A 113,488-nucleotide genomic window follows, 5' to 3' on the forward strand; every position below is an offset into this window, starting at 1 on the left:
AAAGGCACTGGCTTTTAACACGCTGTTGAGTTCTCAAGAAACGGACACCCACCGCGCGGAACCCGCCTCGCGCGGGCCCCGACTCCGGGGCAACCCTTCTATCTTACCGGAACCGTCCCGTCTGTCAACCAGACCAACCGATCCGGTATCCAGACCCAGCCCGGCCCCCGCACACCGACCACCCGGCGACCAAGATCGCCCAAGCAGATCAATCACGGAGGAGTCCCGCGGGCCGGCCACCGCACACGCGGTGTCCCGCATCCCGTCCAGGCCGGTCCCCTCAGCCTACAACGACCCGAACCAGACTCCGAATCGTTTTCCCGGCTGGAAGGAGGTTCCCCGGGGCCGTCCGCCGTCTCCGGCGTCCCGCATCCCCTCGGGGCAGAAAGAAGATTAGGGAGGTCCGACGGAGTCGTCAAATCGGCCCCCGCGAGCCGAACCCGCCCCCGCACGGCGAGGTGAGGTCAGGCCCCCGTCCCATGTCGGTTCGGCCGGTCGTGCTGGGCGTGGTCGGCCACGCTGTCCCTCGGCGAACAGAATTGGAGCGCGCTAAAGGCACTCGGCTCGCGTGCCGGTGAGGCAGCCGGGGATCTGAGGGCGGCAGCCTTGTGGGTGCTGATGGCGCGTGGTGAGTTCTTGTTACCGGGTGGGTCTGCGGCCGCCCGCCGTCGGCCGGGCGGCCGCAGACCGTGCCGGGGTCAGGAGCGGACGACCTCTACGCCGCCGATGTTGCGCTTGCCCCGGCGCAGGACCAGGAAGCGGCCGTGCAGCAGGTCGTCGGGTGACGGGACGGCGTCCTCGGCCTCGACCTTGGTGTTGTTGAGGTACGCGCCGCCCTGGGTGATCGTGCGGCGGGCCTCGGACTTGCTCTTGCACAGGCCGGAGGAGGCGAGCAGGTCGGCCACGGGCGGCAGTTCGCCGGGCCGGACCTCGGCGCGCGGGACCTCGGCCAGGGCCGCCTGCAGGGTCCGTTCGTCCAGGTCGCGCAGCTCGCCCTGGCCGAACAGGGCCCGGGACGCGGCGATCACGCGGGCGCACTCCTCGGCGCCGTGCACCAGGGTGGTGACCTCCTCGGCGAGCGCGCGCTGCGGGATGCGGGCGGCGGGCCGTTCGGCGCCCTGCTTGACCAGGTCCTCGATCTCCTCCCGGGGGCGGAAGCTGAAGACCTTCAGGTAGCGCTCCACGTCCCGGTCGTCGGCGTTGATCCAGAACTGGTAGAAGGCGTACGGCGAGGTCAGCTCGGGGTCGAGCCAGTAGGTCTCGCCGCCGGCGGTCTTGCCGAACTTGCTGCCGTCGGCCTTGGTCAGCAGCGGGGTGGTCAGGGCGTGCGCGGTGCCGCCCTCGACGCGCCGGATGAGGTCGACGCCGGCGGTGAGGTTGCCCCACTGGTCGCTGCCGCCGGTCTGCAGGCGGCAGCCGTACCGGCGGTACAGCTCCAGGTAGTCCATCGCCTGCAGCAGCACGTAGCTGAACTCGGTGTAGCTCATGCCCGTGGTGTCCAGGCGCTTGCGGACGGTCTCGCGGGCCAGCATCCGGTTGACCGGGAAGTGCTTGCCGATGTCGCGCAGGAACTCGATCGCGCTCATCGGGCCGGTCCAGTCGAGGTTGCTGACCATGAGGGCGCCGGCCGGGCCGTCCTCGAAGTCCAGGAACCGGGCCACCTGGCCGCGGATGCGCTCCACCCAGCCGGCGACGGTCTCCTCAGAGTTCAGCACCCGTTCGGCGCTCTTGCCGCTGGGGTCGCCGATCAGTCCGGTGGCGCCGCCGACCAGGCCGATCGGCCGGTGCCCGGCCTGCTGGAAGCGCCGCAGGGTAAGGATCTGGATGAGGTTGCCCAGGTGCAGCGACGGCGCGGTCGGGTCGAACCCGCAATACAGCGTGACCGGCCCCGCGGCGAGCAGCGTCCGCAGGTCATCCAGATCGGTGGACTGCGCGATCATGTCGCGCCACGCCAGATCGTTCAGGATGTCGGTCACGTTCTTCCTCGTTCTCGGATTCGTCGATCTCGGTGCCGGACCGCCGCGCGGCGGAGCCCGGGCACCTGGATAACCCTACGGGTTCAACACGGCCGATGCTTCATCGATTTCACCGCCCCGGAGGGTGCGTGCACCGTGTGCCGCCTCCCCGGATGTCACGCGCGGGTGGTGGACGCCGAACGGCGGCGGCGCGGGACGTGGGGGCGGTAGGGGGAGACGGTGGGGTCGCCGTCGATCCAGAACCGCCACGGTGTCTCCTTGCCTCCGTTCACGCCGACGCGCGGGCCCGTCCGCACCAGGGACGGGTCGACGGGGCCGTCCCCCGCGAGGATCCGCAGCTCCCCGCCGGGCGAGCAGGCGTCCAGGCCGTTCTGCTCGCGGGCGATGGCCAGGGCCCGGCAGAGCCTCGCGGGGCCGCGGGCCAGGTCCCGTTCGGTCGACCGCGGGCGGCGGCGCCGCGCCAGGTCCTCGCCCGCGACGATCCGGCCGGCGCGCAGCAGGACGGCCGAGGCGGTGCCGTCCGGGCCGCACACGAGGTTGACGCAGAAGTGCATGCCGTAGGTGAAGTACACGTAGGCGTGCCCGGGCGGGCCGAACATCACCGCGGTGCGGGGCGTCTTCCCCCGGTAGGCGTGGGAGGCGGGGTCCAGGGGGCCCGCGTACGCCTCCACCTCGGTGAGCCGCACCGCGACCTCGCCCTCGTCCGTGCGGTGTACCAGCACGCGTCCGAGCAGGTCGGGTGCGACTTCTTCGACCGGGCGGTCGAAGAAGTCCCGTCGCAGCAGAACCTCGTCCATGTCCTCACCGTGATGCCGCCTGGGCGCCGCCCCCGGGCGCCCGGGGCGCCCGGGGTGCGCGTCGGCCTGTCACCGTACCGCGTGCGGGGCGGCGAGGGGTCAGCTCTCGTCGGGGCCCGCGGCCCACGCGGCGTGCTCGTTGACGAGGGCGCGCAGCGCGGTCAGCTGCTCGCGGACCCGGTCGGGGGCGGTGCCGCCGTAGGCCTTGCGGGACGCCAGCGCCCCCTGGACGTCCAGGACCTCCCGCACGTCCGGGGTGAGGTGCGGCGACACCTTGGCCAGGTCCTCGTCGGTGAGGTCGCCGAAGTCCTTGTCGTTGACCTGGCACCACACCACCAGGTGGCCGACGACCTCGTGCGCCTCGCGGAACGGGACGCCGCGCCGCACCAGCAGCTCGGCCAGGTCGGTGGCCAGGGCGAACCCGTCGGGCGCCGTCGCCTCCAGCCGCTCGGTGTTGACCCGCATCGTGGCGATCAGCCCGGACATCGCGGGCAGGACCAGCAGCAGGGTCTCGACGGCGTCGAAGGCGCCCTCCTTGTCCTCCTGCAGGTCGCGGTTGTAGGTGAGGGGCAGGCCCTTGAGGGTGGTGAGCAGGCCCACCAGGTGGCCGATGAGCCGTCCGGCCTTGCCGCGGGCCAGCTCGGCGACGTCGGGGTTCTTCTTCTGCGGCATGATGGACGACCCGGTGGCGTAGGTGTCGTCCATCTCGATCCAGCGGAACTCCTGCGAGGCCCACAGGCAGATCTCCTCGCCCAGCCGCGACAGGTGCACCCCGATCAGCGCGGCGACGAACAGGAACTCGGCGACGAAGTCGCGGTCGGCGACGGCGTCCATGGAGTTGGGCGCGGCCGAGTCGAAGCCCAGTTCCTCGGCGGTGGCCTGCGGGTCCAGCGGCAGCGACGAGCCGGCCAGGGCGCCCGAGCCCAGCGGGGAGACGGCCGCGCGCCGGTCCCAGTCGCGCAGCCGGTCGATGTCGCGGGTCAGCGGCTGCACGTGCGCCAGCAGCTGGTGGGAGAACAGCACGGGCTGGGCGTGCTGCAGGTGGGTCATGCCGGGCGCGGCCACGCCCAGGTTGCGCTCGGCCTGGCCGATCAGCGCGTTCTCCAGCTCGACCAGCCGGTGCACGATCTGCCGGACGTGGTCGCGCAGGTACAGGCGCAGGTCGGTGGCGACCTGGTCGTTGCGGCTGCGGCCGGCGCGCAGCTTGCCGCCGAGGGTGCCGAGGCGCTCCAGCAGGCCGCGTTCCAGCGCCGTGTGGACGTCCTCGTCGGCGACGGTGGGCCGGAACTCGCCGGACCGGCACGCCCGCTCCAGGTCGTCCAGGGCACCGAGCATGCGGTCGAGTTCCTCGTCGGTGAGCAGGCCCGCCCGGTTGAGCACGCGGGCGTGCGCGCGCGACCCCATGAGGTCGTAGGGGGCCAGCCGCCAGTCGAACTGGACGCTCACCGAGAGCCGCGCGAGCGCGTCCGACGGACCGCCCTCGAACCGTCCGCCCCACAGTCGCGTCGGTGCCTTGGTCACGAAAATCCTCTTCCCACCGTCATGGCTGAGTTTCTGGGTACCGCGTCGGCTGCACCCGGGCCGCCTCGGACCGGGGCACGCGGAATGTTCCGCATCAGCGTACGACCACTGCGCCGGTGAGGGCGGCATGCCCCGCCCCGTGCGGGCCCGGTCCCGGCCGGACGCGGTCAGGTGTTCGTGCGAAGGGGCGCGCGGCCCCTAGGCTCGTCGTTCGCGCCCGTTGGTCAGGCGCAGCAGGGCCTGGGCGACCTCCTCGCCGCCGTCCGGGTCGCGGGCGATCACCAGGACGGTGTCGTCGCCGGCGACCGTCCCGAGGATGGTGGGCCACTCGGCGTGGTCGATCGCCGACGCCAGGTACTGCGCGGCGCCCGCCGGGGTGCGCAGGACCACCAGGTTGGCCGAGGACTCGGCGGACACCAGCAGTTCGGCGGCCACCCGGGCGAGCCGCCCGGTGAAGGTCTCGGTCCCGGTGGCGGCGCGGCGGATGCGCTCGCCGCCCTCGCCGGGCACCGCGTAGATGAGGCTGCCGTCCTGGGCGCGCAGCTTGACCGCCCCGATCTCCACCAGGTCGCGCGACAGCGTCGCCTGCGTGACCTCGACGCCCTCGTCGGCCAGCAGCTTGGCCAGCTCCGCCTGGGAGTGCACGGGGTGCCGGGTGAGCAGCTCGACCACCCGGGCCTGGCGGGCGGTCTTGGTGATCGGGGTGGTCATGGTCAGTGCTCCAGCAGCCAGGTGAGCAGGGCCTTCTGGGCGTGCAGGCGGTTCTCGGCCTCGTCCCACACCACGCTCTGCGGGCCGTCCAGGACGGCGGCGGAGATCTCCTTGCCGCGGTAGGCGGGCAGGCAGTGCAGCACGCGGGCGTCGGGGGCGGCCTGGGCGAGCAGCGCCTCGTCGACCGCGTACGGCTCGTAGGCGGAGGTGTCCTTGCCCTCCTGGCCCATGGACACCCACGTGTCGGTGGCCAGCACGTCGGCGCCGGCGGCGGCGCGCTTGGCGTCGGCGGTGACGGTGACCGACCCGCCGGTCGCCGCGGCGATCTCGGCGGCGCGTTCGACGACGGCGGGGTCCGGCGGGAGCTGCTCGGGCGCGGCGATCCGCACGTGCATGCCGGCGGTGGCGCCGCCCAGCAGGTAGGAGTGGGCCATGTTGTTGGCGCCGTCGCCGAAGTAGGCCAGGGTGAGGCCGGCGAGGGCGCCCTTGGCCTCCTTGATGGTCTGCAGGTCGGCCAGCACCTGGCAGGGGTGGAACCGGTCGGTGAGGGCGTTGACGACGGGCACGGCGGTGCCGTCGGCCATCTCCTCGATGCGCTCCTGCCCGGAGGTGCGCCACACGATCGCGCTGACCTGCCGCTCCAGCACGCGGGCGGTGTCGGCGATGGTCTCGCCGCGGCCGAGCTGGCTGGCTCCGGCGTCCATGATCAGGGCGTGTCCGCCCAGTTCGGCGATGCCGACGGCGAACGACACGCGGGTGCGGGTGGACGGCTTGTCGAACAGCACCGCCACCGACCGCGGGCCCTCCAGGGGGCGGCGGGCGAACCGGTCGCGCTTGAGCTCGGCGGCCAGGTCCAGGACCTCGGCCTGCTCGGCGGGGGTCAGGTCGTCGTCGCGCAGGAAGTGCCGGACCATCGGTCAGTTCTCCTTACCGGCCGGTGCGGCCGCTGCGGCCGCGTCGAGGATCGCCGGGAGCGCGTCGACGAACGACCGCGCCTCGCCGGCGGTGAGGATCAGGGGCGGGGCCAGGCGCACCGCGTCCGGCTGCACGGCGTTGACCAGGAAGCCGGCGTCGCGGGCGGCGGCCTCCACGGCGGCGGCGGCCGGGCGGCTCAGCACCACGCCCAGCCACAGGCCGCGGCCGCGCACCCCGGCCAGCAGCGGGTGGGGGATCGCCGCGATGCCGTCGGCCAGCGCCTTGCCGACCTCGGCGGCGTTGGCGAGCAGGCCGTCGCGTTCGATGGTGTCCAGGACGGCCAGGGCGGCGGCGGCGCTGACGGGGTTGCCGCCGAAGGTGGAGCCGTGGTCGCCCTTGGCGAACACCTCGCCGTAGGGGCCGAGGGCGATGCACGCGCCGATCGGCATGCCGCCGCCCAGGCCCTTGGCGAGGGTGAGCACGTCGGGGCGGATGCCGTCGTGCTGGTGGGCGAACCAGGCGCCGGTGCGGCCGATCGCCGACTGGATCTCGTCGGCGACCAGCAGCGCGCCGGCGGCGTCGCAGATCCGCCGCGCCGCGGCGAAGTACCCCTCGGGCGGCGGGACGACCCCGCCCTCGCCCTGCGTGGGCTCCAGGAACACCGCCGCGCACTCGGCGGTGACGGCGGCTTCGAGGGCTTCGGCGTCGCCGTAGGGGACGAACCGCACGTCCCAGCCGAACGGCCCGAACGGCTCGCGGATGGCCGCCTTGCCCGTCAGGGCCAGCGCGCCCATGGTGCGGCCGTGGAAGCCGTTCTCGGTGGCCACGAAGCAGGTGCGGCCGTGCGCCCTGCCGTGCTTGACTGCGAGTTTGAGCGCGCATTCGTTGGCCTCGGTGCCGCTGTTGGTGAAGAACACCTGGCCGTCGCCGCCGAGCAGGCCGCGCAGCCGCTCGGCCAGCAGCACCTCCGGCTCGTGCAGGAACAGGTTGGAGGTGTGGGCCAGCCGCGCGACCTGCGCGGTGACCGCCTCGACCAGGGCGGGGTGGCCGTGGCCCAGGGAGCTGACGGCGATGCCCGCGATGAGGTCGAGGTAGGCGTTGCCGTCGGCGTCCCACACCCGGCTGCCCTCGCCGCGCGCCAGCGCCAGCGGGGGCACGCCGTAGTTGGGCATGAAGGCGGCCTCGAACCGCTTTCTCAGCTCGTCGTTCACTTGTCCGCCTCCATGGGGCTGGGCAGGACCATCGTCCCGATCCCCTCCTCGGTGAAGATCTCCAGCAGCAGCGAGTGCGGCACGCGGCCGTCCAGCACGTGCGCGCGCGGCACCCCGCCGCGCACCGCGTGCAGGCACGCCTCCATCTTGGGCACCATGCCCGAGGACAGGTTCGGCAGCAGCGCGGCCAGCTCGTCGGTGGTGAGGCGGTCGATGACGTCGTCGCTGTCGGGCCAGTCGGCGTACAGGCCCTCCACGTCGGTGAGCACGACCAGCTTGGCGGCGTCGAGCGCGACGGCCAGCGCGGCGGCGGCGGTGTCGGCGTTGACGTTGTAGATCTCGCCGTCGTCGCCGCGGGCGACGCTGGACACCACGGGGATGCGGCCGTCGTCCAGCAGCGCCCGCACCGCGCCGACCTGCACCTCGACGATCTCGCCGACCTGGCCGATGTCGACCGGTTCGCCGTCCACGACGGCGTGCTTGCGTTCGGCGGTGAACAGGTTGGCGTCCTCGCCGGACATGCCGACGGCGAACGGGCCGTGCCGGTTGATCAGCCCGACCACGTCCCGGCCGACCTGCCCGACCAGCACCATCCGCACCACCTCCATGGCCTCGGGGGTGGTGACGCGCAGCCCGGCGGTGAAGGTGGACTCGATGCCCTGTTTGTCGAGGGCGGCGTTGATCTGCGGGCCGCCGCCGTGGACGATCACCGGGCGCAGCCCGGCGTACCGCAGGAACACCACGTCCTCGGCGAACGAGGAGCGCAGCGCCTCGTCGGTCATGGCGTGCCCGCCGTACTTGATCACGACGGTCTTGCCGTGGAAGCGCTCCAGCCACGGCAGGGCCTTGATCAGGGTCTCCGCCTTGTCCAGGACCCCGGCCCGGTTCTTGCGCACCCGCGCTCCGGAGACGATATCGCTCATTTGACGTCGCTCATTCGATGTCGCTCATGTCGAGTAGGCCGAGTTCTCGTGGACGTAGTCGGCGGTCAGGTCGGTGGTCCACACGGTGGCGCTGTGCGGGCCGGCCGACAGGTCGACGGTGATGGTGACGTCGCGGGGCCGCAGGTCGACCTTGTCGCGGTCGTCGCCGACCGCGCCGTTGCGGCACACCCACACGCCGTTGATGGCGACGTTGAGGTGGTCGGGCTCGAACACCGCGTCGGTGGTGCCGACGGCCGACAGCACCCGGCCCCAGTTGGGGTCCTCGCCGTGGATGGCGCACTTGAGCAGGTTGTTGCGGGCGATGGAGCGGCCCACGGTGACCGCGTCGTCCTCGCTGGCGGCGCCGACGACCTCGATGGCGATGGCCTTGGCCGCGCCCTCGGCGTCGACCAGCAGCTGCCGGGCCAGGTCGGCGCACAGGTCGGTGAGCAGCTCGGTGAACGCCGCCTCGTCCGGTGCGGTGCCGGCGGCGCCGGACGCCAGCAGCAGCACGGTGTCGTTGGTGGACATGCAGCCGTCGGTGTCCAGCCGGTCGAAGGTGACGGACGTGGCGGCGCGCAGCGCCCGGTCGAGGGCGGCGGCGTCCAGGTCGGCGTCGGTGGTCAGCACGCACAGCATGGTGGCCAGCGACGGCGCGAGCATGCCCGCGCCCTTGGCCATGCCGCCGATCATGTAGCCGTCGCCCGACCGGAAGGCGATCTTGGCGACGGTGTCGGTGGTGCGGATGGCGTCGGCGGCGGCCAGGCCCCCGTCGCCGCGCGACAGCTCGGCCACGGCGGTCTCCACGCCGGGCAGCAGCTTGTCCATGGGCAGCCGCTCGCCGATCAGGCCGGTGGAGCACACCGCGATCTCGCCGGCCGAGTCGGCCAGCAGTTCGGCGGCCTTCTCGGCGGTGGCGTGGGTGTCCTGGAACCCGGGCGCGCCGGTGCAGGCGTTGGCGCCGCCGGAGTTGAGCACCACCGCGCGCACGCGGCCGCCTTTGAGGACCTGCTGGGACCACAGGACGGGGGCGGCCTTCACGCGGTTGCGGGTGAAGACGCCGGCCGCCGCGCGGGAGGGGCCGTCGTTGACGACCAGGGCCAGGTCGCGGGCTCCGCCGTCTTTGAGCCCGGCGACGACGCCGGCGGCGCGGAACCCGCGGGGGGCGGTGACGCTCACGGGGACACTCCGATCGTGGTGAGTCCGAGTTCTTCGGGCAGGCCGAGGGCGAGGTTGGCGCTCTGCACGGCGCCTCCGGCGGTGCCCTTGGCGAGGTTGTCGATGGCGGCGACCACGACGAGGCGCCCGGCGCGCTCGTCGAGGGCGGTCTGCACGAGCGCGGTGTTCGCGCCCAGGGTCATGGACGTGGCGGGCCAGGTGCCCTCGGGCAGCAGCCCGACGAACGGCTCGCCGGCGTAGGCGTTCTCGTAGGCGGCGCGCAGCGCCTCGGCGGTGACGCCGGGCTTGGCCCGGGCGGTGCAGGTGGCCAGGATGCCGCGGCTCATGGGCGCCAGGGTGGGCGTGAACGACACGGTGACCCGCTCGCCGGCGACGGCGCTGAGGCCCTGCGCCATCTCGGGGGTGTGCCGGTGGACGCCGCCGACGCCGTAGGCGCTGACCGAGCCCATGACCTCGCTGCCCAGCAGGTGCGGCTTGGGGGCGCGGCCCGCGCCGGAGGTGCCGGACGCGGCGACGACCACGACGTCCGGTTCGGCCAGGCCGGCGGCGAACGCCGGGTACATCGCCAGCAGCACGGCCGTCGGGTAGCAGCCGGGCACGGCGATGCGGCGGGCGCCGCGCAGGCGTTCGCGGTGGCCGGGCAGTTCGGGCAGCCCGTACGGCCAGGTGCCCGCGTGCGGGGTGCCGTAGAAGTGCTCCCAGTCGGCGGGGTCGGCCAGGCGGAAGTCGGCGCCGCAGTCGACCACCAGCACGTCGTCGCCCAACTGCTCGGCGATGGCCGCGGACTGGCCGTGCGGCAGCGCCAGGAAGACCGCGTCGTGCCCGGCCAGGGCGTCCGGTGTGGTCTCGGCCAGGGTCCGTCCGGCCAGCGGGCGCAGGTGCGGCTGGTGCGCGCCCAGCGGCGTGCCCGCGTTGGCGCCCGCCGTCACCGTGCCGATCTCGAACTCGGGGTGGCCCGCCAGGATCCGCAGGATCTCTCCGCCCGCGTAGCCGCTGGCTCCCGCCACCGCCGCCCGGATGCCCATCCGCACCCCGCCCTTCTCTCACCCTTGTTCGGCAAGAGTATGCATCAAGATGGATGAATATGCAAAGGCGGAGCCGGCAGAGCACCCCGTCGGCGGCGGCAGGAGACCGTATCCGTTGCGGCTCGTTCCGGGTCATACCCGTTCATATCCAGCTCATATCCGCCTCACATGGGATCGGCCTCCGACAGTCCGGCGGCGGCGTCCATGCGCAGCCAGCGGGTGATGCCCAGCGTCCGCAGGAACGGCAGGTCGTGGCTGACCACGATCAGCGCGCCCCGGTAGGCGTCCAGCGCCTCGCCGAGCCTGCGCACGCTGGCCATGTCCAGGTTGTTGGTCGGCTCGTCCAGCAGCAGCAGCAGCCGCGGGGCGGGCTCGGCCAGCAGCAGCGCCGCCAGCACCGCCCGGAACCGCTCGCCGCCCGACAGCGTGCCCGCGGGCCGGTCGGCGCGGGCGCCGCGGAACAGGAACCGAGCCAGCCCGGCCCGCACCGCGTTCACCGACGCCGACGGGGCGAAGGCCCGCACGTTGTCGACCACGCTGAGCCCGTCGTCCAGGACGTCCAAGCGCTGCGGCAGGTACCGCACGCCCGCCACGCCCGTCCGGACGGCCGTGCCCGCCGCGACCGCCCCCGCCTCGGGCGGCTCCTCGGGCACCGCCTCGCCGGCGATCGCGCGCAGCAGCGTCGTCTTGCCCGAGCCGTTCGGGCCGACCAGCGCGATGCGCTCCGGACCCCGCACGACCAGCTCCGCCAGGGAGCCCGGCTCCGGCGCGCGCAGCCCGGTGACGGTCAGCACGGTGCGGCCCGCCGGGACCTCGGTGGCGGGCAGCTCGACCCGGATCTCCTCGTCCTCGCGGACCGCCTCCTCGGCCTCGGCGAGCCGCTCGCGGGCGTCGGCCAGGCGCTGCTCGTGCAGGATGCGGTGCTTGCCCGCCGACACCTGCGCCTCCCGCTTGCGCGCGTTCATGACGACCTTCGGCTCCCGCTTGGTGTCGTACATCTTGTCGCCGTAGCGGACGCGGCGGGCCAGCTTCACCCGCGCCTCCTCCAGCTCGCGCCGCTGCCGCCGCAGGTGCGACTCGGCCGAGCGGACGGCGCGTTCGGCCGCCTCCCGCTCCACCGCCAGCACCTCCTCGTAGGCCGGCAGGTTGCCGCCGAACGTGCGGACGGCGCCGTCGCGCAGGTCGGCGATCTCGTCGACCAGCTCCAGCAGCCGCCGGTCGTGGCTGACCACCACCAGCACGCCCGGCCAGGCGGCGACCGCGTCGTACAGGCGGCGCCGGGCGTCCAGGTCCAGGTTGTTGGTGGGCTCGTCCAGCAGCAGGATGTCGGGACGGGCCAGCAGCAGCGCGGCCAGCCCCACCATGACCGCCTCGCCGCCCGACAGCGCCGCCACCGTGCGGTCCAGGTCGAGGTGCGCCAGGCCGAGGCGGTCGAGCTGGGCGCGGGCGCGTTCCTCCACGTCCCAGTCGTCGCCGACGGCGGCGAAGTGCTCCTCGGCGGCCTCGCCCCGCTCGATGGCGTGCAGCGCCCGGCGGGTCGCGGTGATGCCGAGCAGGTCGGACACGGTGCGGGCGGTGCCGAGCGGCAGGTCCTGCGGCAGGTGGCCGACCCGCCCGGCCACCCGCACCGTCCCGGACGCCGGCCGCAGCTCCCCGGCGATCAGCCGCAGCAGCGTGGACTTGCCGGACCCGTTGGCGCCGATCAGGCCGGTGCGGCCGGTGCCGAACGCGGCGTCCAGCCCGTCCAGCACGACGGTGCCGTCCGGCCAGGCGAACGACAGATCCGAACAGACGATGGAAAAAGACATCAGGGGCGGCCCTCCATGAACGCGTCGACATCGGATGCGGAACGTGGAGACACCGCGGGACGCGCACACGGACGGCGCGCGGGCAGCAAAAAGCCCGGGACGGAAGGTCCTCGCCTGAGATCGCATGCGCGTTTCACGCCTTGGGCGTGGTGCCGCGCGGTGTCGGCGACCTCAGTTCTCCAACGGACTCCCCTACCGGGCGACGATAAGACCGGTCCAGCTTAGCCGGACGCCCCCTCCGACACAAAGGTTCCAGGGGTTATTCCCGGGCGCAGAAGAATACGGCCCCGCACCGCGCAGGGTGCGGGGCCGTGCGCCTCGTCGCGTCGGACCCCTCAGAGGGCGGGGCTCACGCGCCGCGCAGGACGGCGCCGGTGCGCTCGGCGGCCAACGCCACGGCCGCGTCGCGGGCGGCGCCCGCCTCCTCCGCGGTCAGCGTGCGGTCGGGGGCGCGGAACCGCAGCGTGTAGGCCAGGGACCGGCGCCCCTCCCCCACCTGCTCGCCGGTGTAGACGTCGAACAGCCGCACCGACTCCAGCAGCTCCCCGGCGCCCTCGCGCAGCGCCGCCTCGACCCGCGCCGCGGGCACGTCCGCGTCGACGATCAGCGCCACGTCCTGGGTCGCGACCGGGTAGGACGACACGCGCGGCGCGCGCGTCGCGCCCGGCTCGCCCAGGCGGCGCACCTCCAGCTCCATCGCGCAGGTGCGGGGCGGCAGGCCGTAGGCCTTGACGGTGCGCGGGTGCAGCTCGCCGGCGTGCCCCACCAGCGTGTCGCCGACGTACAGGGCGGCGCAGCGGCCCGGGTGCCACGGCGCGTGCTGGTCGGCCTTGACCGTCAGCTCGACCCCGGCCTCGCGCGCCACCAGGCGGGCGGCCTCGATCGCGTCGGCCCACCCGGCGGGGCGGCCCGGCCCCCACCAGCCGGCGCGGTCCCGCTCGCCCGCCAGCACCAGGGCGGCGCGCAGCGGCTGGTCGGGCAGCGCGGCCTCCAGCGAGGCGAGCTCTTCCGCGGTCGGGCCGCGGTCGACCCGCAGCCGCGGCGCCCGCTCCGGCGCGCCCGGACGCGGCCGGAACACCAGGCCGAGCTCGAACAGCGCCACGTCGGGGAAGCCGCGGCCCACGTTGCGGGCCAGCGCGCGCAGCAGCCCCGGCAGCAGCGTGGTGCGCAGCAGCGGCTCGTCCTCCGACATCGGGTTGGCCAGCCGCAGCGCCGTGCGCCGCGGGTCGTCGGCGGGCAGCTGCAGCGCCTCCCAGTCGCGTTCGGCGGCGAACGGGAAGTTCAGCGTCTCCACATAGCCCGCGCCCGCCAGCGCCCGGCCGATGCGGCGGCGCAGCCGCTGGGCGGGCGTCAGGCCGCGCCCGGCGATGGGACGCGGCGGCCGCGCCGGGATCTTCTCGTAGCCCTCCAGCCGGATGACCTCTTCGGCGAGGTCGTTGGGGTCGGTGAGGTCGGAACGCCACGACGGCGGCGTCACCGTCAGCACGTCCTCGCCTTCCACCGTGCAGCCGACCTGCTCCAGGCGGCGCACCACCGCCGCCCGGTCGTAGGCGACCCCGGCGACGCGCCCCGGGTGGTCGGCGCGCATGGTGACGGTGGTCGTGCGGGCCGGGGACTGCACGTGCGTGACGCCCGGGACGATCTCGGCGCCGCCCAGCTCGGCCAGCATCCGCACCGCCCGGTAGGAGGCGTACAGCGGCAGCTCGCGGTCGACGTCGCGCTCGAACCGGTACGACGCCTCGCTGTGCAGCTTGTGCCGGCGCGCCATGCGCGCCACGCCGATGTCGTCGAAGTGCGCCGCCTCGATCACCAGGTCGGTCGACACCTCGTCGATCTCGGTGGCCAGGCCGCCCATGGTGCCCGCCAGGCCGATCGGCCCCGAGTCGTCGGTGATGAGGATGTCCTCGGGGTGCAGGTCGCGCTTGACGTGGTCGAGCGTCTCCAGGCTCTCGCCCTCGCGGGCGCGGCGCACCACGATCGGGCCGGTCAGCTTGCCGCCGTCGTAGGCGTGCAGCGGCTGGCCCAGCTCCAGCATCACGTAGTTGGTGACGTCCACCGCCAGCGACACCGGCCGCATCCCGGCGCGGAACAGCCGCACCTGCATCCACATGGGCGTCCGCGCACTGGGGTCGAGGCCGCGCACCTGGCGCAGCACCAGCCGGTCGCAGGCGGTCGGGTCGGCGATGGCCGCCGGGTGGCCGTCGGCGGTGTCGTCGGGCAGCTCGACGTCGGCCGGGTCGCGGAACGGCACGTCGTAGGCGATGGCGGCCTCGCGCGCCACGCCGCGGATCGACAGCGCGTAGCCGCGGTCGGGCGTGACGGCGATGTCGAGCACGTCGTCGCGCAGGCCGAGCAGCTCGATCGCGTCGGCGCCGACCGGCGCGTCGGGCGGCAGCACCAGGATGCCGGCGTGGTCGTCGCCGATGCCCAGCTCGCGCACCGAGCAGATCATGCCCTCGGACATGCGCCCGTAGGTCTTGCGCGCGCCGATGCGGAACCCGCCGGGCAGCACGCCGCCGGGCAGGATCACCACGACGCGGTCGCCGACGGCGAAGTTGGTGGCGCCGCAGATGATGTTCTGCGGCTCGCCCGTGCCGTTGGCCTGCCCCACGTTCACCTGGCAGTACCGGATCGGCTTTTTGAACCCGGTCAGCTCCTCGATGGCCAGCACCTCGCCGACCACCAGCGGGCCGACGACGTCGGCGCCGGCCTGCTCGACCGTCTCGACCTCCAGGCCGGCCGCGATCAGCCGGGCGGCCAGGTCGCGGCCGGTGACGTCCGCGGGCAGCTCGACGAACTCCCGCAGCCACGAAAGCGGGACCCGCATCAGATCTCCATCCCGAACGGAAGGGTGAACCGCACGTCACCCTCGACCATGTCGTGCATGTCCTCGACGCCGTGGCGGAACATCAGCGTCCGCTCGACGCCCACCCCGAACGCCCAGCCGCTGTAGCGCTCGGTGTCGATGCCGCAGGCCACCAGCACCCGCGGGTTGACCATGCCGCAGCCGCCCAGCTCGATCCAGCCCTCCGAGGAGCAGGTCCGGCACGGCTCGGCGCCCCGTTCGACCGACGCGCCCCGGCAGACGAAGCACTGCATGTCCACCTCGGCCGACGGCTCGGTGAACGGGAAGTACGACGGGCGGAACCGCGTCGCCAGGCCCTCCCCGAACATGCCGCCGACGAACGCGTCGATCGCGCCGCGCAGGTCGGCCATGGTCAGGCCCTCGTCGACCGCCAGGCCCTCCAGCTGGTGGAAGACCGGGCTGTGCGTGGCGTCCAGCTCGTCGGTGCGGTACGTGCGGCCCGGCGCCACCACGTACACCGGCAGGTCGCGCTCCAGCAGCGAGCGCACCTGCACCGGCGAGGTGTGGGTGCGCAGCACCAGGTCGGTCTCCTCCGAGCCGACGAAGAAGGTGTCCTGCATGGTGCGCGCCGGGTGGTCGGGTTTGAAGTTCAGCGCGTCGAAGTTGAACCAGCCCGCCTCGACCTCGGGGCCCTCGGCGATCTCGAAGCCCATCGAGACGAACACGTCGGCCATGCGCTCGGCGATCGTGGTGAGCGGGTGCCGGGCGCCGCGCGGGGCGCGGTCCCACGGCAGCGTGACGTCGACGGTCTCCTCGATCAGCACGCGCCGGTCGCGTTCGGCCTCCAGCTCGGCCTGGCGCTCCTTGAGGGCCCTGCCGACCGCGCCGCGGGCGGCGCCGACGCGCTTGCCCGCCTCGGCCCGGGCCGCGGGGGGCAGCGCGCCGATCTCGCGGTTGGCCAGGGCCAGCGGGGAGCGGTCGCCGGCGTGCGCCAGGCGGACCTGCTTGAGCTCGTCGAGGTCGGCGGCCGCGGCGATGGCGGCCAGCGCCTCGTCGCGGGCCCGCTCGACCTCCTCGGGCGCCAGCGCGGACACCTCGACAGGGTCGTAGGACTTGTTGGGTGCAGACATGGTGGTTGACAACTCCGGTCGGCGTGGAACGCCCCGAGTCTAGTGGCGCCGTCTGCGGCGCGATCCCGGGACGCAGCGGAAACGATCTCCGGTGTCGGCCCGCTCGGCGGCTCGCGGGCGCCGTTTCAGACGGCGTAGTCGGGAGCCCCGGCGGGCAAGGTAAATCGGAACTCGGCGCCGCCGCCCGGGGCGCGCTGCACGGTGATCGTGCCGCCGTGCGCCTCCACCAGGCCCTTGACGATGTAGAGGCCGAGGCCGGTACCGCGGCGCCGGTTGCCTCCGGGGCCGCGCCAGAACTGCCGGAAGACGCGCTGCGCGGCCTCGGGCGGGATGCCTTCGCCCTCGTCGCGCACCGACACGGCCGCTCCCTCCCCATGCACGTCCGGCTCCACCACTATGGTGACCGTTCCGGCGCCGTGCCGCACCGCGTTTTCCACCAAGTTACCGATGATCTGCCCGATCTTGTCCGGGTCGAGCCACATTTCCGGGAGGGTGCCGCGCGTCTCGAAGCGGAACCGGTCTTCGGAGTCGCCGGCCGCGACCCGTCCGGCGATCACCTTGCGGACCTCCTCGGCCAGGTCGACCACCTGGCGGCGCATCTCCAGCCGCCCGGCCTCGATGCGCGAGACGTCCAGCAGCTCGGTGATCAGCCGGGTGACGCGGTCGGCGTCGGCGTTGACCGTCTCCAGCATGACCCGCTTCTGGTCGTCGTTGAAGCGGTGCCAGCGCGCCAGCAGCGTGGCGGTGAACCCCTTGACGCTGGTCAGCGGGGAGCGCAGCTCGTGCGCGACGGTGGACACCAGGTCGGCGCGGTCGCGTTCGCGGCGGGCGCGCTGGGCGGCGTCGCGCAGGCACACGGTGAACCGCTCCACCCGCCGGCCCTCGCCGCGCCGGTACCCGGCGGTCACCAGCAGCTCGGTGCCGTCGGGCAGGTACAGCGACCGCTCGGGGTGCCGGGTGCGGATCGCCAGGCCCTCGTAGGGGGCCAGGCACTTCCACCAGTCGCGGCCCTCGGCGTCGCGCAGCGGCAGCACGTCGCGGAAGTCGCGGCCGAGCGCCGCGCGCACCGGGACGCCGGTCATCCGCGCGGCGGCGGCGTTGAACGCCACGACCCGCCCGGTGCGGTCGGCCACCAGCACCCCGTCGGGCAGGTCGTCGAGAGCCTCGCGCCCGGACATCTCCGGGGAGCGCTCTCCGCCCACGACGGCCTCCAGTCACCGGTTCGGGAATCGCGGCTTTCCGAGTCTTTACGAGAGGAGACTCTAGCCGCACACCGGCGTCTCACGGCACCCGGAAGCCCCGCTGCGGCAAGCTATTTGTGTCCCCGGAGTGCACGCCGCCGTCCGGCGCTACCCCGCGGACGCGGTGGAGGCGCGCGCGGCGGCCACCGCCTCGGCGAGGTCGTCGTGGGTGGGGAACAGCCGGTCCAGGCCGGTGACGCGCAGCAGCCGCGCCTGCTGCGGGCGGACCCGGGCCAGGCGGACGCGGCCGCCGTCGGCGGCCACCCGGTTGTGCGCGGCGACCAGCGCGCCCAGGCCGCTGGCGTCGCAGAAGCGCACCCCGGCGAAGTCGAGCACCAGGCCGCGGCGGCCCGCGGCGTGCAGGGCGAACAGCTCGCCGCGCAGCGTCTCGGCGGTGCCCAGGTCGATCTCGCCCTCGACGGTCACGACGGCGGCGTCGGCGCAGACGTCGGCGACGGCCACCCGCAGCCCCGGCGCCGCGCCCGGCGGCCTGCGGACCGCCCCCGCCCTGCACCGCATCTCCGGGCGCCGCCGTCCCAGGCGCGCGCGCCGCGTCGGCCTGCAATCGTCGGTCATCATGTCCGCCCCCATGTTCCGCGGCCTCGTCGCCGCTCTCGCCCCTCACGGTAGGCATCGGGTACGACGCCTGAGATCCGCCGTCCGGGTGGTCTGCGCTCCTCCTCCGGAACGAGCCCGAACGCGCGCCGATTCCCCCGCGGCGCCGCCCGGCGGGACACCATCTTCCCAGTTCACCCAGGTTTCGGCGGGGCCAATGGCGGCCGCATCCGGCCACCGGTAATAGTGCGCACAGACGGCGCGTGCTAACCCTCCCGGCCCGCGCGCTGGGCGCGGGCGGAGGCGTACAGGCACACGGCCGCGGCCGTGGCCAGGTTGAGGCTCTCGGCGCGGCCGTAGATCGGCACGCGCACCACGTCGTCGACGCTGTCGAGGATCTCCTCGGGCAGCCCCCACGCCTCGTTGCCGAACACCCAGGCGGTGGGGCGGGCCAGCAGCCCGTCGTCGATCGCCTCGTCCAGGGTGCGCTTGCCCGCCCCGTCGGCGGCGAGCACGGTCAGGCCCGCGCCGCGCAGCGCGGGCATCAGGTCGCCGAACCGCGGCCCGACGACGACGGGCAGATGGAACAGGCTGCCCGCCGAGGCCCGCACGCACTTGCCGTTGTAGGGGTCCACCGAGGCGTCGGTGAAGATCACCGATTCGGCTCCGGCGGCGTCGGCGGTGCGCAGCACCGTGCCCGCGTTGCCCGGGTCGCGCACGTGCGCCAGCACCGTCACCAGCCGGGGCGCGGCGTCCAGCGCGCCCTCCAGCGGGACGTCCACGAACTCGCACACCGCCAGCAGGCCCTGCGGGGTGACGGTCTGCGCCAGCTCGGCCATGACCTCGCCGCTGACCCGCAGCACCGGCACGCCGGCCCGTTCGGCGGCGCGCACCAGGTCGCGGTGCCGCGACTCGGCCTCGGCGGTGGTGAACAGCTCGGCCAGCCGCCCGGGCACCTCCAGGGCCTCGCGCACCGCCTGCGGGCCCTCCGCCAAAAATCGGCGGTCGCGGCGCCGGAACGCGCGTTTGGCGAGCCGGCGAGCCGCCTTGACCCGGGGTGACCGGACGGAGGTCAGCTCGCCGCTCGCCATCGTCGGTCCGGGCCCGCTCAGGCGGCCGCCGAGCCCTCGGCCGGCAGCGCCTTCTTGGCCACCTGCACCAGGGCGGCGAACGCCGCGGCGTCGTTGACCGCCAGCTCGGCCAGCATGCGCCGGTCGACGTCCACCTCGGCGGCCTTCAGGCCCTGGATGAACCGGTTGTAGGTCATGCCGTTGGCGCGGGCGGCGGCGTTGATGCGCTGGATCCACAGCCTCCGGAACTGGCCCTTGCGGTCCTTGCGGTCCCGGAAGGCGTAGGTCATCGAGTGGAGCTGCTGCTCCTTGGCCTTGCGGTACAGGCGCGACCGCTGGCCGCGGTAGCCGCTCGACCGCTCCAGGACGACCCGACGCTTCTTGGCGGCGTTCACCGCCCGCTTCACGCGTGCCACGTGACTACTCCTTCGTGGGGGCCGGGGCCGCCTGGCCCTCGGCCGGTCGTACAGATCCGGTGGGCGCGGCCACTACTTGCGCAGCAGCTTCTTGAGGTTCTTGGCGTCGGCCTGGGACACCACGGCCGTGCCGTCCAGGCGCCGGGTCCGCTTGCTGGGCTTGTGCTCGAGCAGGTGGTTGCGGTTGGCGCGGCGGCGGATCACCTTGCCGGAGCCGGTCAGCTTGAACCGCTTCTTGGCGCCGCTGTGCGTCTTGGTCTTCGGCATGGTCGCCGTCGTCTCCCTCAACTCCGGGCCCCCGGGTGCACGGGGGCGCGCCTGACCGGCGCGCCCCACGGGTCCCGTTGGGGACGCGCCTGGATCAGGCATCAATGTACGTGCGTCTCGACCCTGCCTGAGCGCAGGGTCGCCCACGGAACGGCCGGACGGCCGTCCGCGCGGCCCGGCCGCGCCGCCGGAGGGCGGGGTGCGGCGGGGCCGAGAAGATCCGGCTCAGGCCGAGCCGGACCCCGGCTTCTGCGCGCGGGCCGCCGCGCGCTCGGCCCGGGCCTCCGCCTTCTTCTTGTGCGGCCCGATCACCATGATCATATTCCGCCCGTCCTGCTTGGGCCGGGACTCGACGAAACCGAGTTCCTCGACGTCGTCGGCGAGCCGCTGCAGCAGGCGGAAGCCCAGTTCGGGCCGGGACTGCTCGCGGCCACGGAACATGATCGTGACCTTGACCTTGTCGCCGGCCTTCAGGAACCGCACCACGTGACCCTTCTTGGTCTCGTAGTCGTGCGGGTCGATCTTCGGTCGGAGCTTGATCTCCTTGATGACCGTGTGCGCCTGGTTCTTGCGCGCCTCTCGCGCCTTCATCGCGGACTCGTACTTGAACTTGCCGTAGTCCATGAGCTTGGCGACGGGCGGGCGCGCCGTGGGGGCCACCTCGACGAGGTCGAGGTCGGCCTCGCGCGCGAGTTCAAGGGCCTTGGCGATGGGCACGATGCCCACCTGTTCGCCGTTCGGACCGACGAGCCGGACCTCGGGCACTCGGATGCGCTCGTTGATACGCGGTTCGGCGCTGATGGGACCTCCTAGGGGCCGTTGCTCCAAGTCTTCGGACCGGTCGTACCCAGGGCCTCCCATACGAAAAGCCCCGCACGGCATCGCATGCGGGGCCACCTTCGGCCGCCCTCGGGACGGCGCCCGGGGGACGACGGCGTCCCGGACGCCTCCGCGCCCGTCCGCCGAACCGAGACCCACCGGCCTGCAACGGCCGGTCAGGTGGGAGGTGGCCTCCGCTTGCGCCCGGCCCGGGTGAACACTCGGACACCCATGCCGGATCGGTCGACCACCAAGACTATCACCTACCGCGTCCTGATGCGCCCCGTCCGGCGTCGCCGCCCGATCGCCGAGCGGACCGGTACGCGTGCGTCATGCCGTGTTGTACGTCACTGGTGGCAACCTCTGACACGCCCCGTTCATTCCCGTTCGGCCGCCGCAGGGGGCACAACCAGCTTCCCGTGGAAGGCACATGAGAACCGACCGGCGCGCCCTGTGCCGCCGGCGGCGCCCTTGTTACCTTGGTCGTGCCCAGGGGACGCCGTGGGCCGGCCGCACGGAAAGAATTCCCGCGATGCCCGTTTTCAGGAGCGAGGCCGTCACGACCGCCGACCTGACCGGCTCCCCGGTCCGGCTGGAGTTCGCGCAGAAGGCCTTCATCGTCCATGACGACCGGTTGCTGCTGGTGCGCAAGTCCGCCTCCGACCCGCTGCATCCGGGCCGGTGGGAGGTGCCGGGCGGCCGCCTGGAGGTGGCCGACGACCTGGACCTCGACGACCACATCCGGCGCGAGGTCTGGGAGGAGGTCGGCCTCAAGGTCGATCCCGGGCCGCCGTTCCACATGTGGCAGTGGTTCATGCCCGGCCGGGCGCCCGCGGACCGCCCCGGCGGCCGGCAGGCCGGGGGACAGGTCGGCGGGCAGGGCAGGTCGCCGGGCCCGGACGGCGGGCGCGCGCTGGTCCTGGTGGTGGCGGTCGCCCGCACGTGCCGCGCGGAGACCACGGAGATCACCATGGAGCACCAGATGCCCGACGACCACCTGAGCGAACCGACCTGGGTGCCGCTGGGCCTGCTGACCGGGTTCGACCTGATCCCCGACCTGCGGCCGGTGATGCGGGCGTTCCTGCGGCTGCACCCGGCGGCAGGGTGAGCGGGGACCGCTCCGGGCCGGCCTCCTCTCCCGGCGGCCGGCCCCTCTCCCCCGGCGGCCGGGCGGCCGCGTCCTCGCCCGTCGCCCGGCCGGGGCCGGCCGGCGCCGCCGAGCGCCGGTTCCGCCTGGTCGTGCTGGGCGACGTGATGATCGAGGCGCGGGCGGACCTGCCCGGCGTGCGCTTCGCCGACGTGGCCGCCGACCGGCTGGCCTACGCCCCGGCCCGGGCGGTCGTGGCGGGCACCGCGGTGAACATGGCCCGGTGCGCCGCCGGCTACTTCCGCCGGGTGGCGGTGCTGGGCAAGATCGGCGACGACGCGTTCACCCCGGTGATCCGGCGCGAGCTGCGGCGGATCGGCGTGCGCGACCTGCTGTGCGTGGAGCCGGGCGCGGCCAACGGCGTGGCGGTGATGCTGCGCGAGGGGGCCGAGCCGCCCGCGCACGGCCGGAGCGGGCCGGACGGGCGGGGCGCGGACGGGCGGCGCGGGGTGCGGCTGCTGGTGGTGGACGACCACGGCCCGGGCCGCCGCCTGACCGAGAGCGAGGTGCACCGGGCGGCCCCGGCGATCCGGCGCGCGGACGCCCTGTTCGCCGACGGCTACGCCCTGCTGGCGCCGGTGTCGCGGGCGGCGCTGCGGGCGGCGGTGCGCATCGCGCGGGAGGCCGGCACGCTGGTGGCGTTCGACCTGGTGCCGCACGACGTCGACCGCAGGCTGCCCGCCGCCGAGGCGGTGCCGGTGCTGGAGGCGGCCGACGTGGTGATCAGCGAGGTGCCGACGCTGGCCCGGCTGCTGGGCCTGCCGGTGCCGTGCGACGCGGCCGGCGTGCACGACATGCTGCCGGTGCTGGACCGCGCGGTGCAGGGGCGGCCGCTGTGGCTGCTGCGTCACGGTCCCAGCTCGCTGGAGGACGTGGTGGCGTACCGGCGCGAGCACGTGCTCCTGGAGTACCCGACGGGTTACGGGCCGGGGGTGCGCCGCACGGGGTTCGGCGACCGGCTGGCGGCCGCGGAGCTCTACTGGTGGCTGTCGTTGCGTTCCGGCGGGGGCGCGCCGGGGAGGCGCTGACCCGCCCCGTGGGGGCCGGTCGCCGCGACGGCCGCGCGCATGGCGTCGAGCGTGCGCAGGAAGCGGGCCCTGCTGTCCGGCAGGCCGAACATCTCCTGCCAGCGCCAGACGTCGGGTGCCGTGCCGCCGGTGCGGCGGCCCAGCGCCACGGCGGCGGCCCAGCGCAGGTACTGGCGCGGGACTCCGTCCGCCGGGTACATGACGGAGTGGCCGCGTTCCTCCACCAGAAGGTAGGAGCGGCGGGCCCGGAAGCATGCGCGCAGCGCCCGGTGCGTGGCGGCCCGGCCGCGCAGCCCCTGCTCCTCCAGCACGGCCCGTACGCTCGCCGTGGTCGGCAGCATGTGCCAATGGGCGTGGTCGATGCACGCGCCTCCGCCCTGGGGGCTGCCGGGGCCGTGCTCCATGACCAGCATGTCGGCGGCGCCGTAGGCGGCCGTGTAGAGGAGGGCGACGTGGCGGCGCCAGCGCAGTGCGCGCCCGAACAGGGACGCGCTGAACGCCGCCGCGCACTGGTGGTGGCCGGTCGTCACCAGCAGCAGATGCCCGTCGGTGAGCGGTGCCAGGTCGGGCATGAGCAGGAACGCGTCGTCGGCGGCCAGGACGCAGTCGTGCCCGGGCAGGTCGGCCATGGCGTTGAAGCGGAATCGCAGCGGGGGGCACAGGACGCAGTCCGCTCGGGGGTCGGTTCGGGGGTCGGTGCGCATCGCGGGTTCGGCCACGACGCCTCCTGGGAGCATGAACGGGACGGGGGGCGTCCCAGAACGTGCCCTGCGGCGTGCTACTGATGCGGTAGATCTACCTCTCCGTGAGGTGCGGGCGGCCAGAGACCGCGCACGTCCGGGGTGCAGAACCATGGCCTAACGGGAACATACACAAGAGATGACGGCCATGTTGACAAAGATCGCTTTACCGTGACGACATCACCGACCGCCGGCGCAGTCTCCAGCATCGACATGGCCGTGCTCCACGCCCGGCTGGACGAGTCGCTCGACGTGCTGCGCCGCTCCTACGCCCCGGCCGACGACGTCGGCGGCGGCTGGTACCACGACCTGACGCGTCCCGACCCGGGGGCGACCGCGACGGCGGTGGGCCTGCTGGCGTTCACCGAGGCGGGCCGGCCGTTCGAGCACTTCGACGAGGGGCTGGCGTATCTGGCCGCGCACCAGACCGCCTCCGCCGACCGTCTCAAGGACGGCGGCTGGGCCACCCGCACCAGCCTGGGCCTGCCCGTCGTGGAGGCGACGGCGTGGATCGCGTGGTTCCTGGCACGCGCGCGCTGCGACCTGCGCGACGACGCGCCCGACCTCCGGCGCGCCTACCGGTGGCTGCTGAACAACCAGAATCCCGACGGCGGCTGGGGGTCGCTGTACGGGTGCCCTTCGCGGGTGTGGCAGACGTGCCTGGCCCTGCGCGCGTTGACCCAGCTCAACCCGTACCACCCCGCGGTCGAGCGGGGCGTGGAGTGGCTGACGTCCGACCGTACGAGCAGGCGCCCGGCCTGGGGGCCGACGCGGGCGGCGGGCCCGACCGTGACGCACACCGCGTTCGCGCTGCTGTCCCTGGCGGAGGCGCGTCCCGGGCAGCACGACGCGCGGCTGCTGGCCGCCTACGACTGGCTGCGCGCCAACCTGGACACCGAGGACTCGCACACCTGGATCGAGACCTACGACGTCGCGCCCAACGGGCCGGACACGCGGCCGGTGTGGCGGCTGGCGCTGTGGCACTTCGGCCTGCCGATCGCGTTGTCGGCGCTGCTGCGCGACCCGCGCGGCGCGCCCGGCCCCACGGTGGGCCGCGCGTTCCGCACGCTGGTGCACGGCGAGGTGGCCGCGCCCCGGTGGAACGGCCTGCCCGGCAACGGCCGCACCTCGCTGTGGACGCTGTGGTGGCGTCTGGAGGCGCTGGTGGATCTGACCCGGATGCCGTTGGCCGAGTCCGGGGACGTGCTGCACTGGCTTCCGGACGCGGCCGTGGTGCAGCGCTCGCACGCCCGTGACCGCCCCCTGGCGGCCCTGCTCCCCTCCCAGGGGCTGCGGGTCCAGGTGGTGCCGTATCTGCGGCGCAACTGGAGCAGGGTGCTGCTCGCCCTGGTGGCGGTGGGGAGCCTGGGCGGCGTGGCCACCGGCACGTGGGGGTGGAAGGACTTCTGGCTCAGCGTGATCCTGCCGATGGTCATGACGACCGCGCACGAGACGGCCAAGCGGCGCCGGTCCCCGCCGTCTGCGCTTCCCGCTCCCGGACAGCAGGGCGCGGAGTCGCCGCCGATCGCCCAGTGAGGCGTCCGGTGAGGGGCGGCGGCGGGGGCGGCGCGGCGATCAGGCGTCCTGGGAGACGCGTGCGCGGCGGCGCAGCTCGGCGGTGCCGGCGGCGCGCATCGCCTCGACCGGCACGTCGTCGCGCCCGGTCATCAGCCGCACCTGCTGCACGGCCTGGTGGAGCAGCATGGGGAAGCCGTCGACGACCGTGGCGCCGGCGCTCTCGACCGCCCCGGTCAGCCGCGTCGGCCGCCCGTAGGCCACGTCGAACAGGGCGGCGCCGGACCCGGCCACCTGCGCGGCGTAGGGGTCGGCGGCGCCCGCGGGCAGCGTCGAGACCACCAGGCCGACGTCGAGCAGGTCGGCCAGGCGGTCGAGCGGGGCGACATCGACGCCCAGGCCGAACCGCCGTCCGGCCTCGGCGGCGCCGCGGGCGCGTTCGGGGCGGCGCGCCGCGAGCCGCGCCTCGGTCACGCCGAGCAGCGCCAGCGCGGCCAGCGCGGACGCGGCCGTCGCGCCGCCGCCGAGCACCAGCACCGACGCGGGCTCGCCCAGCCCGGCCTCGGTGAGCGCGGTGACGATGCCGTACACGTCGGTGTTGTCGGCGTGCAGGCCGCCGTCGCGCGGCACGAGGGTGTTGGCGGCGCCCACCGCGGCCGCCAGGTCCGACACGGTGTCGGCCAGCGTCAGCGCCGCCCGCTTGAGCGGCATGGTGAGCGACAGCCCGGCCCAGCCGGGGCCGAGCCCGCCGAGGAGGGCGGGCAGGCCCTCCTCGGCGCACTCGACCGCGTCGTACGTCCAGTCGTCCAGGCCCATCGCGGCGTACGCGGCCCGGTGCAGCACCGGGGACAGCGAGTGCGCGATCGGCGAGCCCGCGACGAGGGCGTGCGGCACTAGTTCCCCCCGTTCCTCTGCAGGTACGCGTTCAGCTTGGCGCGCAGCCGGTTGAACTCGGCTTCGCTGTCGGCGTACTCGGTGATCCGGTTCTTGGGGTCGGTGGCGACGAACCACAGCCAGTCGCCCGGCTCGGGCTCGAACACCGCCTCGATGGCCTTCTCGCCCGGGTTGGCGATCGCGCCCGGCGGCAGCCCCGGATGCTGGTAGGTGTTGTACGGGCTCTGCGAGCGGATGTCCGAGTTGCTGGCCACGTACCCGAACTTGTTCAGCCCGTACAGCGTGGTGCTGTCGAGCTTGAGGTACATCGGCTCGGGCTTGTGCTTCAGCCGGTTGTAGATGACCCGGGAGATCTTCGGCATGTCCGAGTCGCGGCCGCTCTCGGCCTGGATCAGGCTGGCCATGATGACCACCGACCCGGGCGACATGGGGATCTCCGCGGACTTGGCCCGGTTCTCCAGGTCCAGCCGGTCGGCGGCCTGCTTGAACCGGTCCACCATCTGCTTGAGGATCTCCTCGGCCGAGGCGTTGGGGTTCAGGTCGTAGCGGCCCGGCCACAGGTAGCCCTCGACGTTGCCCTTGGCGTACGAGGGCAGGCCCAGCCCGGTCGGCCTGCGCAGCACCTTGGTGAACTCCGACTGCGGGATGCCGGTCTTGCGGGACAGCTGCTGGACGACCTGGGTCGCGCGCAGCCCCTCGGGGATGGTGATCTGGTTGCTCGCCCGCGACTTGGGGTCGAGCAGCAGCGCCATCGCCGCGGCCGACGACATCCGCTTGCGCATCTGGTAGAAGCCCGGCTGGATGGTGGCCGCCTTGGGCTCCTTGCCGTACACCTTCACGAACGCGCGGGCGCTCTTGACCACGCCGTGGCTGTGCAGGGCGGCGGCGATGGTGGAACCGCTGTCGCCCTCCTTGATCTGGACCGTGACAGAGCCCGTGCCCGCCCCTTCGTAGTCCGGCGGATGCAGCCGGGCGTCCACCCAGGCCAGGCCGAGCACGCCGCCGGTGCCGCCCACCGCGACCAGGAACGCCAGCGCGAACAGCACGGCGGCGCGGCTGTTGCGGCGCTTGCGGCGCTGCCGCCTGCGGGCGGCGCGGCGGCCGGCGGGGCGCGGTGCCTGCCGCCGCCGGCGCGGCGCCTCGTCGTAGCCCCCCTGTCCCCGGGGGCCGTCCCCGTAGGGGTCGGAGAAAAGATCCAAGTCGTTCATGAGCCTCCCCGGACGATCTCGCCTGGGGGGCACCCCGTCAACCTTTCCCCGTCCAGGGCCGATTGCAACAGAACAGCGGCGGCCGTCTGGTCGACGACCTGCCGGCGTGCCCGGCCGCGCACGCCCCCGGCGCGCAGCCCGGCCTCCGCCGTGACGGTGGTGAGGCGCTCGTCGCACAGCCGGACGGTGCCGGGGGGCAGCCGGTCGGCGAGCTCGGCGGCGAACCGCCGGGCCGCCTCGGCGGCGGGCCCCTCCCGGCCCGACAGCGACGTGGGCAGGCCCACGACCACCTCGATGGCCTCGTTCTCCGCGGCGAGCGCGGCAAGGCGGTCCAGGTCGCCCTTGCCGCGCCGCACCGTCTCCAGCGGCGAGGCGAGTATCCCGGCGGGATCGCTGCGGGCGACGCCGATGCGGACGGTGCCCACGTCGATCCCGAGCCGGACGCCCTGCCTCATGGCCGTACTCCGCTCCGCCGCGGACGGCGCTCCCGTGAGCGGCGTCCCGGGCGGCGCCCGCAGGCGGGGCGCGCGCCCGTCAGGTGCCCTCGCGCGACCATGGCGCTCACGCGGCCCCTACGGCCCGTTCCACGGCGGCCAGCGCCTCGCCGACGGCGCCGGCGTTGGAGCCGCCGCCCTGGGCGAGGTCGTCCTTGCCGCCTCCGCCGCCGCCGAGCGCCTTGGCGGCCACGCCGACCAGGGCGCCCGCCTTCAGGCCGCGTTCGCGCGCGCCCTCGGTGACGGCGACCACCACGACCGGGCGGTCCTTGGGCACGCCCGCGACCATGACGACGGCGGGCCGGGCGGCCAGCCGCCCGCGCACGTCCACGGCGAGCTTGCGCAGGTCGTCGGCGACGGTGCCGTCGGGCGCGCGGTGCCCGACGAACGCCACGCCGCCCACGTCCCGGGCGCCGTCGGCCAGCGACCCGGCGACGGCCAGCACCTGCTGCGAGCGCAGCCGCTCCAGTTCCTTCTCGGCTTCGCGCAGCCGCGCCACCACGCCGGAGATCCGCTCGGGCAGCTCCTCCTTGCGCGCCTTCATCTGCTCGGCCAGCTGCGCGACCAGCACGCTCTCGCGGGCCAGGAAGCGGAAGGCGTCGATGCCGACCAGCGCCTCGACCCGGCGCACCCCGGCGCCGATGGACGACTCGCCGAGGATCTTGACCAGGCCGAGCTGGCCGGACCGGTGCACGTGGGTGCCGCCGCACAGCTCGCGCGAGTAGTCGCCGATCTCCACGACGCGGACCTCGTCGCCGTACTTCTCGCCGAACAGCGCCAGCGCGCCCATGGCCCGCGCCTGCTCGAGGGAGGTGTGGAAGGCCCGCACGTCCAGGTCGTCCACCAGCACGGCGTTGACCTCGTCCTCGACGTCGCGCAGCACGCTGTGCGGCACCGCCCCGGCGGCGGTGAAGTCGAACCGGAACCGGCCCGGGGAGTTCTCCGAGCCCGCCTGCGCGGCCGACTCGCCGAGCGCGCGGCGGAACCCGGCGTGCACCATGTGGGTGGCCGAGTGCGACCGGGAGATCGCCCGGCGCCGCTCCACGTCGATCTCGGCGTAGGCGGAGTCGCCGACCTGGGCCTCGCCGCCGGCCACCACGCCGCGGTGCACGATCAGCCCGGCCAGCGGCGACTGCACGTCGCGGACCTCGATGACCGCGCCGTTGCCGAGCCGGATGACGCCCTGGTCGGCGAGCTGGCCGCCGCCCTCGGCGTAGAACGGGGTGCGGTCGAGCACCGCCTCGACCTCGGTGCCCTCGCCCGCGGCGGGCACGCCCGCGCCGCCGACCAGCAGGCCGACCAGCCGGGCCTCGCCGGTGACGTTGTCGTAGCCGACGAAGTCGACCCGGCCGCCCGCGCTGGTGAGCAGCTCGTCCAGCACCGACACGTCCAGGTTGCCGGTCTTCTTGGCGGCCGCGTCGCGCTTGGCCCGCTCCCGCTGCTCGGCCATCAGCCGGCGGAAGCCCGCCTCGTCGACGGTCAGGCCCTGCTCGGCGGCCATCTCCAGGGTGAGGTCGATGGGGAAGCCGTAGGTGTCGTGCAGCTTGAACGCCTGCTCGCCCGGCAGCGTGCTGCCGCCCGCGCGGCGGGTCTCCGCCACCGCGGTGTCGAAGATCGCGGTGCCGGTGCGCAGGGTCGCCAGGAACGACTCCTCCTCGGCGTCGATCACCGTGTGGATGTTGGCGGCGGTGGTGACCAGCTCGGGGTACTGCTCGCCCATGACGGAGATCGCCACGGCGGTCAGCTCGTGCATCAGCCCGGCGTCCTGGCCGCCCAGCAGCCGCAGGTTGCGGATGGAGCGGCGCAGGATGCGGCGCAGCACGTAGCCGCGGCCCTCGTTGCCGGGCCGGATGCCGTCGGCGACCATCATCGTGCCGCTGCGCACGTGGTCGGCGACGACCCGCAGGGACACGTCGGCGCGGGCGTCGCGGCCGTACCGGGCGCCGGTCAGCTCGGCGGCGCGGTCGAGGATCTTGCGCAGGGTGTCGGTCTCGTAGATGTTGTCGACGCCCTGCAGGATCGCGGCCATGCGCTCCAGGCCCATGCCGGTGTCGATGTTCTTGGCGGGCAGGTCGCCCTCGATGTCGAAGTCGGTCTTGCTGCGCACCGCCGCCAGCTGCGACTGCATGAAGACCAGGTTCCAGACCTCGAGGTAGCGGTCCTCGTCGGCGACCGGCCCGCCCTCGCGGCCGTAGTCGGGGCCGCGGTCGTAGTAGATCTCAGAGCAGGGGCCGCCCGGCCCGGGCACGCCCATGTGCCAGTAGTTGTCGGCCAGCCCGCGGCGCTGGATGCGCTCCAGCGGCACGCCCACCTTGGTGTGCCAGATGTCGGCGGCCTCGTCGTCGTCCTGGAAGACGGTGACCCACAGCCTGTCCTCGGGGAAGCCGAACCCGCCGTCGGACTGCGGCGTGGTCAGCAGCTCCCACGCGAAGGGGATCGCCCCCTCCTTGAAGTAGTCGCCGATGGAGAAGTTGCCCAGCATCTGGAAGAAGGTGGCGTGCCGGGTGGTCTTGCCGACCTCGTCGATGTCCGGGGTGCGCACGCACTTCTGGGCGCTGGTCATCCGCTGCGAGGGCGGGGTGCGCTGGCCGAGGAAGTACGGCTTGAACGGGACCATGCCGGCGTTCACCAGCAGCAGGGTCGGGTCCTCGGCGACCAGGCTGGCCGAGGGCACCACGGTGTGCCCGCGCCGTTCGAAGAACGAAAGGAAGCGGCGTGCGACTTCTGCCGACTCCATGATCAGTGGCCATCCTTGTCGTCGTCGATGATCGTGTAACGCGCCTTGAGCACCCGGCGCCGCCGGGTCGGATCCGGCCCGGGGTCGATCGGCACGGTGTCGATCTGCACGGCCTCCCGCAGTTCCGCCTCGCGGTTCCGCATCTCTCTACGGACGTCGTCGGCGAAATGCCTCAGCCGATCCCCCATGTCGTGTCCGGCGGTGACGGCGCGGGCCGCCACGCCCTCGGGCGACCAGGTGCGCACCAGGCGCTCCATCCGGCGCCTGACCCGGTGGCTGGCGTAGATGCCGGCGCCCGCGCCGACCGAGAGCCAGAACAGCCGTTTCATCGCCCGCGCCCCCTGCTCCTGGCGCCGTTGCGGGAGGGGGCGGGCGTCAGCTCGGACCGGCCGGCGGCGCGGCCCTCCTCGGAGCGGGCGGCCAGCGCCTTGCGGACCCCGTAGGAGAACGCCGCCGCCTTCACCAGCGGGCCGCCCACCACGGAGGTCATCACGGTGGTGACGGCCGAGACGTTCTGGGTGACGCCCGCGACCTGCTTGGTGATCACGTCGGTGCGGCCGAGCTGCTCGTTGGCGCGGCGCACCGTGCGGGTCATGTCCTCCATGAGCGGACCGGCCTGGTCGGCGATGTCGGCGACCAGGTCGCCGGCCTCGCGCAGCAGCCGGGCGAGCCGCAGCAGCGTGTAGGCGAGGAAGGAGACGAGCACGGCCCAGAACACGGCCACGATGAGGCCCGCGAGCTGTCCACCTGTGAGCATCAGGACTTCCGTTCGCTGTGTCTTTCGGGCTGGCTGGTCCGGTCTGACAGACCTTACCGCGGGCACCGGCCGGCGGAACGCGGGTGCGCGGCCGCCGGGGGCGCGCGCGCGGCGGCCCGCCGCGGGCGGGCCGGGGCGCCGCGGTCCCGTGTGACCGGGGTGTCGCACGGCAGGTTATCGGGCGAACACCGGCGATGCCCGAATGAATTACTACATCGCCTCGGCGGGGGCCCCGCGAGGCCGCGGGGCCGCGGGGTCGGGCGCGGTCGGGCGGGCCGGACGGCGGGCTCGGACGGCGGGCTCGGACGGCGGGCTCGGACGGCGGGCTCGGACGGCGGCGGGCGGCGTGTCGCGGGCGCGGCCGCGCAGCACCGAGCGGATGCGGTCGGCGATCTGCGAGAAGCGGGCCTCGGCGCCGTGGCGGGTGGGCCGGTAGTACTCGCGTCCGCGCACCGCGTCGGGCGCGTACTGCTGGCGCACCACGCCGCCGGGGTAGTCGTGGGCGTACTTGTAGCCCTCCCCGTGCCCGATCTTTGCGGCTCCTTTGTAGTGGGTGTCGCGCAGGTGGGCGGGGACGGGGCCGACCAGGCCGCGGCGGACGTCGCCGATCGCCTCGTCCACGGCGGTGATCACGGCGTTGGACTTGGGCGCGAGGGCCAGGTGGATGACGGCCTGGGCCAGGTTGATGCGGGCCTCGGGCAGCCCGACCAGCTCCACGGCCTGCGCGGCGGCGACGGCGGTCTGCAGCGCGGTGGGGTCGGCCATGCCGACGTCCTCGCTGGCGTGCACGATCAGCCGCCGGGCGATGAACCGGGCGTCCTCCCCCGCCTCCAGCATGCGGGCCAGGTAGTGCAGGGCGGCGTCCACGTCGCTGCCGCGGATGCTCTTGATGAACGCGCTGACGACGTCGTAGTGCTGGTCGCCCTCGCGGTCGTAGCGCACCGCGGCCCGGTCGACCGCCTTCTCCAGCACCCCGACGGTGATCGGCCCGTCCCCGGCGACCAGGGCGGCGGCCTCCAGGTAGGTCAGGGCGCGCCGGGCGTCGCCGCCGGCCAGGCGGATGAGGTGGTCCTCGGCGGCGGCCTCCAGCGTCGTCGCCCCGGCCAGGCCGCGTTCGTCGGTCAGCGCGCGGCGCACCACCCGGCGCAGCTCGTCCTCGCCGAGCGGCTCCAGGGTGAGCAGCAGCGACCGGGACAGCAGCGGGCTGATCACCGAGAAGAACGGGTTCTCGGTGGTGGCGCCGATGAACGACACCCAGCGGTTCTCCACCGCGGGCAGCAGCGCGTCCTGCTGGGCCTTGTTGAAGCGGTGCACCTCGTCGACGAACAGGACGGTCTGCCGGCCGGTCATGCCCAGCTCGCGGCGGGCCAGGTCGATCTCGGCGCGGACCCGCTTGACGCCGTCGGTCACCGCGGAGATCTCCACGAAGCGGCGCCGGGTGACGCGGCTGACCACGGTGGCGAGGGTGGTCTTGCCGGTGCCGGGCGGCCCCCACAGCACCAGCGACATGGGCTGGTCGCGGTCGACGAGCTGGCGGATCGGGGTGCCCGGGCCGAGCAGGTGGGACTGCCCGACCACCTCGTCCAGGCCGCGCGGGCGCATCCGCACCGCCAGCAGTTCGCGGGCCCCGGCCGGGTTCGCGCCCGCCGGGCCCGCGGCGGTGCGCGCCGGGGGCGGCTCTGCGGCGGCCGGTTCGGCCGCGCGGCCGCCCGCGGCCTCCTCCAGCGGGTCGTCGAAAAGCCCCTCCGGCTGGTCCGCTCGCGCCCTGCTCACCCTCCGAACACTATCTCGCCGGACCGACATCTCCGGCAGCGCTCCGGCCGCCCCGAGCGGCCGGGACGGGCGACTCCCGGCAGCACCGCCCGGAATGACGGTACCGTTCCGATATCAACCATTCCGATATCAACCACTCCGATGTCGACCGTTCCGACATCGACCGGTCCGGTGCCCGCGCGGCGGGGAACTCGGCGCCGCCGCGCGGCGTTGGTCGCTTGGCCGGGCCCGTCGGTCCGGTCGTGTCGGTCACGTCGAGCGCCGCGGCCGCGTTCGGCCGTGACCGCGTTGGCATCGCCCGGAGGTGAATCGGTGACCCGCACGGCGGCCGCCGCCTCGCAGCGGCGCCACGGGCTGGCCGGCCTGCTCGTGGCGCTGTTCGTGGTGGCCGGGCTGCTGTCCAGCTATGGGCTGGGGCACGGGGCGCCGCTGCGCGTGTGCACCCAGCACGCCCTGTCGGTTCCGTCCGCGGCCGCCGACGCGCAGGCCGGCGGCCCCGCGCAGCGGGCGCACTCCGCGCCTCCGGCGGCGACGCCTCTGGCGACGACGTTGAAGGCCCCGGTCGACCTTCCTCCGCTGAGCCCCGCCCACGCGTGCCTGGGCCTCGCCGTGCTGATCAGCCTGGTGACGCTCGCGCTGGCCGTGGGACGGCCGCGCACGCGCGCGTTCCGGGTGCCCCGGGGGCACCGGATCCTCGCCCCTCCGGCGACCGGCCCGCCCTCCCCGCCTTCACTTGCCGCTCTCCAGGTGCTGAGGCTGTGACGGCCCGGCCGTAGGGCCAGGGCCTTCCCCGCTCGCCGCATACGCCGTGCGGCCCTGCCGCCATACGGCTATGCCGCCGTTTCCTGCCTCATCGCAAGTTCCTGTGGAGAGACCTCGAATGTCCAAGAGCGCCCGTACGCGGGCCCGCAACCAGAACCGGAAGAACCAGCAGAACCGCAGCCGCTCGGCGCAGGCGCGCCGCGGCCAGAAGAACGTGCTCGCCGAGCGGGAGGTCCCGTGGGGAGGCATCGCCTTCTTCACGGTGATCGGCGTCGTGGCGGTGGTGGCCATCGCGTTCGCCGTCATGCAGACCCGGGAGCCGTCCGCCTCGGAGGCGGCGGCGATCTCCGGCGTGGTGGAGAAGGACGGCCTCAGCCGCGACCACACCGGCGGCACCGTGCGCTACGACACCACCCCGCCCATGGGCGGCGCCCACGACCCCGTCTGGCAGAACTGCGACGGGCGGGTCTACGACCAGGCGCTGCGCAACGAGAACGCCGTCCACTCCCTGGAGCACGGCGCGGTCTGGATCACCTACCGCCCCGGCCTGGCCGGTGACCAGCTCGAGCGGCTCAAGGACAGGGTGGAGGGCACCGACTACACGATGCTGAGCCCGTACCCGGACCTGGACGCCCCGATCGCCCTCAGCGCCTGGGGCAAGCAGCTGAAGGTGCAGGACGCCTCCGACGCGCGGATCGACGCGTTCCTGCGCGCCTACGTGAAGGGCCCGCAGACCCCCGAGCCGGGCGCCGCCTGCGACGGCGCCAAGGACACGCCGTGAGCGGGGCCGACACCGGCGCGGCCGTCCGCCCGCCTGCCGTGCGGCGGGCGGACGGCCCGTCCGGCGCCGGCGGTGCGCGCCGCGTCACCGTGGTGCTGGCGGTGCTGGTGCTGCTGGCCGCGGCGGTGCTGGCCGCCCTGGCGATGCGGCGGTCCGGCCGCCCCGGCGCCGACTCGGCGGAGGCGGGCTTCGCCCGCGACATGAGCACCCACCACGCGCAGGCGGTGCGGATGTCGTTCATCGTCCGCGACCGCACCGGCGACGAGCCGGTGCGGCTGCTGGCGTACGACATCATCACCACCCAGCAGGCGCAGATCGGCATGATGACCGCCTGGCTGGACGAGTGGGGCCTGCCCAAGACCGATCCGGCGGGCCGCATGCGGTGGATGGGCGGGCACCACGGCGGCGCCTCGCCCACCCCGCAGGCCGGCTCGGACGGAGGCTCGGACGGAGGCTCGGACGGGGGCTCGGACGGCGGCTCGGACGGGGCCGTCATGCCGGGCATGGCGACGCGCACGCAGCTGCGGGAGCTGGAGGCGGCGTCCGGACGCGACGCCGAGGTCCGCTACCTGCGGCTGATGGTCGCGCACCACCGGGCGGGCGTGGACATGGCCCGCGCCGTCCTGGCGCGCACGGACCGCCCCCGGGTGCGCCGGCTGGCGCAGAGCATGGTGGACGGGCAGCAGTCGGAGATCACGTTGATGACCCGGATGCTCGCCGAACGCGGCGCCACCCCCTGAACGCCGGCGGCGCGGCCCCGCCCGGGGGCCGCGCCGCCGCGTCATGTCGCATCGCGCGCTCCGGCCGCCGCGACCGGGGCCGGCGCGGGGCGCGTCAGCGGGAGAACGTCAGCGGGAGAACTCGGCCAGGGTGCGCTCGGCCTCCTCCAGCCAGGCGCGGCGGGCCGTCAGGGCCTCCTCGGCCTCCTTGACGTCCTTGTCCCGCCCGGCGTCGCGGGCCTTGGCCAGCCGCTTCTCCAGCTGGTCGATGGAGCTGCGCAGCTGCGCCACCGTCGCCTCGGCGCGCGCCCGCGCCTCGGGGTTGGTGCGCCGCCACTCGGCCTCCTCGGCGCCGCGGACCGCGTCCTCGACCTTGCGCAGCCGCCCCTCCAGGCGGTCGCGCTGGTCGCGCGGCACCGGGCCGAGCGCCTCCCAGCGCTCCTGGATCGACCGCAGCGCCTGCCGGGCGGCCCGCACGTCGCCGACCGGCACCAGCCGCTCGGCCTCGGCCAGCAGCTTCTCCTTCTCCTCGGCGTTCACCCGCAGCTCGGCGTCGCGCTCGGCGAACGCGGCGTTGCGGGCGTGGAAGAACACGTCCTGGGCCGCCTTGAAGCGGGCCCACAGCTGCTCCTCCACGTCGCGGGCCGCCCGCCCCGCCATCTTCCAGCGGCGCATCAGGTCGCGGTAGGCCGCGGCGGTCTCGCCCCAGTCGGTGGAGTCCTGCATGGCCTCGGCCTCGGCGACCAGGCGCTCCTTCTCCCGCCGGGCCTCCTCGCGCTGGTCGTCCAGCGACGCGAAGTAGGCCTTGCGGCGCTTGGTGAAGGCGTTGCGCGCCGCCGACAGCCGCTTCCACAGCGCGGTCTCGGTGGGCCGGTCGATCCGCTCGGCCGCCTTCCACTCCTCCACCAGCCGGCGCAGCCGCTCGCCGCCGTGCTTCCAGTGCGTCTCCTCGGCGGCGATGCGCTCGGCCTCGGCGACGATCCGCTCCTTGATCGCGCGGGCCTCGTCGCGGGCGTGCTCGCGCGCCGCCCGCAGCTCCTCGCGCCGCCGTTCGACCTCCTCGTCCAGCGCGTCGAGGCGGCGCAGCAGCGCGTCCAGGTCGCCGACCGCGTGGGCGTCGCGCACCGCCTCGCGCAGCCGCTGGACGCTCTGCTGGGCCTGGCCCGGCTGCAGGTCGGTGGTGCGCACCCGCTGCTCCAGCAGGCCCACCTCGGTGACCAGAGCGTCGTACTTGCGCCGGAAGTAGGCCAGGGCCTCCTCGGGGGCGCCGGCCTGCCAGGATCCGACGACCCGTTCACCGTCCGCCGTCCGCACATAGACGGTGCCGTCCTCGTCCACCCGGCCCCAGGGATCGGTCGCGCTGGACACCCTTGCCTCCTGAATCACGGTCCGATCGTGCTCACACTCACCGGACCCTCCACACCTTAGTATCCCGTTCGCCTAATTCCCGGCGATCGCGACGTCCTGAATCGTCACCTTTGTCGTCGGCTTACCGTCGTCCTTCGGCTCGGACCCGCCCTTGGCGATCTTTTCGACCACGTCCAGCCCCGAGGTGATCTTGCCGAACACCGTGTAGTCGGCGGGCAGGCCGGTGGAGTCGGCGTACACGATGAAGAACTGGCTGCCGTTGGTGTCCGGGCCGGAGTTGGCCATCGCCACGGTGCCCTTGACGTACTTGGCGCCCTCGGTGTTCTCGTTGGCGAACTGGTAGCCCGGGCCGCCCGTGCCGTCGCCCTTGGGGTCGCCGCACTGCAGGACGTTCAGCTCGCCGCTGGTCAGCCGGTGGCAGTCGGTCTTGTCGAAGTAGTCCTTCTCGGCCAGGAAGGCGAAGGAGTTGACGGTGCAGGGCGCCTTCTTGCCGTCCAGCTCCAGCTTCACCTCGCCCTGGTTGGTCTTCAGGGTCGCCTTGACGGTCTTGTCGTACGCGGGCTTGGCGGGCGGCTTGCCGACGTCCTTGGCCGCGTCGCCGGCGTCGTTGTAGGCGCACTCGCCCGGCTTCGCCGAGCTCGCCCCCGCGCTGGGCGACGCCTGGGGGCTCGCCGCGGCGTCGGCCTTGGAGTCGTCGTCGCCCCCCGCCAGCACCGCGATGCCCGCCGCGCCTCCCGCGACGACGGCCACCGCGACCGCCGAGCCGATGATCTTCATGCGACGGGCCCGGGCCTCCTGGGCCTTGCGGCGCTGCTGCTGCCGCTCGTAGCGCTGCCGCGCGAGCTGCTTCTTGCGGTCCTTCCCCGCCACGTGCTGCCCCTCCTGGTGATGCGGATCCGTCGCGTCGAGCCGTCCGCCCCGCCCCGGCGCACCTCGCCGAGGATGTGATCAGGGGAACGTGCAGCGCATAGTAGCGGTACCGGCATATGGCCCGTGTATGGCCAAGCCCCCCGCATGCGACTTCTTTCACCAGGGCCGGCCGCCGGGCGCTGGTTCGGCCCGGCGACACGGCGAACGGCCGATCTCGTTCGCTATGCCCCTGGCCTCGCCGGTACCCTCGAAGCGCCGCCGCCTGCGCCGCAGGGCCGCCCGGCCGGACGATCCCTCGGAACGCCCGGCCTCAGGCGACCCGCCGCGTCGGGCGGCCGGGCACGGCCCCGCCGGGTGCGGCGCGGGCCGGCAGCACAGGCTCGAAGGGAAGGACGACCGTGCTCGTCGCCGGGTTCCCCGCAGGATCGTTCGCCGCGAACTGCTATGTCGTGGCGCCCGCCGCGGGCGAGGAGTGCGTGATCGTCGATCCCGGCCAGGACGCCGAGGCCGGCATCGACGAGCTGCTGCGCGAGCACCGGCTCAAGCCGGTCGCCGTCCTGCTCACGCACGGCCACCTCGACCACGTCTGGTCGGTGGCGCCGGTGTGCGGCGCCAAGGACGTGCCCGCCTACGTCCATCCGGACGACCGCGAGCTGCTCACCGACCCCGCCAAGGGCCTCGGCCTGGGCGCCGGGCAGCAGCTGTTCGGCGGGCTGGAGCTCAGCGAGCCCGACGACGTGCGCGAGCTGTCGGACGGCGCGGTGATCGAGCTGGCCGGGCTGCGCCTCACCGTGGACCACGCGCCGGGCCATACGCCGGGCTCGGTGACGTTCCGCACGCCCGCCGAGGGCGACGCGCCCGACGTGATCTTCACCGGCGACCTGCTGTTCGCCGGCTCCATCGGGCGCACCGACCTGCCGGGCGGCTCCTACGAGCAGATCCTGCGGAGCCTGTCGCGGGTGTGCCTGACGCTGCCGGACGAGACCACCGTCCTGCCCGGCCACGGCCCGCAGACCACCATCGGCCGCGAACGCGCGACCAACCCGTTCCTGGCGGACCTGGCGCCCGCCGACGGTCCCCGCACGGGGATGTGACCCAACAAAGGACCATGAGTTCGAGCTTCCAGGCCCCCAAGGGGGTCAGTGAGTACGTCCCGCCGCGCGCGGACCTGCTGCAGGCCGTGCGGCAGCGGTTCGCCGAGCAGGCCCGGCTGGCCGGATACGGCTATCTGGAGCTGGCGGTCTTCGAGGACACCAACCTGTTCCGGCGCGGCGTCGGCGAGTCCACCGACGTGGTCAGCAAGGAGATGTACACCTTCACCGACCGCGGCGGCCGCTCCCTGACGCTGCGCCCGGAGTTCACCGCCGGGGTGCTGCGCGCCGTGCTGGAGCACGGCCTGCACAAGCGCGGCGGACTGCCGGTCAAGGTGTGGACGACGGGCCCGGCGTTCCGCGCCGAACGCCCCCAGCAGGGCCGCTACCGGCAGTTCTACCAGCTGGACCTGGAGGCGATCGGCAGCGAGGACCCGCAGGTCGACGCCGAGACCATCGCGATCGCCTGGAACTGGTACCGCTCGCTCGGGCTGACCCGGGTGCGGCTGCTGCTCAACTCGCTGGGGTGCCGCGAGTGCCGCCCGGCCTACCGCGCCCGCCTGCAGGAGTTCCTGCGCGGCCTGGACCTGGACGAGGCGACCCGCACCCGCGTCGAGATCAACCCGCTGCGGGTGCTGGACGACAAGCGGCCCGAGGTCCGCGCCCTGCTCGCAGAGGCGCCGCTGGTGGCCGACCACCTGTGCGCGGCCTGCAAGACCCACCACGACCGGGTCCGCGGCCTGCTGTCCGACCTCGGCATCCCCTGGGAGGACACGCCGACGCTGGTGCGCGGCCTGGACTACTACACCCGCACCACCTACGAGTTCGACCACCCGCTGCTGGGCGCCCAGTCGGGCATCGGCGGCGGCGGACGCTACGACGGGCTGTCGGAGGACATCGGCGGCCCGCCGCTGCCGGGCATCGGCTTCGGCCTCGGCCTCGACCGCACCCTGCTCGCGCTGGAGGCCGAGCAGGAGGAGGGCGAGGGGGCCGCGTTCACCGCGCCGCCGCGCTGCCAGGTGTTCGGCGTCGCCCTCGGCGAGGAGGCCGAGCGCAGGCTGTTCGGCCTGGTCGCCGAGCTGCGCGCCGCGGGGGTGGCGGCCGACATGGCCTACGGCGGCAAGAAGCTGAAGGGCGCCATGAAGGACGCCGACCGGTCCGGCGCCCGGTACGCCGTGATCCTCGGCGAGCGAGATATCGCCGCCGGGTCCGTCCAGCTGAAGGACCTGGCCGGCGGCGACCAGACCGCCGTACCGCTCACCGAGATCGTCACGACGTTGAGGGAGAGGCTCGCACGATGATCCGCTCGCACGAGGCGGGGACGCTCCGCCGGGAGCACGCCGGGCAGCAGGTCACGCTGGCCGGCTGGGTGGCCCGCCGCCGCGACCACGGCGGGGTCACGTTCATCGACCTGCGCGACGCGTCCGGCGTCGCCCAGGTGGTCTTCCGCGAGGAGGACACCGCGCACGACCTGCGCTCGGAGTACTGCGTCAAGGTCACCGGCGAGGTGCGGGTGCGCCCGGCCGGCAACGAGAACCCCGAGCTGCCCACCGGCGAGGTGGAGGTCGCCGCCACCGACATCGAGGTGCTGTCGGAGTCCGCGCCGCTGCCGTTCCCGATCGAGGGGGACGTCAACGTCAACGAGGAGGTGCGGCTCAAGTACCGCTACCTCGACATCCGCCGCGAGAGCGTCGCCCGCGCCGTGCGGATCCGCTCCGAGGCGTCGTTCGTGGTGCACGAGGTGATGCGCGAGCACGGGTTCGTCAACGTCGAGACGCCCACGCTGACCCGCTCGACGCCCGAGGGCGCCCGCGACTTCCTGGTGCCGGTGCGGCTGCGGCCGGGCCACTGGTACGCGCTGCCGCAGTCGCCGCAGCTGTTCAAGCAGCTGCTCATGGTGGGCGGCGTGGAGCGGTACTACCAGCTCGCCCGCTGCTACCGCGACGAGGACTTCCGCGCCGACCGGCAGCCGGAGTTCACCCAGATCGACATCGAGATGTCGTTCGTCACCCAGGAGGACGTGCTGCGGGTCGCCGAGGACCTGGTGTCCCGGCTGTGGAAGGACATCGCCGGGTACGAGATCCCGCGGCCCATCCCCCACCTCACCTACGCCGAGGCGATGGCGCGGTACGGGTCGGACAAGCCCGACCTGCGGTTCGGCCTGGAGCTGACCGACATGACCGAGTACTTCTCGGGCACGTCGTTCCGCGTCTTCCAGGCCCCGTACGTGGGCGCCGTGGTGATGCCGGGCGGCGCGTCCCAGACCCGCAAGGAGCTGGACGCCTGGCAGGACTGGGCCCGGGCCCGGGGCGCCCGCGGGCTGGCCTACGTGCTGGTCCAGCAGGACGGGACGCTGGGCGGCCCGGTCGCCAAGAACCTGTCGGACGCCGAGCGGGAGGGCCTGGCCGCCGAGGTCGGCGCCGCCCCCGGCGACGCGGTGTTCTTCGCCGCGGGCCGTCCGCAGGAGTCCCGCGAGCTGCTGGGCGCCGCCCGCCTGGAGATCGGCCGCCGCTGCGGGCTGATCGACGAGTCGGCCTGGGCGTTCGCCTGGGTGGTCGACGCCCCGGTGTTCGAGCCGCTGTACGACGACAAGGGCGAGCAGATCGGCTGGACGCCCGTCCACCACCCGTTCACCGCGCCCAAGCCCGAGTTCGCCGACGACTTCCAGGACCGTCCCGGCGAGGCCCTGGCCAACGCCTACGACCTGGTCTGCAACGGCTACGAGATCGGCGGCGGCTCCATCCGGATCCACCGGGCGGAGATGCAGCAGCGGGTGTTCGACGTGCTCGGCATGACCAAGGAGGAGGCCGAGTCCAAGTTCGGCTGGCTGCTGGAGGCGTTCAAGTACGGGCCGCCGCCGCACGGCGGCATCGCGTTCGGCTGGGACCGGATCGTGATGCTGCTGGCGGGCGGCGACTCGATCCGCGACGTGATCACCTTCCCCAAGGCCGCGTCCGGGTTCGACCCGCTGACCTCGGCGCCCACCACGATCACCGCGCAGCAGCGGGCCGAGGCCGGTGTCGACGTCATCCCCGAAGAGGAGGAGGCCGGGTCCTGACGGGCCCCGGGTCGGGAACGTGAAAGGGCGGTCGGCGCGTCGGCGCCGGCCGCCCTTCGGGTTCTCCGGGGTCTTGCGAGGTCTTGCGGGGCCTTCCGGAGTTCGGGGGTCCGCGGGTCAGCGGTGGGTGCCGCTGGTGATGCGGTAGACGTCGTAGACGCCGTCGATGGAGCGGACGGCCTTCAGCACGTGCCCGAGGTGCTTGGGGTCGCCCATCTCGAAGGTGAAGCGGCTGACGGCGACCCGGTCGCGGCTGGTGGTGACCGAGGCGGACAGGATGTTGACGTGCTGGTCGGACAGCACGCGGGTGACGTCCGACAGCAGGCGGGGCCGGTCCAGGGCCTCGACCTGGATGGCGACCAGGAACACCGAGTCCTCGGTGGGCGACCACTTGACGTCGATCAGCCGGTCCGGCTGGGAGCGCAGCTGGACGACGTTGGCGCAGTCGGCGCGGTGCACCGACACCCCGTGCCCGCGGGTGACGAAACCGACGATGTCGTCGCCGGGCACCGGGGTGCAGCAGCGCGACAGCCGCACCCACACGTCCGGGTCGCCGGCCACCACGACCCCCGGGTCGCCCGCCGGGCGGACCCGCTTGCGGCGGGTCGGCAGGGCGATCTCCGCCAGGTCCTCCTCGGCGCTCTCCACCCCGCCCAGGGCGTCCACCAGGCGCTGCACGACGTGCTGCGCCGAGACGTGGCCCTCGCCGACCGCGGCGTACAGGGACGACACGTCGGCGTAGTTCATGTCGCGGGCCAGCGCCAGCAGCGCCTCGCCGGACATCATGCGCTGCAGCGGCATGTTCTGCTTGCGCATGGCGCGGGCGATCGACTCCTTGCCGGACTCGATCGCGGTGTCGCGGCGCTCCTTGGAGAACCAGTGCTTGATCTTGTTGCGGGCGCGGGCGCTCTTGACGAACCCCAGCCAGTCGCGGCTGGGCCCGGCGTCGGGCGACTTGGAGGTGAACACCTCGACGGTGTCGCCGTTGTCGAGCGCGGACTCCAGCGGCACCAGGCGGCCGTTGACGCGGGCGCCGATGCAGCGGTGCCCGACCTCGGTGTGGATGGCGTAGGCGAAGTCGACGGGGGTGGCGCCCTGCGGCAGCGCGATCACGTCGCCCTTGGGCGTGAAGACGAAGACCTCCGAGACCGACAGGTCGAACCGCAGCGACTCCAGGAACTCGGCCGGGTCGGCGGTCTCCTTCTGCCAGTCCAGCAGCTGGCGCAGCCACTGCATGTCGCCCGCCTTGCGGCCGGCGACCGTCTCCTCCTTGTACTTCCAGTGCGCGGCGACGCCGTACTCGGCGCGGCGGTGCATGCCCCAGGTGCGGATCTGCAGCTCGACCGGCTTGCCCTCCGGGCCGATCACCGTGGTGTGCAGCGACTGGTACATGTTGAACTTCGGCATCGCGATGTAGTCCTTGAACCGGCCGGGGACCGGGTTCCATCGCGCGTGCACCGAGCCGAGGGCGGCGTAGCAGTCGCGGACGCTGTCGACCAGGACGCGGATGCCGACGAGGTCGTAGATGTCGTCGAAGCTGACGTCCCGGGCGATCATCTTCTGGTAGATCGAGTAGTAGTGCTTGGGGCGGCCGGTCACGGTCGCCTTGATCCGCGCCTCGCGCAGGTCGGCGGAGACGTTCTCGATCACTTCCTGCAGGTAGACGTCGCGGCGCGGGGCCCGTTCGGACACCAGCCGGGCGATCTCGTCGAACCGCTTGGGGTAGAGGGTGGCGAACGCCAGGTCCTCCAGCTCCCACTTGAGGGTGTTCATGCCGAGCCGGTGCGCCAGCGGAGCGAAGATCTCCAGCGTCTCGCGGGCCTTGCGCTCCTGCTTGTGCCGGGGCAGGTAGCGCAGCGTGCGCATGTTGTGCAGCCGGTCGGCCAGCTTGATGACCAGCACCCGGATGTCGCGCGACATCGCCACGACCATCTTGCGGACGGTCTCGGCCTCGGCCGCGTCGCCGTACTTGACCTTGTCGAGCTTGGTCACCCCGTCGACCAGCGCGGCGATCTCGTCGCCGAAGTCGGCGCGCAGCTCCTCCAGGGTGTAGGGGGTGTCCTCGACGGTGTCGTGCAGCAGCGCCGCGCACAGCGTCTCGGTGTTCATGCCGAGCTCGGCGAGGATGGTGGCGACGGCGAGCGGGTGGGTGATGTAGGGGTCGCCGCTCTTGCGCTTCTGGTCGCGGTGGTAGTGCGCGGCGACGTCGTAGGCGCGTTCGATCAGCCGCAGATCCGCTTTGGGATGGGTGTTGCGGACGGTCTTGATCAGTGGTTCCAGTACCGGGTTCATGGCGGTGCCGCGCTGGGCTCCCAGCCGGGCGAGCCTGCGGCGTACCCGGGCGGCGGACGGCGGGGTCGGGGCCGGAGAGGGCCGGGTCGGGACGGTGGGGGCGGAGGCGGCGGTGCGGGAGGGGGGGCGGGCGGCGGAGGCGGGCTGTTTCGCGGCGGCCTGCGGGCGGTCGCGCTGCGGCTCGGCTGGACGGGCCGTGCCGGCGCCGCCCTCGCCTTTCAGCCGCTCCTCGTCGTTCGCCGACTCGCCTTTCGGCGCCGCCTCTTTCACCGGCGCCTCTTTCGCCGGCTCGGCTTTCGGCGCCGTCTCTTCGGGCCCGTCGTGCCGGGCTTCGCCGCGGGGCGCGGCGCCCGCGGCCGGGACCTGCGGGCCGGCGGCGCGGGCCGGTACGGCGCACTCCGCGGAACGGCCGGCGTCGTCCGCCCCGTTCAGCGCGGCGCCGTTCACCGCGTCGGTCGATACCACCTCACCCGGCACCCGGCCTCCCTAGTCCAGTGGACGCCGTCCCCGTCGGTACCGCCCCGCGCGGGCGGCGCCCGTCCCACCGGATCCTGATTCCCGCCAGTCTATCCACCCATGTCCGGTTCCATGACGGTGACCAGGGCCGTCGTCAGACCGTGACCAGGGCGTGCACGTCCAGGTCGCCGAGCCGGTCGCGGCCGCGCAGGAAGGACAGCTCCAGCAGCACCGACAGGCCCACCACCTGGGCGCCCGTCCGGCCCACCAGCTCGGCGGCCGCTCGCGCGGTGCCCCCGGTGGCCAGGACATCGTCGACGATCAGAACCCGTTCTCCGGGACCGAAGGCGTCTGCGTGCACCTCGATGGTCTCGGTCCCGTACTCGAGATCATAGGTCTCCTCGTACGTCCGCGCGGGCAGCTTTCCCTTTTTTCGCACCGGAACGAATCCGGCGCCGAAGTGGTACGCCACGGGCGCGGCCAGGATGAAACCGCGCGCCTCGATGCCGACGATCTTGTCGATGGTGCCGCGGCCGTGGTGGTTGACGATCGCGTCGACCACGCCGGCGAACGCCACGTGGTCGGCCAGCAGGGGGGTGATGTCCTTGAACAGCACGCCCGGCTTGGGGTAGTCGGGCACGTCGCGGATCCGGTCGTGGATCAGCTTCTCGAGGTCCACAGGCGGTGTTCTCCTGCTCATGCGGCGGCCGTGCGCGGGCCCTCCGGGGGGTGGCCCGCACACGGCCGGTTACGGGTTCGTTGCGCGCCCGGCGGGGCCGGGCGACGATCCTGCGACCGCCTCAGGCGGTCATCTGCCGCGGCGGCGCTGCTGGCGGGTGCCCCGCTTGGGCTGCTGCCGGGGCCCCTGCTGGACGACCTTGCGCACCGTGACCGTCACGGGCGCCTCCTCGGCGGCCTGCCCGTCATCGCCGGACCCGCCGCCGGAGCGGGCGCCGTTCGGCGCGGCCCCGTCGGAGCCCTGGGAGCCGCCGGACGGCGCGTCGTCCCCGCCGTCGGCGGCCGCGGTCCGGGTCCGCACGGCCTTGGCCTGCCGCTTGGCGCTGGCCTCGCGGCGGGCGATGTTCTCGCGCAGCTGCCGGTACCGGGGCTCGCGCTCCTTGAGCTGCACCAGCATCGGGGTGGCCACGCAGATCGACGAGTAGGTACCGACGATCATGCCGACGAACAGGGCCAGCGACAGGTCCTTCAGCGTCCCGGCGCCGAACAGCGCGGTGCCGATGAACAGGATCGCCGCCACCGGCAGGATCGCCACCAGCGAGGTGTTCAGGGAGCGCACCAGGGTGCTGCTGAGCGCCTGGTTCGCCGCCTGGCTGTAGGTGATCTTGGACGTGGGGCCGAGCGGTCTGGTGACCTCCTTGATCATGTCGAAGACCACGACCGCGTCGTACAGCGAGTAGCCCAGGATGGTCAGGAAGCCCAGCAGCGTCGCCGGGGTGACCTCGAACCCGGACCAGGCGTAGATGCCCGCCGTGATGATCAGGTCGTGCACCAGCGCCACCAGCGCGGCCACCGCCATCCGCCACTCGAAGGCCACGCTGAGATAGGCGATGATCAGCACCATGAAGACGGCGAGCGCCTGCCAGGCCTTCGCCGAGACCTCGCCGCCCCAGGACGCCCCCACCACCTGCGTGCTGACCTTCGCGGCGGGCACCCCGAGGTCCTCGGAGATGCTCTTTTTGACCTCGTTGACCTCGGTGGAGCTAAGGCTCTCGGTGGTGACCCGCCAGTCGCCGCCGGCCTTCTGCACGATGACCTGGTGGGCGCCGCCGCTCTGGACGGCGCCGCGCACGTCCTCGATGGAGTGGCCGGGCGCGCCGAAGGTGAACACCGACCCGCCGCGGAACTCCACGCCGAAGTTCAGGCCCTGGATGACCAGCCCGGCGATGGACAGCGCCAGCAGCAGGCCGGAGATCGAGTACCACAGCCTGGGCCGGCCGACGATGTCGGCGCTGATCTCGCCCCGGTAGATCCGGGAGATGACTGCGCGCAGCCCCAGCATCACGCCTCCTGGCCGGTCGGGGTCGTGGTGGTCGTGGTCGTCTTGCGCAGCCGCTTGGGGTCGAGCCCGGACAGCGGATGGCCGCGGCCGAAGAACTTCGTCCGCGACAGCAGCGCCACCAGCGGCTTGGTGAAGAAGAACACCACCACCACGTCGATCAGCGTGGTCAGCCCCATGGCGAACGCGAAGCCGCGGACCCCGCCGACGGCCAGGAAGTACAGCACCAGGGCGGCCAGGAACGTCACCGCGTCGGCGACCAGGATGGTGCGCCGGGCCCGGCGCCAGGCGGTCTCCACCGACGGCCGGAACGTGCGCCCGGCGCGCAGCTCGTCACGCAGCCGCTCGAAGTAGACGATGAACGAGTCGGCGGTGATGCCGATGGAGACGATCAGGCCGATGATGTGCGGCAGCGACAGGCGGAAGCCCATGTTCTCGCCCAGGATCACCACCGACACGTAGGTGATGGCGGAGGCCACCAGCAGGCTGCCGACCGCGACCAGGCCGAGGCCCCGGTAGTACAGCAGGCAGTACAGCACCACCAGCGCCAGGCCGATGGCGCCGGCGATCAGGCCGCCGCGCAGCTGGTCGGAGCCCAGCGTGGAGGACACCTCGTCGATGGAGCTCTGGGTGAACTCCAGCGGCAGGGCGCCGTACTTGAGCACGTTGGCCAGGTCGGTGGCGTAGCTCTGGGTGAAGCTCTCCGGCGGGCCGTAGATGCTGGCGGTGCCGCCGGTGATCGCGCCGTTGTCGATGCTCGGCGCGGAGATCACCTGGCCGTCCAGCACGATCGCGACCTGCCGCTGCGGGCTGCCCGCCGGGGCCTGGTAGGCCTCGCTGGTCACCTGGCCGAACTGGCGGGCGCCCTGCGACTTGAACTTCAGCGCGACCGTCCAGCTGCTCTGGCCCTGCTGGGCGTCCGGCGGCAGGGCGTTGGCGTCGGAGACCTGGGTGCCCTCCACCCGGACCGGGCCGAGGATGTACTTGGCCGTGCCGTCCTGGTCGCAGGCCGCCACCCACTTGCGGTTGGGGTCGTTGGCGCCCGGGGCGCGCTTGTCGGCGCCCGTGCAGTCCAGCTTCTCGAACTGCTGGATCACGGCCTTGTCGTCGATGGCGCTGTAGTCCTGCCCGGTGAGCAGGTCGCTCGGCAGCGCCGACGGAGACTCCGACGGCGAGGCCGACAGGGACGCCGAGGGGGAGGCGCCGCCGCTGGAGGAGGCGGACGGCGACGGCGCCGCCAGCGCCTCCGGCACCGCCCTGCCGCGCGGCGTGGCCGAGCCGGACGGGCTCGGCGAGGAGCCGGCCGACGAGCTCGCCGAGGGGCTCGCCGACGGCTTGGCGCCGCCGCTGGAAGTGGGCGTGGGGCTCGGCGAGGTCCCCGCGGTCGGCCTGCCGTCGGCGACGGCGAACACCTGCCGGAACTGCAGCTTGGCCGTGGTCCCGATGAGCTGGACGACGCGGTCCTGGCCCTCTCCGGGGACGTTGACGACGATGTTGCGGTTGCCCTGCTTGGCGACCTCGGCGTCGGACACGCCCAGCCCGTTGACCCGCTGCGTCATGATCTTGACGGCCTGGGTCATCTGGGTGTCGGGCGGCGTCGCGCCGCTTTCGGTCCTGGCGGTGAGCGTGACGGTGGTGCCGCCGGCCAGGTCCAGCCCGAGCTTGGGGGTGGGCTGCCCCTGGAGGAACATCACGCAGGTCAGGACCGCCATGACCGCGAACAGCCCGAGGAGCGTGCGCCCGGGCTTGGGTACGTTGCTACGAGGCGGAGCCACTGGTCGTTTACTTCCCGTGTTGGTGGTACGCCGTACGGCGTCGGGCGGCGGCGTCACGTCCTCCCCCGGCCGCCCGAGCGCCCCGCGCGCGGCGGTCGGGCGGTCGTTCCGAGTGGTGGACGAAGGACGCCGCGTCAGGACGACGTCTTACCCGCGGCCTTGGCCTTGGGGCCCTCCTCGGTCTCGGCGTCCTCGGCCTCCTTGGCGCCGTCCTCGGCGTCGCCGGCGTCCTTCTTGGACAGGTCGATCCGGTCGTCGGGGTCGCCGCTGCCGCCGCTGCCGCCCGCGTCGTCGTCCAGCTCGTCGTCCGCCCCGTCGGTCTCGGCGACGACCTGCATCACGGCCTGCTTGACGAACCGCGCCTCGACCCCGGGCGCGATCTCCAGGACCACGCCGTCGTCGTCCACCGCGACCACGGTGGCGTACATGCCGCTGGTCGTCATCACCCGCACGCCCGGGCGCAGGGAGTTCTGCATCTGCAGCTGCTCCTTGCGCCGCTTGCTCTGCGGCCTGATCAGCAGGAAGTAGAAGACCACGGGGATGGCGAGCAGCAGCAGCAGGTTCAGGGGCCCGCTGCTGCTCTGCTCTGCTGCAAAGTTCATGTCGCTGCCCTTCGCTCGGGCATCCTTCCGATGTGCTGTGCCAGCCGGTCGCCGGAAATCGGCCTCGTCACAGGTTCGGCGGCTGGAGAGGTGACCAAGTCCCGGAGTCTAGAGAGTACGTCAGACCCCGGCAACGACGTGACGAGCGACGCAGCCCGGAAGTTCCCAAGCCGTTATCAGCTGATCACCGAGTCCTGGTCATCGCCCTGCTCAGCGCCCTTCCCAGCGCCCTTCCCAGCGCCCTCCTCAACGGCGTCGCCGAGGTCGAACAGGGTGCCCGCCATCGGCGCGGTGGGCGGGGGCGTCAGGCCCAGGTGGGCCCAGGCCGCGGGGGTGGCGATGCGGCCGCGCGGGGTGCGGGCCAGCAGTCCCTGCCGCACCAGGAACGGCTCGGCCACCACCTCCACCGTCTCGGGCTCCTCCCCCACCGACACCGCCAGCGTCGACAGGCCCACCGGCCCCCCGCCGAACTTGCGCAGCAGCGAGGTCAGCACGGCCCGGTCGAGGCGGTCCAGGCCGCGTTCGTCGACCTCGTAGAGGGTCAGCGCGTCGCGGGCCAGCTCGCGGGTGATCACGCCGTCGGCGCGCACCTCGGCGTAGTCGCGGACGCGGCGCAGCAGCCGGTTGGCGATGCGGGGGGTGCCGCGGGAGCGGTCGGCCACCTCGGCGGCCCCGCCGTCGGTGATCCGCACGTCCAGCAGCCGGGCCGACCGCTTGACGATGACCTCCAGCTCGGCGGGCTCGTAGAAGTCCATGTGCGCGACGAACCCGAACCGGTCGCGCAGGGGGCCGGGCAGCATGCCCGCCCGGGTGGTGGCGCCGACCAGGGTGAACGGGGCGATGTCGAGGGGGATGGCGGTGGCGCCGGGGCCCTTGCCGACGACCACGTCGACCCGGAAGTCCTCCATCGCCATGTAGAGCATCTCCTCGGCGGGCCGCGCCATGCGGTGGATCTCGTCGAGGAACAGCACCTCGCCCTCGGACAGGGTGGACAGCACCGCGGCCAGGTCGCCGGCGCGTTCGATGGCCGGGCCGGAGGTGATCCGCAGCGGCTTGCCCAGCTCCGCCGCGATGATCATGGCGAGGGTGGTCTTGCCGAGGCCCGGGCCGCCCGACAGCAGCACGTGGTCGGGGGTGCGGCCGCGCCGCAGCGCGCTGTGCAGCACCAGCGACAGCTGCTCGCGGACGCGCTGCTGCCCGATGAAGTCGTCCAGCCGCTTGGGCCGCAGCGCCGCCTCGATGACCTGCTCGTCGGGCCCTCCGGCGTCGGCCGAGACGAGCCGTTCCTCCGCGCTCATCGCGCGCCCCTCCCCGCCGTGTCGATCACTTGCTCAGCTTCTTGAGGGCGGCCCGCAGCAGCGCGGAGACCGGCGGCGGGTCGCCGCCGTCCAGATCGGCGGCGACGGCCGCGACGGCGGCCTCGGCGTCCTTGGCGGACCAGCCCAGGTTGACCAGGCCGGTGCGGACCTGCTCGCGCCAGGGTTCGGGGCGGGCCGGGGCGGGCGCGCCGGCGCCGTCGCCGGACGGGGCGCCGAGGCGGTCGCGCAGCTCCAGCACGATGCGCTGGGCGCCCTTCTTGCCGATGCCGGGGACCTTGGTCAGCGCGGCCACGTCCTCGGCGGCGACGGCGCGGCGCAGGGCGTCCGGCGAGTGCACGGCCAGCATCGCCAGCGCCAGGCGGGGCCCGACGCCGCTGGCGGTCTGCAGCACCTCGAACACGGCGCGCTCGTCCTCGTCGGCGAACCCGAACAGGGTCAGCGAGTCCTCGCGGACCACCAGCGAGGTCGGCACCCGCGCCTGCTCGCCGACCTTCAGCCCGGCGAGGGTGGCGGGCGTGCACTGCACCGCCAGGCCCACGCCGTGCACGTCGATCACGGCCGTGTCGGGTCCGGCGGCCGCGACCCGGCCGCTGACGAACGCGATCACTGCGTCGATCCTCCTCTGCTCCTGCCGTGGACGGGGGCCGCGCCGGGCCGGGCGCCGGGCCGGGCGGCGGCCAGCCGGGCCTGCGCGCCGCCGCGCCACACGTGGCAGATCGCCAGTGCCAGCGCGTCGGCGGCGTCGGCGGGCCTGGGCGCGGCGTCCAGCCGCAGCAGCCGCGTCACCATCGCGGTCACCTGGGCCTTGTCGGCGCGGCCGCTGCCGGTGACGGCGGCCTTGGCCTCGCTGGGCGTGTGCAGGGCGACCGGCAGCCCGCGCCGGGCGGCCGCCAGCATGGCCACCCCCGCCGCCTGCGCGGTGCCCATGACGGTGCGCACGTTGTGCTGGGAGAAGACGCGTTCGACGGCCACGGCGTCGGGCCGCACCTCGTCCAGCAGCGCCTCGAGGCCCGCCTCGATGCCCAGCAGCCGGACCGGGACGTCGTCGTCGGGGCTGGTGCGGATGACGTCCACCGCCACCAGCGTCAGCGGCGTGCCCGGCGCGCCGTCCACGACGCCGACTCCGCATCTGGTGAGACCGGGGTCGACTCCCAGCACCCGCACGGCCGCTCCTTCGATCATCCGTTCGGTGTTGGCCACCGTACCGAACGCCCCGGACATCGTCGCGCACCGGCGGCGGCCGTGTCCCCGCGGTGTCCCCGCGGCCGTGTCCCCGCGCCCGCGTCCTGTGCGCCCAGTGCGTGCGGGGGCCCGGCGGCCGGTCCGGCGAACGCGAGCAGCGGCCCCTCCGCCGCGCGGAGGGGCCGCTGCGCCCGTCGGTGGAAAAGGCCCCAGGGGCGAGGGCTCAGGCCTCGACCTTGGCCATGACGTCGTCGGAGACGTCGAAGTTGGCGAAGACCTCCTGCACGTCGTCGGAGTCCTCCAGGGCCTCCAGCAGGCGGAAGACCTTCCTGGCGTTCTCCTCGTCCAGCGGGACGGTGACGCTGGGCAGCCAGTTGGTGTCGGCCGACTCGTAGTCGATGCCGGCGTCCTGCAGCGCGCTGCGCACCGCGATCAGGTCGCCCGCCTCGCAGACCACCTCGAAGTTCTCGCCGAGGTCGTTGACCTCCTCGGCGCCGGCGTCCAGCACCGCCAGCATCAGGTCGTCCTCGGTGGTGCCCGACTTGGGGACGATGATGACGCCCTTGCGGTTGAACAGGTACGACACCGAGCCCGGGTCGGCCATCGAGCCGCCGTTGCGGGTGACCGCGGTGCGCACCTCGGAGGCGGCGCGGTTGCGGTTGTCGGTCAGGCACTCGATCAGCAGGGCGACGCCGCCGGGGGCGTACCCCTCGTACATGATCGTCTGCCAGTCGGCGCCCCCGGCCTCCTCGCCGGCGCCGCGGCGCCGGGCCCGCTCGATGTTGTCGTTGGGGACCGAGTTCTTCTTGGCCTTGTAGATGGCGTCGTACAGGGTGGGGTTGGCGTCGGGGTCCCCGCCGCCGGTCCGCGCCGCGACCTCGATGTTCTTGATCAGCTTGGCGAAGAGCTTGCCCCGCTTGGCGTCGAGGGCGGCCTTCTTGTGCTTGGTCGTCGCCCATTTGGAATGGCCGGACATCCGTCAATCCTCCTGCTCAGTGCTCATTCCGACCCCCTCATGGGGGACCCACCCCCGGCCGCCGCCCGGCGCACCAGGTCGGCGAAGTAGCGGTGCACGCGAAAGTCGCCCGTCAGTTCAGGGTGGAAGGCGGTCGCCATCAGGCGGCCCTGACGGACGGCGACGATCCTACCGGCGTTCGGGCCGCTCTCGGCGCGGCCGAGGACCTCCACGCCGTCGCCGACCGACTCCACCCAGGGAGCGCGGATGAACACCGCGTGGTAGGGCGTGTCGCCCATGCCCGCCAGCCGCACCGGGCTCTCGAAGGAGTCGACCTGGCGGCCGAAGGCGTTGCGCCGCACGGTCATGTCGATGCCGCCGATCGTCTCCTGCCCGGCCACGCCGCCGCGGATGCGGTCCGCGAGCATGATCATGCCGGCGCAGGAGCCGTAGGCGGGCATGCCCGCCTCGATCCGCTTGCGCAGCGGCTCCAGCAGCTCGAAGGCGCGGGCCAGGCGCCACATGGTGGTGGACTCCCCGCCGGGGATGACCAGGGCGTCGCAGCGTTCCAGCTCCCCGGGGCGGCGGACGGCGAGCGTCCGCGCGCCCGCGGCCTGCAGGGCGCGGGCGTGCTCGCGCACGTCGCCCTGCAGGGCGAGCACGCCGATCGTCGGCTCAGACGGCACGGTCGGCACAGCAGTCACCGATGAACCTTCCGGGAGGTACGCATGGACACACGGGGGCGTCGGGGCAGAACCCTAGCCGTTCCTTACAACGCCCCCGGAACCGTCGCTCTTCCGGGGGCGGGGGTCAGCACAGTTTGAAGCGGCGCAGGGGCAGTTCGAGGGGCAGGAAGCCGTCGGTGCCGCGGTCGGCGATGCCGCGTCCGAACATGTGGGCGCGGGCCAGCGCCAGGCCGAAGTCCTCGGGGTCGAACGGCAGCGGCACGTCCCCGGCGCCCCGGTCGATGGCCGTCCAGAACGGGCGTTCGACGGGCAGCCGCTCGCCCTGGTCGACCACGACGCCGTCCTCCTTGGTGACGAACACGTCGCGGCGCAGCGCTCCCCCCTCGTACCAGCGGAACCAGCAGCCGGAGATGACGCTGTGCAGCACGAGCACGCCGCAGCGCGCGCCGGGCAGGGCCGCGGCGACCGAGTCGGCGACGCGGCGGGCGTCGTCGTCGAGGCAGAACAGGCGCCGGTCGCACAGCAGCAGGGCCCGCTGGTCGTAGGCGCCGACGAACAGTTCGTCCTCATACGGCCACAGCGCGAAGTCGAGCACCGTGTCGCCGGTCTCGACCAGGGTCGCGGCCGGGTAGAGCCCGTGCGCCAGCCGGGCCGCCGCGTCGGGATCGGGCCGCAGCCCCGGGCCGAACACCTCGGCGGGCTCCCCCGCGCTGGCGCAGGCGAGCGCGACCGACCAAGCCATCGTCGTCCCCTCCCACGGCCGGAGCCGCCCAGGGGCGTCGCAGCCCCCGACCGGCCGCGCGGCCAGCGTAAACCTTCCGGTGGCGCCGTGTGGAGGGGGGAGGTGCTGCGCCGTCACTCCCCCGCGGCGGTCACCAGCCGCGGCCGGCGTACTTCTGGTCCTCGCCGAGCGAGGCGACGTTGATGCCGACCATGGCCTCGCCGAGGCCGCGGGAGGCCTTGGCGACCACGTCGGGGTCGTCGTAGAAGGTGGTGGCCTTGACGATCGCCTCGGCGCGCTTGACCGGGTCGCCGGACTTGAAGATGCCCGAGCCGACGAACACGCCCTCGGCGCCCAGCTGCATCATCATGGCGGCGTCGGCGGGGGTGGCGATGCCGCCGGCGGTGAACAGCACGACCGGCAGCTTGCCCGCCTGCGCGACCTCCTTGACCAGCTCGTAGGGGGCCTGCAGCTCCTTGGCGGCCACGAACAGCTCGTCCTCGGGCAGCGACTGCAGGCGCCGGATCTCGGCGCGGATGCGGCGCATGTGGGTGGTGGCGTTGGAGACGTCGCCGGTGCCGGCCTCGCCCTTGGAGCGGATCATCGCGGCGCCCTCGGTGATGCGGCGCAGCGCCTCGCCGAGGTTGGTGGCGCCGCACACGAACGGCACGGTGAAGGCCCACTTGTCGATGTGGTTCTCGTAGTCGGCGGGGGTGAGCACCTCCGACTCGTCGATGTAGTCGACGCCGAGGGCCTGCAGCACCTGCGCCTCGACGAAGTGGCCGATCCGCGCCTTGGCCATGACGGGGATGGAGACCGCCTCGATGATGCTCTCGATCATGTCGGGGTCGCTCATCCGGGCGACGCCGCCCTGGGCGCGGATGTCGGCGGGAACGCGCTCCAGTGCCATGACCGCCACCGCGCCCGCGTCCTCGGCGATCTTCGCCTGCTCGGGGGTGACGACGTCCATGATCACGCCGCCCTTGAGCATCTCCGCCATGCCGCGCTTGACGCGGGCGGTCCCGGTCTCGGGGACGGCGTTCGCGGTGGCGGGGACGTCGGTAGTGGACACGGGCATTCCTCACATGGAAGGGACGACAAAGTCATTTCCCATGATATTGCCTGCTCGGGCGAGAAACGGACCCGCCAGGCCGTCAACGCGCGCGCCGCCGCCTTTACGCCGTGTCGGCCCGGCGGCTAGGGCATGTACGGCCGGCCGTCGTTGACCAGGACCACCCACACCTGCCCCGCGGCGAACGTCATGGGCCTGCCGTCGGCGGTGGTGAACGTGGTGCCCTGCGTCTCGGAGGGGCGCGACCAGCGCGCGTCGTAGGCCATGCCGTCGCGCAGCACCGTCGCCCGTCCCGTCCCCGTGGTGTGGATCAGCGGGGTGTAGCTGCCGAGGAAGTCGTGGAACTTCGAGCGGGTGGTCTTGGCGTACTGGACGACGATGGTGTGGCCGCCCAGGACGTCGCCCTCGGCGCCCACGTTGACGCGCCCGCCGAACGACGACAGCCACCGCTTCCTCTTGGCCGACCAGGTGAACGCCATGGTCGCCGACGGCCAGCGCGCGGTGAAGGTCTTGGTGGGCCTGCCGCCGGCGGGGGCGGGCCCGAACCGGAAGCCGATGTCGCGGGGCGGCTCGGCGCGCGGGGCCAGCCTCAGCAGGTTCCTGGGGTCGGCGTACAGGTTGTAGGGGATCGGCTTGGGCCCGGCCCGGAAGTAGGCGGACCCGCCGTTCTCCTGCGACACGTCGTACACCGGCGCCCGGCGCACGTACGGCTTCATCTTGCTCTGCACGCCGGAGAAGGCGAACGCGGGACGGCCGAACTGCGGCAGGATGTGCAGGTCGGAGATGCGGGCGCTGCGCACCGGGCCGACGCGGCGCGGATACCGGGACGAGTACACCGCCATCAGCCGGGTCTCGCCGCCCTCCACCTGCTCGACGTAGACGATGTCGGCCGCGGTCACGCCGGACTGGGGCATCGCCGGGCGGGTGTTCTCGATCTTCACGGCCAGCACCGGGTTGCGCAGCCCGCGCGTGCCGCCGGTGAACGGGTGGGTCGCCGGGGTCGGCGCCGACGGGGCGGTGCCGCCGGACGCGACGGGCGGCGCGGCGTCCTCGGCGACGCGCCCGGAGCAGCCCGCCAGCGTCCCGGCCAGGACGGCGGCGCAGGCCAGCCCCGCGGCCGCCCGGCCGCCCCGCGTTCCCCGCACAACCCCTGCGAATCGCACGATGTCCCTCCTCCTGCGACCCGCCCGAGGGTAGCGAACCGGCACATATTCCAGGTTCCGCCCGGACGGAAGCGGCCGCACAGGGGTACGGGCGGCTCGACCGGACGGCTCGACGGGCGGCTCGACCGGCGACGTTCACCGGCCCGCGCCGGCCCGGCCGCGGGACGGCCCGGTCACAGGCGGGGCGGGTCGTCGTCGATCTCGAAGAAGTCCGGCAGGGGCGCCTTGCCCGCCAGCGGCAGCACGCGGATCAGCAGCTTGCGGCGGGCGATGCGGGCGGCGGAGACCGCGTCGTTGTAGAAGCGGCGGGCGTAGACGACCTTGGCCGCGGCGCCCGCCAGCTCCTCCAGCACGGCCTTGCCGTCGTCGCGGGCCGCCACGGCGGCGGCGAACCCGGGCTGGTCGGCCACGGCCCGCAGCGCGCGCGACAGGTCGCTCTCGGCGAACTCCCGGGACTCGGCGTCGGCGGTGCGGGCCTCGTGCGCGGCCGTGGCCAGCAGCAGGCTCGTCGCGGGGTCCAGCAGCCGCGAGGCCGCCAGCTCCAGGGCGACCGCCGCGCGGCGCACCAGCGCGGCGTCCAGCGCGGCCCGGGCGGTCTCCACGCGCACGTGCAGCCGGTCCAGGCGGGTGGCCCGCCACGACACGTACACGCCGACCAGGAACACGACGGCGATCCAGAACAGGACGTCGATGATCCAGTCGTAGGTCACGGCCGCGCCTCACCCCCGGCCCGGCCGGCGCCCGGCGACTCCACGACCCCGGCGCCGTCCAGGGCGACCGTCTCGTACACGCGCAGCACGTCGCGCGCCACGGCGGACCAGTCGTAGCGCCGCACCGCCGCGCGCGCCTCGGCCGACAGCTGCTTGCGCCGCGGCGCGTCGTCCAGCAGCTCCCCGGCGACCCGGGCGAGGGCCTCGTGGTCGCCCACCGGGAACAGCGCCCCGGCGCGCCCGCCCAGCAGCACCCGGTCGAACGCCTCCAGGTCGCTGGCCACGATCGGGGCGCCCGCCGACATCGCCTCGGCCAGCACGATGCCGAAGCTCTCCCCGCCGGTGTTGGGCGCCACGAACACGTCCACCGAGTGGTAGGCGCGGATCTTGTCCTCTTCGCTGACCATGCCGAGCGTCACGACCCGGTCGCGCAGCTCGCGCGGGACCCGGCCGAGGGCCTCTTCGGCGTCGCCGGGGCCGGCCAGCAGCAGCCGCAGGCCGGGCCGCCGGCGGCCCAGGATCTCGAAGGCGCGCAGCAGCACCGGCAGGCCCTTGCGGGGCTCGTCCATGCGGCCCAAAAAGCCCAGGGTCTGCACGCCGTCGGAGCGGCCCGGCTGCCAGCCCGGCAGCGGCTCGGCCATCGCGTACCGCTCGGTGGCCACCCCGTTGGGGATCAGCACCGCGTCGCCGCCGAGGTGCTCGACGAGGGTCTTGCGGGCCGCCTCCGACACCGCGATCCGCCCGGTGATCTTCTCCAGGGCGCTCTGCAGGATCGGCGCGGTCACCGCCACCACCCGCGAGCGCTCGTAGGAGGCGTGGAAGGTGCCGACGATCGGGCCGTCGGCCGCCCAGCACGCCAGGATGCCCAGCGACGGCGCGGCGGGCTCGTGGACGTGCAGCACGTCGAACCGGCCCTCGGTGATCCACCGCCGGACCCGGCTCGCCGACAGGGGCCCGAACGCCACGCGCCCCACCGAGCCGTTGTAGGGGACGGGCACGGCGCGTCCCGTGGACACCGCGTACGGCGGGAGGGCCGCGTCGTCGTCGGCGGGGGTGATGACCGACACGTGGTGGCCGAACCCGATGAGCGCCTCGGCCAGGTCGCGGATGTGCTGCTGCACGCCGCCCGGGACGTTCCAGGTGTACGGGCACACGATGCCGATCCTCACCGGGCGCCCTCCCCGGCGGGGCGGCCGTCGGCGGCCATGTCCTCCACCCACACCTTCTGCAGCATGTGCCAGTCCTCGGGATGGGCGGCGATGCCCGCCTCGAACTCCCGCGCCAGCCGCTGCGTCACGGCCAGGGTGCGCTCGCGCCTGTCCCCCTCCTCGGGCACCGGGATCTCCTCGTGCACCCGGGCCGCCCAGTAGTCGCCCTCGTACCAGAGGGTCACCGGGAACAGCGCGGCGCCCGTCCGCATGGCCAGCGCGGCGGTCACCGCGGGCATGCGCGCGGTCGCGCCGAAGAACTCCACCTCCACGCCCGTGTCGGTGAGGTCGCGGTCGACGACCAGGCAGACCGCGCCGCCCGCGCGCAGCCGCCGGGCCATCCGGCCGAACGCCGACGCGCCCCGGTGGGCCAGCACCTCCATGCCCAGGCTCTCGCGGAAGGCGACGAACCGGTCGAACAGCGACTCGGGTTCGAGGCGTTCGGCGACGGTGGTGAACGGGTGGCCGTGGTGCACCAGCCAGGCGCCGGCCGCCTCGTAGTTGCCCATGTGCGGCAGGGCCAGGATCACCCCGCGGCCCGACTCCAGCGCCGCGAACACCTTCTCGGCGCCCCGCACCCGCGAGCGTCCGAGGATGCGGTCGCGGTCGTACTCGGGGAGCCGGAAGACCTCCAGCCAGTACCGGAGGTACGAGCGCATCACCTTCTTGCTGAGCACCCGCACCTCGTCGTCCACGGCGTCCTTGCCCAGGACGCGGCACAGGTTCCTCTCCAGCTGGCGGACGCCCTGGCCGTGCTGCCGCCAGGTGTGGTCGGCGAGGGCCCGGAACACCGCGCGGGCCGCCGGTTCGGGTGTCTTGCGGACGACCGTCCACCCCAGGGCGTACGCGACGTCCATGGCCTCGTCGCGCAGGCCCGTCCTCATGGTCGGGGCTCCGAGGCGGAGTCGAGCCTGCGCACGTTCCACTTGCGCCGTCCGCCCTTCCCGGCCCGCCCGGCGGCCTTCTCGGAGGCGTTCCCGGTGCCGTTGCCGGACGGCCGGTCCCGGCGGCGCCCCGCGTCCGGGGGCGGCGTCGGCGCGGCGGGCCGGGGGTCGGTGTCGGCGAGGGCCTGCGCGCGCACGGCCGCGAACCGCTGCCCCACGGTGACGGTGCTGAGCACGGCCAGCACCCACAGCGCCGCGGCCAGCACGTAGGGCACGCCGAGGCCGTCGAGCCCGGTGGCCACCAGGATCACGATCAGGCGCTCGGCGCGTTCGGCGATGCCCACGTTGCAGGTGTAGCCCAGGCCCTCCGCGCGCGCCTTGGCGTACGACACCACCACGCCCGCGACCAGGCAGTACAGGGCGACCCCGGCGAGCTGCTCCTGGCCGTCCCGGTACAGGCCGATCATCACCCCGGAGAAGATCGCCGCGTCGGCGACCCGGTCCATGGTGGAGTCCAGGAACGCGCCCCACTTGGAGATCTTCCCGGTCACCCGGGCGACCGCGCCGTCCAGCATGTCGAACAGCACGAACGCGGTGATGAGGAGGACGCCCCAGAAGAACTCGCCGCGCGGGAAGAAGCCGAGGGCCCCCGCCACCACGCCCGCGGTCCCGATGATCGTGATGGCGTTGGGCGTGACCCCGGTGCGCGCGATGGTCCGGCCGACGGGGGTCAGGACGCGTCCCAGCGCGGGCCGCACTTTGTTGAGCATCGCCGTCCGATCTTCTCGTGTCCGTCTCAAGCCGAGGGCCCACGGCCCGCGCAGGGGGCCATCGTAGTGCGACCGATCACCCCCGGGGTGCGCGCGAGCCGCGGAGGTAGCCACGGAGTGCACACGGTTGTGCACGATCCGCACAGGGTCGGAATGCCTACCGATCCCCGCAACCCAGGCACCTGCCCTTAAGTCTGACGCAATCCCCACACATACCGGCGCAGGCCCCCCGTCCCGCATGACGAGGGACATGCGCCCGGCCAACGGACGGTGTCACGGCGGGAACGCCGGGGCGGCCAAGAGATGGCACGGTTTGCCGCCCACCCCTTGTGATCCGGCCCCTCACGGGAAATGGTGGTGCTACGGGTGTGACGCCGGTCACGCACGTCATGAAGGTGGCCCAGCGCCGCACTCGGGCGTCAGGGCCGGGTCCGCGCGGCCCGGCTCCGTTCCAGACGGCCCCGCACGGGGCGGTCCGAGGAGGTAGAGCTATGGCGGACAAAGGAGGCCACGCGGGAGGCCCCGGCAGGGCACCGGAGGCCGGCCGGCCCGACAAGGTGCGCAACGTCGCGCTGGTCGGCCACTCGGGGGCGGGCAAGACCACGCTGGTCGAGGCGCTGCTCGCCGCGACCGGCACCATCCAGCGGCGCGGGCGCGTCGAGGACGGCACCACGGTCAGCGACTTCGACGACGTCGAGATGCGCCAGCAGCGCTCGGTCAACCTCGCCCTGGCCCCGCTGGTCCACGCGGGCATCAAGGTCAACCTCATCGACACCCCCGGATACGCCGACTTCGTGGGCGACCTGCGCGCCGGGCTGCGCGCCGCCGACGCGGCGCTGTTCGTGATCTCCGCGGTGGACGGCATCGACGGCCTCACCCGTCAGCTGTGGGAGGAGTGCGCGGCCGTCGGCATGCCCCGGGCGGTCGTCATCACCAAGGTCGACCAGCAGCGCGGCGACTTCGACGACGTGGTCCTGACCTGCCAGGACGTCTTCGGCGAGGGCGTGGCGCCGGTCTACTTCCCGATCGGCTCGGGGGACGGGCTGCGCGGCCTGATCGGGCTGCTGACCCGGCGCTGCTTCGACTACTCCACCGGCGAGCGGGTGGAGTGCGAGCCCGACCCCGAGTTCCTCGACCAGATCGCCGAGCAGCGCGCCGCGCTGATCGAGGGGATCATCCAGGAGAGCGAGGACGAGACCCTCATGGACCGGTACCTGGCCGGCGAGGAGATCGACGTCAAGGCGCTCATCCAGGACCTGGAGACCGCGGTCGCGCGCGGCAGCTTCTACCCCGTGCTGGCCACCGCGGTCCCGCACGGCGCCGACGCCGGGCCGGTCGTCGGCATGCTGGAGCTGCTGGAGGTCATCACCCAGGCGTTCCCGTCCCCGCTCGAGCACGGCATCCCCGCCGTGACCGCCGTCGGCGGCGGCTCCCCCGAGCGGGTGCGCTGCGACCCCGACGGCCCCCTGGTCGCCGAGATCGTCAAGACCGTCTCCGACCCGTACGTGGGGCGCATCTCCCTGGTGCGGGTGTTCTCCGGGACGCTGCGCCCCGACACGGTGGTGCACCTGTCCGGGCACGGGCTGGAGGACCGCGGACACGAGGACCACGACGTCGACGAGCGCGTCGGCGCGCTGTCGTCCCCGCTCGGCAAGCACCAGCGCCCCGTGTCGGCGTGCGTGGCGGGCGACATCTGCGCGGTCGCCAAGCTGGGCCGCGCCGAGACCGGCGACACCCTGTCCGACCCCGCCAAGCCGATGGTGATGGCGCCCTGGACGATGCCCGACCCGCTGCTGCCGGTGGCGATCCAGGCACGCTCCAAGGCCGACGAGGACAAGCTCAGCCAGGCGCTGGGGCGGCTGGTCGCCGAGGACCCCACACTGCGGCTGGAGAACAACCCCGAGACCCGCCAGCTGGTGCTGTGGTGCATGGGCGAGGCGCACGCCGACGTGCTGATCGACCGGCTCAGCGCCCGCTACGGCGTGGAGGTCGAGCGGATCGACCTGCGCATCCCGCTGCGCGAGACGTTCGGCGCCCCCGCCAAGGGCCTCGGCCGGCACGTCAAGCAGAGCGGCGGGCACGGCCAGTACGGCATCTGCCACATCGAGGTCGAGCCGCTGCCGTCCGGCGCGGGCTTCGAGTTCGTCGACAAGATCGTCGGCGGGGTGATCCCCCGCCAGTTCATCCCGTCGGTGGAGAAGGGGCTGCGCCAGCAGATGGCCCGCGGCGTCTCCGCCGGCTACCCGCTGGTCGACATCCGGGTGACCCTGTACGACGGCAAGGCCCACTCGGTGGACTCCTCCGACATGGCGTTCCAGACCGCGGGCGCGCTGGCCCTCAAGGACGCCGCCGCCAAGGTGCCGATCCTGCTGCTGGAGCCGGTGGACGAGGTGGGCGTGCTGGTCGCCGACGAGTACGTCGGGGCGGTCATGTCCGACCTGACCTCCCGCCGCGGCCGGGTGCTCGGCTCGGAGTCGGTGCCGGGCGGCCGCACGATGATCCGGGCCGAGGTGCCGCAGCTGGAGATCGTCCGGTACGCGATCGACCTGCGGTCGATGTCGCAGGGCACCGGCACGTTCAGCCGCACCTTCCTGCGGTACGAGCCGCTGCCGTCGCACCTGGCCGACAAGGTCGCCGCCGCCTCCGGCTGACCCGCCCCTTTCCGGCCCCCTTCCCGGCGTCGTCCGTCCCGCCGCCGGGGCGGACGACGCCCCCGGACCGGCGGCCATGATCGCGCTAGGCTGCTGCCGTGGATCCGGGGGTCTTCCGACTCAGCACGCCCGGCCGCCTGTGGCGCACCCTCGCCGCCGCCACGGTGATCGGCACGCTGCTCTACACCACTTCGTGCGGGACCGACGACGACTTCCCGCTGGGGCCGATGACGCAGTTCGCGTTCTCGGTCAAGGACGACGGCGGTGAGATCCACTCGCACTGGCTGGAGGCCGACACCGCCGCGGGGACGCATGTCAAGCTGCCGATGGACGCCGTGGGGGCCGGCATGAAACGCGCCGAGATCGAAGGCCAGATGACCCGGATCGTGCGCGATCCGTCGCTGCTGCAGGGCATCGCCGACGCCCAGCGGCGGCTGCACCCCGACCGCCCCGCGCTGACCCGGATCTACCTGGTGCACCAGGTCAAGACGCTGCGCGACGGCAAGGTCGTCGCCACCAGCGTCCGCAACCGCGCCGTGTGGACCGTGCGGTGAACGCGGCCACGCCCTGGGGCCGCTGGTGGTACGCCCCGATCCCGCGCGCCCGCGTCGCCTGGCTGCGCCTGCTGGCCTACGGGTTCCTGCCGGTCGACATGCTGCTGTTCACCAACAGCGCGCTCGCGCACGCCCGGCTGCCCGGCGACCTGTACCAGCCCGTGCGGCTGGCGCGCTGGCTGCACCTGCCCGCCCCCACCCCCGCCGCGATGTACACGCTGCTCGCGGTCACGCTGGCGGCGGGCCTGGTCGCTGCGACGGGGCGGTTCGCGCCGCGCGCGTCCGGCTTCGTCGCCGCGGGCGGGTACCTGTGGTGGGTCACGATCAGCATGTCCTACGGCAAGGTGGACCACGACCATCTGGCGCTGGTCGTGGCGCTGTTCGTGCTGCCCACCGTGGGACGGGCCCGCCTCGGCGACCCCGCGCCGTGCGAGGCGTCCGGCTGGTCGGTGCGGTGCGTGCAGGTGGCGGTGGTGGCCGCCTACTTCCTGTCGGCGTGGGCGAAGGTGCGCATCGGCGGGTTCCCGGACTGGCCGAACGGCTCCACCGTGCAGTGGGCCCTCAACCGCCGCGGCACCCCGCTGGGCCGCGCCCTCGTCGACTACCCGCTGCCGCTGAAGGCGGGCCAGTGGATCATGTTCGTGGCGGAGGTGGCCTCACCGCTGCTGCTGTTCGCGCGGGGCCGCCCGCTGTACGCGGGCGTGGTGTTCTTCGCGGGGTTCCATCTGGTCACCTACGCGCTGCTGTCCATCCACTTCCTGCCGCACACGATCTGGCTGCTGGCGTTCCTGCCGCTGGAGCGGCTGCCGCTGCCGCGCGGGCGGGCGGGCCGCCGGCCCGCCGAGGCCCCCGCCGCGTCCGTCGGCAAGGAGCCGCAGCCCTCCTGAACCCGGATTGCGAACGCGGGTCCTGGACGCGGGTCCTGGACGCGGATTCGGCCCGGCCCGGAGCGCCGCGTCGGCCTGCTCAGCCCTGCTGCCGCGCCCCGGGGCGCTGGGCGGCGGGCAGCACGCACGCGGCGGTGCCGCCCGGCATGCGGTGGCGGTTGGCGGCCACGAGCCGGTACACGCCGTGGGCGATCCACCGCACCGGCGGCACCCGCAGCACCGCGCCCAGCGGCCACCACGGCCCGCCCGCGTCCATCAGCAGCCGCGCGATGGCCTGCGCCCCGCCGCTCACCCGGCCCGCCCGGTCCACCCACAGGACCTCGTACTCGGCCCGCTCGGCGGTGGTGCCGAGCGCGTCCAGGTCCGCGAACTGGAACGCGACGATCCGCGCGGACGTCGGGATGCGCCGCTCGACGAACCGCACCGAGGTGGTGCAGAACCCGCAGTCGCCGTCGTAGACCAGCACCGGCCGTTCGCGTCGTGTCATGCCCCCATCATCACCGATCAAGGGCTCACGCGTGCGGCCAGGCGTCGGCGAGGATCTGCCGGGTCTCGCGCAGCAGCTGCGGCAGCACCCGGGTGCGCCCGACCACCGGCATGAAGTTGGTGTCGCCGCCCCAGCGCGGCACCACGTGCTGGTGCAGGTGCGCGGCGATGCCCGCCCCGGCGACCTGGCCGAGGTTCATGCCGACGTTGAAGCCGTGGGCGCCGCTGGCCTTGCGCAGCGCGCTCAGGGAGCTGCGGGTCAGCTCGGCCAGCTCGGTGTACTCGGCCGCGTCGAGCTCGGTGTAGTCGGCGACGTGCCGGTAGGGGACGACCATCAGGTGGCCGGAGTTGTACGGGTAGAGGTTGAGGACCGCGTACACCGACGCGCCGCGGGCCACGATCAGGCCCTCCTCGTCGGTCATCTTCGGGATCTCGCAGAACGGGCAGTCGTCCTCGGCCCCGGCGCCCGAGGGCTTGTTCTCGCCCTTGATGTAGGCCATGCGGTGCGGCGTCCACAGCCGCTGGAAGTCGTCCGGGACGCCCGCTCCGCCGCGTTCCTCCTCGAGGACGGGCTCATCTCCGGGGCTCTTCCCCGACTCGGGCGCGTCCGCGCGCGCCTCCTCCACCACGGGCTCCTCCGGCTCTACGCTCAAAGCGGCGCTCTCCTTATTGTCCACGGCCTGACCAGCAGCATAGAGAGGGAAGCCGGACGGCCTGAAGTCGGGATGCCGGCCCGCCCGCCCCGCCGCGGCCCCGCGCGGGCAGTCGAACGGCGTCCGCTTCGCGTGACGTGACAGGCGCGCCTACGCCACCATGGACTTCCTGTCAGAAAGGGTGGACCGATCGATGACCGATCTCGACAAGGGCCGCCCCGGGGAGGGCGGGGACGCGCCGCACCCCGAGGTCCGGTCCGCGCCCTTCTTCCCCGGTCTCGGCGGACGCGCCGGAGGCGTCCCCTCCCCGGCCGGGGTGCCGCTGAGCTCCCCGCCGCCGGTGCCGCCGCCGACGTCCGGTTCGCCCCCGGCGGCCCCGCCGGCCGCGGAGCCCGCGCGGCCGGCCGCGCCGGAGTCCGGGGCCGCCGACCGGCCCGCGGGCGAGGACGCCGAGCCCTCCCCCGGCACGACCGCGACGGTGAAGGGCCGCGTGACGATCGAGGACGAGGTCGTCGAGAAGATCGCGAGGCTGGCCGCGCTGGAGGTCGGCGGGGTCGCCGGGCTGGCGGGCGGACCGGGGCGGACCGGTCAGCCGGGCACCCCCGGCGTGCGGATCCGCCTGCAGGACAACGCGGTCACCCTGGACCTGGCCGTCGCGGTCGAGTACGGCAGCGTGATCATGGACGTGGCCAAGGCGGTCAAGGCGAACGTGGCGCGCGTCATCGGGCTGATGCTCGGCATGCGCGTGCTGGCCGTCAACGTGTCGGTCGAGGACGTGCGCGTGCCCGAGTGAGCCGCCCCGCGGGGGTCGCCCGGGGGTCACGCGGCGGGACGCGCGTAGCACGTCTGCGTGGACACGCCGACCGAGATCGTGGTGACCTTCACCCGCTCCACCTCGGCCGCCGGGACGCCGGTGAACTCGAACGTGTGCGGGACGCCGCTGCGGACCGTGGCCTGCTTCTCGGCGGTGTACCCGCTGCGCAGCGACACCTGCGCCCGCGCGAACCCGCTGGCCGACGCGCTCACCGCCACCTCCAGGCCGCCGTCGCCGGCGCGGTACACCGCGCTGCCCTCCGGGCACCAGGTGACGGTGGTGCCGGTCTGCAGCTCGGGGCTCGGCCCGGACTGCTGCCGCGGGGTGGACGGGCCCGTCCCGCCCCGCCGGGGCGCGCCGCCCGTCGGCCTCGGCGTGGGCGTGGCCGCCGGGGCGGCGCCGTCCGGCGGCGTCCAGCCGCCGGGCTCGGTGGCCTCGGGGGTCGTCCGGTCGGCCGCCTCGCCGGACGCCGCGCCGCGCCCGCCGTCGAACAGCGGCATGAGCAGCACCACGACGGCCGCCACGGCCAGCACCACGGACCCGCCGTACCCGAGCACCCGGCCCACGACCGGACGGTGCGCCGTCCCCGGCCGCCGCGTGGTTCTCATCGCGCCCGTCTCCCGCTCGTCGAAACCGCCCGCTGAGGCTACCAACTCCGGCGCGCGGCGGGCGGCGGCTCGGGAAGGGTCGCGCGGACGGCCGGTCAGTCGTCCTCGCGCAGGGCCCGGTCCATGCAGGCGAAGATCTCGGCGGCGGTGGGGTCGCCGGCGTCGCAGGTGCGGCAGTAGGTGACCGGGATGGCCGCCACGCCCGCGGTGTCGGGGTCCAGGGGGACGGCGGCGGTGATCTGGTCGTGTCCGCCGCACCCGGGGCACGCGGCGGGGGCGTCGGCCTGCGCGATGAGGCGGGCGACTTCCTCGATGTAGCGATCGTCCATGACGGGGGCGCCCCTTCGGATGGGCTTGCTTACGCAGAGTGTCTCGCGCCGAAGGGCCGCCGCGCGCGGAAACCGCGCAACGATCATGCGGCGGCCCGGGCCGGTTCCGGCCCGGGCCGCCGCGGACGATGCGGAGCGGGCGGGCGTCAGATCTGGATGCGGGCCTCGACCGCCTTGACGATCTCCTCGACCGCCTCGTCGATCGGCACCCCGTTCTTCTGCTCCCCGCTGCGGTAGCGGAACGACACCGCGTCCTTGGACACGTCGTCGTCGCCCGCCAGCAGCATGTACGGCACCTTCTGCTTCTGCGCGTTGCGGATCTTCTTCTGCATCCGGTCGGCGGAGGCGTCGACCTCGACCCGGATGCCGCGCTCGCGCAGCCGCGCCGCGACCTTCTCCAGGTGCGGCACGTGGGCGTCGCCGATCGGGATGCCGACCACCTGCACCGGGGCCAGCCACGGCGGCATGGCGCCGGCGTAGTGCTCCAGCAGCACGCCGAAGAACCGCTCGATCGACCCGAACAGCGCGCGGTGCAGCATGACCGGGCGCTGCCGCGATCCGTCGGCGGCCTGGTACTCCAGGTCGAAGCGGTCGGGCTGGTTGAGGTCCACCTGGATGGTGGACAGCTGCCAGGTGCGGCCGATGGCGTCCTTGGCCTGCACGGAGATCTTCGGGCCGTAGAACGCCGCGCCGCCCGGGTCGTCCACCAGCTCCAGGCCGGAGTCGGCGGCGGCCTCGCGCAGCGCCGCGGTCGACTGCTCCCAGTACTCGTCGGAGCCGATGAACTTCTCCGAGTCGTCCCGGGTGGACAGCTCCAGGTAGAACTCGCTCAGGCCGAAGTCGCGCAGCAGGTCCAGCACGAACGCGAGCAGGTTCTTGATCTCGCCGACCATCTGCTCGCGGGTGCAGTAGATGTGCGCGTCGTCCTGGGTCATGCCGCGCACCCGGGTGAGGCCGTGCACCACGCCGGACTTCTCGTACCGGTAGACGTTGCCGAACTCGAACAGCCGCAGCGGCAGCTCCCGGTACGACCGCCCCCGCGCCCTGAAGATCAGGTTGTGCATGGGGCAGTTCATCGGCTTGAGGTAGTACTCGCCGCCGTCCACCTCCATGGCCGGGAACATGTCGTCCTTGTACCAGCCGAGGTGCCCGGAGGTCTCGAACAGGGCGCCCTTGGTGATGTGCGGGGTGTTGACGAACTCGTACCCGGCCTCCTCGTGGCGGCGCCGGGAGTAGTCCTCCATCACCTTGCGGACCACGCCGCCCTTGGGGTGGAAGACGGCCAGGCCGCTGCCGATCTCGTTGGGGAAGGAGAACAGGTCCAGCTCGGCGCCGAGCTTGCGGTGGTCGCGCTTCTCGGCCTCCTCCAGGAACCTCAGGTACTCGTCCTGCCGCTCCCGGGACTCCCAGGCGGTGCCGTAGATGCGCTGCAGCTGCGGGTTCTTCTCGCTGCCGCGCCAGTACGCCCCGCCCGAGCGCATCAGCTTGAACGCGGGGATGGCCTTGGTGGTGGGCACGTGCGGGCCCCGGCACAGGTCCTTCCAGCGCAGCTCGCCGCTCTTGGCGTCGAGGTTGTCGTAGATGGTCAGCTGCCCGGCGCCGACCTCGACGTCCGCGCCGTCGTCCGAGCCGGCGGCCCCCTTGAGGCCGATGAGCTCCAGCTTGTACGGCTCGTGCGCCAGCTCCCGGCGGGCCTGCTCGTCGCTGACGGGGCGGCGGCAGAACCGCTGCCCCTGCTTGACGATCTCGCGCATGCGCTTCTCGATGCGCTTGAGGTCCTCGGGGGTGAACGGCTCGGCGACGTCGAAGTCGTAGTAGAAGCCGTTCTCGACGGGCGGGCCGATGCCGAGGCGGGCCTCGGGGAACAGGTCCTGCACGGCCTGGGCGAGCACGTGCGCGGTGGAGTGGCGCATGATGGCGCGGCCGTCCTCGGAGCCGATCTCGACGGGCTCCACCACGGCGCCGTCGCTCAGTTCGTGGTCCAGGTCGCGCAGCTCGCCGTCCACGCGCGCGGCGATCACGGTCCGGCCGTCGGCCTGCAGGGCCTGCCCGGCGGTGGTTCCGGCCGGCACCACCCGCTCGTCGCCGTCGAGGGTGATGCGCAGTTCGGACACGGTGGACACGGATTCTCCTCGCGATGGTGGGACGGGATCGGCGGGTTTCGATGCTAGCGACTCGGCGGCCGCGTCGGACGCATCCGGCTCCATGGTCGGGCTCCTGTCGTCGGGTCGGGCGGGGCCCGGGAGGCGCCGGCGGCCCGGAACGCGGCAGGGCCCCGGGAGCACCTCCCGGGGCCCTGCCGCTTGCGATGTCTAGGGCATGCGGTCGCCGCGCCGGGAGTCGCCCGGCGTCGTCGTCGGTACACGGCTCGCGCCCGCCGCTCGCGGACTGATCACCGCCTGTGACACGACCTGCATGGGGCCATGCTACCCGACGGCGCAGATGGCCGCCCGGTGGTCGGCGGGACGTGCCCGCTCGTCGGGCCTGGGTGCGGCCGCGCCCGCCGGCAGGGCGGCGGTCGCGGCCGCGTGGGACGGCCCTGTCTCTTCGTACGCGGTGTCGTGCGCGGCGCCGTCGGGCGGTCTTCCGCTCCCCCCTGCGGTCATGCGAGCGGATCTTCCCGGCGGATCGCCGCCGATGCCGGCGCGACGCGAACGTCCCGTCCGACCTGCGGTCACACGGCGGCCTGCGCCTCCAGCGGGTCGCCGGTGAGGCCCCGGCGGCGCAGTTCGGGCAGGACGCCCTCGCCGAACCAGTACGCCTCCTCCAGGTGGGGGTAGCCGGACAGGATGAACTCCTCGATGCCGAGCTGCGCGTACTGCTCGACCAGGTCGGCGACCTCGGTGTGGGAGCCGACCAGGGCGGTGCCCGCGCCGCTGCGCACCAGCCCGACGCCCGCCCACAGCCCGGGGTGGATCTCCAGGTCGCGGGGCGCCCCGCTCTTGCGGTACTTCTCGTGCAGCTGCCGCATGCGCCGCTGGCCGACCGACTCGCTGGCGGCCAGGGTGCGCTGGGCCTGCTCGATGTGGGCGGGGTCCAGCCGCTCCAGCAGGCGGCCGGCCTCGGCCCAGGCGGCCGCGGAGGTGTCGCGGCTGATGGTGTGCAGGCGGATGCCGAAGCGCAGCTCGCGTCCCTGCTCGGCGGCCAGCCCGCGGATCCAGGCGATCTTCTCGGCCACCTGGTCCGGCGGCTCGCCCCAGGTGAGGTAGACGTCCACGTGCCGGGCCGCGACCGGGCCCGCGGCCTGCGAGGAGCCGCCGAAGTACAGCAGCGGCCGCGGCTCCGGCGGGCGCGCCACCAGGGCGCCCTCGACGTGGTAGTGCTCGCCCTTGAAGTCGAACGGCTCGCCGGTCCAGGCGCCGCGCACGATCGTCAGGAACTCGTCGGTGCGCGCGTAGCGTTCGGCGTGCGGCAGGTGGTCGCCGAAGCGGCGCTGCTCGGCCGACTCGCCGCCGGTGACGACGTTGAGCAGCAGGCGGCCGCGCGAGATGCGCTGGTAGGTGGCGGCCATCTGCGCGGCCAGCGTGGGCGAGACGAAGCCGGGCCGGAAGGCCACCAGGAACTTCAGCCGGGACGTCTCGCGCAGCAGCGCGGCGGTGACCAGCCAGGCGTCCTCGCACCAGGTGCCGGTCGGGGTGAGCACGGCCTCGAAGCCGAGCTGCTCGGCCGACCGGGCGATCTGCGCCAGGTAGTCGATGTCCGGCGGGCGGACCTGGTCGGCGGTGCCGGGGCGGGGCTGCGGCCGCCCCACCCCGCGCGGCATGCCGTGGCCGCCGCCGACCAGGGCGCGGCTGTCGCCGGTGGTGGGCAGGAACCAGTGGAAGCGCAGCGTCATCGCGGTGTCCTCGTCACTCGCAGTGTCCTCCTCGCTCGCGGTGTCCTCGTCGCTCGCGGTGCGGTGTCACTCGATCCGGATCACTTGGCCTGGATGTCGATGTCGTTGAAGCGGCGGTCGACGAAGTCGGCCATCGCGACCCTGCCGGGGATCAGCTTCTGGCCGGCGAAGGCGTCGGCGATCTGCTGCTCGTTGCGCACCAGCGTGTCGTCGACCTGGATGAGCCGGGCGGCGCGGCGTTCGGCGGCCTTCTCGGCGACGGCGACCGGCAGGCCGGTGTCCTTGGCCCACACCGCGCCCCACTCCTTGACGTGGTCGTTGGCCCACAGCAGGGCGCGCCGCTGCCGGGCGAGGTAGTCGCGCAGCGCGGCCGTCTTCGCCTTGTCCGACAGCGCCCGGTCGGCGGCGGCGATCACCTGGTAGCCGGTGGTGTAGCCGCGGCCGTCGACCAGGATCCGGGCGCCGGTCTGGGCCTCGCCCTGGGCGGTGTAGGGGTCCCAGATCGCCCAGGCGTCGATCTTGCCGGAGCTGAGCGCGGCCAGCGCGTCGGGCGGCGCGAGGTACTGCGGCTGGATGTCGGCGAAGGCCAGCCCGGCCCGCCGCAGGACGGTCAGCAGGTGGTAGTGGGACGAGCTGCCCTTGGCGACGGCGATGCGCCTGCCCTTGAGCTCGGCGGGGGTGCGGATGGGCGAGTCCTTCGGCACCAGCACGGCCTGCCCGGTGAGCCCGATGTCGGCGGCGGCGATGATCTTGATCTTGGAGCCGGCGGCCGCGGCGAACACCGGCGGGGTGTTGCCGACCGCGCCGACGTCCAGCGCCCCGGCGTTGACCGCCTCCAGCAGCGGCGGGCCGGAGGTGAACTGCTTCCACTCGATCCGGTACGCGACGCCGTCGAGCTCCCCGGCGGCGCCGAGCAGGGCGCGCTGGCCGCCCTTCTGGTCGCCGATGCGCAGCGTGACCTTGGACAGGTCGACCGAGCCGTCCGCGCCGACCGCCGCCTCGCCGCCGTCCGCCCCGCCGCCGCAGCCCGCCGCCAGGGCCAGGGCGGTCGCGGTGAGCAGGGACGCCAGCGCTGTTCTGAGCCGGTTCATGCGGTTCCTTCCTCGGGGGTGACGCCGAGCTGGGCGAGCAGGGCGGAGCGCAGTGCGGTGAGGTCGGGGTGGTCGCGGCGGCGGGGGCGGTCCAGGGCGACGCGGGACTCGTGGGCGATGCCGCCGCCGTCCAGCACCAGGACGCGGTCGGCGAGCAGCAGCGCCTCGTCCACGTCGTGGGTGACCAGCAGGATGCCGGGGCGGTGCCGCTCCCACAGGTCCAGGACGAGCCGGTGCATGGTGATGCGGGTGAGCGCGTCCAGGGCGCTGAACGGCTCGTCCAGCAGCAGCAGGTCGGGTTCGCGCACCAGGGCGCGGGCCAGGGAGGCGCGCTGGGCCTCGCCCCCGGACAGGGTGAGCGGCCAGGCGTCGCCGCGTTCGGTCAGGCCGACCTCGGCGAGCGCCCGGTCGGCGGCGGCGCGCGGGTCCGGGCCCCGCAGGCCGAGCGTGACGTTGGCCCGCACCCGCTTCCACGGGACCAGGCGCGGCTCCTGGAAGGCCACGGCCACGGTGCCGTCGACCGACAGCTCGCCGCCGGTGTCGCGGTCCAGGCCGGCCAGGGCGCGCAGCAGGGTGGACTTGCCCGAGCCGCTGCGGCCGAGCAGGGCGACGAACTCGCCGCGGGCGATGTCGAGGTCGGCGCCGTCCAGCACGGTGCGGTCGCCGAACCTCTTGGTCAGGCCGCGCACCCGCACGACCGGCCGGTCGGCCGCCGCGGCGGGCGGGTCGGTCCGCTCGGTCACACCGGGAAGCCCTTGCGCCATGTCAGCGCCCTCCTTTCCAGCAGCCGGACCAGCGCGTCGGTGAGCAGGCCGAGCGCCGCGTACACCACCAGCCCGAGCACCACCACGTCGGTGCGCAGGAACTCGCGGGCGTTGTTGATCATGAAGCCGAGGCCGGACGAGGCGTTGATCTGCTCGGCGACGATCAGCGCCAGCCAGGCGACGCCGAGGCTCTGCCGCAGCCCCACCAGCGCCTGGGGCAGCGCGCCGGGCAGCACGATGTGCCGGACCAGGCCCCACCGGCCGAGCCGCAGCACGTCGGCGACCTCGGCGAGCCTGCCGTCCACGCCGCGGATGCCGGCGAAGGTGTTGAGGTAGAGCGGGAACGCCACGCCGAGCGCGACCAGCGCCACCTTGGGCGTCTCGCCGATGCCGAACCACAGGATGAACAGCGGGATCAGCCCGAACAGCGGCAGCGCCCGCAGCATCTGCATCAGCGGGTCGACGGCGTGCTCGCCCAGGCGGCTCAGCCCGGCGAGGACCGCCAGGCCCACCCCGGCGACCGCGCCGAGCAGGAAGCCGACGGCGGCGCGCCGCACCGACACCGCGATCGCGTCGGGCAGGGTGCCGTCGCGGATCAGGTCGAGGGCGGTGGAGGCGATGGTGGCGGGCGCGGGGAGCAGGCGTTCGGGCAGCAGGCCGGTGCCCGCGGCGGCCTGCCAGAGCACCAGCAGCACCAGGGGCGCGACGAGGCGGGCGAGCGCGGCCCGCCGCCGTCTGGCGAACCCGGGGGCGGGCCGCACGCGGCTCGGGGCGCGGGCGAGGGAGGACGGGCTGGACACAGAAGACGTTGACACCGAAGACGTGGACACGGCGGACGAACCCTTCGCAGGCGGTCGCTTGCAGGGACTCGGTGATCGGGGGACGCCGCGGCGGGCGGCGGACGTGTGCTCGGGCTTCTGCTCAGGCGGTCCGACACAGGCTGCTCGCCTGCCGCCGGAGGTCGACGTGCAGGCGCGCCACGAGGGATGCGGTGCGGCTCACGCGATCAAGACTGACCCAGATTTCCTATTAAGTCAATCAGGAATATATGAAAGAGGGCGGCTGATACCCGGGGACCGGACGGCATCTCCCTCTCGCGGGTCACGCCCCCGCCGCCGCGCAGCGCCTAGGCTCGGCGTCAAATGAACGTCTCCGTCCCGCCACGGCACCTCGGCCTGTCCCTGCTGCGCCTCCTGCGCCCGGCGGTGAGCCGGGGCACCGCCGAACCGCCCGGCCTGCTGATGCCCGCGACGCCCTGGCTGCGCGCCGCGCTGCTGGCGCTGCTGTTCGCGATGACGGTCGGGTTCACCGGCGGCGCGATCGCCATCCCGCTCAACATCTTCGAGCCGCGGCCGGCGCCGATGGTCGCCGCGGTGCTGGGGCTGCTGCAGGCGGCGCCGCTGCTGTTCGCGGTGCGCTGGCCGCTGCGGGCCTGGCGGGTGAGCGCGGCCGGCTTCCTGCTGGGCGCGTTCCTGCTGCAGGAGCGGTACTTCTGGCCGTGGCCGGTCACCTCGTGGCTGGCGTTCGTGGTGATCGTGTTCCTCACCGCGGTCGGGCACGAGCGCCGGGTCACCGCGGGGGTCGGGGTGATCAGCGTCGGCGGGCTGATCGTGCCGGCCGTGGTGATCGGGGCCATGCCCGACTGGTACGGCCTGATCCTGGCCGGCATCGTGGCGCTGGCGCTGGCCTTCGGCGACGCGATCCACGCCCGCTTCGTCGCCGAGCTGACCCTGCGCGAGCAGGCCGAGCTGCGGCGGCAGGACCTGGCCCGGCAGGCGGTGCTGGAGGAGCGCGCCCGCATCGCCCGCGAGCTGCACGACGTCGTCGCCCACCACATGTCGGTGATCGCGATGCAGGCGGAGGCGGCCCCCTACAAGATCCCGGACCTGCCGGAGGAGGCGCGCCGGACCTTCGCGGTGGTGCGCGACGCGGCGCGCGAGGCGCTGACCGAGACGCGGCGGGTGGTGGGCCTGCTGCGGTCCGACGACGAGGCCGCCGAGCGGACGCCGCGGCCGGGCCTGGACCGGCTCGACGACCTGGTCGCCGCGGCCCGCCGGTCCGGCCTGAAGGTCACCTCGGCGATCGTGGGCGTGCCGCGTCCGGTGCCCGCCGGGGTGGACCTGTCGGCGTACCGCATCGTCCAGGAGTCGCTGAGCAACGCGGCGCGGTACGCGCCCGGGTCGCAGGTGCGCATCGAGGTGCGCTACGAGAGCGACGTGCTGCGGCTGGCGATCACCGACGACGGGCCGCGCGAGGCGCCCGAGGAGTCGCACGGCGGCGGCCACGGCCTGGTCGGCATGCGCGAGCGCGTCGCGATGCTGGGCGGCACGCTGGAGGCGGGCCCGCACGAGGGGGGCGGCTGGTCGGTCGCCGCCGACCTGCCCTACGGCGCCCCGTAGCGGCCGCCGCCCGCGCCGCCTGCGCGAACCGGGGGCCGGCCGCACGAGGCCGACCATAGGGTGGCTGTCGTGACGATTCGGGTGCTGATCGCTGACGACCAGGTGATGATCCGCGACGGGCTGGCCGCGCTGCTGGCCTCCGATCCGGAGATCGAGGTGATCGGGCAGGCGGGCAACGGCCGGGAGGCGGTGGAGATGGCCCGCGCCCTGGACCCCGACGTGGTGGTCATGGACATCCGGATGCCGGAGATGGACGGGCTGGCCGCCACCGCCGAACTGGTCGGCGGCCCGGCGCCGGACGGCGCCGACCCGGCCGAGCAGCGCCCCAAGGTGCTGGTGCTGACCACCTTCGACCTGGACGAGTACGTCTACGAGGCGCTCGGCTCGGGGGCCAGCGGCTTCCTGCTCAAGGACGCCTCCGCCGCCGACCTGATCAACGGCGTGCGGGTGGTGGCGGGCGGGGACGCGCTGCTCGCCCCGTCGGTCACCCGCCGGCTCATCGGCGACTTCGCCCGGCGCCGCCGCCACCAGCGGCCCAACCCGGCGGCGGCCGCCGCGCTGACCCCGCGCGAGCTGGACGTGCTGCGGCTGATCGCGCGGGGCCTGTCCAACGCGGAGATCGCCGCCGAGCTGGTGCTGGCCGAGCAGACCGTCAAGACCCACGTCGGCCACGTGCTGACCAAGCTGTCGCTGCGCGACCGCACCCAGGCGGTCGTCTACGCCTACGAGAACGGCCTGGTGGGCTCCTGAGGCGCCCCGGCCGCGGGCGGCCCCGCGGCCGGCCCGCGGGGCGCGGCGCCGCTCAGCGGGACGGGTCGAGCACGAGCTTGCCGGTGGTGCGGCGCGCCCGCAGGTCCTCGTGGGCGCGGCGGGCCTCCGACAGCCCGTACTCCCCGCCGCCGACCACCCGGATGCGGCCGTCGGCGGCCAGGGCGAACAGCTCGTCCAGCGCGGTGCGCATCAGGTCGCCGCGGGCCTGGAACACGTGCGCCAGCCACATCCCGGCGATGGTGGTCGAGTGCCGCAGCAGGTTGGCGGGCTTGACCGGCCTGGCGTCCTGCCGCGAGGCCATCCCGTAGTAGGCCAGGCGGCCGAAGGGGGCCAGCGCGGCCAGGCTCTGGTCGGTGACGTTGCCGCCGGTCATCTCCAGCACCACGTCCACTCGGCGGCCGCCGTTGGCGTCGATGAGGGCGGCCTTCAGGTCCGGCTCGGCCGGGTCCACGGCGGCGTCGGCGCCCAGCTCCAGGGCCAGCTTCCGCTTCCGCTCGGACGAGGCGGTGGCGATCACCCGTCCCGCGCCCCACGCCTTGGCCAGCTGCACCGCGAGCGTGCCGACGCCGCCCGCGGCGGCGTGCACCACGACCGACTCGCCCGGCTCCAGGTGGACGCTCTTGCGCAGCAGCACCCACGCCGTCGCGCCCTGGATGACCATGCCGAGGGCGGTCACGTCGTCGATGCCGTCGGGGACGTCCCAGGTCAGGGCCTCGGCCGCCACCGCCTTCTCGGCGTATCCGCCGGTTCCGGTGAGGGCGACGACCCGGCGGCCGCCGGGGGTGCGGCCGACGACCTCGCCGCCCGGCACCAGCGGCAGCGACGTGGCCGACAGGTAGCTGTTCTCGGCCTGGTGGGTGTCGGCGTAGTTGATCCCGGCCCGGGACACCTCCACCAGCACCTGGCCCGGCCCGGGCTCGGGGTCGGGCAGGTCGGCGAGGTTGAGCACCTCCGGGCCGCCGAACTCGGTGATCTGGATCGCGCGCATCGTCTCCTCCTGCGTGGTCGGTGGCCCGCTCAGCGCGGACCGGGGACGCCGCGGAACCGGAACGGCCCGGGTTCGCGGCCGGGCACGACGTACCAGGCCTCGCCGGTCCCGTCGGCGGCCAGCAGCGCCATGAACGCCGCCACCACCTCGGCGACGTCCAGGATCGGGAAGCCGGTCTGCTCCAGGTGGTCGCGGAGCGGGCCGATGATGTCGGTGTCGGCGAACGACGGGCACAGCGCGTTGATCCGGATGCCCTCGGCGGCGTGGTTGGGGCCGAGGGCGCGGACCAGGCCGACCACCGCCGCCTTGTTGGCGCCGTAGACCGGGTCGAACGGCGTGGCGGTCAGGGCCGCCATGCTGGCGGTGGCGATGATGTTCCCGCCGCCGCGGGCGCGCAGCGCGGGCAGCGCGGCGTGCACCCCGTACACGACGCCGTCGACGTTGATCGCCATGGCGCGCCGGTACAGCTCGGGGTCGAAGTCGCCGTCCAGGCCGCAGCCGCTGGCCACGCCCGCGTTGAGGAAGGCCAGGTCCAGGCCGCCGAACCGGTCCGTCGCGGCGGCGACCGCGGCGCGGCTGTCGGCCGGCTCGCGCACGTCGCAGCGGACGAACGCGGCGTCCAGCTCCGCGGCCAGCGCCGTGCCGCGGTCGGCGTCGACGTCGGCCAGCACCAGGCGGGCGCCCTCGGCGGCCAGCCGGCGGGCGACGGCCGCGCCGATGCCGTTGGCCCCGCCGGTGATCAGTGCCACGGTTCCGTCCAGGCCGGGCCGGCCCTCCGGGGCGCCCGGTGCGGCGCCCGCGGCGTCGTTCGGGGTCATGCGACGACTCCCCTCCACAACTGACTGACTCGTCAGTTACTCTAACCGAATGGACTTCGGTTTGAGTGAACGGGCCCGCGACCACCTCGCCCGGCTGCAGGACTTCATGGATGCCCACGTCTACCCGGCCGAACCCGTCTACGCGGAGCAGCGGCGCGAGCTGCGCGCCGCCGGCCAGGAGCACACCCTCCCGCCGATCGTCGAAGAGCTCAAGGCCGAGGCGCGCCGGCGCGGCCTGTGGAACCTGTTCCTGCCCGCCGGGCACCCCGGCGGCCTGGCCCCGCTGCACCCGCCGGTGTGCGAGGAGGAGACGCCCCCGCACGGCCTGAGCGTCGTCGACTACGCCTCCCTGGCCGAGGTCACCGGCCGCGTCCCGCACATCGCGCCCGAGGCGCTCAACTGCTCGGCGCCCGACACCGGCAACATGGAGGTGCTGCACCTGTTCGGCACCCCCGAGCAGAAGAAGCGCTGGCTGGTCCCGCTGCTCAACGGCGAGATCCGCAGCGGGTTCGCCATGACCGAGCCGGACGTGGCCAGCTCCGACGCCCGCAACATCTCCACCCGGATCGAGCGCGACGGGGACCACTACGTCATCAACGGCCGCAAGTGGTGGACCAGCGGCGCGGCCGACCCCCGGTGCAAGATCCTGATCGTGATGGGCAAGACCGACCCCGACGGGCCCCCGTACCGGCAGCAGTCCATGGTGCTGGTGCCGGTGGACACGCCCGGGGTGGAGATCGTCCGGTCGCTGCCCGTGTTCGGCTACTCCGACCAGGAGGGCCACTGCGAGATACGCTTCACCGACGTGCGGGTGCCGGTGGAGAACCTGATCGGCGAGGAGGGCGGCGGCTTCGCCATCGCCCAGGCCCGGCTCGGCCCCGGCCGCATCCACCACTGCATGCGCGCCCTGGGCATGGCCGAGCGGGCCCTGGAGCTGATGTGCCGGCGGGCGGCGTCGCGCGTGGCGTTCGGCAAGGAGCTGGCCCGGCAGGGCGTCATCCAGCAGTGGATCGCCGAGTCGCGGATGGCGATCGAGCAGGCCCGGCTGCTCACCCTCAAGACCGCCTGGCTGATCGACACCAAGGGCGTGCGGGCGGCCCGCTCGGAGGTCTCGGCGATCAAGGTGGTCGCGCCGCGCGTCGCGCTGGACGTGCTGGACAAGGCGATCCAGGTGCACGGCGGCGCGGGCGTCAGCGACGACACCCCGCTGGCGGCCATGTGGGCCGGGGCGCGCACGCTGCGCCTGGCCGACGGTCCCGACGAGGTGCACGTGCGGTCGGTGGCGCGCACCGAGCTGGGGAAGTACCTCGACACATGACGGACCGTACGGGGGACGCCGGGGACGCGGCGGCCGCGCCGGGCGACGCGCCGGAGGCGGCCGCCCCATCGGCGGGCGCGGCGCCGGCCCCGACGCGGCGGATGTCGCACGCCCGCCGCCGCGAGCAGCTGCTCGCGGCGGCCCTGGGCGAGTTCGGGCGGCGCGGCTACCACCTGACCCAGATGGATCACGTGGCGGCCGCCGCCCGGGTCTCCAAGGCGCTGCTCTACCAGCACTTCGGCTCCAAGGAGGAGCTGTTCGTCGAGGTGACCGAGATGATCGTCACCGAGCTGACGGGGCGGCTGAACGCGGCGGTGGCGCCCGCCCGCGCCAGCGTCGACAACATCGCCGCGATCGTGGGGGCGCTGTTCGACTACGCCACCGAGGAGCCGGACGCCTGGGCGCTGGTGATCCGGCATCTGGACAAGCCGGAGGTCGGGCCGGGCCTGCACGAGCTGCGCGAGCGGATGGGCACCGCGCTGGCCGACATCCTGCTGCGCCGCCGCCGTGCCGACCCCGCCCTGTCGCCCGCCGCGCTGGAGGTCAACGAGCGGCGGGCGCGGCTGCTGGTGCCGCTGATGTACGGGGCGATGCTGTCGATGGTGTCGTGGTGGCTGGAGCACCCCGACACGCCCCGCGAGCGGGCCGAGCGGATGGCGGTGGAGTTCATCTGGCTCGGCCTGGACCGGCTGCGCCACGGCGAGCGCCTGGACCGGTCCAGCAAGCCCTGAAGGCGCGGCGCCGGCGGAGCCGTCAGCGCAGCAGGGCCGCCAGGGCCTCGGCGGCGCGGTGGCAGTCGGCGAACGTGTTGTACAGCGGCGCCGGGGCCAGGCGCACCACGTCGGGCTCGCGGGCGTCGGCGACCACTCCGGCCTCGTCGGCCAGCCGGCGGACCAGGCCCGCGGCGTCGGCCACCCGCACCGACAGCTGGCAGCCGCGCAGGGCCGGATCGGACGGCGTGATCACCTCCAGGCCGCCGATCCCGGCCAGCCGGCCGGCCAGGTAGCCGGTCAGCCGGCGGCTCTTGGCGCGCAGCGCGTCCATGCCGACCCGGTCGAAGATCCGCAGCGAGGCCAGCACGGGCGCCATCGCCAGGATCGGCGGGTTGGACAGCTGCCAGGCGTCGGCCGAGGCGACCGGCACGAAGTCCGGCCGCATCGCGAAGCGGGTGGCCGGGTCGTTGCCCCACCAGCCCGACAGCCGCGGCAGCGCGGCGTTGCGGGCGTGGCGTTCGTGCACGAAGCAGCCCGCCACCGCGCCGGGCCCGCCGTTGAGGTACTTGTAGGAGCACCAGGCGGCGAAGTCGACGTCCCAGTCGTGCAGGCGCAGCGGGACGTTCCCGGCGGCGTGCGCCAGGTCCCAGCCGACGACGGCGCCGGCGGCCCGGCCCGCCTTGGTGATCGCCGGGATGTCCATGAGCTGCCCGGTCAGGTAGTTGACGCCGCCGAGCAGGACCAGCGCGACCCGGTCGCCCTCGCGTTCCAGCAGGCCGACGACGTCCTCGGTGCGCAGGTGCTCCTCTCCGGGGCGGGGCCGCAGCCGCACCACCGCCTCCGCCGGGTCGAGGCCGTGGTGCGCCGCCTGGCTGGCCACCGCGTAGGAGTCGGACGGGAACGCCGAGTCCTCGATCAGGATGCGGGTGCGGTCCCCGGCCGGCCGGTAGAAGGTGGCCATCATCAGGTGCAGGTTGACCGTCAGCGAGTTCATCGCGACGACCTCGTGCGGCAGCGCGCCGACCAGGCGGGCCGCGGGCTCGCGCAGCAGCTCGTGGTAGGCGATCCAGGGGCGGCGGGCGCGGTGGTGGCCCTCGACGGCCAGCCGCGCCCAGTCCGCCAGCTCCTCGCCGACCAGCTCCGCGGCGGCGCGGGGCTGCAGGCCCAGGGAGTTGCCGGCGAAGTAGGCGGCCTCGCCGCCGTCCGGGCCCGCCGGGACGCGGAACTCGGCGCGCAGGGTCGGCAGCGGGTCGGTCTCGTCCAGCCGCCGCGCCTCGGCGGCGCCGGACTCCTCGGACGACAAAAGGTGCATATGGGGCATTCTCGCTAGTCCGTGTTCTCGGGGGCGGTCGCGGGGTGTCCGGGGCGGCGCCCGTCAGGGGGCGTCCAGGGCGAAGAAGGCGCGGGCGTTGCCGCCGAGCAGGGCGGCGCACTCGGCGTCGGTGAGGCCGGCGCAGGCGCGGATGGCCGCGCCGGGCTCCCCCTCGCCCAGCGGGAAGGGGAAGTCGGTGCCGAGCATCACCCGGTCGGCGCCCATGACGTCCACCAGCAGCCGCAGCGCCCGCGGGTCGAACACGGCCGAGTCCACGTGGAAGCGGCCGGTGTAGGCCGAGGGCGGGCGGGGCGAGTCGCGGCGGACGATGTCGCGGTTGCGCCAGGCGTTGTCGGCGCGTCCCAGCAGGTAGGCGAAGCTGCCGCCGCCGTGGCAGAAGCACAGCCGCAGCGTCTCGGGCAGCCGCTCGAACGCGCCGGACAGGATGAGCGTCAGGATCGACAGCTGCGTCTCGGCGGCCATGCCGACCAGCCACGGCAGCATGTACCGGCCGTTCATGCGGTCGCCGCCGAGCATGTCCCAGGGGTGGACGAGGACGGGCACGCCCTCGGCGGCGCAGTGCGCCAGGAACTCGACGATCGCCGCGTCGTCCAGGTACCGGGCGCCGACGTGGTTGCCGATGTGCACGCCGCGGTGCCCGGCCGCCGCCGCCTTGGTGACCATGGTGCAGGCCGTCTCGACGTCCTGCAGCGGCACCTGGCACAGGGGCACCAGGCGCCCGGGGGCCTGGGCGCAGAAGTCGAGGATGCGTTCGTTGACCAGCTCGCACCAGTCCGCCGCGCGCGCGGGCTCGGCGGCGTAGCCGAACATCAGCGGCGTGGACGACACCACCTGCACGTCCACCCCGGAACGGTCCATCGCGGCCAGGCGCGCGTCCGCGTCCCACAGCTCGGCGCGCACGGGGCGGTACTCGTCGTCGCCGCTCATCATCATCCCGGTGCCGTCGCCGTGCTCGCGCAGCCACGGCTCCCCCGCGCCCGCCAGCAGCCGGGCCTCGGCGCGCGACACGCGGGGGAAGACGTGGGCGTGGACGTCGATGACGGGGGGTTCGGACGTCGGCATGTTCATCGGGTCCGGGGGCGCATGTGCTCGGGCCACTGCTTGCCGGGGTGGACGGCGCCGCAGTGGGGGCATCGGCGGTCGCCGTCGTAGAAGCCCTGGAACACGGGGGGCAGGTCGTCCACGATCGACCGCACCTGCAGTTCGGCGCGGTGCACCAGGCGGTGGCACTCGGTGCAGTACCACTCGAACGCCTCGTGCAGCCCCTCGGGGCGGGCGATCTCCACGACCAGGCCGATGCTGCCCGGCTCCGGGCGCTGGGGCGAGTGGCGCACGTGCGGGGGCAGCAGGAACACCTCGCCCTCGCTGATCTGCACGTCGACCGGGGGCCGCCCCTCCTCCTCCATGACGCGCAGCACCATGTCGCCCTTGAGCTGGTAGAAGAACTCCTCGGTGGGGTCGTCGTGGAAGTCGGTGCGCTGGTTGGGGCCGCCGACGACCATGACGATCATCCCGGCGTCCTCCCAGACCTGGACGTTGCCGACCGGCGGTTTGAGCAGGTCGCGGTGGTCCTCGATCCAGCGGGCGAAGTCGAACGGGCGGCCGTGCGACAGTTTCGGCAGTGTCCTGGGCATGGTCATGTTCCGGCCTCCTCGTGGGGGCTGCGGTCCCGGCCGGGGTCGCGGTCCCGGCCGGGTTCGTGGTCGCGGGGGGCGTGGTCCCGGTCCCGGGGGATGTGGGCCACGCACGACATCTCGATGAGCAGGTGGGGATGCGGCAGCTGGTGCACCGCGACGGTGGTGCGGGCCGGGCCGGTCTCGTCGAAGTACTCGCCGTAGACCTCGTTGTACCCGCCGAAGTCGTTCATGTTCACCAGGTAGGTGGTGACGCTGACCAGGTCGGACAGGTCTCCCCCGGCGGCGCGCAAAAGGTCGCGGACGTTCTCGATGACCGCCCGCGTCTGCTCCCGGATGTCCAGGTCGGTGACGCCCATGGCGTCGGCGCGCGCGCCCGCGAACGTGCCGTCGGGCCGCCGCGAGCTCGTCCCCGACACGAACACCAGGTCGCCCGCCCGCTTGAGGTGCGGGAACCGGCCGCGCGGCCGGGCCTTGCCGTCGACCAGGTACGCCTCGTTCCGGTGCGCCTCGTTCCGGTGCGCCTCGTTCCGGTGCGCCTCGTTCACCGGGCGGTCACCTCCACGGCGCCCAGGCCCGCGCCGGTGACGCGGACGTGGGCGCCCGCGGCCAGCGGGACCGCGGCGGTGGCGGCCCCGGCGAGCACCACCCACCCCGGTTCCAGGGTGATGCCCGACGCGGCGGCCAGGCGGGCCGCGGCGCGCAGCGACCGGACCGGGTCGCCCAGGATCGCCGCCGACGAGCCGGTCTGCGCGGGCCGCCCGTCGATCTCCAGCAGCAGCCCGACGTTGGACACGTCGCGGGGCCGGTGCCAGGGGCCGACGCCGAACCGGGCGGCCGAGGCGTTGTCGGCGACCACGTCGGGCAGGGTGAAGGAGAAGCCCTCGTACCGGGAGTCGAGGATCTCGTAGCCGACCGCGACGGCGTCGACCGCGGCGTCCGCCTCGGCGGGCGAGCGGACCTCGCGGCCGATCAGAAAGACGATCTCCGGTTCGATCCGGGGGTGGATGAGCCGGGCGGCGTCCACGTCGGGTCCGGCGGCCATCGCGTCGGTGAGCAGGCCCCAGATCACGTCGTCGACGCCCATCTGGAGCATCTTGGCGCGGCTGGTGAAGCCCATCTTGACGCCGGCGAGCCGTTCGCCGCGGGCCCGGCGCCGCTCGATGACGGCGTGCTGGACGGCGTACGCGGTCGGCACGTCCAGGTCCGCCGAGTCGGTGAGCCTCGGGATGGGCCGCACGTCGCGTTCGGCCGCCTCCAGCGCGTCGGCCAGCGCGTTCACATCGGTCACGACCCCTCCTCGGCGGACTCTCCGGCGGACTCCTCGGCGGGCTCCTCGGCGGGCTCTTTCGCGAAGGCGACGCGGACGTCGCCGAGGCCGTCGATGCGGGCCTCCAGCACGTCCCCGGGCTTCGGGGGGACCATCGGGCCGAGCGCCCCGGTCAGCACGGTGTCGCCGGCGCGCAGCGGGCTGCCGAGGGCGACCATCGCGTCGGCCAGCCACAGCGCCGCGTTGAGCGGGTGGCCCAGGCAGGCGGCGCCGGTGCCGGTGGACACCTGCTCGCCGCGCCGCTCCAGCACCATGCCGCACAGCCGCAGGTCCACGTCCGCCAGCCGGACGGGCCGGTTGCCCAGCACGTACACGCCGGAGGAGGCGTTGTCGGCGACGGTGTCCTCCAGCGTGATGTCCCAGTCGCGGATGCGGCTGCCGGCGACCTCGATGGCGGGCAGCGCGAACGCGGTGGCGCGGATCAGGTCGGCGACGGTGTGCCGCTCGTGCGTCAGGTCGCGGTCCAGCACGAGCGCGACCTCGGCCTCGGCGCGCGGCTGCAGCACCGTCCCGGCCGGGATCTCCGCCCCGTCCGGCACGGCCATGTCGGCGAACAGCGCGCCGCAGTCGGGGCTGTCCACGCCGAGCTGCTGCTGCACCGCCCGCGACGTCAGGCCGATCTTGCGGCCGGTCGGCCGGCGGCCCGCGGCCAGCCACCGCTGGATGAGGCGGCGCTGCACGGCGTACGCGGCGTCGGGGCCGTCGATCAGGTCGCGGACGGGCTCGCACGGGGTGCCGGAGGCGTGGGCGGCGAGGATGCGGTCGGCGGCGGCCTGGACGCCGGCGGCGGTGTGGTGTGTCGTCTCGGTCACGGATTCGCTTTCTAGATCTGCACGCAGACGTTCACGGGCTCGGAGAAGAAGTCCAGGGAGTACTCTCCCCCCTCGCGGCCGATCCCGGACGCCTTGACCCCGCCGAACGGGGTGCGCAGGTCGCGCAGGTTCCAGCAGTTCACCCAGACGATGCCCGCCGCGACGCGCGGCGCCACCCGGTGCGCCCGCGACAGGTCGCGCGTCCACACGGTGGCGGCCAGGCCGTAGGGGCTGTCGTTGGCCAGGCGCAGCGCCTCCTCCTCGGTGTCGAACGGCGCGACGTGGCACACCGGCCCGAAGATCTCCTCGCGGACGGTCCGGGCCGTCTGGGGCAGCCCGGTCAGCACGGTCGGCTCGACGTAGAAGCCGCCGTCGCGCCGGTCGCCGAACACGGGGACGCCGCCGCCCGCCGCCACCGTGGCGCCCTCCTCCACCGCCAGCCGGTAGTACGACAGCACCTTGTCGCGGTGCGCGGCGGAGATCATCGGGCCGTAGCCGCGCAGCGCGCGGGCGCGTTCGGCGAGCGCGGCGGTGAACTCGGCGAAGACGGGTCGTTCGACGTAGACCCGCTCGGTGCACAGGCAGATCTGCCCGGAGTGGGTGAACGTCGAGCGGACCGTGCCGTCCAGGGCCCTGTCCAGGTCGGCGTCGGCGAACACCAGCGCCGGGTTCTTGCCGCCGAGCTCGAACGAGACGGGCGTGACGTGCTCGGCGGCGTTGCGCATGATCGCCGCGCCGGTGGCCGACTCGCCGGTGAACGCGATCGCGTCCACGCCGGGGTGGCCGGCCAGGAACTCCCCCGCCGCGCCCGGGCCGTGCCCGTGCACGAGGTTGAACGCGCCGTCCGGCAGCCCGGTCCCGTGGATCACGTCGGCCAGCAGCGTGGCCGTGGACGGCGTCAGCTCCGACGGCTTGGCCACCACCGCGTTGCCCGCGGCCAGCGCGGGCGCGACCTTCCAGGTGAGCAGCAGCAGCGGCAGGTTCCACGGGGAGATGACCGCGACCACCCCGAGCGGGCGGCGCACGGTGTAGTTGAGCGCCTCGCCGGTGCCGCCGCTCCACCCCGGCACCCGCGTGGTGTAGGCCCGCTCGCCCCGCCCGTACAGCAGGTCGGCGTAGGCGCGGAAGTTGCCGACGGCGCGGGGGATGTCGACGGTGGCGGCCAGCTCGCGAGGCTTGCCGGTGTCGGCGGCCTCGGCGTCCACGAACTCCTCGAACCGCGCCTCGATGCCGTCGGCGATCTCGCGCAGGGCGGCGGCCCGCTCCTGCGGGGAGGCGTCGCCCCAGGGGCCCCGGAGCGCCCGCCGGGCGGCCTGCACGGCCGCGTCGACCGTCTCGCGGGACGCCTCGGGCACCCGGCCCCGCTCGGTGCCGTCCACCGGGTCGATGAGCGGGAAGCCGCGCTCGCCGTCCCCGGTGAACGCGCCGCCGACGTAGTGCTCAGCCTTCATGGTCATCCCTCGGACGCATCCCGTGCACGGGCCGGACGACTGCGATGATGCGCCTCGGCAGATATACCTGACAAATACCCTTTGCCTTCGCGGCTATCACGAGACGGTGATAGGAGGGCGGCATGCGGCCGATCGACCTGCTCAACGGGCGGCTGAAACTGCGGCATCTGGTCCTGGTGGTGGCGGTCGCCGACCACGGCAGCGTGCTGCGCGCCGCCCGGCACCTGCGGCTGGCGCAGCCCGCGGCGACCCGCAGCCTGCGCGAGGTCGAGGACCTGCTCGGCGTGGAGCTGTTCGCCCGGGGGCCGCGCGGGGTGACGCCCACCGTGTACGGCGAGGCGTTCGTCGAGCACGCCCGCACCGTGCTGGCCGAGCTGCGCCGCGCCGGGGACCGCATCGCCGAACTGGCCGACGCGCGGGCCGGCACGGTCACCATCGGCACCCTGCTCGCCGGGTCCAACGTGCTGCTGCCGCGCGCCATCGCCGCGCTGAAGCGCGACCGCCCCGGCATCACCGTGATCGTGCGGGAGGCCACGTTCGACGCCCAGGCGCCGCGCCTGCTGGACGGCGAGCTGGACATGATCGTGGGGCGCCTCAACCCGATCGGCGACCTGCGCGGGCTGCGGCAGATCACCCTCTACGGCGAGCCGGTCCGCCTGGTCGCCCGGCGCGGCCACCCCGCCCGGCGGCGCCGCGGCCTCGCCCTGCGCGACCTGCTGGACTACCCGTGGGTGCTGCCCCTGGAGCAGACCGCGCTGCGCCGGGAGCTGGAGCAGGTGTTCCGCGACCAGGGCCTGCCGCCGCCGTCGGACCTGGTGGAGTGCACGTCGATCCTGACCGTGCGCACCCTGGTCCGCGACACCGACATGATCGCGGCGCTGCCCGAGCTGGTGGCGGCGACCGACCGGGAGATCGCCCCGCTGCCCGTGCCGCTGGAGCCGGTGCGCCGCCAGGTCGGCGTGACGCTGCCGGACGGGCGCCCGCTGACGCCGTCGGCGCGGCTGATGCTCGACCACCTCCGGCGGGAGGCGGCCGCGCTCACCGGGCGGTTCGAGCGATGAGCCCGAGCAGCGCCCGGCTCACCGCCGAGCCGGCGTCGGCCAGGTCCAGCACCACGTCGAAGTGGTTGCGCTCCGGCACGACCAGCAGTTCGGCCGCCTCGCCCCAGTGCCGGCGGAACGCGCGCGACTGCTCGACGAACCCGGCGCCGTCGTCCTCGGCGACCGCCACCACCGCGGGGCAGCGCCGCCGCGCGGGCAGCAGCGCGGGGCTGAGCCGGGCCGCCCTCGGCACGTCCAGGCCGAGCCACTCGTTGACGTAGACGCGCACCAGGGGCCGTATGTCGAACAGCCCGCTGAACGGCATGGCGGCCTTGACCGCGTCCGGGGGCAGCCCGAACGCCTCCTGCCAGCCGTCCACCATGAGCATCCCGGTCAGGTGCCCGCCCGCCGAGCTGCCGCCCACCACGATGCGCTCCGGGTCGAGCCCGTGGCCCGCGCCCTCGCGGTGCACCCAGGCGACCGCCGCCCGGACCTGCCGGACGATCTCCTCCAGCGTCGCCGCGGGCGCCAGCGTGTAGTCGGGCACGACGGTCGCGACGCCCTGCTCCCACAGCATCCGCGCCATGAACGCCGAGTCGTGCCGCGACAGCGCCCGCCAGTAGCCGCCGTGGACGAACACGAACACCGGCCTGCGCTCCGGCCCGGTGCCCCAGACGTCGAGGCGCTCGCCGCTGGCCTCGTCGTACACCACGCCCGGATGCCCGGGCAGCCCGTCCACGGCCTCGTCCGACATCCGGCGGTAGGCGGCCATGAGGCGCGCGAACTCCTCCTCCCCCGCCTTGCGGCGCACGTTGTAGGCGACGTCCAGCTCCTCGTCGGACAGCTCCCGCCCCGGCCAGTCCTCCAGCGACACGGTCATGCCCCCACCCTCCGCCGCCCGGCGGACGCATGCAAATACCGTTCCGGACGTCCGCTATAACGAACCGGGCAGCTCCCGGCCCTCCCGGGCCCGGGCCCGCGCAGAAGGGGCCGCGAAATGCGGCCCGCCGGACCGGCGGTCACCGGGCCGCATCGGTTCGGCGGGCCCGTCCCCCGACCGCCGCGGACGCCGTTAACATTCCACGGAGTGCCAAGATCCCCCGTTGGCATGACCTGTACTGGAACGGCGTGAAATGGATGACCTCGACGAACTCCGGCACCAGCTGCCGGGCGGCCTGGCGCAGCTGTTCGCCGACCCGAGCGTCGAACGGTCGCTGTCCACGCCGCTGCCCGACGGCGACCTGGTATGGCCGGACCCCGGCTACCCGCAGCGGCAGATCGTCCGGCGTCCCGCGTTCTGGGTGAGCGACGACCCGGTGTCCGGCGAGCTGTGGGCGCGGCTGCGCGCCGAGCATCCCGTCTCGGGCCTGTGGCCGCTGCTGCTGGACGAGTCGGCGCAGCCGTGGGCGGCGGGGCAGATCGCCCCCGAGCCGGTCGAGGAGATCGCCAACTACGCCCCCGACGCCTTCATGTACGAGGTGTGGTCCGACTGGGTGGAGCAGGCCACCGAGGAGGACCTGGAGGACCTGGCGCCGTTCGGCGCGCACTGCCCCGGCACGGCGCCGCCCGCGCGGCTGCTGGACGACCCCGGCGCCGTCGCCGACCGCAACGCCCGCTCGCTGGCCGCGCGCGGCCTGTCGCTCGGCCTGGTCGCGGTGGACCGCGGCGCCGACGCGCTGGCCGCGGTGGGCTGGCAGGGCGCGCTGAACCACAACGAGTGGACCGCGCCGCTGGCCGCCGTGGTGCGCGGGTGGGAGGACCGGTTCGGCGCCCGCGTCGTCGGCCTCGGCTTCAACACCCTGGAGCTGAGCGTGGCCGCGCCGCCCGTCACGATCCGGCACGCCCTGCACGTGGCCGCCGAGCACTGGGCGTTCTGCCCCGACATCCTGTTCCAGGGCCCGGGGACGCTGGCCGGGTACGCCGAGGAGATCCGCGGCAAGACCTGGTGGTCGTTCTGGTGGGACTGATCCGGGACTGACCCGGTCCGACACCGCGGTGGACCGGTCCCACGAGGGGCCGGACACTGGTCCGGCGCGGCCGCGTCTGTTTACTATGCGGACCACATGCCCACCGGAGCCGAGCCCGCCCTCGCTCCGCCGCCATGCACGCTCGCAGAGCACGCTCGGAAGGGAAACCAGTGCGGACACGGGGGTCAGTCAGGTCCGGCACTCAACGGCGCGCGGCGACACGCAACCGGGTGCTGCCCGCGGTCATCGCCACCGCGGTCGCGGCCACCCTGGTCGCCGACGTGGCCGTCGTCGCGTCCGGTGCACTGGACGACTCCGGCGGCGCGCGAGGAACCGGTCATCTGGTGTCCATCGACACCGACACGGCGACACCGACCGTCGCACCGCTCACCAAGCTGCTCACCCCCGCCCTGCTGGTCGCGGCCGACACCCCGCTGCCGCCCGACGCGGTCGAACGCGCACGCCGCGTCGATGGCGTCGCGGGCCTCACGGTCGTGGACGCCGCCCAGGCGCAGGTGGCGGGGCGGCGCGTGGGGCTGCTCGGCGTCGACCCGTCGTCCTTCCGCGCGTTCACCCCGCGGCAGTCGGCCGAGTCGGACGCGCTGTGGCGCAGCGTGGCGGCCGGCGGCCTGGCGGTGTCGTTCGACCTGAGCCGCGACGGGTCGGTGCCGCTCGGCCAGGTCGTGCAGGCGGGCAGCGCCGGCGCCCCCGGCAACCTGCGGGTCGCCGCGTACGCGTCGCTGGGCATCCGGGACGTGGACGCGGTGGTGTCGCGCGCGCAGGCCCGCGCCCTGGGCATGCCGCAGGGCAACGCCCTGGTGGTCGCCGCCGCCGGCAGGACCTCCGCCGCGGCGCTGGCCAAGCGGCTCAAGAAGGTGCTGCCGTCCGGCACCCGAATCGCGGTGCTGCGGGACGAGCCGCGGCCCCGCGCGTCGGCCGCCAAGGCGAACAAGGCGCCCAAGCAGTCGGGCCCGCACGTCACGGGGCGGCCGGACGGGGTGACCGGCGCCCGCACCACCGTCGCCGGCAACCTGATGACCGCGACCATGCGCGACCTGGTGATGGAGATCGACCAGATCTTCGGCCCGTTCCCCACCATCGGCTGCTACCGCGGCGGCGCCGACGCGCAGGACCACGCCGTCGGCCGGGCCTGCGACTTCATGGAGGGCCCGATCGGCCGCATGCCGAGCGCGTCGGCGCAGCGGCACGGCGACCAGGTCGCCGCGTACGTCGTCGCCAACGCCCGCCGTCTCGGCGTCTCCTACGTCATCTGGAAGCAGCACATCTGGAACGTGCGCTTCCCCGGCTGGCGCCGCATGGAGGACCGCGGCAGCATCACCCAGAACCACTACGACCACGTGCACATCTCCGTGCTGCGCTGACCGCGTTCACAGCTCCTGCTCGGCCCAGACGACCTTGCCGGCGGGGGTGCGGCGGACGCCCCAGCGGCGGGCGATGCGGCCGACGACGTGCAGGCCCCGGCCGGACTCGGCGTCGTACAGCGCGTCGCCGGCGTGGCGGTTGACGCGGGGCCGGGCGTCGGAGGAGTCGAACACCTCGCACACCAGCCCGCCCTCGCGCACCAGCCGCAGCGTGATCCGGCCGCCCGCGTGCCGGACCGCGTTGGTGACCAGCTCGGAGGCCAGCAGCACGGTCGAGTCGGCCAGCTCGGCCAGGCCCCAGCGGTGCAGGCGGTCGCGGACCAGGCCGCGGGCGCGGCGGATCGCGGCCGGCTCGCCGGGCAGCTCCCAGGAGACGTGGTGGTCGGCGGGGATGCGCCGCAGCCGCGCGACGAGCATGGCGATGTCGTCGCGGTGCCGGTCGTCGTACACGCCGTCCAGGCCGGCCTGGCACAGGGCCTCCAGCGACCGGCCGCGCGCGCCGGGGCCGAACACCGCGCGCAGCCGCGCCAGCCCGTCGTCGATGTCGCGGGTGCGGTTCTCCACCAGCCCGTCGGTGTACAGCACGAGCAGGGTGCCGTCCTCGACGGCGAACTCGCGGCTGACGATGGGGCCGGCGCCGACGCCGAGCGGCGGGGCGGGCCGCACGTCCAGGTAGGAGGCGGGGCCGCCGGGCGGGACGAGCAGCGGCGGCAGGTGCCCGGCGCTGGCGACCTCGCACCGCCCGGTGACGGCGTCGTAGACGGCGTACGCGCAGGTGGCGAAGTGCGGTTCGCGTTCGCCGAGCGAGCCCATGAGCGAGTCGAGGCGTTCCAGGGCCTCGGCCGGGGGCAGGTCCAGCCCGGCCAGGGTGTGCAGGGCGGTGCGCAGCCGCCCCATCGTCACGGCCGCGCGCACGCCGTGCCCGGCGACGTCGCCGACGACCAGGGCGACGCGGGCGCCGGGCAGCGCGATCGACTCGTACCAGTCGCCGCCGACCTCGATGAGGCTGCTGCCCGGCAGGTAGCGGTGGTGCACCTGCACCGTGGACGGCGCCGACAGGCCGGTGGGCAGCAGGCTGCGCTGCAGGGTGAGGGCGGTGGCGCGCTCGCGCGAGTAGCGGCGGGCGCTTTCGATGAGGATGGCGGCGCGGGCGGCGAACTCCATGCCGATCTCGACGTCGTAGGCGTCGAACGGGCGGTGCGCCGCGCCGCGCACGCACACGAAGAAGCCGAGCGCCGCCCCGTCCGACACGATCGGCAGCAGCAGCGTGGACGCCCCGTAGAGCAGTTCCGCCACGGGCGCCCGGCGCCAGGCGTCGGCGGCGCGCGCGGCGCCGCCGACGTCGAACTCGGCCAGCACGGGCGCGGCGGTGTCCAGGCACCGCCGGTACGGCGTGCCGGCCGGGCAGGGGACGGTCTCGCCGGTGGGGAACGCGCCGGCCCACACCGGGTCGCCGTCCTCGAACCCGACCGCCATGCGGCGCAGCAGCGGCGGATCGGCGGTCTCGCCGCCGGGCTCGTCGGGGTCGGCGACGCTCTCCCGCAGCAGCAGGCCGCCGAAGGTGCAGAAGTGCGGCACCACCACGTCCATCAGGCCGCGGGCGAGCTGGTCGAGGTCGAGGGTGGCGCCGATGCGCGGGAGGGCGTCCTCCAGCAGGGCGCGGCGGACGACCGCCGGGTCCAGGTAGCGGTCGGCGCCCGGGACGGGGACGCGGATGACGGCCAGCGCGGCCAGGCCGGGCAGGTCCCCGGACATCGGGTGGACGGTGACGACGGCGTCGTGCCGGGCGCCGTCGGCGGTGCCGAGCACGACCATGGCGGTGCGTTCGCGGCCCTCCCGGACCGCGGCCAGCAGGCGGTCCGGAGCGTCCCCCTCCGCACCGACGATGACGTCGCCGAGGGCCGTCACCGGCATGCCATCCGGGCCTCCGCCGAGAACCGCCGCGGCGTTGCGATCGAACTGAACTATTTTCCCCGAAGAATCCAGACCGACTAGCAGTATTCGGGTGGAGGACTGCATCGCTCGATTATGGGACATTTTCCGACGGGATGCTGGAGATAGCCGGCAACAAGTCCCGCACGCCCGCAAAACGCCGCACGGGCGGCAATGCGCGGAGGCCCGTGACGCCCGCTTGATCGACCCGCCGCGATGCACGTGCGTTTGCACAGGCGCAGGTCCGTGCGCACCGATCGCCCCGCACGCCCGCCCTCCCGTCCGGCGGATCCGCGAACTCGGCGCGCGAATCGCCTGGTCGAGGGAAGTCGCCGGGATCGCGCAGAACGATGGCGAAGTGCACGCCGAACTTCATTCGGAACAACGCGGGTCGTTCGCGAATGTCATCGCCTGCGGCGGTATCCGCAGTTTCCGACGGGAATCGCCGGGCGTACCGTTTCCCCGGCCGTCCCGGTCCGGCGGCGGCTCAGGGGCGGCCGAACACCTGCTCGGGCGGGACGGGCGGGCTGACCTGCTCCCCGTCCTCGAGGGGACGGGCACCGGCGGCGAAACCGGCCAGGGCGCCGCCGGTCATCAGCCGCGCCCGGACCGCGCCGCCGGCGGCGCGCCGGGTCAGCCCGTCGACCGGCAGCGGCCGCTGGGACGCCGCGACGACCAGGTTGCCGAACCGGCGCCCCCGCAGCACCCCCGGCTCCCCCAGCAGCAGCACGTGCTCGAACACCGACCGCACCGTGGCCACCACCCGCCGGGCGTAGGCCAGGCGGAACCCGTCGGCCACGTTCATCAGCAGCACGCCGCCGGGCCGCAGCACCCGCGCCGCGTCCCGGGTGAACTCGAGGGTCGCCAGCTCGACCGGCATGGACGCCTCGGCGAACGCGTCCACCACCAGCAGGTCGTCGGCGTCGTCGGCCAGCGCCGCCGTCCCCGCGCGGCCGTCCACGATGCGGATCTTCAGCCCGGGGACGTTCTTGACCGGCAGCCGCTCGCGCACCAGCCGCACCAGCGGCCCGTCCGGCTCGAACACCACCTGGCGCGACCCGGGACGGGTGGCCGCCAGGTAGCGGGGCAGCGTGCACGCGGCGCCGCCGATGTGCACCGCGTCCAGGGCCTGGCCCTCCATGGCCATCAGGTCGACGACGTCGCCCATCAGCCGCATGTACTCGAAGTCCAGGTAGGTGGGGTCGGTCAGGTCGACGTACGACTGGGGCACGCCGCCGATCAGCAGCATCCAGCCGCCGTCGCGGTCGGCGTCGCGGAGCAGTTCCGCCTCGCCCCCGGCGACCTCGAACACGCCGGACTTCGGCCCCGCTTCGCCCCTCGCTCTGCGCCCCATGCGCCCACTCTACGGACCGCCGCCGGCCGCCCGGACATCCATGCGGCGACGGGCATCCCGCCGCCGCCCCACCGCCCCGGCTACCCCATCGCCCGGTCTCGGGCGGCCTCCGCCGGGAAGTGGCACGCGCTGGGGTGCGCCGAGCCGTCCCGCACCCGCAGCTCGGGCTCGCGCTCGGCGCACACCTCGGCGGCCTTCCAGCAGCGGGTCCGGAACCGGCAGCCGGACGGCGGGTCGATCGGCGACGGCGGCTCGCCCTCCAACGCCACGCCCCCGGCCCACCCGCCGGGCGCCTCGGGGTCGGGGACGGGCACGGCCGACAGCAGCGCCTGCGTGTAGGGGTGCGTGGGATGCTCGTAGATCCGCGCCTCGTCCCCCGTCTCGACGATCTTCCCCAGGTACATGACCGCGATCCGGTCGGAGATGTGCCGGACGGCGGCCAGGTCGTGCGCGATGAACACGTACGCCAGGCCCAGCTCGCGCTGCAGCTCGGCCAGCAGGTTCATCACCTGCGCCTGCACCGACACGTCCAGCGCCGACACCGGCTCGTCGCACACGATCACCTCCGGCCGCAGCGCCAGCGCGCGGGCGATGCCGATGCGCTGGCGCTGCCCGCCGGAGAACTGGTGCGGGTAGCGGTTGACGTGCCCGGGGTCGAGGCCGACGAGCTCCAGCAGCTCCTGCACCCGCGCCCGCCGCTCCCCCTTCGGCGCCGCCTCCGGGTGGATCTCGAACGGCTCCCCCACGATGTCGCCGACGGTCATGCGGGGGTTGAGCGACGAGTACGGGTCCTGCAGCACCATCTGGATGCGGCGGCGCAGCGCCCGCAGCTCGCGGCGCGGCAGCGCGAACACGTCGCGTCCGTCGAACCGCACCGTCCCGGCCGTGGGGCGCTCGGCCGCCAGCAGCAGCTTGGCCAGCGTCGACTTGCCGCACCCCGACTCCCCGACGATGCCGAGCGTCTCGCCCCGCCGCAGTTCCAGGTCCACGCCGTCGACCGCCTTCACCCGTCCCACGGTGCGTTTGAACAGCACGCCCTGCGTGACGGGGTAGTGCTTGACCAGCCCCTCCACCTGGAGGATCGGAGCGGCGTCGCTACCGGGCACCGCGCACCTCCCCGGCGAAATGGCAGGCGGCGGTGTGCCCCGGCCCGCCGACCTCCACCACGGGCGGGCGCTCGGCCGCGCACACCGCCTCGGCGCGCGGGCAGCGCGGATGGAAGGGGCAGCCGGGCGGCAGCGCGGCCGGGTCCGGCGGCGCGCCCTTGATCGGGACGAGCGGCGCGCCCTTGCGGTCCAGGCGCGGCACCGACGCCAGCAGCCCGGCCGTGTACGGGTGGGCGGGCCGCGCGTACAGCTCCCTCGCCGCGGCCTGCTCGACCACCGACCCGGCGTACATCACCGCGATCCGGTCGGCGACGCCCGCCACCACCCCCAGATCGTGGGTGATGAGCACCATGCCCATGCGCAGCTCGTCGCGCAGCTCGGCCAGCAGCCGCATGATCTGCGCCTGGACGGTCACGTCGAGCGCCGTGGTGGGCTCGTCGGCGATCAGCACGTCCGGTTCCAGCGCCAGCGCCATGGCGATCATGATGCGCTGGCGCATGCCGCCGGAGAACTGGTGCGGGTAGTCGCCCAGCCGGGTGCGGGCGGCCGGGATGCGCACCCGCTCCATCAGCTGCACCGCCCGCGCCCTGGCCTCGCGGCGCTTCATCCCCCGGTGCACCTGGAACATCTCCGCCAGCTGGTCGCCGACGGTGAACACCGGGTTCAGCGCGGTCAGCGCGTCCTGGAAGATCATGGAGATGCGGGCGCCCCGGTAGGCGCGGCGGCGCCGCTCGGGCAGGCCGAGCAGCTCCTCGCCGCGCAGCCGCACCGACCCGCCGGTGATCCGGGCGGGCGGGCTGTCCAGGATGCCCATGACGGCCTGCGCGGCCACGCTCTTGCCCGAGCCGGACTCGCCCAGGATCGCGACGGTCTCCCCCTCGCCGAGGGTGTACGACAGGCCGTTGACGGCCCGCACCGTCTGCCCGCGGACGGCGAACTCCACGCTCAGGTCCGTCACCTCCAGCAGCGCGGCCGCCCGGTCCGGTGCGGCCTGCTGCGGCCCGGTCGCGTGCGCCGGGCCGGTCGCCTCGGGTACTTCGGTCACCTTGTCACCGCAGCCTGGGGTCGAGGGCGTCGCGGACGGCGTCGCCGAGCATCAGAAAGCTCAGCACGGTCGCCGACAGGAACACCGCGGGGAAGATCAGCAGATGCGGGTGGTCGACGAAGTAGGACTGCGCCTGGTTGAGCTGCAGGCCCCACGACACCTGCGGGTACTGCAGGCCCACGCCGAGGAAGTCCAGCGTCGCCTCCCCCGCGATCACGTTGCCGACGTTGAGGGTGGCCACCACGACCACCGGGGCGATCGCGTTGGGCAGGATGTGCCGGCGCATGATCCGCAGGTCGGACGCGCCGAGCAGCCGCGCCGCCTGCACGTAGTCGGCGTCCCGCACCGCGATCACCTGCGCCCGCATGATGCGGATCATGGTGGTCCAGCCGAGCAGCACCAGCACCAGCGTCATCGCGCCGATGCCGTGGCCGGGGAAGGCCACCAGGATCACCGTGGCGCCCAGCACGAACGGCAGTCCGAAGAACACGTCGGTGACGCGGGCGATCAGGGCGTCCAGCGCGCCGCCGTAGTAGCCCGCCAGCATCCCGAACACCACGGCGATGACCAGCGCGAACGCCGTCACCGCCACACCGATCAGCAGGGTCGGGCGGGCGCCGTGGACGACGTGGGCGAAGTAGTCGCAGCCCGACACGTCGGTGCCGAACAGGTGCCCGCCGCCCGGCGGCAGCTTGGCGGCGTTCGGGTCGCAGCCCTCGTTCCTGCCGCGGTCGGTGAACAGCCCGGGCGCCGCCGCCATGGCGCCGACCAGCAGCAGGATCGCCGCCGACGCCCAGAACAGCCAGCGGCGCCGCAGGTCGTGCCAGGCGTCCTGCCACAGCGACGCCCCCGAGACCACGCCGCCGGCCTGCGCGGCGACCGCCGCCGAGGTGCCCGGGACGACCGCGCCCGCGTCCGGCGCGTCGGGCGCCCCCGGCTCCGGCGGCGCGCCGTCGGCGTCTGCGATCTTGTCAGTCATAGCGGATCCTCGGGTCCAGCAGCCCGTACAGCAGGTCCACCAGCAGGTTGACGGCCAGGAAGATCAGCACCAGCAGGGTGACCGCGCCGACGACCACCGGCCCCTCCTTGAGCTGGATCGACTCGAACACCTGCTGCCCGATGCCGGGCAGGTTGAAGATGCCCTCGGTGACGATGGCGCCGCCCATCAGCGACCCGAAGTCGACGCCGAGGTAGGTCACCACGGGGATCAGCGAGTTGCGCAGCGTGTGCCGTCCCACCACCCGCGCCTTGGTCAGCCCCTTGGCGTGGGCGGTGCGCACGTAGTCGGCGCGCAGGTTCTCGGCCAGGCTGGTGCGGGTCAGCCGCGCCACGTACGACAGGCCCAGCGACCCGAGCACCAGCCCCGGCAGCAGGTAGCTCATCGGCCACCCGTCGTCGGTGCCCGCCGTGGGGAACCACCCGAGGTTCAGGCCGAGGACGATCTGCGCGGTGTAGCCGAGGACGAACACCGGCACGGCGATGACCAGGGTGGTGCCGCCCAGCACGAGCGTGTCGGCCAGCCGCCCGCGGCGCAGCCCCGCCCACACCCCGAGCGCGATCCCGATGACCAGCTCGAACAGCCAGGCGGTGAGGGCGAGCTGCGCGGTGACCGTCCAGCGGCCCGCCAGCACGCCGGCCACGTCCTGCCCGTCGAAGGTCTCGCCGAGGTCGCCCCGCAGCAGCCCGCCCAGGTACTTGACGTACTGCACGAGCAGCGGGTCGTTGAGGTTGTAGCGCTCCCGCAGCGCGTGCACCACCGACGGGGCCAGCGGCTTCTCCCCGGCCAGCGCCTGGATCGGGTCGCCGGGCAGGGCGAACACCATGGCGTAGATCAGGAACGTGGTGCCCAGGAAGACCGGGACCGCCTGCAGCACCCGCCGCGCGACATAGCGCCACATGCCCGGCTACTTCACCGTCACTTCGTGGGTGACCAGGCCCGTGGCGTAGGGGGTGATGGTGACGTCGGCCACCTTGTCGGACCTGCCGCCGAAGCCCCGCCAGACCCACAGCGGGACCATCGGCGCCTCGCGCAGCGCCACGTCCTCGGCCCGGTTGTAGTAGCCGATCGCCGCCTCCTCGGTCGGGGCGGCGTTGCCCTTGGCGATCAGGTCGTCGAACTCCTCGCTGGTCCAGCCCATGCGGTTCTTGGCGGAGTGGAACTGCGGCTCCAGGTAGTTCTGCGCGCTGGGGTAGTCGGCCTCCCAGTTCTGCCGGTACGGGCCCTTCTCCTCGCGGGCGCGCAGCATCGACAGGTAGTCCGACACCGGGATCTTGCGGAACTGGATGTCCTGGATGCCGAGGTTCTGCTTGAGCTGGTTGGCGACGATCTGCATCCACTGCTCGTAGCTGGGCTGGGCGTTGGAGAAGTACAGCTCCAGCGTCCCGGAGAAACCGCCCGCCTTGTCGAACAGCTGCTTGGCCTTGGCGGGGTCGTAGGTGCACAGCTCGCCGCAGGCGCCCTTGCGATGGCCCTTGATCAGCGGCGGCAGCAGCGAGTCGGCCACGGTGTAGGTGCCGTCGAAGACGGCCTTGTTGATGCCGTTGCGGTCGATCGCCATGGAGATCGCGCGGCGCAGGTCGGGATCGGCGAACCGCTTGTCGAACACCGGGAAGCCCAGGTAGTCGAACGTGCCGGTCTGGCGGGGCAGCACCCGGTCGCCGAGGATCCGCCGCGCCTCCGACACCTTGGCCGCGGGGATCGACTGCATCACGTCGATGCGGCCGGCGCGCAGGTCGGTGTAGGCGGTGTCGGCGCTGGCGTAGCTCTTCCAGATGACGCCCTTGTTGCGGGGCTTGCGCGGGCCGGTGTACCCGGGGAACGCCTTGAGCTTGATCTGCCGATTGCGTTCCCAGGAGCCGTCCATCATGTACGGCCCGTTGCCGATCGGCTTGTTCTCGAACGCCTTGATGTCGGTGAACGCGGCCTTGGGCAGCGGCGCGTAGGCGGGGTGGGTGAGCAGCAGTTTGAACTGGCTGAACGGGGCGTCCAGGGTGACCTGCAAGGTCAGGTCGTCGACGACCTTGACGCCCGACAGCCTGTCGGCCTTCGGTTCGGCGCCGTCGTCTTCGGGGTTGAGGTCGGCGTACCCCTGGATCTGGGAGAAGTAGTCGTTGCCCTGGAATCCGTTGGGGCCGTAGGCGGCGTAGTTCCAGGCGTCGGCGAAGCTCTGGGCGGTGACCGGCTCGCCGTTGTGGAACTTCTGCCCGGGGCGCAGTCTGATCGTCCAGACCTTCTGGTCGGCCGACTCGACCGACTGGGCGGCCTGCTCGACGAGGTCGCCGTTCTTGTCCAGGCCGAGCAGGTTCTCGAACAGCTCGTCGGTGACGTCCCAGGAGTAGCTGCTGGTGGTGTTGCTCGGGATGAGGTGGTCGGGTTCGGGGTGACCGGCGACGAACGTGCCGTCGCTCGATCCGCCGTCGCCTCCGCAGGCCGCGGTGCCGACGGCCAGTGTCATCAGCACCGCGCAGAACCCGGCCGCCCGCCGGATCGCCCCCTTGCGACTTGTCATGGTCCTCCCTCGGGCACCGCCCTCTGGCGCGGGCGCGGCACGAAAATGGTCCCCGCCGGGGACAGGCGCGTTGCACGCAGCGTCGTACCACTGGAACGATTCCGGTACGCCGATGAACGATTCGTCACCGGATCGAAATATGGATCGCGGACCATTGGCAGCGGCGTCGGACGACGGCACCGCACGGCGAAAACGCAGGAAAACGGCGAAAGGCGGTTATCGATGACCCAGGCCCCGGCGCGTGCGCGCACGGCGGCGCAGGAGGTGGCCGAGCTGTGCGCCACCCTGATCCGCTTCGCCACGGTCAACCGCGGCGAGGGCGACGCGCATCCCGAACGGCCCGCCGCCGAGTACGTGGCCGGGCTGCTGGACGAGGTCGGCGCCGAGCCCGTGGTGGTGGAGTCGGAGCCGGGCCGGGCGAGCACGCTGGCCCGCATCCCCGGCACCGACCCCTCGGCCCCGGCCTTCCTGATCCACGGGCATCTGGACGTGGTGCCCGCCGACCCGTCCGAGTGGGCGGTGCACCCGTTCTCCGGCGAGGTGCGCGACGGGTGCGTGTGGGGGCGCGGCGCCGTCGACATGAAGGGCTCGCTCGCCATGACGCTGGCGGTGGTGCGCCAGCGGCTGCGCGAGGGCCGCCGCACGCGCGGCGACCTGGTGCTGGCGTTCCTGGCCGACGAGGAGTGCACCGGCCGCCTGGGCTCGTACCACGTGGTGCGCGAGCACCGCGACTTCTTCACCGGCGTCGGCGAGGCGATCAGCGAGTCCGGCGGGTTCAGCGTCACCCCGCACACGGCCGACGGGTCCCCGCCCGACAAGCGCATCTACCCGATCGCCACCGGGGAGCGCGGCACCACGTGGATGCGGCTGACCGCGCGCGGCACGGCCGGGCACGGCTCCAAGCCCGCGCCCGACAACGCCGTCGCCGAGCTGTGCCACGCGGTGTCGCGGCTGGCCGCCTACGAGTGGCCGGTGCGGCTCACCCCGGGCGTGCGGGCGCTGCTGGACGGCCTGGCCGAGGCGCTCGGCACCACCATCGACCACGACCGGCTGGACGAGGAGGCCCGGCGGCTCGGCCGGGTCGGCCGGCTGTTCGCCGGCACGATCCGCAACTCGCTGAACCCGACCCGGCTGGAGGCCGGCTACAAGGTCAACGTCGTGCCGGGGGTGGCGACCGCGCAGGTGGACGGGCGTTTCCTGCCCGGCACCAAGGAGGAGTTCCTGGCCACCGTGGACCGGCTGCTCGGCCCGTCGGTGACGCGCGAGTTCATCAACGAGGACGACGCGCCGTCCGCCGACCCGACCGGGCCGACGTTCGCGGCGCTGGCCGACGCGCTGCGGGCCGAGGACCCGGCCGCGCACCCGGTGCCGTACGTGATGTCGGGCGGCACCGACGCCAAGGCGTTCCACCGGATCGGCATCCGCTCCTTCGGGTTCGCGCCGCTGCTGCTCGGGCCGGAGCTGGACTACCAGGGCATGTTCCACGGCGTGGACGAGCGCGTCCCGGTGGAGGGCCTGCGGTTCGGCACCCGCGTCCTGGACCGCTTCCTCGACACCCGCTGACGCGCGCCCGCGGCCGGCGACTCCGCCACCCCGAATTTAGAACGCGATTCTGGGATGGGGTACCGTCACCCGTGGACATCGCGGCGGAGAAGCTGGAGGAACGCAGGTGGCGGTACCGGCCCTGGAGCAGCCCGCGGACTGGACCGAGCCGGGCGCGCACCCGGTCGCCCCGGGAGTCCACCGCATCCCCCTTCCGCTGCCCGTCGCGTCCCTGCACGCCGTCAACGTCTACGTGATCGAGGACCCGGGCGGGCCGGTCGTGGTGGACTCCGGCTGGGCGATGCCGGACGCCCGCAAGTCCCTGGAGGGGGCGCTGCGCCTGCTGGGGCACCGCGTCGACGACGTGGCGCAGTTCCTGGTCACCCACGCCCACTGGGACCACTACTCGCAGGCCCTGGCGCTGCGCGAGGAGTTCGGCACCCGGGTGCGCATCGGCCGCGGCGAGCGGCACTCCCTCGAGGCGTTCGACGTGCGCAAGGGCCTGCATCCGCGGCAGGTGGAGCTGCTGCGCCGGTGCGGCGCGTCCCGGATCGCCGACGAGGTCGCGGCGATGGGCGTGCGGCCGGAGGAGCGCGACGTGCCGCACACGCTGCCCGACGCGTGGCTGGACGACGGCGAGCGCCTCGCGCTGACCGGCCGGGAGCTGGACGTGTTCGCCACGCCCGGCCACACCCGCGGCCATGTCGTGCTGCGCGACGCGGCGGCGGGGCTGCTGTTCTCCGGCGACCACGTGCTGCCGCACATCACCCCGTCGATCGGGCTGGAGACCGAGCCGGAGCCCAAGCCGCTGCGCAGCTACCTGGCGTCGCTGCGGCTCGTCCGCGACATGCCCGACACGCTGCTGCTGCCCGCGCACGGCCCGGTCGCGCCGAGCACCCGCGCCCGCGTGGAGGAGCTGCTGCGCCACCACGAGGAGCGGCTGGACACCGCCGCCCGGCAGGTGCGCGCGGGGCGGTCCACGGCGTTCGAGGTGGCGGCCGCCATGCCGTGGACGCGGCGGCGCCGCACGCTGGAGGAGCTGGACGTGTTCAGCCGCATGCTGGCCGTCCTGGAGATCGACGCGCATCTCGACGTGCTCGCCGACCAGGGCGTGCTCGACGTGTCCGAGGACGGCGGCGTGCGCCGCTACGCCGTCCGCGCCTGAGCCGGCCGCGCCGCGGCCCCCGCGCGGAAAACCTGTTGACGGCCCCGGTCGCGGGCCGCGACGGTGTAGCGCCATGACGGATTCTCACAGCTCCCCGCCCCTGGACGGCCGCGTCGCGATCGTGACGGGGGTCAGCCGCCGCCGGGGCATCGGGTTCGCCGTGGCGCGCGAGCTGCTGGCGGCCGGCGCCCGCGTGCTGGTGCACTCGTGGGCGCCCGCGGACGCCGAGCAGCCCTGGGGCGCCGACCCCGCCGGGATCGACGGCGTGCTGAAGGAGCTGGGCGGCACCGGTCCGCGCCTGGCGCACCTCGCCGCCGACCTCGCCGACCCCGGCGCGCCGGCGCGCGTCGTGGCCCGCGCGGTCGAGGCGTTCGGCGCGGTGGACGTGCTGGTGGTCAACCACGCGCGCAGCTCCTACCAGTCGCTGGCCGAGGTCACCGCCGAGGAGCTGGACCTGAGCTGGGCGGTGAACACGCGCGCCGGCGTGCTGCTCGCCCAGGCGTTCGCCGCCGCGCACGACGACGCGCGCCCCGGCGGCCGCGTGGTGCTGTTCACCTCCGGCCAGCACCTGGCGCCGATGAGCCGGGAGCTGCCGTACGCGATCAGCAAGGGCGCGATCCACCAGATGACGCTGAGCCTGTCGGACGCGCTGATCGACCGGGGCGTCACCGTGAACGCGGTCAACCCCGGCCCGGTGGACACCGGCTGGGCCGACGAGGAGCTGACCCGGCGGGTGGGCCGGGCGCTGCCCGCCGGGCGGTGGGGCCGGCCCGAGGACGTGGCGCGGCTGGTGCGCTGGCTGGTGTCCGACGACGCCGCCTGGATCACCGGGCAGGTGATCAACAGCGAGGGCGGCTTCCGCCGCTGGGCGATGTAGGGCGTTCGGCGGCTCTCGTTCGGCGGTCTCGTCCGTCCGCCGCCCGGCCCCGCCCCGCGCATCCTCCCGGGACCTGCGACTGTCCGGCAGACGCTGACAGCGATGTCCGTTGCGCTTACATTTGTCCGGTGGCCGTGCCCGGCCACGCGCCCGGGAGGAGGTTCGGTGTCGGACGACGCGTACGGTGATCCGCAGCCGGCGGCGAGCGGGCTCGCCGCGCCCCGCCGCGCACTGAGCGTCCGGCTGCCCTCCCTGGCGCGGGCGCCCGAGCCCGGGCCGGACGAGATGGCGCCGGGGCCGACCGTGGCGCGCATGCTCCTGGGGGCGCGGCTGCGCGCGCTGCGGGAGGAGCGCGGCGTCAGCCGCGCCGAGGCGGGCGAGCTGATCCGCGGCTCCGAATCCAAGATCAGCCGGATGGAGACCGGCCGGACCGGGTTCAAGGAGCGCGACCTGGCCGACCTGCTCACCCTGTACGGGGTGACCGACGAGGCCGAGCGGGCGGTGCTGCTGGCGCTGGCCGAGCAGGCCGGGACGCCGGGCTGGTGGCAGCCCTACCACGAGCTCATCCCGCAGTGGTACGAGACGTACCTGGGACTGGAGCAGTCCGCCGAGGTGATCCGCTGCCACGAGTCGCACGTGGTGCCCGAACTGCTGCAGACGCCCGACTACGCCCGCGCGGTGATCGCGCTGACCCACGGCGACGAGCCCGCCGAGACCGTCGAGCGCCGGGTGGAGCTGCGGATGCGGCGCAGCCTGATGTTGGAGCGGTCCCGTCCGCCGCACCTGTGGGTGATGATCGACGAGGCCGTGCTGCGCCGCCCGTTCGGCGGGGCCGAGGTGATGCGCGAGCAGCTGCGGCACCTGGCCGAGATGTCCCGGCTGCCGCACGTCACCGTGCAGGTGATGCCGTTCGCCGCCGGGGGCTACCCGGGCGTGGGCGGCCCGATCACGCTGCTGCGCCAGTCCGAGGCCGAGCTCCCGGACGTGGTGTACCTGGCGCGGCCGAACGGCGCCGAGTACGTCGACAAGCCCGAGGACGTCGAGGCCTTCCGGCACACCCTCAACCAGATGGCCATGCGGGCCGAGCCCGCCCCCGAGACCCCGCGGATCCTGCGGGCCGTCATCGACGGGTGCTGAGCCGGCGGCCGGGCCACAGCCGGGACGGCGTTCGGGACGGCTTTCGGTTCGGCGTTCGGGCCGGCCCGGCGGTCAGCCGCCGGCGAGCAGGTCCAGGACGGTGGCGGCCGTCCAGGCGAAGCCGGTGGAGCCGTGCCCCTCGCCGGTCAGCGGGTCGATGTACTCGGCGAAGTCCGACCGGGCGGCGGCGCGCAGCATCGAGGCGCGCAGCGCCTCCGCCCGCGCGCTCTCGCCGTGCTCGAGCAGCCCCAGATGGACGAGCCGGCCGATGTTGAACCAGCTCGGCCCGCGCCAGTAGCGGGCCGGGTCGAACGCGTGGCCGGTCAGGTCGTAGCTGGGCACCATGTGCACGCGGCCCAGCCCGAACCGCTCGCCGCACGCGGTGCGGACCAGGTCGGCGGCGACCGGCAGCCCGGGCACGGCCAGCGGCACCAGCCCGGCGACGCCGTGCTCGCGGATCGGCCCGCCGCCGACGAGGTCGCGGCACAGGAACAGGCCGCCCGGCGCGTCCCACAGCCGGTCCAGCAGCGCCGCGGTGACCTCCTCGGCGCGCCTGCGGTGCGGGGCCGGATCGGCGCCGACCGCCTCGGCGATGCGCGCCAGGGCCAGTTCGGACAGCACCAGCAGCGCGTTGAACGCCGGGTCCTCGACGGCGAACGCGTGCGGCGCGGCGTCGTCGTAGCCGTGGTCGCGGTAGTCGGCGGCCAGCCGCACGTACCTGCCGTAGTCGCGGTCGGTGGGGCGGTCGGCCGACGCGGCGTGGTCGAGGTCGCGGCGCCGGAAGCAGGACGGCGGCACCGGCTCGACGCGGGCCAGCGGGCCGTCCCAGCACGGGCTGTTGTCCATGCCCGACTCCCACGGGTGCACGATCGCCGCCAGGCCGTGCCCGCCCAGGTCGCGGCGCGTGCCCAGGTAGCGGTGCCAGGCGGCCAGCCGCGGGTAGGCGCGGGCCAGGAAGCCGCGCCGGGCGGCCTCGGCCGGGTCGGCCCGGTACACCTGCCACGCGGCCAGGGCGTGCACGGGCGGCTGGACGATCCCGGAGGTGCGCACCCCCGAGTTCGGGCCCGCGCGCCAGAAGGCCGGGCCGGGGAAGTAGGCGTCCGCCGGGGTCGCCGCGTCGAAGACGATGTGCGGCAGGCGCCCGTCGTCCCACTGGGCGCCCAGCAGCGTCTCCAGTTCGCGTTGCGCCCGGCGCGGCGACAGGTGCCGCAGGCCGAGCGCGATGAACGCCGAGTCCCAGCTCCACTGGTGCGGGTACAGGGTGCGGGACGGCACGGTCGACGAGCCCGTCCAGTTGGCCATCAGGACGCGGGCGGCGGCGTGGCGCAGGCCGGCGGCGTCCAGGCGGTCCGAGCGGGTCGCCCGCACGGTCGCGGTGAAGGTCACGGCACTGTCCTTTCCGGCCGGAGCGACGCCCGCCGCGGGAAGGCGGGGACCGGGGCCACGGCCTCCTCCGGCCCGTCGGGGATCCGGTCCATGTCAGCAGTCCAGCACGTCGCGCGGCGCGCGTCCGGCGGACGGGACGACTGCTTCCACGGGCACCCCTCCACGCACCACTATGGCGCGATCATCCGGCGGTAGTGGTCGGGTTTCGACCAGAAAAAACCCGACTTATGACTTCTCGTAACACATAAGTAATGCTTCCGCGCCCGCGACGGCAAGACCGCGGCGGCCCCGTGGCCGACCCTGGACGCGAGAGGAGGGCGATGCGCGGACCCCGGGAAGACGCGCTCGCGGCGGCGGTGGCGTTCATCGGGTTCATGGCCGCCGCCGGCCCGCGCGTCCCTATGATCGCCTGGAGCGCGTGCCCGCAACGGCGCCGCCGACCGGGCGCGGTGCGGCACGTTGCGCACCGGGGGCGGTGCCGGCAAGGGCTGAGGGCTTCGGAGGGCGAGCCATGACGGGTGGTGCGGCGCCGGCGACGTCGGGGCGGCTGCTGGCGCTCGTCCGCAGCGGGCAGGCCCGCACCCGCGGCGAGCTGCAGGCCGCCACCGGCCTGTCGCGCTCGACGCTCGGGCAGCGGCTCGAACCGCTGCTGCGGGCGGGGTGGCTGCGCGAGTCGGGCGTGGCGTCGTCGACCGGCGGGCGCCCCCCGACCCGCCTGGTGTTCGCCGAGGACCACGCCGTGGTGCTCGCCGCCGACCTGGACACCACCCACGCCCGCGCCGCCGTGCTGGACCTGGGCGGGCGGCCGCTGGCCGAGCACACCGGGCCGCTGCACATCGCCGACGGGCCGCGGCGCGTCCTGGACGAGCTGAGCGTGTGGTTCACCGGGCTGCTGCACGCGGCCGGACGCGCCCCGGACGAGGTCTGCGGCATCGGCGTGGCCGTGCCCGGGCCGGTCGAGTTCGACACCGGCCGGGTCGTCGAACCGCCGATCATGCCGGGCTGGGACGGCTACCCGATCCGCGAGCACCTGCGCCGCTCGTTCGACGTGCCGGTGCTGGTCGACAACGACGCCAACCTGATGGCGCTCGGCGAGCAGTCCGCCGCCCACCCCGACTGCCGGGCGTTCGTGCTGGTGAAGGCGTCCACCGGGATCGGCGCCGGGGTGGTGGTCGACGGCGCGGTGTACCGGGGCGTCGACGGCGGGGCGGGCGACATCGGCCATATCCGCCTGCACGACAGCGAGGCGCGCTGCATGTGCGGCATGCACGGCTGCCTGGCCGCGGTCGCCGGCGGCGGCGCGCTGGCCCGGCGGCTCACCGCGCTCGGCGTGCCGGCCGAGTCGGGCGCGCGGGTGCGCGAGCACCTGCTGGCCGGGCGTCCCGAGGCGGTGCGGCTGGCGCGCGAGGCCGGGCGCCGCGTCGGCGAGGTGCTCACCACCGTCGTGTGCACGCTCAACCCCGGCATCCTGATGATCGCCGGGGACCTGGCCGAGACGCACTTCGTCACCGGCGTCCGCGAGACCCTCTACCGGCGGGCGCTGCCCCGCGCCACCCGCCACCTGCAGGTCGTCACCGGCACGCTCGGCGACCGCGCCGGCGTCCGCGGCGCGGCCGCCCTGCTGGTGGAGCACCTGTACTCCCCCGCCGAGGCCGACGCCCGCCTCGTCGCCCGCGGCTGAACCGCGCGGCGCCGCCCGCGCGCCCGGCCGGCAGCGGTCAGCGGGCCCGGGGAGCGGGGCGGCTGGAGGCGCGTTCGACCAGGGTGGGCGCCAGGCGGCGGGAGCGGGCGGTGCCGCCCTCGATGAGCTTGATGACGGCCGCGGCGGCGGCGCGGCCCATCTCCCGCATGGGCGAGCGGACGGTGGTCAGCGACACCGGCAGGTCGGCGGCGATCGACACGTCGTTGTAGCCGACGACCGAGACGTCCTCGCCGACCCGCAGGCCGGCGGCGCGGATGGTGCCCATGGCGCCGATGGCGGCGAAGTCGTTGACCGCGTACAGGGCGGTGGGGCGCGGGTCGAGCGCGAGCAGGGCCTCGGCGGCGCGCCGCCCGCCCTCGGCGTCGAACGGGGAGGTCAGCACGTACTCGTCGGGGACGGGCGCGCCCGCCTCGGCGTAGACCTCGCGGAACCCCCGGGTGCGTTCGATGCCGGTGGACGCGTACGGCCGGCCGGCGATGATCCCGACCCGGCGGTGGCCGAGGGCCAGCAGGTGCCGTCCGGCCAGCCGGCCGCCCTCCAGGTCGTCGCAGGTGACCGACACCGCGCCGGGCAGCCGGCGGGACGTCAGCACCACCTTGACGCCCTGCTTGCGCAGGTCGTGCACCAGGTCGGAGTCGGTGCGGGCGTCGCCGAGGATCAGCCCGTCCACGCGCATGCCGAGCAGCGTCTCGGTGCGCAGCCGCTGGGTGGCGACGTCGTCGCCGCTGTTGGCGACGACGGTCTGGTACCCGGCGGCGGCCGCGCCCTCCTCGATGCCCTCGTAGATGGTGGCGAGCACGATGTCGGTCAGCCGCGGCACCACCACGCCGATCATCTTCGACCGGCCGGTGCGCAGGCTGGTGGCCGCCGGGTGGGGGGCGTAGCCGAGCTCGGCGGCCACGCGGCGGATCCGCTCGGCGGTCTCCTCCCCCACGCCTTCGCTGCCCCGCAGGGCCCGCGACACGGTGGTGATATGCACGCCGGCGGCGCGCGCCACATCGGACAGCCGGGGTCGGTCGGGCAAGGAGTTCTCCTTCGGGGCGGACGTCCCTCCACATTGTGGCCGACGGCGCCGGCGGCGCCGCCGCCCGTTACGCGGCCGATGCCGGCGCGTTAATTCCGTGTTCCGCCGGGTTCAGGGTCTTGACGTGCGGCGTTGCGGTCTCCACTATGTACGCAATCGTTAGCGCAAACGTTAGCGGAGTTCGGGGAGGGTGTGTGCGTCAACTGATCCTGGTGGGGACGGGCGGAACCATCGCCACCACCGACGCGCCGGGCGGCAGGCGGGTGGGCGTGCCCACCGCGGACCTGCTGGCGGCGTCCCGGGCCGTGTGGGCGGACCCGGGCGTGCGCGTCGAGGTGCGCGAGCTGCGCCGGACGGCCAGCTTCGCCGCCTCGGTCGCCGACGCGCTGACCCTGGCCGCCGAACTGCGCGACGCGGCCCGCGCCGCCGACGGGGTCGTCGTCACGCACGGCACCGACACGCTCGAGGAGGTCGCCTTCCTGCTGGGCCTGGCGCACGACTCGGCCGTGCCGGTGGTGCTGACGGGGGCGCAGCGGCCGTTCGACGACCCCGCCGCGGACGGCCCGCGCAACCTGGCGGCGGCGCTGCGCTGGGCCGCCTCCGACGCCGCCCGCGGCACCGGCGTGACCGTGGTGTTCGACGACCGGGTGTGGCCCGCCACCGGGGTCCGCAAGGTCAGCAGCCTGTCGCCGGCCGCGTTCGCCGCGCCGGGGCGCGGCCCGCTGGCCCGGGTGGACGAGGCGGGGGTGCGGCCGCACGCCGTCCCGGCGCTGCCCCGGCCGCTGCTGACCGGGCACCACGCCGACCTGCCGAGGGTCGACGTGGTGGCGCAGTACCTCGGCGCCGACGCCGCCGCGGTGCGCGCGGCCCGCGACGCGGGGGCCCGGGGCGTCGTGCTCGCCGGGTTCGGCGCCGGCAACGCCACCCCGGAGACCACGGCCGCGTGCCTGGACCTGCTGCGGGAAGGCATCCCGGTGGCGGTCGCCAGCCGCGTCGGCGAGGGCGCCGTGGTCGGCCTCTACGCCGGGGGCGGCGCCGACCTGGCCGCCGCGGGGGCGCTGTTCGCCGGCGACCTGTCGCCCTGGCAGGCGCGGCTGCTGCTGGCGGCGGCGATCGCGGCCGACCCGTCCGGGTCTCCGGCGCGGGTGGCCGCGCGCTGCCGGACCTGGCTCGTCGAGGCGGGCGCGCTCGGCCGCCCCGCGGCGCCGACGCGGTCCCTGACGACCGAAACCGTCTGAAAGAGGGAGATCATGGCAAAGGAAATCCTGGTCGCGTACGGCGTGGACGTCGACGCGGTGGGCGGCTGGCTCGGGTCGTACGGCGGGGAGGACTCCCCCTGCGACATCTCCCGCGGCCTGTTCGCCGGCGAGGTCGGCGTGCCGCGGCTGCTGGAGCTGTTCCGCCGGTACGAGCTGCCGTCCACCTGGTTCTGGCCGGGCCACTCGATCGAGACCTTCCCCGCCGAGTTCGACGCCTGCGTGGCGGCCGGGCACGAGATCGGCGTGCACGGCTACAGCCACGAGAACCCGATCGCGATGAGCCGGGAGCAGGAGGCCGCGATCCTGGACCGCTGCATCGAGCTGATCGAGGGCCGCACGGGCCGGCGCCCCACCGGCTACGTGGCGCCCTGGTGGGAGTTCTCGCCGGTCACCAACGAGCTGCTGCTGGAGCGCGGCATCAAGTACGACCACTCGCTGATGCACCGCGACTTCGAGCCGTACTACGTCCGCGTCGGCGACTCCTGGACGAAGATCGACTACGACCGGCCGGCCGAGGAGTGGATGCGGCCGCTGGAGCGCGGCGAGGAGACCGCGCTGATCGAGATCCCCGCGTCCTGGTACCTGGACGACCTGCCCCCGATGATGTTCATCAAGGCCAGCCCGAACAGCCACGGCTTCGTCAACCCGCGCGACATCGAGCAGATGTGGCTGGACCAGTTCGACTGGGTGCACCGCGAGTGCGACTACGCGGTGTTCACCATGACGATCCACCCGGACGTGTCGGGCCGTCCGCAGACCCTGCTCATGCACGAGCGGATCATCGAGCACATCAACGAGCACGACGGCGTCCGCTGGGTCACCTTCGACGAGATCGCCGACGACTTCGCCCGGCGCAACCCGCGCTGACCCGCGCCGACCCGCCCGCCCGGCGCGGATCGCCCGTCCGCGCCGGGTCCCGCACCGCCCCGCTTCCCCGTCACCCGGTCGCCCCGCTTCCCCGCGGCTCAGCGGCGAGCCGCGTCCCTCCCTTCCCTCATCCCTGCACACGAAGGCTGCCCATGTCCGGAAGAACCGTGTCCCTGCCCCCCGGGGGCGAGCCGCTCGCCCCGGCGGCCGTGCGCCGCGTCTCCATCGTCTGCTTCTTCGCCTGGGTGTTCAGCGTGTTCGACTACACGCTGTTCGGCACCCTGCTGCCCGCCATCTCCGACGACTACGGCTGGAGCTCCAGCACCGCCACGAACGTGTCCACCTGGATCACCCTGGGCACGTTCGTCGTCTCGCTGGTCGTCGGGCCGATGCTGGACCGCTGGGGCCGCCGCAGCGCCCTGGCCGTCACCACCGCCGGCGCCGCGGTGGTGTCCGGGCTGACCGCGCTGGCCGGCGGCAAGCTGTCCATGATCCTCATCCGGGCGCTGTCCGGCCTGGGCTACTCGGAGGAGGTCGTCAACAGCGTCTACCTCAACGAGGTGTACGGGAACAACCGGCGCCGCGGTTTCATGTACAGCTTCGTGCAGTCGGGATGGCCGGTCGGGGCGCTGCTGTCGGCGCTGGTGTCGGCGGTGCTGCTGTCCTCGGTCGGCTGGCACGGGGTGTTCCTCATCGCCACCTTCCCGGCCGTGGTGATCGTCGTGCTGGTGCGGCGGCTGCCGGAGTCGCCGGTCTTCGTCAACCTCAAGCGGGTGCGCGAGCTGCGCGCCGAGGGCCGCGAGGCCGAGGCGGTCGCGCTGGCCAAGGCGGCGGGCGTCGAGGCCGGCGAGACGGGCCGGCTGCGCGACATCTTCACCCCGCAGCTGCGCCGGCACACCCTGTGCCTGTCGGCGGCATGGCTGCTGAACTGGATGGGCATCCAGGTGTTCTCGGTGCTCGGCACCACCGTGCTCACCGAGGCCAAGGGCGTGTCGTTCGACAGCGCGCTGCTGGTGCTGATCCTGGCCAACGCCGCCGGGTTCGCCGGGTACATCACCCACGGCTATGTCGGCGACCGCTTCGGCCGCCGCCCGACGATCATCGTCGGCTGGCTGCTGGGCGGCGTGGCGATGACGCTGATGCTGATCGGCCCGGCGTCGCCGGCGTTCGTCGTCCCGCTGTACATGCTGGGCCTGTTCTTCCTGCTCGGCCCGTACGCGGCGCTGCTGTTCTACATGGGCGAGTCGTACCCGGCCAAGGTCCGGGGCATCGGCCCGAACACCGCCCACATCATGGGCCCGATCGGCGCGATCGCCGGGTCCGCGGTGCTGTCGGTGCTGCTGAGCGCCGACCTGTCGATGGGCACCGCGGCGTTCTTCGCCGGCGCCGTGGGGATCTTCCTGTCCGGCGTGGCCATGATCGGCGCCCGCCGCACCGACCAGGAGCTGCGCCGGCCGACGCGGCAGCCCGCCGCCGCCGACACGCCGGCGGCGTGACCGCGGCGCCGGGGCCGGGCCCTTGCGCCCGGCCCCGGCGCCGGCCATCCGCCTTTCGACCCGCCTCCGACCCGACACGAGGAGCTGTATCCATGACGAAAGTCGCCGTGATCAGCGGCGGGGCCAGCGGCATCGGCCGCGCCCTCGCCGCCGCCTACGCCCGGGAGGGCGTGGCCAGCGTGATCGGCTACTACCCGGGCGACCCGCACGACCCGCAGGTGGTCGTGGACGAGGTGGCCGCACTGGGCGGCCGGGCGGTCGCCGTGCCCGCCGACGTGCGCGACTCGGCGGCGGTCGAGGCGCTGGTGCGCACCGCCGTCGACACCTTCGGGCGCCTGGACATCGCGGTGGCGGCCGCGGGCGTGCTGCGCCGCGCCCCGCTCGCCGAGCTCACCGACGACGCCTGGGACGACATGCTCGGCGTCGACCTCACCGGGGTGCTGCGGGTGTTCCGGTCCGCCGCCGCGGCGATGGAGCGGGGCGGCGCGATGGTCGCGATCTCCTCCATCGCCGGCGGCGTGTACGGGTGGGACGACCACGCCCACTACGCGGCGGCCAAGGCGGGCGTGCTGGGGCTGGTGCGGTCGCTGGCGGTGGAGCTGGCGCCGCGCGGCATCCGCGTCAACGCCCTCATCCCCGGGCTGATCGAGACGCCGCAGTCGCTGGACGAGCGCAACTCGCTCGGCCCCGAGGGGTTGCGCGCGGCGGCCCGGGGCATCCCGGCGGGGCGGGTGGGCCGCGCGTCGGAGGTGGCGACCGCGATCCGCTTCCTGACCTCCGACGACGCCTCCTACGTCACCGGCCAGCAGCTCATCGTGGACGGCGGCCTGACCGTCCGGTTCCCGGACTGAGAAGACCCCCTGGAGGACGACATGACGGTTCTGAACGGGCGCCGCGCCCTGATCACCGGCGCCGCCAGCGGCATCGGCGCCGCCATCGCCCGCGCCTACGCCGAGGCGGGCGCCGCACTGGCCCTGGCGGACCTGGACGGCGACGGCCTGGCCAAGGTCGCCGCCGGACTGCCCGCGGGCACCGCCGTCACCCGGCACACGGTGGACGTCACCGACGCCGACGCCGTCCGCGCCATGGCCGAGGCGGCGATCGACGCGCACGGCGGCATCGACGTGCTGGTCAACTGCGCGGGCATCCTCACCGAGGTGCCGCTGGTGGAGATGGACCCCGCCACCTGGGACCGGATGCTGGACGTGGACCTGCGCAGCGTGTTCCTGTGCTGCCGCTACGTCGTCCCGCACATGGTCGAGGCGGGCGGCGGCCGGGTGATCAACGTGGCGTCGCAGCTGGGCCTCAAGGGCGGCGAGGGGCTGACGCACTACTCGGCGGCCAAGGCCGGGGTGATCGGCTTCACCAAGGCGCTGGCGCGGGAGGCGGCGCGGCACGGCGTGCTGGTCAACGCCATCGCGCCCGGCCCGATCGTGACGCCGCTGATCGACGGGCTGAGCCCGCAGTGGCAGGCGGCCAAGGAGGCCGAGCTTCCGCTGGGCCGCTTCGGCCGGCCGGAGGAGGTCGCGCCGACCGCCGTCCTGCTGGCCTCGGACCCGGGCGGCAACCTCTACACGGGGCAGACGCTCGGCCCCAACAGCGGCGACGTGATGCCGTAGGCGCGCCGTGTGCGGAATGTGCGGTTCGGCCGCCACCTGGACGGAGCGGATCGCCCCGCTGGAGGGGGGCGGGGCGGTCCGGCGGCAGCGCGCGCTGGCCGCCCTGCTGGCCCGCGCGCCGTCGCCCGGCCTGCGGCGGGTGAAGGCGGTCCCCTGGCCGGGCGGGGGCTGGCGTCTGGCCGCCCCCGACGGCCTGCGGTTCGCCCGTTCGCTGGACGAGGCCGCGGCGGTGCTGACCGGCCGCTACGGCCCGCTGGTCGACGCCGGGCCCGGCGACGCGTCCACCATGGCGCGCCTGCCGGACGGGGCGTCCGGCCACGCCCTGGCGGTGTGGGCCGCGGCGCTGCGCCACGCCGGGTTCTCCGCCGAGATCACGACCGCGGACTTCACGCTGGCGGTGGCCCCGTCCGGCGTGCACGTCGTCCCGTGCTCCGGCCCGCCGCCGGAGGGGGCGCGCGTGGCGGCCGCGGCCGGGGCGCGGAGCCTCTCCGGGTGGCTGGAGGTGGCCGCCGGGCTCGCGGAGCGGCGCACGGGGCCGGGGCCGCGGTGACGCGGCCGATGGCCGGGGCGCGGCCGGGACGTCCCGTCCGGTAGGGACCGCGCCCCGGCCCATCCGCCTCCGCCCCGCCCGCAGTACGCTGGCGGCGCCTGGAACGGAGGACGTGATGCGGGACGGTTTCGTGGAGGTCGCTTCGGAGGACGAGCTGCGCGCCCTG

General features: G+C 74.2%; 106 protein-coding genes (1 of these 106 cut by a window edge). 32 read left to right on the top strand and 74 right to left on the bottom strand.

Annotated features, from left to right (window positions below; genetic code table 11):
* Positions 1–698: 698 nt before the first annotated feature.
* The 18 genes from tyrS to infC all read right to left on the bottom strand — a co-directional run bounded on the left by tyrS (position 699) and on the right by infC (position 20,412).
* Complete coding sequence (gene tyrS, locus ABD879_RS02795) at positions 699–1,976, bottom strand: tyrosine--tRNA ligase (RefSeq protein WP_345017098.1); 1,278 nt, start codon at positions 1,974–1,976, stop codon at positions 699–701.
* 155 nt (positions 1,977–2,131) lie between these two features.
* On the bottom strand, positions 2,132–2,773 hold the full coding sequence (locus ABD879_RS02800; protein WP_345017100.1) for a DNA-3-methyladenine glycosylase: 642 nt from the start codon (positions 2,771–2,773) through the stop codon (positions 2,132–2,134).
* A gap of 99 nt (positions 2,774–2,872) precedes the next feature.
* Positions 2,873–4,294, bottom strand: coding sequence for an argininosuccinate lyase (gene argH / locus ABD879_RS02805; RefSeq protein WP_345017101.1), 1,422 nt, complete (start codon positions 4,292–4,294; stop codon positions 2,873–2,875).
* A gap of 198 nt (positions 4,295–4,492) precedes the next feature.
* Positions 4,493–5,005: an arginine repressor gene (locus ABD879_RS02810; RefSeq protein WP_345017102.1), complete on the bottom strand. Its 513-nt coding sequence runs from the start codon at positions 5,003–5,005 to the stop codon at positions 4,493–4,495.
* Between the two features lie 2 nt (positions 5,006–5,007).
* Positions 5,008–5,919, bottom strand: a complete 912-nt coding sequence (gene argF / locus ABD879_RS02815; RefSeq protein ID WP_345017103.1) for an ornithine carbamoyltransferase — start codon at positions 5,917–5,919, stop codon at positions 5,008–5,010.
* A 3-nt stretch (positions 5,920–5,922) separates the two neighbouring features.
* Positions 5,923–7,092 carry an acetylornithine transaminase gene (locus tag ABD879_RS02820; RefSeq protein WP_345017283.1) on the bottom strand — a complete coding sequence of 390 codons (1,170 nt, stop codon included), beginning with the start codon at positions 7,090–7,092 and terminating at the stop codon, positions 5,923–5,925.
* A gap of 35 nt (positions 7,093–7,127) precedes the next feature.
* Positions 7,128–8,054: an acetylglutamate kinase gene (argB, locus tag ABD879_RS02825; protein WP_345017104.1), complete on the bottom strand. Its 927-nt coding sequence runs from the start codon at positions 8,052–8,054 to the stop codon at positions 7,128–7,130.
* 24 nt (positions 8,055–8,078) lie between these two features.
* On the bottom strand, positions 8,079–9,233 hold the full coding sequence (argJ, locus tag ABD879_RS02830) for a bifunctional glutamate N-acetyltransferase/amino-acid acetyltransferase ArgJ (protein ID WP_345017105.1): 1,155 nt from the start codon (positions 9,231–9,233) through the stop codon (positions 8,079–8,081).
* Positions 9,230–10,258, bottom strand: a complete 1,029-nt coding sequence (argC, locus tag ABD879_RS02835) for an N-acetyl-gamma-glutamyl-phosphate reductase (RefSeq protein WP_345017285.1) — start codon at positions 10,256–10,258, stop codon at positions 9,230–9,232. The genes argJ and argC overlap by 4 nt, the downstream gene beginning before the upstream one ends.
* A gap of 164 nt (positions 10,259–10,422) precedes the next feature.
* Complete coding sequence (locus tag ABD879_RS02840; protein WP_345017107.1) at positions 10,423–12,066, bottom strand: ABC-F family ATP-binding cassette domain-containing protein; 1,644 nt, start codon at positions 12,064–12,066, stop codon at positions 10,423–10,425.
* 349 nt (positions 12,067–12,415) lie between these two features.
* A complete protein-coding gene (gene pheT, locus ABD879_RS02845) occupies positions 12,416–14,893 on the bottom strand; it encodes a phenylalanine--tRNA ligase subunit beta (RefSeq protein WP_345017109.1) in 2,478 nt (825 codons plus the stop codon).
* Positions 14,893–16,002 carry a phenylalanine--tRNA ligase subunit alpha gene (gene pheS, locus ABD879_RS02850; protein WP_345017111.1) on the bottom strand — a complete coding sequence of 370 codons (1,110 nt, stop codon included), beginning with the start codon at positions 16,000–16,002 and terminating at the stop codon, positions 14,893–14,895. The genes pheT and pheS overlap by 1 nt, the downstream gene beginning before the upstream one ends.
* A gap of 125 nt (positions 16,003–16,127) precedes the next feature.
* On the bottom strand, positions 16,128–17,180 hold the full coding sequence (locus ABD879_RS02855; protein WP_345017287.1) for a sensor histidine kinase: 1,053 nt from the start codon (positions 17,178–17,180) through the stop codon (positions 16,128–16,130).
* Between the two features lie 171 nt (positions 17,181–17,351).
* On the bottom strand, positions 17,352–17,822 hold the full coding sequence (locus tag ABD879_RS02860) for an STAS domain-containing protein (protein ID WP_345017113.1): 471 nt from the start codon (positions 17,820–17,822) through the stop codon (positions 17,352–17,354).
* A gap of 242 nt (positions 17,823–18,064) precedes the next feature.
* Complete coding sequence (locus ABD879_RS02865; protein WP_345017114.1) at positions 18,065–18,889, bottom strand: TrmH family RNA methyltransferase; 825 nt, start codon at positions 18,887–18,889, stop codon at positions 18,065–18,067.
* A 17-nt stretch (positions 18,890–18,906) separates the two neighbouring features.
* Positions 18,907–19,284 carry a 50S ribosomal protein L20 gene (gene rplT, locus ABD879_RS02870; RefSeq protein WP_344957907.1) on the bottom strand — a complete coding sequence of 126 codons (378 nt, stop codon included), beginning with the start codon at positions 19,282–19,284 and terminating at the stop codon, positions 18,907–18,909.
* Between the two features lie 72 nt (positions 19,285–19,356).
* Positions 19,357–19,551 carry a 50S ribosomal protein L35 gene (rpmI, locus tag ABD879_RS02875; protein ID WP_345017116.1) on the bottom strand — a complete coding sequence of 65 codons (195 nt, stop codon included), beginning with the start codon at positions 19,549–19,551 and terminating at the stop codon, positions 19,357–19,359.
* A gap of 225 nt (positions 19,552–19,776) precedes the next feature.
* A complete protein-coding gene (gene infC, locus ABD879_RS02880) occupies positions 19,777–20,412 on the bottom strand; it encodes a translation initiation factor IF-3 (RefSeq protein ID WP_345017288.1) in 636 nt (211 codons plus the stop codon).
* A gap of 490 nt (positions 20,413–20,902) precedes the next feature.
* Here infC and ABD879_RS02885 point away from each other — a divergent pair, with 490 nt between their 5' ends.
* Complete coding sequence (locus tag ABD879_RS02885) at positions 20,903–21,478, top strand: NUDIX domain-containing protein (RefSeq protein ID WP_345017118.1); 576 nt, start codon at positions 20,903–20,905, stop codon at positions 21,476–21,478.
* On the top strand, positions 21,475–22,545 hold the full coding sequence (locus ABD879_RS02890; RefSeq protein WP_345017120.1) for a carbohydrate kinase family protein: 1,071 nt from the start codon (positions 21,475–21,477) through the stop codon (positions 22,543–22,545). Before ABD879_RS02885 ends, ABD879_RS02890 begins: the two co-directional genes overlap by 4 nt.
* On the opposite strand, the gene ABD879_RS02895 is transcribed toward ABD879_RS02890, so the two are convergent.
* Positions 22,494–23,264: an HIT family protein gene (locus ABD879_RS02895; protein ID WP_345017122.1), complete on the bottom strand. Its 771-nt coding sequence runs from the start codon at positions 23,262–23,264 to the stop codon at positions 22,494–22,496. The two genes, ABD879_RS02890 and ABD879_RS02895, sit on opposite strands and share 52 nt — an antisense overlap.
* A 192-nt stretch (positions 23,265–23,456) precedes the next feature.
* On the opposite strand from ABD879_RS02895, the gene ABD879_RS02900 reads away from it, so the two are divergent.
* A complete protein-coding gene (locus ABD879_RS02900; RefSeq protein ID WP_345017124.1) occupies positions 23,457–24,821 on the top strand; it encodes a prenyltransferase/squalene oxidase repeat-containing protein in 1,365 nt (454 codons plus the stop codon).
* Positions 24,822–24,860: 39 nt separating this feature from the next.
* On the opposite strand, the gene ABD879_RS02905 is transcribed toward ABD879_RS02900, so the two are convergent.
* The 7 genes from ABD879_RS02905 to ABD879_RS02935 form a co-directional block, all read right to left on the bottom strand.
* On the bottom strand, positions 24,861–25,694 hold the full coding sequence (locus ABD879_RS02905) for a shikimate dehydrogenase (protein WP_345017126.1): 834 nt from the start codon (positions 25,692–25,694) through the stop codon (positions 24,861–24,863).
* On the bottom strand, positions 25,694–26,902 hold the full coding sequence (mltG, locus tag ABD879_RS02910; RefSeq protein ID WP_345017128.1) for an endolytic transglycosylase MltG: 1,209 nt from the start codon (positions 26,900–26,902) through the stop codon (positions 25,694–25,696). The genes ABD879_RS02905 and mltG overlap by 1 nt, the downstream gene beginning before the upstream one ends.
* Positions 26,899–27,357 (bottom strand): Holliday junction resolvase RuvX, encoded by a 459-nt coding sequence (gene ruvX / locus ABD879_RS02915; RefSeq protein ID WP_345017131.1) that lies wholly within the window; start codon positions 27,355–27,357, stop codon positions 26,899–26,901. The genes mltG and ruvX overlap by 4 nt, the downstream gene beginning before the upstream one ends.
* 106 nt (positions 27,358–27,463) lie before the next feature.
* Complete coding sequence (alaS, locus tag ABD879_RS02920; RefSeq protein ID WP_345017133.1) at positions 27,464–30,133, bottom strand: alanine--tRNA ligase; 2,670 nt, start codon at positions 30,131–30,133, stop codon at positions 27,464–27,466.
* Between the two features lie 2 nt (positions 30,134–30,135).
* The gene (locus tag ABD879_RS02925; protein ID WP_285492872.1) at positions 30,136–30,462 is read right to left on the bottom strand and encodes a DUF6167 family protein; all 327 of its coding nucleotides are present in this window, start codon (positions 30,460–30,462) and stop codon (positions 30,136–30,138) included.
* A complete protein-coding gene (locus tag ABD879_RS02930) occupies positions 30,459–30,890 on the bottom strand; it encodes a DUF948 domain-containing protein (protein WP_345017137.1) in 432 nt (143 codons plus the stop codon). Before ABD879_RS02930 ends, ABD879_RS02925 begins: the two co-directional genes overlap by 4 nt.
* A gap of 210 nt (positions 30,891–31,100) precedes the next feature.
* Positions 31,101–32,492, bottom strand: a complete 1,392-nt coding sequence (locus ABD879_RS02935; RefSeq protein ID WP_345017290.1) for a replication-associated recombination protein A — start codon at positions 32,490–32,492, stop codon at positions 31,101–31,103.
* 483 nt (positions 32,493–32,975) lie between these two features.
* On the opposite strand from ABD879_RS02935, the gene ABD879_RS02940 reads away from it, so the two are divergent.
* The 3 genes from ABD879_RS02940 (at position 32,976) to ABD879_RS02950 (ending at position 34,946) form a co-directional block, all read left to right on the top strand.
* Positions 32,976–33,425 (top strand): hypothetical protein, encoded by a 450-nt coding sequence (locus ABD879_RS02940; RefSeq protein ID WP_345017138.1) that lies wholly within the window; start codon positions 32,976–32,978, stop codon positions 33,423–33,425.
* 118 nt (positions 33,426–33,543) lie between these two features.
* Positions 33,544–34,206: a thioredoxin-like domain-containing protein gene (locus ABD879_RS02945; protein ID WP_345017139.1), complete on the top strand. Its 663-nt coding sequence runs from the start codon at positions 33,544–33,546 to the stop codon at positions 34,204–34,206.
* A complete protein-coding gene (locus ABD879_RS02950; protein WP_345017140.1) occupies positions 34,203–34,946 on the top strand; it encodes a DUF305 domain-containing protein in 744 nt (247 codons plus the stop codon). The genes ABD879_RS02945 and ABD879_RS02950 overlap by 4 nt, the downstream gene beginning before the upstream one ends.
* Before the next feature lie 108 nt (positions 34,947–35,054).
* On the opposite strand, the gene ABD879_RS02955 is transcribed toward ABD879_RS02950, so the two are convergent.
* Both ABD879_RS02955 and ABD879_RS02960 read right to left on the bottom strand, forming a co-directional pair.
* Positions 35,055–36,293 (bottom strand): DUF349 domain-containing protein, encoded by a 1,239-nt coding sequence (locus ABD879_RS02955; protein WP_345017142.1) that lies wholly within the window; start codon positions 36,291–36,293, stop codon positions 35,055–35,057.
* Between the two features lie 72 nt (positions 36,294–36,365).
* Positions 36,366–37,163 (bottom strand): peptidylprolyl isomerase, encoded by a 798-nt coding sequence (locus tag ABD879_RS02960; RefSeq protein ID WP_345017144.1) that lies wholly within the window; start codon positions 37,161–37,163, stop codon positions 36,366–36,368.
* 398 nt (positions 37,164–37,561) lie between these two features.
* Between ABD879_RS02960 and ABD879_RS02965 the strand changes: the two genes are divergently transcribed.
* From ABD879_RS02965 to aspS, 3 genes are read left to right on the top strand one after another with little or no spacing between them, the layout of a single operon-like run.
* Positions 37,562–38,257 (top strand): MBL fold metallo-hydrolase, encoded by a 696-nt coding sequence (locus tag ABD879_RS02965; RefSeq protein WP_345017146.1) that lies wholly within the window; start codon positions 37,562–37,564, stop codon positions 38,255–38,257.
* A 14-nt stretch (positions 38,258–38,271) separates the two neighbouring features.
* A complete protein-coding gene (hisS, locus tag ABD879_RS02970) occupies positions 38,272–39,555 on the top strand; it encodes a histidine--tRNA ligase (RefSeq protein ID WP_345017148.1) in 1,284 nt (427 codons plus the stop codon).
* Positions 39,552–41,312 carry an aspartate--tRNA ligase gene (aspS, locus tag ABD879_RS02975; protein ID WP_345017150.1) on the top strand — a complete coding sequence of 587 codons (1,761 nt, stop codon included), beginning with the start codon at positions 39,552–39,554 and terminating at the stop codon, positions 41,310–41,312. The genes hisS and aspS overlap by 4 nt, the downstream gene beginning before the upstream one ends.
* A gap of 117 nt (positions 41,313–41,429) precedes the next feature.
* Here aspS and ABD879_RS02980 read toward each other — a convergent pair whose 3' ends face one another.
* From ABD879_RS02980 to pgsA, 17 genes are all read right to left on the bottom strand, one after another.
* On the bottom strand, positions 41,430–43,604 hold the full coding sequence (locus ABD879_RS02980) for a RelA/SpoT family protein (RefSeq protein ID WP_345017292.1): 2,175 nt from the start codon (positions 43,602–43,604) through the stop codon (positions 41,430–41,432).
* A 610-nt stretch (positions 43,605–44,214) separates the two neighbouring features.
* A complete protein-coding gene (locus ABD879_RS02985) occupies positions 44,215–44,760 on the bottom strand; it encodes an adenine phosphoribosyltransferase (protein WP_345017151.1) in 546 nt (181 codons plus the stop codon).
* Positions 44,761–44,868: 108 nt separating this feature from the next.
* Positions 44,869–46,080: a protein translocase subunit SecF gene (gene secF, locus ABD879_RS02990; protein ID WP_345017153.1), complete on the bottom strand. Its 1,212-nt coding sequence runs from the start codon at positions 46,078–46,080 to the stop codon at positions 44,869–44,871.
* A complete protein-coding gene (secD, locus tag ABD879_RS02995; protein ID WP_345017155.1) occupies positions 46,080–47,852 on the bottom strand; it encodes a protein translocase subunit SecD in 1,773 nt (590 codons plus the stop codon). The genes secF and secD overlap by 1 nt, the downstream gene beginning before the upstream one ends.
* 134 nt (positions 47,853–47,986) lie before the next feature.
* Positions 47,987–48,454 carry a preprotein translocase subunit YajC gene (yajC, locus tag ABD879_RS03000; RefSeq protein WP_345017157.1) on the bottom strand — a complete coding sequence of 156 codons (468 nt, stop codon included), beginning with the start codon at positions 48,452–48,454 and terminating at the stop codon, positions 47,987–47,989.
* Between the two features lie 176 nt (positions 48,455–48,630).
* Positions 48,631–49,752 (bottom strand): Holliday junction branch migration DNA helicase RuvB, encoded by a 1,122-nt coding sequence (ruvB, locus tag ABD879_RS03005; RefSeq protein WP_345017159.1) that lies wholly within the window; start codon positions 49,750–49,752, stop codon positions 48,631–48,633.
* 25 nt (positions 49,753–49,777) lie between these two features.
* A complete protein-coding gene (gene ruvA, locus ABD879_RS03010; protein WP_345017161.1) occupies positions 49,778–50,380 on the bottom strand; it encodes a Holliday junction branch migration protein RuvA in 603 nt (200 codons plus the stop codon).
* On the bottom strand, positions 50,377–50,937 hold the full coding sequence (gene ruvC, locus ABD879_RS03015; RefSeq protein WP_345017163.1) for a crossover junction endodeoxyribonuclease RuvC: 561 nt from the start codon (positions 50,935–50,937) through the stop codon (positions 50,377–50,379). Before ruvC ends, ruvA begins: the two co-directional genes overlap by 4 nt.
* A gap of 241 nt (positions 50,938–51,178) precedes the next feature.
* The gene (locus tag ABD879_RS03020; RefSeq protein ID WP_345017165.1) at positions 51,179–51,931 is read right to left on the bottom strand and encodes a YebC/PmpR family DNA-binding transcriptional regulator; all 753 of its coding nucleotides are present in this window, start codon (positions 51,929–51,931) and stop codon (positions 51,179–51,181) included.
* A 23-nt stretch (positions 51,932–51,954) separates the two neighbouring features.
* Positions 51,955–52,596, bottom strand: a complete 642-nt coding sequence (pdxT, locus tag ABD879_RS03025; RefSeq protein ID WP_345017293.1) for a pyridoxal 5'-phosphate synthase glutaminase subunit PdxT — start codon at positions 52,594–52,596, stop codon at positions 51,955–51,957.
* 124 nt (positions 52,597–52,720) lie between these two features.
* Entirely contained in the window at positions 52,721–53,338 is a 618-nt protein-coding gene (locus ABD879_RS03030; RefSeq protein ID WP_345017167.1) for a DUF6928 family protein, read from the bottom strand.
* Between the two features lie 130 nt (positions 53,339–53,468).
* Positions 53,469–54,389, bottom strand: a complete 921-nt coding sequence (gene pdxS / locus ABD879_RS03035; RefSeq protein WP_345017169.1) for a pyridoxal 5'-phosphate synthase lyase subunit PdxS — start codon at positions 54,387–54,389, stop codon at positions 53,469–53,471.
* 125 nt (positions 54,390–54,514) lie between these two features.
* Positions 54,515–55,552 (bottom strand): DUF3048 domain-containing protein, encoded by a 1,038-nt coding sequence (locus tag ABD879_RS03040; RefSeq protein WP_345017170.1) that lies wholly within the window; start codon positions 55,550–55,552, stop codon positions 54,515–54,517.
* A gap of 173 nt (positions 55,553–55,725) precedes the next feature.
* On the bottom strand, positions 55,726–56,262 hold the full coding sequence (locus ABD879_RS03045) for a LemA family protein (protein WP_345017172.1): 537 nt from the start codon (positions 56,260–56,262) through the stop codon (positions 55,726–55,728).
* Positions 56,259–57,431, bottom strand: coding sequence for a glycosyltransferase family 4 protein (locus ABD879_RS03050; protein WP_345017174.1), 1,173 nt, complete (start codon positions 57,429–57,431; stop codon positions 56,259–56,261). The genes ABD879_RS03045 and ABD879_RS03050 overlap by 4 nt, the downstream gene beginning before the upstream one ends.
* Entirely contained in the window at positions 57,428–58,354 is a 927-nt protein-coding gene (locus ABD879_RS03055) for a phosphatidylinositol mannoside acyltransferase (protein ID WP_345017176.1), read from the bottom strand. The genes ABD879_RS03050 and ABD879_RS03055 overlap by 4 nt, the downstream gene beginning before the upstream one ends.
* Positions 58,351–59,124 (bottom strand): phosphatidylinositol phosphate synthase, encoded by a 774-nt coding sequence (gene pgsA, locus ABD879_RS03060; protein ID WP_378272397.1) that lies wholly within the window; start codon positions 59,122–59,124, stop codon positions 58,351–58,353. Before pgsA ends, ABD879_RS03055 begins: the two co-directional genes overlap by 4 nt.
* A 491-nt stretch (positions 59,125–59,615) precedes the next feature.
* On the opposite strand from pgsA, the gene ABD879_RS03065 reads away from it, so the two are divergent.
* From ABD879_RS03065 to ABD879_RS03075, 3 genes are all read left to right on the top strand, one after another.
* Entirely contained in the window at positions 59,616–61,775 is a 2,160-nt protein-coding gene (locus tag ABD879_RS03065) for an elongation factor G-like protein EF-G2 (protein WP_345017178.1), read from the top strand.
* Positions 61,776–61,873: 98 nt separating this feature from the next.
* Complete coding sequence (locus ABD879_RS03070; RefSeq protein WP_345017179.1) at positions 61,874–62,329, top strand: hypothetical protein; 456 nt, start codon at positions 61,874–61,876, stop codon at positions 62,327–62,329.
* Entirely contained in the window at positions 62,326–63,216 is an 891-nt protein-coding gene (locus tag ABD879_RS03075; RefSeq protein WP_345017180.1) for a hypothetical protein, read from the top strand. Before ABD879_RS03070 ends, ABD879_RS03075 begins: the two co-directional genes overlap by 4 nt.
* A 79-nt stretch (positions 63,217–63,295) precedes the next feature.
* On the opposite strand, the gene ABD879_RS03080 is transcribed toward ABD879_RS03075, so the two are convergent.
* Positions 63,296–63,703: a thiol-disulfide oxidoreductase DCC family protein gene (locus tag ABD879_RS03080; RefSeq protein WP_345017181.1), complete on the bottom strand. Its 408-nt coding sequence runs from the start codon at positions 63,701–63,703 to the stop codon at positions 63,296–63,298.
* A 25-nt stretch (positions 63,704–63,728) separates the two neighbouring features.
* Positions 63,729–64,355, bottom strand: coding sequence for an HIT family protein (locus ABD879_RS03085; protein ID WP_345017182.1), 627 nt, complete (start codon positions 64,353–64,355; stop codon positions 63,729–63,731).
* Positions 64,356–64,548: 193 nt separating this feature from the next.
* On the opposite strand from ABD879_RS03085, the gene ABD879_RS03090 reads away from it, so the two are divergent.
* Complete coding sequence (locus ABD879_RS03090; protein ID WP_345017183.1) at positions 64,549–65,148, top strand: Asp23/Gls24 family envelope stress response protein; 600 nt, start codon at positions 64,549–64,551, stop codon at positions 65,146–65,148.
* A 26-nt stretch (positions 65,149–65,174) separates the two neighbouring features.
* Here ABD879_RS03090 and ABD879_RS03095 read toward each other — a convergent pair whose 3' ends face one another.
* The 8 genes from ABD879_RS03095 to ABD879_RS32885 form a co-directional block, all read right to left on the bottom strand.
* On the bottom strand, positions 65,175–65,777 hold the full coding sequence (locus ABD879_RS03095) for a hypothetical protein (protein ID WP_345017185.1): 603 nt from the start codon (positions 65,775–65,777) through the stop codon (positions 65,175–65,177).
* 95 nt (positions 65,778–65,872) lie between these two features.
* Positions 65,873–66,106, bottom strand: coding sequence for a hypothetical protein (locus tag ABD879_RS03100; protein WP_345017187.1), 234 nt, complete (start codon positions 66,104–66,106; stop codon positions 65,873–65,875).
* Between the two features lie 146 nt (positions 66,107–66,252).
* Positions 66,253–68,229 carry a threonine--tRNA ligase gene (gene thrS, locus ABD879_RS03105; protein WP_345017189.1) on the bottom strand — a complete coding sequence of 659 codons (1,977 nt, stop codon included), beginning with the start codon at positions 68,227–68,229 and terminating at the stop codon, positions 66,253–66,255.
* Positions 68,230–68,780: 551 nt separating this feature from the next.
* Positions 68,781–69,941: an LLM class flavin-dependent oxidoreductase gene (locus ABD879_RS03110; protein ID WP_345017191.1), complete on the bottom strand. Its 1,161-nt coding sequence runs from the start codon at positions 69,939–69,941 to the stop codon at positions 68,781–68,783.
* 80 nt (positions 69,942–70,021) lie between these two features.
* Positions 70,022–71,032, bottom strand: coding sequence for an ABC transporter substrate-binding protein (locus ABD879_RS03115; RefSeq protein ID WP_345017193.1), 1,011 nt, complete (start codon positions 71,030–71,032; stop codon positions 70,022–70,024).
* Complete coding sequence (locus tag ABD879_RS03120; protein WP_345017195.1) at positions 71,029–71,796, bottom strand: ABC transporter ATP-binding protein; 768 nt, start codon at positions 71,794–71,796, stop codon at positions 71,029–71,031. The genes ABD879_RS03115 and ABD879_RS03120 overlap by 4 nt, the downstream gene beginning before the upstream one ends.
* Positions 71,772–72,611 carry an ABC transporter permease gene (locus ABD879_RS03125; protein ID WP_345017197.1) on the bottom strand — a complete coding sequence of 280 codons (840 nt, stop codon included), beginning with the start codon at positions 72,609–72,611 and terminating at the stop codon, positions 71,772–71,774. Before ABD879_RS03125 ends, ABD879_RS03120 begins: the two co-directional genes overlap by 25 nt.
* A gap of 106 nt (positions 72,612–72,717) precedes the next feature.
* The gene (locus ABD879_RS32885; protein ID WP_378272734.1) at positions 72,718–72,798 is read right to left on the bottom strand and encodes a putative leader peptide; all 81 of its coding nucleotides are present in this window, start codon (positions 72,796–72,798) and stop codon (positions 72,718–72,720) included.
* Positions 72,799–72,938: 140 nt separating this feature from the next.
* Here ABD879_RS32885 and ABD879_RS03130 point away from each other — a divergent pair, with 140 nt between their 5' ends.
* Together ABD879_RS03130 and ABD879_RS03135 are read left to right on the top strand one after the other, a co-directional pair.
* Positions 72,939–74,195, top strand: coding sequence for a sensor histidine kinase (locus tag ABD879_RS03130; protein WP_345017199.1), 1,257 nt, complete (start codon positions 72,939–72,941; stop codon positions 74,193–74,195).
* 69 nt (positions 74,196–74,264) lie between these two features.
* Positions 74,265–74,945, top strand: coding sequence for a response regulator (locus tag ABD879_RS03135; protein WP_345017202.1), 681 nt, complete (start codon positions 74,265–74,267; stop codon positions 74,943–74,945).
* A gap of 52 nt (positions 74,946–74,997) precedes the next feature.
* On the opposite strand, the gene ABD879_RS03140 is transcribed toward ABD879_RS03135, so the two are convergent.
* On the bottom strand, positions 74,998–75,954 hold the full coding sequence (locus ABD879_RS03140; protein WP_345017204.1) for a quinone oxidoreductase family protein: 957 nt from the start codon (positions 75,952–75,954) through the stop codon (positions 74,998–75,000).
* 29 nt (positions 75,955–75,983) lie between these two features.
* Complete coding sequence (locus tag ABD879_RS03145) at positions 75,984–76,772, bottom strand: SDR family oxidoreductase (RefSeq protein ID WP_345017206.1); 789 nt, start codon at positions 76,770–76,772, stop codon at positions 75,984–75,986.
* 49 nt (positions 76,773–76,821) lie between these two features.
* On the opposite strand from ABD879_RS03145, the gene ABD879_RS03150 reads away from it, so the two are divergent.
* Entirely contained in the window at positions 76,822–78,090 is a 1,269-nt protein-coding gene (locus ABD879_RS03150; protein WP_345017208.1) for an acyl-CoA dehydrogenase family protein, read from the top strand.
* Entirely contained in the window at positions 78,087–78,821 is a 735-nt protein-coding gene (locus tag ABD879_RS03155; protein ID WP_345017210.1) for a TetR/AcrR family transcriptional regulator, read from the top strand. Before ABD879_RS03150 ends, ABD879_RS03155 begins: the two co-directional genes overlap by 4 nt.
* A gap of 22 nt (positions 78,822–78,843) precedes the next feature.
* Here ABD879_RS03155 and kynU read toward each other — a convergent pair whose 3' ends face one another.
* From kynU to ABD879_RS03190, 7 genes are all read right to left on the bottom strand, one after another.
* A complete protein-coding gene (gene kynU / locus ABD879_RS03160) occupies positions 78,844–80,115 on the bottom strand; it encodes a kynureninase (RefSeq protein WP_345017212.1) in 1,272 nt (423 codons plus the stop codon).
* Between the two features lie 63 nt (positions 80,116–80,178).
* Positions 80,179–81,198, bottom strand: coding sequence for an amidohydrolase family protein (locus tag ABD879_RS03165; RefSeq protein ID WP_345017214.1), 1,020 nt, complete (start codon positions 81,196–81,198; stop codon positions 80,179–80,181).
* Between the two features lie 2 nt (positions 81,199–81,200).
* The gene (locus ABD879_RS03170; RefSeq protein WP_345017216.1) at positions 81,201–81,776 is read right to left on the bottom strand and encodes a 3-hydroxyanthranilate 3,4-dioxygenase; all 576 of its coding nucleotides are present in this window, start codon (positions 81,774–81,776) and stop codon (positions 81,201–81,203) included.
* On the bottom strand, positions 81,773–82,318 hold the full coding sequence (locus ABD879_RS03175; RefSeq protein ID WP_345017218.1) for a RidA family protein: 546 nt from the start codon (positions 82,316–82,318) through the stop codon (positions 81,773–81,775). The genes ABD879_RS03170 and ABD879_RS03175 overlap by 4 nt, the downstream gene beginning before the upstream one ends.
* Positions 82,315–83,061, bottom strand: a complete 747-nt coding sequence (locus ABD879_RS03180) for a 2-keto-4-pentenoate hydratase (RefSeq protein ID WP_345017220.1) — start codon at positions 83,059–83,061, stop codon at positions 82,315–82,317. Before ABD879_RS03180 ends, ABD879_RS03175 begins: the two co-directional genes overlap by 4 nt.
* Entirely contained in the window at positions 83,058–83,912 is an 855-nt protein-coding gene (locus ABD879_RS03185) for a 2-keto-4-pentenoate hydratase (protein WP_345017222.1), read from the bottom strand. Before ABD879_RS03185 ends, ABD879_RS03180 begins: the two co-directional genes overlap by 4 nt.
* Positions 83,913–83,923: 11 nt before the next feature.
* Positions 83,924–85,363: a 2-hydroxymuconic semialdehyde dehydrogenase gene (locus ABD879_RS03190; protein ID WP_345017224.1), complete on the bottom strand. Its 1,440-nt coding sequence runs from the start codon at positions 85,361–85,363 to the stop codon at positions 83,924–83,926.
* Between the two features lie 122 nt (positions 85,364–85,485).
* Here ABD879_RS03190 and ABD879_RS03195 point away from each other — a divergent pair, with 122 nt between their 5' ends.
* Positions 85,486–86,424, top strand: a complete 939-nt coding sequence (locus ABD879_RS03195; RefSeq protein WP_345017226.1) for a LysR substrate-binding domain-containing protein — start codon at positions 85,486–85,488, stop codon at positions 86,422–86,424.
* On the opposite strand, the gene ABD879_RS03200 is transcribed toward ABD879_RS03195, so the two are convergent.
* Entirely contained in the window at positions 86,402–87,283 is an 882-nt protein-coding gene (locus ABD879_RS03200; RefSeq protein WP_345017228.1) for an alpha/beta hydrolase, read from the bottom strand. The genes ABD879_RS03195 and ABD879_RS03200 overlap by 23 nt on opposite strands.
* 253 nt (positions 87,284–87,536) lie before the next feature.
* Here ABD879_RS03200 and ABD879_RS03205 point away from each other — a divergent pair, with 253 nt between their 5' ends.
* Entirely contained in the window at positions 87,537–88,370 is an 834-nt protein-coding gene (locus tag ABD879_RS03205; RefSeq protein WP_345017230.1) for a DUF4253 domain-containing protein, read from the top strand.
* A gap of 230 nt (positions 88,371–88,600) precedes the next feature.
* Complete coding sequence (locus tag ABD879_RS03210; RefSeq protein ID WP_345017231.1) at positions 88,601–89,752, top strand: VldE C-terminal domain-containing protein; 1,152 nt, start codon at positions 88,601–88,603, stop codon at positions 89,750–89,752.
* Between the two features lie 6 nt (positions 89,753–89,758).
* On the opposite strand, the gene ABD879_RS03215 is transcribed toward ABD879_RS03210, so the two are convergent.
* From ABD879_RS03215 to ABD879_RS03245, 7 genes are all read right to left on the bottom strand, one after another.
* Positions 89,759–91,666, bottom strand: coding sequence for an ATP-binding SpoIIE family protein phosphatase (locus tag ABD879_RS03215; protein WP_345017233.1), 1,908 nt, complete (start codon positions 91,664–91,666; stop codon positions 89,759–89,761).
* Positions 91,667–92,171: 505 nt separating this feature from the next.
* Positions 92,172–93,038 carry a spermidine synthase gene (locus ABD879_RS03220; protein WP_345017235.1) on the bottom strand — a complete coding sequence of 289 codons (867 nt, stop codon included), beginning with the start codon at positions 93,036–93,038 and terminating at the stop codon, positions 92,172–92,174.
* Positions 93,039–93,118: 80 nt separating this feature from the next.
* Entirely contained in the window at positions 93,119–94,144 is a 1,026-nt protein-coding gene (locus tag ABD879_RS03225) for an ABC transporter ATP-binding protein (RefSeq protein ID WP_345017237.1), read from the bottom strand.
* A complete protein-coding gene (locus ABD879_RS03230) occupies positions 94,134–95,189 on the bottom strand; it encodes an ABC transporter ATP-binding protein (protein ID WP_345017239.1) in 1,056 nt (351 codons plus the stop codon). Before ABD879_RS03230 ends, ABD879_RS03225 begins: the two co-directional genes overlap by 11 nt.
* 4 nt (positions 95,190–95,193) lie before the next feature.
* Entirely contained in the window at positions 95,194–96,168 is a 975-nt protein-coding gene (locus tag ABD879_RS03235; RefSeq protein ID WP_345017241.1) for an ABC transporter permease, read from the bottom strand.
* Positions 96,161–97,087 carry an ABC transporter permease gene (locus ABD879_RS03240; RefSeq protein WP_345017243.1) on the bottom strand — a complete coding sequence of 309 codons (927 nt, stop codon included), beginning with the start codon at positions 97,085–97,087 and terminating at the stop codon, positions 96,161–96,163. The genes ABD879_RS03235 and ABD879_RS03240 overlap by 8 nt, the downstream gene beginning before the upstream one ends.
* A 6-nt stretch (positions 97,088–97,093) precedes the next feature.
* Positions 97,094–98,698, bottom strand: a complete 1,605-nt coding sequence (locus ABD879_RS03245; protein WP_345017245.1) for a peptide ABC transporter substrate-binding protein — start codon at positions 98,696–98,698, stop codon at positions 97,094–97,096.
* Positions 98,699–98,920: 222 nt separating this feature from the next.
* Here ABD879_RS03245 and ABD879_RS03250 point away from each other — a divergent pair, with 222 nt between their 5' ends.
* The 4 genes from ABD879_RS03250 (at position 98,921) to ABD879_RS03265 (ending at position 103,419) form a co-directional block, all read left to right on the top strand.
* The gene (locus ABD879_RS03250; protein WP_345017247.1) at positions 98,921–100,261 is read left to right on the top strand and encodes a M20/M25/M40 family metallo-hydrolase; all 1,341 of its coding nucleotides are present in this window, start codon (positions 98,921–98,923) and stop codon (positions 100,259–100,261) included.
* 106 nt (positions 100,262–100,367) lie between these two features.
* The gene (locus tag ABD879_RS03255) at positions 100,368–101,405 is read left to right on the top strand and encodes an MBL fold metallo-hydrolase (RefSeq protein ID WP_345017249.1); all 1,038 of its coding nucleotides are present in this window, start codon (positions 100,368–100,370) and stop codon (positions 101,403–101,405) included.
* 73 nt (positions 101,406–101,478) lie between these two features.
* Complete coding sequence (locus tag ABD879_RS03260) at positions 101,479–102,282, top strand: SDR family oxidoreductase (RefSeq protein WP_345017251.1); 804 nt, start codon at positions 101,479–101,481, stop codon at positions 102,280–102,282.
* A 165-nt stretch (positions 102,283–102,447) separates the two neighbouring features.
* Entirely contained in the window at positions 102,448–103,419 is a 972-nt protein-coding gene (locus ABD879_RS03265) for a helix-turn-helix domain-containing protein (protein ID WP_345017252.1), read from the top strand.
* Between the two features lie 72 nt (positions 103,420–103,491).
* Here the strand turns inward: ABD879_RS03265 and ABD879_RS03270 are convergent, their stop codons facing one another.
* On the bottom strand, positions 103,492–104,805 hold the full coding sequence (locus ABD879_RS03270) for an MGH1-like glycoside hydrolase domain-containing protein (RefSeq protein WP_345017254.1): 1,314 nt from the start codon (positions 104,803–104,805) through the stop codon (positions 103,492–103,494).
* A gap of 511 nt (positions 104,806–105,316) precedes the next feature.
* On the opposite strand from ABD879_RS03270, the gene ABD879_RS03275 reads away from it, so the two are divergent.
* Positions 105,317–106,486 (top strand): ROK family transcriptional regulator, encoded by a 1,170-nt coding sequence (locus ABD879_RS03275; protein ID WP_345017256.1) that lies wholly within the window; start codon positions 105,317–105,319, stop codon positions 106,484–106,486.
* Between the two features lie 37 nt (positions 106,487–106,523).
* Here ABD879_RS03275 and ABD879_RS03280 read toward each other — a convergent pair whose 3' ends face one another.
* Positions 106,524–107,531 carry a LacI family DNA-binding transcriptional regulator gene (locus ABD879_RS03280; protein ID WP_345017258.1) on the bottom strand — a complete coding sequence of 336 codons (1,008 nt, stop codon included), beginning with the start codon at positions 107,529–107,531 and terminating at the stop codon, positions 106,524–106,526.
* A 194-nt stretch (positions 107,532–107,725) separates the two neighbouring features.
* On the opposite strand from ABD879_RS03280, the gene ABD879_RS03285 reads away from it, so the two are divergent.
* From ABD879_RS03285 to ABD879_RS03315, 7 genes are all read left to right on the top strand, one after another.
* Positions 107,726–108,769: an asparaginase gene (locus ABD879_RS03285; RefSeq protein ID WP_345017260.1), complete on the top strand. Its 1,044-nt coding sequence runs from the start codon at positions 107,726–107,728 to the stop codon at positions 108,767–108,769.
* Between the two features lie 12 nt (positions 108,770–108,781).
* Positions 108,782–109,657 (top strand): polysaccharide deacetylase family protein, encoded by an 876-nt coding sequence (locus ABD879_RS03290; RefSeq protein WP_345017262.1) that lies wholly within the window; start codon positions 108,782–108,784, stop codon positions 109,655–109,657.
* Positions 109,658–109,809: 152 nt separating this feature from the next.
* Entirely contained in the window at positions 109,810–111,153 is a 1,344-nt protein-coding gene (locus tag ABD879_RS03295) for an MFS transporter (protein ID WP_345017264.1), read from the top strand.
* Between the two features lie 92 nt (positions 111,154–111,245).
* Positions 111,246–112,004, top strand: a complete 759-nt coding sequence (locus ABD879_RS03300; RefSeq protein WP_345017266.1) for an SDR family NAD(P)-dependent oxidoreductase — start codon at positions 111,246–111,248, stop codon at positions 112,002–112,004.
* A gap of 21 nt (positions 112,005–112,025) precedes the next feature.
* Positions 112,026–112,772, top strand: coding sequence for an SDR family NAD(P)-dependent oxidoreductase (locus ABD879_RS03305; RefSeq protein ID WP_345017268.1), 747 nt, complete (start codon positions 112,026–112,028; stop codon positions 112,770–112,772).
* 16 nt (positions 112,773–112,788) lie between these two features.
* On the top strand, positions 112,789–113,322 hold the full coding sequence (locus ABD879_RS03310) for a hypothetical protein (protein ID WP_345017270.1): 534 nt from the start codon (positions 112,789–112,791) through the stop codon (positions 113,320–113,322).
* 115 nt (positions 113,323–113,437) lie between these two features.
* Positions 113,438–113,488, top strand: the 5' end (the start) of a protein-coding gene (locus ABD879_RS03315; RefSeq protein WP_345017272.1) for a pyridoxamine 5'-phosphate oxidase family protein. It continues 579 nt past the right edge of the window; the window shows 51 of its 630 coding nt (coding positions 1–51); it begins with the start codon at positions 113,438–113,440; its stop codon lies beyond the right edge, outside the window.

This window comes from Actinomadura keratinilytica (assembly GCF_039539665.1).
GTDB classification, from domain to species: domain Bacteria; phylum Actinomycetota; class Actinomycetes; order Streptosporangiales; family Streptosporangiaceae; genus Spirillospora; species Spirillospora keratinilytica.

What these genes read in the sequence shown, in the direction of transcription:
- ABD879_RS02985 (WP_345017151.1), bottom strand. Translation starts at nt 44,760, where the DNA reads ATGAGCAGGAGAACACCGCCTGTGGACCTCGAGAAGCTGATCCACGAC.
- ABD879_RS02860 (WP_345017113.1), bottom strand. Translation starts at nt 17,822, where the DNA reads ATGATGACCGACGATTGCAGGCCGACGCGGCGCGCGCGCCTGGGACGG.
- ABD879_RS03030 (WP_345017167.1), bottom strand. Translation starts at nt 53,338, where the DNA reads ATGGCTTGGTCGGTCGCGCTCGCCTGCGCCAGCGCGGGGGAGCCCGCC.
- ruvB (WP_345017159.1), bottom strand. Translation starts at nt 49,752, where the DNA reads ATGAGCGCGGAGGAACGGCTCGTCTCGGCCGACGCCGGAGGGCCCGAC.
- ABD879_RS03260 (WP_345017251.1), top strand. Translation starts at nt 101,479, where the DNA reads ATGACGGATTCTCACAGCTCCCCGCCCCTGGACGGCCGCGTCGCGATC.
- ABD879_RS03090 (WP_345017183.1), top strand. Translation starts at nt 64,549, where the DNA reads ATGACCGATCTCGACAAGGGCCGCCCCGGGGAGGGCGGGGACGCGCCG.
- ABD879_RS02945 (WP_345017139.1), top strand. Translation starts at nt 33,544, where the DNA reads ATGTCCAAGAGCGCCCGTACGCGGGCCCGCAACCAGAACCGGAAGAAC.
- ABD879_RS03290 (WP_345017262.1), top strand. Translation starts at nt 108,782, where the DNA reads ATGGCAAAGGAAATCCTGGTCGCGTACGGCGTGGACGTCGACGCGGTG.
- argB (WP_345017104.1), bottom strand. Translation starts at nt 8,054, where the DNA reads ATGAGCGATATCGTCTCCGGAGCGCGGGTGCGCAAGAACCGGGCCGGG.
- ABD879_RS03245 (WP_345017245.1), bottom strand. Translation starts at nt 98,698, where the DNA reads ATGACAAGTCGCAAGGGGGCGATCCGGCGGGCGGCCGGGTTCTGCGCG.
- pheS (WP_345017111.1), bottom strand. Translation starts at nt 16,002, where the DNA reads ATGTCTGCACCCAACAAGTCCTACGACCCTGTCGAGGTGTCCGCGCTG.
- ABD879_RS03120 (WP_345017195.1), bottom strand. Translation starts at nt 71,796, where the DNA reads ATGGCGCAAGGGCTTCCCGGTGTGACCGAGCGGACCGACCCGCCCGCC.
- ABD879_RS03130 (WP_345017199.1), top strand. Translation starts at nt 72,939, where the DNA reads ATGAACGTCTCCGTCCCGCCACGGCACCTCGGCCTGTCCCTGCTGCGC.
- ABD879_RS03205 (WP_345017230.1), top strand. Translation starts at nt 87,537, where the DNA reads ATGGATGACCTCGACGAACTCCGGCACCAGCTGCCGGGCGGCCTGGCG.
- argC (WP_345017285.1), bottom strand. Translation starts at nt 10,258, where the DNA reads ATGGGCATCCGGGCGGCGGTGGCGGGAGCCAGCGGCTACGCGGGCGGA.
- ABD879_RS03065 (WP_345017178.1), top strand. Translation starts at nt 59,616, where the DNA reads ATGGCGGACAAAGGAGGCCACGCGGGAGGCCCCGGCAGGGCACCGGAG.
- argF (WP_345017103.1), bottom strand. Translation starts at nt 5,919, where the DNA reads ATGGTCCGGCACTTCCTGCGCGACGACGACCTGACCCCCGCCGAGCAG.
- ABD879_RS03115 (WP_345017193.1), bottom strand. Translation starts at nt 71,032, where the DNA reads ATGAACCGGCTCAGAACAGCGCTGGCGTCCCTGCTCACCGCGACCGCC.
- ABD879_RS03020 (WP_345017165.1), bottom strand. Translation starts at nt 51,931, where the DNA reads ATGTCCGGCCATTCCAAATGGGCGACGACCAAGCACAAGAAGGCCGCC.
- ABD879_RS03055 (WP_345017176.1), bottom strand. Translation starts at nt 58,354, where the DNA reads ATGAGGACGGGCCTGCGCGACGAGGCCATGGACGTCGCGTACGCCCTG.
- ABD879_RS03145 (WP_345017206.1), bottom strand. Translation starts at nt 76,772, where the DNA reads ATGACCCCGAACGACGCCGCGGGCGCCGCACCGGGCGCCCCGGAGGGC.
- ABD879_RS02865 (WP_345017114.1), bottom strand. Translation starts at nt 18,889, where the DNA reads ATGGCGAGCGGCGAGCTGACCTCCGTCCGGTCACCCCGGGTCAAGGCG.
- ABD879_RS03275 (WP_345017256.1), top strand. Translation starts at nt 105,317, where the DNA reads ATGACGGGTGGTGCGGCGCCGGCGACGTCGGGGCGGCTGCTGGCGCTC.
- mltG (WP_345017128.1), bottom strand. Translation starts at nt 26,902, where the DNA reads ATGAACGACTTGGATCTTTTCTCCGACCCCTACGGGGACGGCCCCCGG.
- ABD879_RS02930 (WP_345017137.1), bottom strand. Translation starts at nt 30,890, where the DNA reads ATGCTCACAGGTGGACAGCTCGCGGGCCTCATCGTGGCCGTGTTCTGG.
- ABD879_RS03295 (WP_345017264.1), top strand. Translation starts at nt 109,810, where the DNA reads ATGTCCGGAAGAACCGTGTCCCTGCCCCCCGGGGGCGAGCCGCTCGCC.
- ABD879_RS02980 (WP_345017292.1), bottom strand. Translation starts at nt 43,604, where the DNA reads ATGAACCCGGTACTGGAACCACTGATCAAGACCGTCCGCAACACCCAT.
- ABD879_RS03165 (WP_345017214.1), bottom strand. Translation starts at nt 81,198, where the DNA reads ATGCCGACGTCCGAACCCCCCGTCATCGACGTCCACGCCCACGTCTTC.
- ABD879_RS03190 (WP_345017224.1), bottom strand. Translation starts at nt 85,363, where the DNA reads ATGAAGGCTGAGCACTACGTCGGCGGCGCGTTCACCGGGGACGGCGAG.
- ABD879_RS02925 (WP_285492872.1), bottom strand. Translation starts at nt 30,462, where the DNA reads ATGAAACGGCTGTTCTGGCTCTCGGTCGGCGCGGGCGCCGGCATCTAC.
- ABD879_RS03100 (WP_345017187.1), bottom strand. Translation starts at nt 66,106, where the DNA reads ATGGACGATCGCTACATCGAGGAAGTCGCCCGCCTCATCGCGCAGGCC.
- alaS (WP_345017133.1), bottom strand. Translation starts at nt 30,133, where the DNA reads ATGGAGTCGGCAGAAGTCGCACGCCGCTTCCTTTCGTTCTTCGAACGG.
- yajC (WP_345017157.1), bottom strand. Translation starts at nt 48,454, where the DNA reads ATGAACTTTGCAGCAGAGCAGAGCAGCAGCGGGCCCCTGAACCTGCTG.
- ABD879_RS03095 (WP_345017185.1), bottom strand. Translation starts at nt 65,777, where the DNA reads ATGAGAACCACGCGGCGGCCGGGGACGGCGCACCGTCCGGTCGTGGGC.
- ABD879_RS03220 (WP_345017235.1), bottom strand. Translation starts at nt 93,038, where the DNA reads ATGGGGCGCAGAGCGAGGGGCGAAGCGGGGCCGAAGTCCGGCGTGTTC.
- ABD879_RS02855 (WP_345017287.1), bottom strand. Translation starts at nt 17,180, where the DNA reads ATGTCCGGGCGCGAGGCTCTCGACGACCTGCCCGACGGGGTGCTGGTG.
- pheT (WP_345017109.1), bottom strand. Translation starts at nt 14,893, where the DNA reads ATGCGGGTCCCGCTTTCGTGGCTGCGGGAGTTCGTCGAGCTGCCCGCG.
- ABD879_RS03140 (WP_345017204.1), bottom strand. Translation starts at nt 75,954, where the DNA reads ATGCGCGCGATCCAGATCACCGAGTTCGGCGGCCCGGAGGTGCTCAAC.
- kynU (WP_345017212.1), bottom strand. Translation starts at nt 80,115, where the DNA reads ATGCACCTTTTGTCGTCCGAGGAGTCCGGCGCCGCCGAGGCGCGGCGG.
- ABD879_RS03110 (WP_345017191.1), bottom strand. Translation starts at nt 69,941, where the DNA reads ATGACGCTGCGCTTCCACTGGTTCCTGCCCACCACCGGCGACAGCCGC.
- ABD879_RS03080 (WP_345017181.1), bottom strand. Translation starts at nt 63,703, where the DNA reads ATGACACGACGCGAACGGCCGGTGCTGGTCTACGACGGCGACTGCGGG.
- ABD879_RS02935 (WP_345017290.1), bottom strand. Translation starts at nt 32,492, where the DNA reads ATGCGCCCGCGCGGCCTGGACGAGGTGGTCGGGCAGTCCCACCTGCTC.
- ABD879_RS02885 (WP_345017118.1), top strand. Translation starts at nt 20,903, where the DNA reads ATGCCCGTTTTCAGGAGCGAGGCCGTCACGACCGCCGACCTGACCGGC.
- secF (WP_345017153.1), bottom strand. Translation starts at nt 46,080, where the DNA reads ATGCTGGGGCTGCGCGCAGTCATCTCCCGGATCTACCGGGGCGAGATC.
- rpmI (WP_345017116.1), bottom strand. Translation starts at nt 19,551, where the DNA reads ATGCCGAAGACCAAGACGCACAGCGGCGCCAAGAAGCGGTTCAAGCTG.
- ABD879_RS02840 (WP_345017107.1), bottom strand. Translation starts at nt 12,066, where the DNA reads ATGTCTTTTTCCATCGTCTGTTCGGATCTGTCGTTCGCCTGGCCGGAC.
- ABD879_RS02820 (WP_345017283.1), bottom strand. Translation starts at nt 7,092, where the DNA reads ATGCCCAACTACGGCGTGCCCCCGCTGGCGCTGGCGCGCGGCGAGGGC.
- ABD879_RS03150 (WP_345017208.1), top strand. Translation starts at nt 76,822, where the DNA reads ATGGACTTCGGTTTGAGTGAACGGGCCCGCGACCACCTCGCCCGGCTG.
- ABD879_RS03310 (WP_345017270.1), top strand. Translation starts at nt 112,789, where the DNA reads ATGTGCGGTTCGGCCGCCACCTGGACGGAGCGGATCGCCCCGCTGGAG.
- ABD879_RS03250 (WP_345017247.1), top strand. Translation starts at nt 98,921, where the DNA reads ATGACCCAGGCCCCGGCGCGTGCGCGCACGGCGGCGCAGGAGGTGGCC.
- ABD879_RS03300 (WP_345017266.1), top strand. Translation starts at nt 111,246, where the DNA reads ATGACGAAAGTCGCCGTGATCAGCGGCGGGGCCAGCGGCATCGGCCGC.
- ABD879_RS03195 (WP_345017226.1), top strand. Translation starts at nt 85,486, where the DNA reads ATGCGGCCGATCGACCTGCTCAACGGGCGGCTGAAACTGCGGCATCTG.
- pgsA (WP_378272397.1), bottom strand. Translation starts at nt 59,124, where the DNA reads ATGCTCAACAAAGTGCGGCCCGCGCTGGGACGCGTCCTGACCCCCGTC.
- infC (WP_345017288.1), bottom strand. Translation starts at nt 20,412, where the DNA reads ATGGGAGGCCCTGGGTACGACCGGTCCGAAGACTTGGAGCAACGGCCC.
- ABD879_RS02810 (WP_345017102.1), bottom strand. Translation starts at nt 5,005, where the DNA reads ATGACCACCCCGATCACCAAGACCGCCCGCCAGGCCCGGGTGGTCGAG.
- ABD879_RS03305 (WP_345017268.1), top strand. Translation starts at nt 112,026, where the DNA reads ATGACGGTTCTGAACGGGCGCCGCGCCCTGATCACCGGCGCCGCCAGC.
- ABD879_RS03200 (WP_345017228.1), bottom strand. Translation starts at nt 87,283, where the DNA reads ATGACCGTGTCGCTGGAGGACTGGCCGGGGCGGGAGCTGTCCGACGAG.
- ABD879_RS03215 (WP_345017233.1), bottom strand. Translation starts at nt 91,666, where the DNA reads ATGCCGGTGACGGCCCTCGGCGACGTCATCGTCGGTGCGGAGGGGGAC.
- ABD879_RS02800 (WP_345017100.1), bottom strand. Translation starts at nt 2,773, where the DNA reads ATGGACGAGGTTCTGCTGCGACGGGACTTCTTCGACCGCCCGGTCGAA.
- ABD879_RS03235 (WP_345017241.1), bottom strand. Translation starts at nt 96,168, where the DNA reads ATGACTGACAAGATCGCAGACGCCGACGGCGCGCCGCCGGAGCCGGGG.
- ABD879_RS03240 (WP_345017243.1), bottom strand. Translation starts at nt 97,087, where the DNA reads ATGTGGCGCTATGTCGCGCGGCGGGTGCTGCAGGCGGTCCCGGTCTTC.
- hisS (WP_345017148.1), top strand. Translation starts at nt 38,272, where the DNA reads ATGAGTTCGAGCTTCCAGGCCCCCAAGGGGGTCAGTGAGTACGTCCCG.
- ABD879_RS03155 (WP_345017210.1), top strand. Translation starts at nt 78,087, where the DNA reads ATGACGGACCGTACGGGGGACGCCGGGGACGCGGCGGCCGCGCCGGGC.
- aspS (WP_345017150.1), top strand. Translation starts at nt 39,552, where the DNA reads ATGATCCGCTCGCACGAGGCGGGGACGCTCCGCCGGGAGCACGCCGGG.
- ABD879_RS03170 (WP_345017216.1), bottom strand. Translation starts at nt 81,776, where the DNA reads ATGACCATGCCCAGGACACTGCCGAAACTGTCGCACGGCCGCCCGTTC.
- ruvX (WP_345017131.1), bottom strand. Translation starts at nt 27,357, where the DNA reads ATGAGGCAGGGCGTCCGGCTCGGGATCGACGTGGGCACCGTCCGCATC.